At 58.4% G+C, this 97,924-nt stretch carries 90 protein-coding genes and 1 riboswitch (1 of these 91 cut by a window edge); of the genes, 48 read left to right on the top strand and 42 right to left on the bottom strand.

What is annotated here, in order from left to right; translation table 11 throughout:
- A partial coding sequence (locus I9185_RS16420; protein WP_245223606.1) for an EF-Tu/IF-2/RF-3 family GTPase occupies nucleotides 1–683 on the top strand: 683 nt, incomplete at its 5' end.
- Nucleotides 684–798: 115 nt separating this feature from the next.
- Nucleotides 799–1,848, top strand: coding sequence for a hypothetical protein (locus I9185_RS16415; protein ID WP_210093584.1), 1,050 nt, complete (start codon nucleotides 799–801; stop codon nucleotides 1,846–1,848).
- Between the two features lie 403 nt (nucleotides 1,849–2,251).
- On the opposite strand, the gene rpe is transcribed toward I9185_RS16415, so the two are convergent.
- Nucleotides 2,252–2,944: a ribulose-phosphate 3-epimerase gene (gene rpe, locus I9185_RS16410; protein ID WP_210093583.1), complete on the bottom strand. Its 693-nt coding sequence runs from the start codon at nucleotides 2,942–2,944 to the stop codon at nucleotides 2,252–2,254.
- A 160-nt stretch (nucleotides 2,945–3,104) separates the two neighbouring features.
- Nucleotides 3,105–3,824 carry a phosphonate metabolism transcriptional regulator PhnF gene (gene phnF, locus I9185_RS16405; protein WP_210093582.1) on the bottom strand — a complete coding sequence of 240 codons (720 nt, stop codon included), beginning with the start codon at nucleotides 3,822–3,824 and terminating at the stop codon, nucleotides 3,105–3,107.
- Between the two features lie 103 nt (nucleotides 3,825–3,927).
- Here phnF and phnG point away from each other — a divergent pair, with 103 nt between their 5' ends.
- Genes phnG through I9185_RS16365 form a run of 8 tightly spaced genes read left to right on the top strand, consistent with a single transcriptional unit; the run spans nucleotide 3,928 to nucleotide 9,521 of the window.
- On the top strand, nucleotides 3,928–4,386 hold the full coding sequence (phnG, locus tag I9185_RS16400) for a phosphonate C-P lyase system protein PhnG (protein WP_210093581.1): 459 nt from the start codon (nucleotides 3,928–3,930) through the stop codon (nucleotides 4,384–4,386).
- Nucleotides 4,386–4,961 (top strand): phosphonate C-P lyase system protein PhnH, encoded by a 576-nt coding sequence (gene phnH / locus I9185_RS16395; RefSeq protein ID WP_210093580.1) that lies wholly within the window; start codon nucleotides 4,386–4,388, stop codon nucleotides 4,959–4,961. The genes phnG and phnH overlap by 1 nt, the downstream gene beginning before the upstream one ends.
- Nucleotides 4,962–4,964: 3 nt before the next feature.
- Complete coding sequence (locus I9185_RS16390) at nucleotides 4,965–6,053, top strand: carbon-phosphorus lyase complex subunit PhnI (protein WP_210093579.1); 1,089 nt, start codon at nucleotides 4,965–4,967, stop codon at nucleotides 6,051–6,053.
- Nucleotides 6,050–6,646: an HAD family phosphatase gene (locus I9185_RS16385; protein ID WP_210093578.1), complete on the top strand. Its 597-nt coding sequence runs from the start codon at nucleotides 6,050–6,052 to the stop codon at nucleotides 6,644–6,646. Before I9185_RS16390 ends, I9185_RS16385 begins: the two co-directional genes overlap by 4 nt.
- Nucleotides 6,643–7,503: an alpha-D-ribose 1-methylphosphonate 5-phosphate C-P-lyase PhnJ gene (locus I9185_RS16380; protein WP_210093577.1), complete on the top strand. Its 861-nt coding sequence runs from the start codon at nucleotides 6,643–6,645 to the stop codon at nucleotides 7,501–7,503. The genes I9185_RS16385 and I9185_RS16380 overlap by 4 nt, the downstream gene beginning before the upstream one ends.
- Nucleotides 7,500–8,270, top strand: a complete 771-nt coding sequence (gene phnK / locus I9185_RS16375; protein ID WP_210093576.1) for a phosphonate C-P lyase system protein PhnK — start codon at nucleotides 7,500–7,502, stop codon at nucleotides 8,268–8,270. Before I9185_RS16380 ends, phnK begins: the two co-directional genes overlap by 4 nt.
- A 22-nt stretch (nucleotides 8,271–8,292) precedes the next feature.
- Complete coding sequence (gene phnL / locus I9185_RS16370; RefSeq protein WP_171724510.1) at nucleotides 8,293–8,976, top strand: phosphonate C-P lyase system protein PhnL; 684 nt, start codon at nucleotides 8,293–8,295, stop codon at nucleotides 8,974–8,976.
- Nucleotides 8,973–9,521, top strand: coding sequence for a phosphonate metabolism protein/1,5-bisphosphokinase (PRPP-forming) PhnN (locus I9185_RS16365; RefSeq protein WP_171724509.1), 549 nt, complete (start codon nucleotides 8,973–8,975; stop codon nucleotides 9,519–9,521). The genes phnL and I9185_RS16365 overlap by 4 nt, the downstream gene beginning before the upstream one ends.
- Here I9185_RS16365 and I9185_RS16360 read toward each other — a convergent pair.
- Nucleotides 9,503–10,186: a DUF1045 domain-containing protein gene (locus tag I9185_RS16360; protein WP_210093575.1), complete on the bottom strand. Its 684-nt coding sequence runs from the start codon at nucleotides 10,184–10,186 to the stop codon at nucleotides 9,503–9,505. The genes I9185_RS16365 and I9185_RS16360 overlap by 19 nt on opposite strands.
- Before the next feature lie 52 nt (nucleotides 10,187–10,238).
- On the opposite strand from I9185_RS16360, the gene I9185_RS16355 reads away from it, so the two are divergent.
- Complete coding sequence (locus I9185_RS16355) at nucleotides 10,239–11,381, top strand: alpha-D-ribose 1-methylphosphonate 5-triphosphate diphosphatase (protein WP_210093590.1); 1,143 nt, start codon at nucleotides 10,239–10,241, stop codon at nucleotides 11,379–11,381.
- Here I9185_RS16355 and I9185_RS16350 read toward each other — a convergent pair whose 3' ends face one another.
- The 7 genes from I9185_RS16350 to I9185_RS16320 are packed head-to-tail and all read right to left on the bottom strand — an operon-like array spanning nucleotide 11,382 to nucleotide 17,875.
- Nucleotides 11,382–11,858: a class I SAM-dependent methyltransferase gene (locus I9185_RS16350; protein WP_152457128.1), complete on the bottom strand. Its 477-nt coding sequence runs from the start codon at nucleotides 11,856–11,858 to the stop codon at nucleotides 11,382–11,384. It lies immediately after the preceding gene.
- 10 nt (nucleotides 11,859–11,868) lie between these two features.
- Nucleotides 11,869–12,624 carry a polysaccharide deacetylase family protein gene (locus I9185_RS16345; RefSeq protein ID WP_210093574.1) on the bottom strand — a complete coding sequence of 252 codons (756 nt, stop codon included), beginning with the start codon at nucleotides 12,622–12,624 and terminating at the stop codon, nucleotides 11,869–11,871.
- Nucleotides 12,621–13,763, bottom strand: a complete 1,143-nt coding sequence (locus I9185_RS16340) for a glycosyltransferase (RefSeq protein WP_210093573.1) — start codon at nucleotides 13,761–13,763, stop codon at nucleotides 12,621–12,623. Before I9185_RS16340 ends, I9185_RS16345 begins: the two co-directional genes overlap by 4 nt.
- Nucleotides 13,760–14,344 carry a histidine phosphatase family protein gene (locus I9185_RS16335; RefSeq protein ID WP_171636684.1) on the bottom strand — a complete coding sequence of 195 codons (585 nt, stop codon included), beginning with the start codon at nucleotides 14,342–14,344 and terminating at the stop codon, nucleotides 13,760–13,762. Before I9185_RS16335 ends, I9185_RS16340 begins: the two co-directional genes overlap by 4 nt.
- Complete coding sequence (locus I9185_RS16330) at nucleotides 14,341–15,417, bottom strand: glycosyltransferase family 4 protein (protein WP_210093572.1); 1,077 nt, start codon at nucleotides 15,415–15,417, stop codon at nucleotides 14,341–14,343. The genes I9185_RS16335 and I9185_RS16330 overlap by 4 nt, the downstream gene beginning before the upstream one ends.
- On the bottom strand, nucleotides 15,417–16,664 hold the full coding sequence (locus I9185_RS16325) for a glycosyltransferase family 4 protein (protein ID WP_210093571.1): 1,248 nt from the start codon (nucleotides 16,662–16,664) through the stop codon (nucleotides 15,417–15,419). The genes I9185_RS16330 and I9185_RS16325 overlap by 1 nt, the downstream gene beginning before the upstream one ends.
- Nucleotides 16,661–17,875 (bottom strand): glycosyltransferase, encoded by a 1,215-nt coding sequence (locus tag I9185_RS16320; protein WP_171636690.1) that lies wholly within the window; start codon nucleotides 17,873–17,875, stop codon nucleotides 16,661–16,663. Before I9185_RS16320 ends, I9185_RS16325 begins: the two co-directional genes overlap by 4 nt.
- A gap of 386 nt (nucleotides 17,876–18,261) precedes the next feature.
- Here I9185_RS16320 and I9185_RS16315 point away from each other — a divergent pair, with 386 nt between their 5' ends.
- Complete coding sequence (locus tag I9185_RS16315) at nucleotides 18,262–20,637, top strand: mechanosensitive ion channel family protein (protein ID WP_171636692.1); 2,376 nt, start codon at nucleotides 18,262–18,264, stop codon at nucleotides 20,635–20,637.
- A 23-nt stretch (nucleotides 20,638–20,660) separates the two neighbouring features.
- On the opposite strand, the gene I9185_RS16310 is transcribed toward I9185_RS16315, so the two are convergent.
- From I9185_RS16310 to I9185_RS16290, 5 genes are read right to left on the bottom strand one after another with little or no spacing between them, the layout of a single operon-like run.
- Nucleotides 20,661–22,016: a CoA transferase gene (locus tag I9185_RS16310; RefSeq protein WP_210093570.1), complete on the bottom strand. Its 1,356-nt coding sequence runs from the start codon at nucleotides 22,014–22,016 to the stop codon at nucleotides 20,661–20,663.
- Nucleotides 22,013–23,167, bottom strand: a complete 1,155-nt coding sequence (locus I9185_RS16305) for an ABC transporter permease (RefSeq protein WP_171724500.1) — start codon at nucleotides 23,165–23,167, stop codon at nucleotides 22,013–22,015. Before I9185_RS16305 ends, I9185_RS16310 begins: the two co-directional genes overlap by 4 nt.
- A complete protein-coding gene (locus I9185_RS16300; protein WP_152457137.1) occupies nucleotides 23,164–24,192 on the bottom strand; it encodes an ABC transporter permease in 1,029 nt (342 codons plus the stop codon). Before I9185_RS16300 ends, I9185_RS16305 begins: the two co-directional genes overlap by 4 nt.
- Before the next feature lie 14 nt (nucleotides 24,193–24,206).
- Nucleotides 24,207–26,120: an ABC transporter substrate-binding protein gene (locus I9185_RS16295; RefSeq protein WP_171636697.1), complete on the bottom strand. Its 1,914-nt coding sequence runs from the start codon at nucleotides 26,118–26,120 to the stop codon at nucleotides 24,207–24,209.
- Nucleotides 26,113–27,885, bottom strand: coding sequence for an ABC transporter ATP-binding protein (locus I9185_RS16290; RefSeq protein ID WP_210093569.1), 1,773 nt, complete (start codon nucleotides 27,883–27,885; stop codon nucleotides 26,113–26,115). The genes I9185_RS16295 and I9185_RS16290 overlap by 8 nt, the downstream gene beginning before the upstream one ends.
- 209 nt (nucleotides 27,886–28,094) lie before the next feature.
- Between I9185_RS16290 and I9185_RS16285 the strand changes: the two genes are divergently transcribed.
- From I9185_RS16285 to I9185_RS16255, 7 genes are all read left to right on the top strand, one after another.
- Nucleotides 28,095–28,616, top strand: a complete 522-nt coding sequence (locus I9185_RS16285) for a class I SAM-dependent methyltransferase (RefSeq protein WP_171724499.1) — start codon at nucleotides 28,095–28,097, stop codon at nucleotides 28,614–28,616.
- Nucleotides 28,617–28,634: 18 nt separating this feature from the next.
- A complete protein-coding gene (locus I9185_RS16280; protein ID WP_171724498.1) occupies nucleotides 28,635–29,264 on the top strand; it encodes a glutathione S-transferase in 630 nt (209 codons plus the stop codon).
- A gap of 111 nt (nucleotides 29,265–29,375) precedes the next feature.
- Complete coding sequence (locus I9185_RS16275) at nucleotides 29,376–31,778, top strand: FAD-dependent oxidoreductase (RefSeq protein ID WP_171636704.1); 2,403 nt, start codon at nucleotides 29,376–29,378, stop codon at nucleotides 31,776–31,778.
- Nucleotides 31,779–31,780: 2 nt separating this feature from the next.
- Nucleotides 31,781–33,325: a trimethylamine methyltransferase family protein gene (locus I9185_RS16270; protein WP_210093568.1), complete on the top strand. Its 1,545-nt coding sequence runs from the start codon at nucleotides 31,781–31,783 to the stop codon at nucleotides 33,323–33,325.
- Nucleotides 33,326–34,000, top strand: a complete 675-nt coding sequence (locus tag I9185_RS16265) for a TetR/AcrR family transcriptional regulator (protein WP_171636708.1) — start codon at nucleotides 33,326–33,328, stop codon at nucleotides 33,998–34,000.
- Nucleotides 33,997–35,301: an FAD-dependent oxidoreductase gene (locus I9185_RS16260; protein ID WP_210093567.1), complete on the top strand. Its 1,305-nt coding sequence runs from the start codon at nucleotides 33,997–33,999 to the stop codon at nucleotides 35,299–35,301. The genes I9185_RS16265 and I9185_RS16260 overlap by 4 nt, the downstream gene beginning before the upstream one ends.
- A 56-nt stretch (nucleotides 35,302–35,357) precedes the next feature.
- Entirely contained in the window at nucleotides 35,358–36,089 is a 732-nt protein-coding gene (locus I9185_RS16255; protein WP_210093566.1) for a hypothetical protein, read from the top strand.
- Between the two features lie 6 nt (nucleotides 36,090–36,095).
- Here I9185_RS16255 and I9185_RS16250 read toward each other — a convergent pair whose 3' ends face one another.
- Entirely contained in the window at nucleotides 36,096–36,485 is a 390-nt protein-coding gene (locus I9185_RS16250; RefSeq protein WP_171724492.1) for a DUF3307 domain-containing protein, read from the bottom strand.
- A 214-nt stretch (nucleotides 36,486–36,699) separates the two neighbouring features.
- On the opposite strand from I9185_RS16250, the gene I9185_RS16245 reads away from it, so the two are divergent.
- Nucleotides 36,700–39,696 (top strand): cyclic nucleotide-binding domain-containing protein, encoded by a 2,997-nt coding sequence (locus tag I9185_RS16245; protein WP_210093589.1) that lies wholly within the window; start codon nucleotides 36,700–36,702, stop codon nucleotides 39,694–39,696.
- Nucleotides 39,697–39,699: 3 nt separating this feature from the next.
- Here the strand turns inward: I9185_RS16245 and I9185_RS16240 are convergent, their stop codons facing one another.
- From I9185_RS16240 to I9185_RS16200, 9 genes are all read right to left on the bottom strand, one after another.
- Nucleotides 39,700–39,987 carry a metalloregulator ArsR/SmtB family transcription factor gene (locus I9185_RS16240; RefSeq protein WP_171636950.1) on the bottom strand — a complete coding sequence of 96 codons (288 nt, stop codon included), beginning with the start codon at nucleotides 39,985–39,987 and terminating at the stop codon, nucleotides 39,700–39,702.
- Between the two features lie 112 nt (nucleotides 39,988–40,099).
- Nucleotides 40,100–41,332, bottom strand: coding sequence for a mandelate racemase/muconate lactonizing enzyme family protein (locus I9185_RS16235; RefSeq protein WP_210093565.1), 1,233 nt, complete (start codon nucleotides 41,330–41,332; stop codon nucleotides 40,100–40,102).
- Between the two features lie 19 nt (nucleotides 41,333–41,351).
- Nucleotides 41,352–42,446, bottom strand: coding sequence for a Zn-dependent alcohol dehydrogenase (locus I9185_RS16230; RefSeq protein WP_210093564.1), 1,095 nt, complete (start codon nucleotides 42,444–42,446; stop codon nucleotides 41,352–41,354).
- Nucleotides 42,447–42,528: 82 nt separating this feature from the next.
- Entirely contained in the window at nucleotides 42,529–43,728 is a 1,200-nt protein-coding gene (locus I9185_RS16225) for a TCR/Tet family MFS transporter (protein ID WP_210093563.1), read from the bottom strand.
- 100 nt (nucleotides 43,729–43,828) lie between these two features.
- A complete protein-coding gene (locus I9185_RS16220; RefSeq protein WP_171636722.1) occupies nucleotides 43,829–44,542 on the bottom strand; it encodes an alpha/beta fold hydrolase in 714 nt (237 codons plus the stop codon).
- Between the two features lie 12 nt (nucleotides 44,543–44,554).
- Entirely contained in the window at nucleotides 44,555–45,343 is a 789-nt protein-coding gene (gene pcaD / locus I9185_RS16215; protein ID WP_210093588.1) for a 3-oxoadipate enol-lactonase, read from the bottom strand.
- 59 nt (nucleotides 45,344–45,402) lie between these two features.
- A complete protein-coding gene (locus tag I9185_RS16210) occupies nucleotides 45,403–46,377 on the bottom strand; it encodes a threonine/serine dehydratase (protein WP_171636724.1) in 975 nt (324 codons plus the stop codon).
- On the bottom strand, nucleotides 46,374–47,204 hold the full coding sequence (locus I9185_RS16205) for an alpha/beta hydrolase (protein ID WP_171636726.1): 831 nt from the start codon (nucleotides 47,202–47,204) through the stop codon (nucleotides 46,374–46,376). The genes I9185_RS16210 and I9185_RS16205 overlap by 4 nt, the downstream gene beginning before the upstream one ends.
- The gene (locus I9185_RS16200) at nucleotides 47,204–47,890 is read right to left on the bottom strand and encodes a haloacid dehalogenase type II (protein WP_171724484.1); all 687 of its coding nucleotides are present in this window, start codon (nucleotides 47,888–47,890) and stop codon (nucleotides 47,204–47,206) included. Before I9185_RS16200 ends, I9185_RS16205 begins: the two co-directional genes overlap by 1 nt.
- A 126-nt stretch (nucleotides 47,891–48,016) precedes the next feature.
- Here I9185_RS16200 and I9185_RS16195 point away from each other — a divergent pair, with 126 nt between their 5' ends.
- A complete protein-coding gene (locus tag I9185_RS16195) occupies nucleotides 48,017–48,445 on the top strand; it encodes a peptidylprolyl isomerase (protein WP_171330048.1) in 429 nt (142 codons plus the stop codon).
- Between the two features lie 271 nt (nucleotides 48,446–48,716).
- Here I9185_RS16195 and I9185_RS16190 read toward each other — a convergent pair whose 3' ends face one another.
- Genes I9185_RS16190 through fabA form a run of 3 tightly spaced genes read right to left on the bottom strand, consistent with a single transcriptional unit; the run spans nucleotide 48,717 to nucleotide 51,284 of the window.
- Nucleotides 48,717–49,508, bottom strand: coding sequence for an enoyl-ACP reductase (locus tag I9185_RS16190; RefSeq protein ID WP_210093562.1), 792 nt, complete (start codon nucleotides 49,506–49,508; stop codon nucleotides 48,717–48,719).
- A gap of 5 nt (nucleotides 49,509–49,513) precedes the next feature.
- Nucleotides 49,514–50,743: a beta-ketoacyl-ACP synthase I gene (gene fabB / locus I9185_RS16185; protein ID WP_171117367.1), complete on the bottom strand. Its 1,230-nt coding sequence runs from the start codon at nucleotides 50,741–50,743 to the stop codon at nucleotides 49,514–49,516.
- Nucleotides 50,744–50,774: 31 nt separating this feature from the next.
- Nucleotides 50,775–51,284 carry a bifunctional 3-hydroxydecanoyl-ACP dehydratase/trans-2-decenoyl-ACP isomerase gene (gene fabA / locus I9185_RS16180; RefSeq protein WP_152457158.1) on the bottom strand — a complete coding sequence of 170 codons (510 nt, stop codon included), beginning with the start codon at nucleotides 51,282–51,284 and terminating at the stop codon, nucleotides 50,775–50,777.
- Nucleotides 51,285–51,470: 186 nt separating this feature from the next.
- Between fabA and irrA the strand changes: the two genes are divergently transcribed.
- Nucleotides 51,471–51,887, top strand: coding sequence for an iron response transcriptional regulator IrrA (gene irrA, locus I9185_RS16175; RefSeq protein ID WP_170344907.1), 417 nt, complete (start codon nucleotides 51,471–51,473; stop codon nucleotides 51,885–51,887).
- Nucleotides 51,888–51,893: 6 nt separating this feature from the next.
- Here irrA and I9185_RS16170 read toward each other — a convergent pair whose 3' ends face one another.
- Nucleotides 51,894–52,790: a LysR family transcriptional regulator gene (locus I9185_RS16170; protein ID WP_210093561.1), complete on the bottom strand. Its 897-nt coding sequence runs from the start codon at nucleotides 52,788–52,790 to the stop codon at nucleotides 51,894–51,896.
- 83 nt (nucleotides 52,791–52,873) lie between these two features.
- Between I9185_RS16170 and I9185_RS16165 the strand changes: the two genes are divergently transcribed.
- Nucleotides 52,874–53,695, top strand: a complete 822-nt coding sequence (locus I9185_RS16165) for a phytanoyl-CoA dioxygenase family protein (protein ID WP_210093560.1) — start codon at nucleotides 52,874–52,876, stop codon at nucleotides 53,693–53,695.
- On the opposite strand, the gene I9185_RS16160 is transcribed toward I9185_RS16165, so the two are convergent.
- Nucleotides 53,678–54,541, bottom strand: a complete 864-nt coding sequence (locus I9185_RS16160; RefSeq protein ID WP_210093559.1) for a hypothetical protein — start codon at nucleotides 54,539–54,541, stop codon at nucleotides 53,678–53,680. The two genes, I9185_RS16165 and I9185_RS16160, sit on opposite strands and share 18 nt — an antisense overlap.
- 123 nt (nucleotides 54,542–54,664) lie before the next feature.
- Here I9185_RS16160 and miaB point away from each other — a divergent pair, with 123 nt between their 5' ends.
- From miaB to cmk, 10 genes are all read left to right on the top strand, one after another.
- The gene (gene miaB / locus I9185_RS16155) at nucleotides 54,665–55,984 is read left to right on the top strand and encodes a tRNA (N6-isopentenyl adenosine(37)-C2)-methylthiotransferase MiaB (protein ID WP_171636739.1); all 1,320 of its coding nucleotides are present in this window, start codon (nucleotides 54,665–54,667) and stop codon (nucleotides 55,982–55,984) included.
- Between the two features lie 170 nt (nucleotides 55,985–56,154).
- Nucleotides 56,155–56,919, top strand: a complete 765-nt coding sequence (locus I9185_RS16150) for an outer membrane beta-barrel protein (protein WP_348539748.1) — start codon at nucleotides 56,155–56,157, stop codon at nucleotides 56,917–56,919.
- A 136-nt stretch (nucleotides 56,920–57,055) separates the two neighbouring features.
- Nucleotides 57,056–58,078: a PhoH family protein gene (locus I9185_RS16145; RefSeq protein WP_210093557.1), complete on the top strand. Its 1,023-nt coding sequence runs from the start codon at nucleotides 57,056–57,058 to the stop codon at nucleotides 58,076–58,078.
- Nucleotides 58,079–58,114: 36 nt separating this feature from the next.
- Nucleotides 58,115–58,609, top strand: a complete 495-nt coding sequence (gene ybeY / locus I9185_RS16140) for an rRNA maturation RNase YbeY (protein ID WP_210093556.1) — start codon at nucleotides 58,115–58,117, stop codon at nucleotides 58,607–58,609.
- 36 nt (nucleotides 58,610–58,645) lie between these two features.
- Nucleotides 58,646–59,533, top strand: coding sequence for a hemolysin family protein (locus tag I9185_RS16135; RefSeq protein WP_171636747.1), 888 nt, complete (start codon nucleotides 58,646–58,648; stop codon nucleotides 59,531–59,533).
- A complete protein-coding gene (gene lnt, locus I9185_RS16130; protein WP_210093555.1) occupies nucleotides 59,530–61,035 on the top strand; it encodes an apolipoprotein N-acyltransferase in 1,506 nt (501 codons plus the stop codon). The genes I9185_RS16135 and lnt overlap by 4 nt, the downstream gene beginning before the upstream one ends.
- Before the next feature lie 41 nt (nucleotides 61,036–61,076).
- Nucleotides 61,077–61,126: riboswitch (SAM-SAH riboswitch) on the top strand.
- A 5-nt stretch (nucleotides 61,127–61,131) separates the two neighbouring features.
- Nucleotides 61,132–62,313 (top strand): methionine adenosyltransferase, encoded by a 1,182-nt coding sequence (gene metK / locus I9185_RS16125; RefSeq protein ID WP_210093554.1) that lies wholly within the window; start codon nucleotides 61,132–61,134, stop codon nucleotides 62,311–62,313.
- Between the two features lie 97 nt (nucleotides 62,314–62,410).
- The gene (trmB, locus tag I9185_RS16120; RefSeq protein ID WP_171724476.1) at nucleotides 62,411–63,121 is read left to right on the top strand and encodes a tRNA (guanosine(46)-N7)-methyltransferase TrmB; all 711 of its coding nucleotides are present in this window, start codon (nucleotides 62,411–62,413) and stop codon (nucleotides 63,119–63,121) included.
- 68 nt (nucleotides 63,122–63,189) lie between these two features.
- A complete protein-coding gene (gene aroA / locus I9185_RS16115; RefSeq protein WP_210093553.1) occupies nucleotides 63,190–64,536 on the top strand; it encodes a 3-phosphoshikimate 1-carboxyvinyltransferase in 1,347 nt (448 codons plus the stop codon).
- Nucleotides 64,533–65,150, top strand: a complete 618-nt coding sequence (cmk, locus tag I9185_RS16110; protein WP_171636757.1) for a (d)CMP kinase — start codon at nucleotides 64,533–64,535, stop codon at nucleotides 65,148–65,150. Before aroA ends, cmk begins: the two co-directional genes overlap by 4 nt.
- Before the next feature lie 21 nt (nucleotides 65,151–65,171).
- Here the strand turns inward: cmk and I9185_RS16105 are convergent, their stop codons facing one another.
- Nucleotides 65,172–65,648 (bottom strand): YHS domain-containing (seleno)protein, encoded by a 477-nt coding sequence (locus I9185_RS16105; protein ID WP_210093552.1) that lies wholly within the window; start codon nucleotides 65,646–65,648, stop codon nucleotides 65,172–65,174.
- 217 nt (nucleotides 65,649–65,865) lie between these two features.
- Between I9185_RS16105 and I9185_RS16100 the strand changes: the two genes are divergently transcribed.
- The 10 genes from I9185_RS16100 to I9185_RS16055 all read left to right on the top strand — a co-directional run bounded on the left by I9185_RS16100 (nucleotide 65,866) and on the right by I9185_RS16055 (nucleotide 76,223).
- Nucleotides 65,866–66,402, top strand: coding sequence for a hypothetical protein (locus tag I9185_RS16100; RefSeq protein ID WP_170344921.1), 537 nt, complete (start codon nucleotides 65,866–65,868; stop codon nucleotides 66,400–66,402).
- Between the two features lie 193 nt (nucleotides 66,403–66,595).
- The gene (locus tag I9185_RS16095; RefSeq protein WP_171636759.1) at nucleotides 66,596–68,281 is read left to right on the top strand and encodes a tryptophan halogenase family protein; all 1,686 of its coding nucleotides are present in this window, start codon (nucleotides 66,596–66,598) and stop codon (nucleotides 68,279–68,281) included.
- A gap of 126 nt (nucleotides 68,282–68,407) precedes the next feature.
- Nucleotides 68,408–68,725 carry a DUF6525 family protein gene (locus I9185_RS16090; RefSeq protein ID WP_280922547.1) on the top strand — a complete coding sequence of 106 codons (318 nt, stop codon included), beginning with the start codon at nucleotides 68,408–68,410 and terminating at the stop codon, nucleotides 68,723–68,725.
- Nucleotides 68,726–68,956: 231 nt separating this feature from the next.
- Nucleotides 68,957–70,633, top strand: a complete 1,677-nt coding sequence (rpsA, locus tag I9185_RS16085; RefSeq protein WP_039532111.1) for a 30S ribosomal protein S1 — start codon at nucleotides 68,957–68,959, stop codon at nucleotides 70,631–70,633.
- A 270-nt stretch (nucleotides 70,634–70,903) separates the two neighbouring features.
- On the top strand, nucleotides 70,904–71,188 hold the full coding sequence (gene ihfB, locus I9185_RS16080) for an integration host factor subunit beta (RefSeq protein WP_050603110.1): 285 nt from the start codon (nucleotides 70,904–70,906) through the stop codon (nucleotides 71,186–71,188).
- A gap of 7 nt (nucleotides 71,189–71,195) precedes the next feature.
- On the top strand, nucleotides 71,196–71,546 hold the full coding sequence (locus I9185_RS16075; RefSeq protein ID WP_171117412.1) for a LapA family protein: 351 nt from the start codon (nucleotides 71,196–71,198) through the stop codon (nucleotides 71,544–71,546).
- Between the two features lie 11 nt (nucleotides 71,547–71,557).
- Nucleotides 71,558–72,199, top strand: a complete 642-nt coding sequence (locus I9185_RS16070) for a phosphoribosylanthranilate isomerase (RefSeq protein WP_171724470.1) — start codon at nucleotides 71,558–71,560, stop codon at nucleotides 72,197–72,199.
- 47 nt (nucleotides 72,200–72,246) lie between these two features.
- Nucleotides 72,247–72,582, top strand: coding sequence for a hypothetical protein (locus I9185_RS16065; RefSeq protein ID WP_210093550.1), 336 nt, complete (start codon nucleotides 72,247–72,249; stop codon nucleotides 72,580–72,582).
- 68 nt (nucleotides 72,583–72,650) lie between these two features.
- Nucleotides 72,651–73,898, top strand: coding sequence for a tryptophan synthase subunit beta (trpB, locus tag I9185_RS16060; RefSeq protein WP_171229554.1), 1,248 nt, complete (start codon nucleotides 72,651–72,653; stop codon nucleotides 73,896–73,898).
- A 672-nt stretch (nucleotides 73,899–74,570) separates the two neighbouring features.
- The gene (locus I9185_RS16055; RefSeq protein WP_210093549.1) at nucleotides 74,571–76,223 is read left to right on the top strand and encodes an Ig-like domain-containing protein; all 1,653 of its coding nucleotides are present in this window, start codon (nucleotides 74,571–74,573) and stop codon (nucleotides 76,221–76,223) included.
- Nucleotides 76,224–76,277: 54 nt separating this feature from the next.
- Here I9185_RS16055 and I9185_RS16050 read toward each other — a convergent pair whose 3' ends face one another.
- The 7 genes from I9185_RS16050 to I9185_RS16020 all read right to left on the bottom strand — a co-directional run bounded on the left by I9185_RS16050 (nucleotide 76,278) and on the right by I9185_RS16020 (nucleotide 82,304).
- Nucleotides 76,278–76,652 carry a DUF2237 domain-containing protein gene (locus I9185_RS16050; protein ID WP_171117420.1) on the bottom strand — a complete coding sequence of 125 codons (375 nt, stop codon included), beginning with the start codon at nucleotides 76,650–76,652 and terminating at the stop codon, nucleotides 76,278–76,280.
- Between the two features lie 9 nt (nucleotides 76,653–76,661).
- Complete coding sequence (locus tag I9185_RS16045; RefSeq protein ID WP_210093548.1) at nucleotides 76,662–77,825, bottom strand: serine hydrolase; 1,164 nt, start codon at nucleotides 77,823–77,825, stop codon at nucleotides 76,662–76,664.
- Nucleotides 77,826–77,908: 83 nt separating this feature from the next.
- Nucleotides 77,909–78,589, bottom strand: coding sequence for an aminoacyl-tRNA hydrolase (pth, locus tag I9185_RS16040; protein WP_210093547.1), 681 nt, complete (start codon nucleotides 78,587–78,589; stop codon nucleotides 77,909–77,911).
- Nucleotides 78,590–78,730: 141 nt separating this feature from the next.
- Nucleotides 78,731–79,384, bottom strand: a complete 654-nt coding sequence (locus I9185_RS16035; RefSeq protein ID WP_171636768.1) for a 50S ribosomal protein L25/general stress protein Ctc — start codon at nucleotides 79,382–79,384, stop codon at nucleotides 78,731–78,733.
- A 250-nt stretch (nucleotides 79,385–79,634) separates the two neighbouring features.
- Entirely contained in the window at nucleotides 79,635–80,801 is a 1,167-nt protein-coding gene (locus tag I9185_RS16030; protein ID WP_171636770.1) for an alpha-hydroxy acid oxidase, read from the bottom strand.
- 144 nt (nucleotides 80,802–80,945) lie between these two features.
- A complete protein-coding gene (gene trpA, locus I9185_RS16025) occupies nucleotides 80,946–81,737 on the bottom strand; it encodes a tryptophan synthase subunit alpha (RefSeq protein ID WP_209834901.1) in 792 nt (263 codons plus the stop codon).
- 78 nt (nucleotides 81,738–81,815) lie between these two features.
- Nucleotides 81,816–82,304, bottom strand: a complete 489-nt coding sequence (locus I9185_RS16020) for an acyloxyacyl hydrolase (protein WP_171636774.1) — start codon at nucleotides 82,302–82,304, stop codon at nucleotides 81,816–81,818.
- Nucleotides 82,305–82,502: 198 nt separating this feature from the next.
- Between I9185_RS16020 and ychF the strand changes: the two genes are divergently transcribed.
- From ychF to fdhF, 4 genes are all read left to right on the top strand, one after another.
- Nucleotides 82,503–83,600 (top strand): redox-regulated ATPase YchF, encoded by a 1,098-nt coding sequence (gene ychF / locus I9185_RS16015; RefSeq protein WP_171636776.1) that lies wholly within the window; start codon nucleotides 82,503–82,505, stop codon nucleotides 83,598–83,600.
- Nucleotides 83,601–84,286: 686 nt separating this feature from the next.
- Nucleotides 84,287–85,168 carry a LysR family transcriptional regulator gene (locus I9185_RS16005; RefSeq protein WP_171636780.1) on the top strand — a complete coding sequence of 294 codons (882 nt, stop codon included), beginning with the start codon at nucleotides 84,287–84,289 and terminating at the stop codon, nucleotides 85,166–85,168.
- A gap of 85 nt (nucleotides 85,169–85,253) precedes the next feature.
- Complete coding sequence (locus I9185_RS16000) at nucleotides 85,254–86,957, top strand: NAD(P)H-dependent oxidoreductase subunit E (protein ID WP_210093546.1); 1,704 nt, start codon at nucleotides 85,254–85,256, stop codon at nucleotides 86,955–86,957.
- A gap of 13 nt (nucleotides 86,958–86,970) precedes the next feature.
- On the top strand, nucleotides 86,971–89,754 hold the full coding sequence (gene fdhF, locus I9185_RS15995) for a formate dehydrogenase subunit alpha (RefSeq protein ID WP_210093545.1): 2,784 nt from the start codon (nucleotides 86,971–86,973) through the stop codon (nucleotides 89,752–89,754).
- A 269-nt stretch (nucleotides 89,755–90,023) separates the two neighbouring features.
- Here the strand turns inward: fdhF and I9185_RS15990 are convergent, their stop codons facing one another.
- From I9185_RS15990 to I9185_RS15975, 4 genes are all read right to left on the bottom strand, one after another.
- Nucleotides 90,024–94,112 carry a translocation/assembly module TamB domain-containing protein gene (locus I9185_RS15990; RefSeq protein ID WP_245223604.1) on the bottom strand — a complete coding sequence of 1,363 codons (4,089 nt, stop codon included), beginning with the start codon at nucleotides 94,110–94,112 and terminating at the stop codon, nucleotides 90,024–90,026.
- Nucleotides 94,109–95,914: a BamA/TamA family outer membrane protein gene (locus tag I9185_RS15985; RefSeq protein WP_209834907.1), complete on the bottom strand. Its 1,806-nt coding sequence runs from the start codon at nucleotides 95,912–95,914 to the stop codon at nucleotides 94,109–94,111. Before I9185_RS15985 ends, I9185_RS15990 begins: the two co-directional genes overlap by 4 nt.
- 152 nt (nucleotides 95,915–96,066) lie before the next feature.
- Nucleotides 96,067–97,053, bottom strand: coding sequence for a glyceraldehyde 3-phosphate dehydrogenase NAD-binding domain-containing protein (locus I9185_RS15980; protein WP_210093544.1), 987 nt, complete (start codon nucleotides 97,051–97,053; stop codon nucleotides 96,067–96,069).
- Between the two features lie 54 nt (nucleotides 97,054–97,107).
- Nucleotides 97,108–97,431, bottom strand: coding sequence for a hypothetical protein (locus I9185_RS15975; protein WP_170344942.1), 324 nt, complete (start codon nucleotides 97,429–97,431; stop codon nucleotides 97,108–97,110).
- 325 nt (nucleotides 97,432–97,756) lie between these two features.
- Between I9185_RS15975 and I9185_RS15970 the strand changes: the two genes are divergently transcribed.
- Nucleotides 97,757–97,924, top strand: the 5' end (the start) of a protein-coding gene (locus tag I9185_RS15970) for a hypothetical protein (RefSeq protein WP_209834911.1). The gene runs 189 nt beyond the window's last position; only the first 168 of its 357 coding nucleotides appear in the window; the start codon lies at nucleotides 97,757–97,759; its stop codon lies off the right edge, out of view.

The raw sequence follows: 97,924 nt of genomic DNA, 5'->3' as shown, positions 1-97,924 counted from the left end.
TCATCGCAGGTTCGGCTCTGGCCGCGATGGAAGGCAACAACCCGGAAATCGGCGAGAACAAGATCCGCGAACTGATGGCGGCTGTTGATGAATATATCGACACCCCTGAGCGTGCCGTTGACCAGCCGTTCCTGATGCCGATCGAAGACGTGTTCTCGATCTCGGGCCGTGGTACTGTTGTTACGGGCCGTGTCGAGCGTGGCGTGATCAACGTTGGCGACGAGATCGAAATCGTCGGCATCCGCGACACCACCAAGACCACCTGCACCGGCGTTGAAATGTTCCGCAAGCTGCTGGACCGCGGCGAAGCAGGCGACAACATCGGCGCGCTGCTGCGTGGTGTTGACCGTGACGGCGTTGAGCGTGGCCAGGTTCTGTGCAAGCCGGGTTCGGTGACTCCGCACACCAAGTTCGAAGCCGAAGCCTATATCCTGACCAAGGAAGAGGGCGGCCGTCACACTCCGTTCTTCGCGAACTACCGTCCGCAGTTCTACTTCCGTACGACGGACGTGACCGGCACCGTGACCCTGGCCGAAGGCACCGAGATGGTCATGCCCGGCGACAACGTGTCGTTCGGCGTTGAACTGATCGCGCCCATCGCGATGGAAAACGGCCTGCGTTTCGCGATCCGCGAAGGCGGCCGCACCGTCGGCGCCGGCGTCGTGTCGAAAATTATTGAATAATTCGCGCAAGCGAATGATCAGACGGAAAGGGCGTCCTTCGGGACGCCCTTTTTTGTTTTTCCCGAATGGTGCTAGAAGTTGAGAGATGAAGTCTTTTCAATTTAAGTGAGGTTACATGTCAGGCGATAGCAATGAACAACCCGGGATAGTTCAAAAAGATGATTGGTTTAGGGGAATAGCCGAGGCAGCTAAGTGGCCGCTTGCTGTTGGTTTTCTTGTTTCTTTCCTCGGCCTATTCCTTTTGCTCAAATATGAGCCATCCACGTTGTTCTGGAAGGTCGTCTATGCCGGGATCACAGAACTTGGCTTCGCGTTTGTTATCGCCTGGATTGTTCTTGCGACGCTGGAAGTGCGCGCAAGGGATGCGCACGAAAAGGAGGTGATGGAGCGTAGAGAGGAATTTGAAGGAGAGCTTTTGAATAGAGAGAAGATTCTCAACAAGAACATCTTCGACTACATCTACTCGGTCAGGCTTCCCAAGGACATTTTCTTGAGCATCGAAAAGAACATCTTTCAGAGCCCGTTCGTGAAAGACTATCAGAGAATAGACTATCATTTTGAGGAAGTAAAAAAGGGATGGGTCCTGATAAGGGGCGAGTTTGAATATGAAATTCGCAACGTGTCGCGCGAAAAGAAGCCCTTTGACATCAAGTTTTACATAGAGAAAGAGCTTGGGGATGCCCCGCCGCCGTTTGTACAGAAAGGCTTTTATAAGGTCATTGTTGACGGCGAACACCTGTCTACTGAAGACATACAAGCCGCGGATGAAGAAGCAGAAGATACTGTCGAATACACCAACTTTAAGCTGGTGAAAAAGTTGAGCCCAGATCAAACTATGAAAGTTGTGCTGGGGTTTCATTTACGCAAACGGACCACCGACTCGGAAATCTGGCAGTCGTTAGACACTTGTTCACACTTGGACGTTAAGATCAGCTACGACCCGCGTGAGTTTGATTTGCATGTTACCACCATTCACCCGAACGATGAGTTCACTGCCGTTGACAAGGATGATTATGGCGTGAGGGTTGAGATGAGCGAACCTTTGCTCAGGGGTAACGGGGTATATCTGTGGTGGGCTTCCATGGGCGGGCATGAAGAGCCAAAGCAGTTGACCCGGTCAGAGGATATGGCTACCCATGAGGAGAGGATGCAGGCAAGCGACTAAAGATTATGGCAGTTTTGACACATTTTTGTCATAATGTTTGCAAGTTTGCAGCTCAGACTTAAGTTGTTTGCAAAGGAGGGTTCGTGTATGATTTCTGTTCGGAAAAACCTGATGCCCGGAGGTGGCACTGGTTGCTGAATTCGGAGCGTTGCGGGCGGGCGAAAGTCGGCTAATGCGACCAAACACGGCGGCTGATTGAAGGGGGGTCCTTTCACAGCTTCTAGACAACAAGGGGCGCCTAACCGGGCGCCCCTTGTTGTTTCTCTGCTCGTGGGTGCTTTTTGGGTGTGTAGATCGAAATAATCTGAGCATAGGGAGTGAGAACGAAACTTGGGTGCCCGAACGTTTCACCCGTTCAAACGGTTAAGTGAGAACGCGCTGTGATCGAAATTCGTACGGTCGATCATTTCGACGCCGCCTCGTTAGCCGCCGCCCGAACAGCCCGGATGTTCTCACCATAAACCTCCGGCTGATCCACCGATCCGCCCTTGAACACCGCCGATCCGGCCACCAGCACATCCGCACCCGCCGCGGCCACCAGCGGGGCGGTATTCGGGTCGACGCCACCGTCAATCTCGATATGCACTGGACGATCACCGATCATCTGACGCAGTTTTTTAACCTTGCCAGTCATGTCGATGAATTTCTGGCCCCCAAAGCCGGGGTTCACGGTCATCACGCAAACCAGATCCGTGAGGTCCAGCAGATGCTCGACCGCTTCGGCTGGGGTGCCGGGGTTCAGGGCAACGCCGGCTTTCATTCCGGCGCCGCGAATGGCCTGCAAGGTGCGATGGGTGTGGGGGCCGGCTTCGACATGTGCGGTCAGAATGTCCGCTCCGGCATCGGCATAGGCCTGGATGTAGGGATCGACCGGCGTGATCATCAGGTGAACGTCCATCACCGTTTTCACATGCGGGCGAAAGGCTTTCACGGCCGGAGGGCCAAAGGTCAGGTTTGGAACGAAATGGCCATCCATCACGTCAACATGAACCCAGTCGGCGCCCTGCGCTTCGATGGCCTGAATTTCCTGCCCAAAATTGGCGAAATCGGCGGACAGGATAGACGGCGCGATCTTGATGGTGCGGTCAAAGCTCATGGTGGCCTCGTATCAGCTGAAGAGTCGCGGATGCGTATACCCCTGAGCCGGTGGGATGGATAGCCCCCGCAAACGCTGTGCCGCCACAAAACTCTTGCCGCGTGGCATCTGACCCAATGGGTTGAGACCTCGGCCCGGAGGTCGGATGCGGCTGAGAATCCTAGTTCGCTGATGCCTCGTTCAGGGTCAGCGTTACACGCTCACCCGCGAAAACCGTGCGGCCGTACTCGACTGGCCGTCCATCCGGGTCGGCATTGACGCCGACCGAAAAGAGAACAGGAGCACCTTCTGACAATTGAAGTTGTAGCGCCTGCGTTGCGGTCGCCCCGCGCGCGGTCAGGCGAGTCGAGACGCGGACGTAATCCCTGATGCCGCAGGCTTGCAGCGCTTTGGTGACGGATTGGGTTTCGGTCAATGTCTGCAAGATATCCGGAAATCGTTCCGCGGGGAAAACGCTTTGAAACAGGGCTATGGGCTGCCCGTCCGCCAGGGATAATCCGTCATAGACGTGCACTGGATCACCCTTGTTAAGGCCCAGAGCTTCGGCTTCGGCTTCATCGGCGACGCGCGTGGTCAAAGCCAGGATTTTCTTACCCGGTATCTTGCCGCTGGCCGAGATGTTCTTGTGATAGCGCACCCTTTTGCCGATCGGATAATCCGTTGGCCGTGCCGCAACAAAAACGCCCGCACCGCGCCGAGCGTGCACCAGCCCCTGATCAGACATGTCAGCCAAAGCGCGCCGTACCGTGTGGCGGTTGACGCCATGGGTGGCGGCCAGCTGGGTTTCGGTCGGCAGGCGATCTCCGGTTTGATAGCGCCCCTCGGCGATGTCCGAGGTCAGGCGCAGGGCAATACTTTTCCAGATCGGCGTTTTGCTCATTCCACCAAACCTTCAAACGGTCGCAGATTGCGTTTTGACAACCTGTCGGTTAACATTTGTCTAGTTGTATAGTTCATGTAGACAACCTATCCAAGAGGCTTTGATGGCAAACCAGACGAAAATCGGGATCAAGGCACGGAAGGAATGGATGGGTCTGCTGGCGCGCGCGCCGGACACTGCCCTAATGGCGCTGTGGGACGGCATTCAGGACTGCCCGAGTTTCGAATGGCTGCGCAGGCCCGAAGTGGGTGGTGTCATGGTGCGTGGCCGCATAGGAGGAACCGGCGCTTTGTTCAACCTGGGTGAAATGACCGTTACGCGCTGCTCGGTCGTGTTGCAGGATGGTACGGTCGGTCACGGATATGTTCAGGGCAGGTCGAAATCCAAAGCAGAAGCGGCGGCATTGATTGATGCGATGATGCAGACGGCCGCTGCTGGTGATTTGCAGGAACGGCTGCTTGATCCGCTGAGGCTGCAAATGCAGTCGATCAAGACAGCGCGCGCCGCAAAGGCAGCGGCCACCAAGGTCGAGTTTTTCACGCTGGCTCGGGGGGAAGACTGATGCCTGTTCAAATGCGGTACTCGGGGGGCTTTCAAGACGCACCTGTCGACGCGGCACATGCATTCCGCGCGGCCATGACCGCCATGGCACGCCCGGGTGAACTCCGCACCCTGACTGGCTGCGCACCACCTGCGCCCTTGTCCGTCGCGGCTGGCACGCTGCTCCTGACGCTTTGCGACGCCGAGACAAACGTTCATCTGGCGGGTGAAGCCGACACCGATGTGGTGCGCGAATGGCTGACCTTTCACACGGGTGCACCGATAGTGGCGGCGGAAGAGGCTGATTTTGCCCTTGGTACGTGGGATGCACTGGCGCCGCTCAACACCTATTGTATCGGGACGCCGGAATACCCGGACCGGTCCGCGACACTTGTTGTGGAATGCAAGCGGCTGGAGCAGAACGGAGCGGTTCTGAGCGGCCCCGGCATCCGGCACACGGCGCGGCTTTCTCTGCCGGATGTTCCGGCTCTTCAGAACAATGCGCTGCTTTACCCTTTGGGGTGTGATTTTTTCTTCACCTGCGGTGAGGCGGTCGCGGCCCTGCCGCGTAGCACGCAAATCAGGTCCAGGGGGTAAGCCATGTATGTCGCTGTCAAAGGGGGCGAAAAAGCTATCGAAAACGCCCATGCGTGGCTTGCCGAAGAACGCCGCGGTGCGACAGATGTCGCGGAACTGAGCTTCGCGCAGATCCGTGAACAGTTGGGCCTTGCGGTGAACCGGGTCATGGCTGAGGGGTCGTTATACGATCCCGACCTTGCTGCGCTGGCAATCAAACAGGCGCGCGGCGATCTGATCGAGGCGATTTTCCTCGTCCGCGCTTACCGCACGACCCTGCCTCGTTTCGGCTATTCCAACCCCGTCAAAACCGGCGACATGGCCTGTGATCGCCGGATCTCGGCCACGTTCAAAGATGCCCCCGGTGGTCAGGTTCTGGGGCCAACCTTCGACTACACCCACCGATTGCTGGACTTCAAGCTGGCGGCCGAGAGCGAAGTTCCAAAGGCGCCTGAAGGCCCTGTGCGGCTGGAATCAACGCCACATGTTACCGCATTCCTGAAGGATGAGGGTATCATTCAGGATGAACCGGCCCGCGATGACGTTCCGGGCGATCTGACCCGTGAACCGATGGAGTTCCCGTCCACCCGCCCGGCGCGCCTTCAGTCGCTGACCCGTGGGGACGAGGGATTTGTGCTGGGCATGGCTTATTCGACCCAGCGCGGTTACGCCCGCAACCACGCCTTTGTCGGAGAATTGCGTATCGGCAAGGTCGTGGTTGAGCTGGACATCCCCGAGCTGGGCTTTGCCATCGATATCGGCGAGGTCGAGCTGACCGAATGTGAGACGGTGAACCAGTTCACCGGTTCGAAAACGGAACCGCCACAGTTCACGCGGGGCTATGGGCTGGTCTTTGGCCAGTCTGAACGAAAGTCCATCGCGATGGCGCTGGTCGATCGGGCCTTGCGGTGGGAAGAGTTGGGTGAAGACAACGTGGGCGCGCCCGCGCAGGATGAAGAATTTGTTCTGAGCCATGCGGACAACATTCAGGCTACCGGCTTTCTCGAACATATCAAGCTGCCGCATTATGTCGATTTCCAGTCCGAGCTGGAACTGGTCCGCAAACTGCGCCGAAAGGCCCAAGAGCGCATGTCAGAGGAGGCCGTGGAATGAAAGCCGTCGTTTTTGATATCGGAAACGTTCTGGTCAAGTGGGATCCGCATCTGGCATGGCTGGAGGAGATGGGCAGCCGCGAGGCGGTGGCAGAGTTCCTGACGCGCATCAATTTCCCCGAACGCAACCTGCGGGCCGATGGAGGAGAGATGTTCGCCGATCTGGCCGCTGAACTGGAAAATGCGGAAGATCGGCAGCGCCTCAGTGTTTACGTGGAACGTTATGCCAGAACCGTTCCGCAAAAGATCGAGGGAAGCTGGCGCCTGCTTTACCGCCTGAAAGAGAAAGGCACTCCGGTTCATGCGATCACCAATTGGTCAGCGGAAACCTGGCCTGTCGGCGTGGGGGCACATCCCGAATTGGGCGAAGTGTTTGGTGTCACCGTCGTGTCGGGGCAGGAGAAGCTCTTGAAGCCTCAGCCAGAGATTTTCCATCTGTTGTGCAAGCGGGCCAGGCTTTCACCCGAGAACTGCATTTTCATCGATGACGGGCTGCACAATGTCGAAGGCGCGCGTGCGGTGGGCATGGATGGGATCCACTTCACCGCGCCGCACGCGCTTGAACGCGCTCTTGCAGAAAGAGGCTGCTTATGAGCGCGTACAACTTCGCCTATCTGAACGAACAAACCAAGCGGATGATCCGGCGGGCGATCCTCAAAGGTCTGGCCATACCGGGGTATCAGGTGCCGTTTGCCAGCCGCGAGATGCCGATGCCCTATGGCTGGGGTACCGGGGGCGTACAGGTTTCAGCCGCGACGTTGACGCCCGAGGATACGTTCAAGGTGATCGATCAGGGCGCAGACGACACGACCAACGCCGTATCCATCCGCAAGTTCTTTGAAAACACCGCAGGGGTCGCCACCACGGAAAAGACGGAACAGGCCACAATCATTCAGACCCGCCACCGCATCCCCGAAGCAAAACTGCGCGAAGATCAGATCATCGTTTATCAGGTGCCGATTCCCGAACCTCTGCGCTTTTTGGAACCGCGCGAGACTGAGACGCGCAAGATGCACAGTCTTGAGGAATACGGGCTGATGCATGTGAAACTGTACGAGGATATCAGCCAGCATGGGGCAATTTCGACCGCTTATGCCTATCCGGTGAACGTGGCTGGACGCTATGTCATGGACCCGTCCCCGATTCCGAAATTCGACAATCCAAAGCTTGAGATGGACGCGATCCAGCTGTTTGGAGCCGGGCGCGAGCAGCGTATTTATGCGGTGCCTCCGCATACCAAAGTCGTGAGCCTCGATTTCGAGGATTATCCGTTCGAGGCCACCAAGGCCGATCATCCCTGCGATCTGTGCGGGGCCGAAGACAGCTATCTGGACGAGGTTATCATGGATGACGCGGGCAACCGGATGTTTGTCTGTTCTGACACGGATTACTGCCGGTCACGGCGTGAGGCGGGGCATGCAGGCCAATTGGCCGGAAAGAACGCGCAATGACCCCTCTGTTGCAAATCAAAGGCATTGAAAAAAGCTATGGCCGCCGGATCGGATGCGCGGATGTGAATTTTGATCTCTTCCCCGGAGAAGTAATGGGAATCGTTGGTGAAAGTGGGTCGGGCAAGTCGACCTTGCTCAACTGTATGGCCGGCCTTCTGAAGCCGGATGCCGGGCAGGTGATCTTTGATACCCGTGCAGACGGCCCGGTCGATACGGTCACAATGTCCGAGCCAGAGCGCCGGATGCTGAGCCGCACCGATTGGGCCTTTGTCCATCAACATGCGCGCGACGGGTTGCGGATGTCTGTCAGCGCCGGAGGCAACATTGGCGAGCGGCTGATGGCCGTCGGCGGACGCCACTATGGCAGCATTCGGGGCAAGGCCATTGACTGGTTGGGCCGGGTCGAGATTGACGAGAGCCGCGTCGATGACCGCCCAAGCGCGTTTTCGGGCGGGATGCAGCAGCGTTTGCAGATCGCGCGCAATCTGGTGACAGGTCCTCGGCTGGTGTTCATGGACGAACCGACCGGTGGTCTGGATGTGTCGGTACAGGCGCGTTTACTGGATTTGTTGCGCGGACTTGTGCGTGAGATGAGGTTGAGTGCGATCATCGTCACCCATGATCTTGCCGTGGTGCGTCTGCTGGCGGATCGGTTGATGGTGATGAAAAGCGGTCGCGTGGTCGAGGCCGGGCTGACGGATCAGGTACTGGACGACCCGCAACATGCCTATACGCAGTTGCTGGTGTCCAGCGTTTTGCAGGTTTGAGGCTTTGGGGAAAGATGAAGCGATGATTGAACTTGTCGATGTCAGCAAAAGCTTCACCCTGCACAATCAGGGCGGCGCCGCGATCCCGGTGGTAAAAGGCGCGTCTCTGAAAGTGGAACCGGGTGAGTGCGTCGCCCTGACCGGGCCGTCGGGTGCAGGCAAATCCACGCTGATGCGGGTGATCTACGGCAACTATCTGGCGGCCACTGGTCAGGTGCTGGTCGCAGGGTTGGACGTGGCCCGGGCTGAACCGCGGCAGATCCTGTTGCTGCGTCGTGACACGTTGGGCTATGTCAGCCAGTTCCTGCGGGTCGTGCCTCGGGTGCCGACGCTGGACGTTGTGGCAGAGCCGCTGCTGGCAGCGGGCTGTGACAGGCAAGTGGCAATGGACAGGGCAGCCGGATTGCTGAAACGGCTGAATATTCCCGAACGTCTGTGGACCCTCAGCCCGACGACTTTCTCGGGCGGCGAAAAGCAGAGAGTGAACATTGCGCGGGGCTTTGCGCATGAATATCCGGCAATGCTGTTGGATGAACCGACCGCAAGCTTGGATGCGCAGAACCGGGAAACGGTTTTGTCCCTGATCGAAGAGACAAAGAACAAGGGCGTGACGATTGTCGGGATTTTTCACGATCTCGACGCACGCGAACGGGTCTGCGATCGCGAGGTCGATGTCTCGGACTTCACGCCGGGGATGGCTGCATGACGCTTGCTCCGATCATAGCGGTCGTGGGTCCTTCGGGGGTCGGAAAGGACAGCGTAATGAACGCGTTGGTGGTCCGGGCGCCGGGTGTTCAGCGGCAGCGGCGGGTGATTACCCGTCCCGAAGGCGAAGACGGCGAAGATTTCGACCGGGTCTCGGTCGATACATTTCAGCGAATGGAACGGGTTGGTGCGTTTGCGCTGAGTTGGCATGCGCATGGGCTATATTACGGTGTGCCAAAGACGATCACGCGGCAGCGGCAGGTGGCCGTGGCCGTTCTGGTCAACCTGTCACGAACGGTGTTGCTTGAGGCGCAGGAGGTGTTTGGTGATCTGATCGTGATTTCCCTGACGGCCAAGCCCGAGGTTCTGTCCGAACGCTTGTCCTTAAGAGGGCGGGAAAGCAAGGCGGAACAGACGCGGCGTCTGGACCGGGCCCAAACGTCTTTGCCCAACGGTTTGAATCAGGTCCTGGAATTCGACAACTCCGGTGCGATGGAAGATACGGTTGCCGAAATCCTGTCGCACCTTCAACCGGAAAGCCCGTAGCGATGGATAAGGTAGAAGCGCCCGTCCTCAGCCTCGCCCGTAAGGGCCAGATCCGTGATCTGGAAGGGCTGCGGCAGCAGTGGGACCAGATCGGTTTGCAGCGCGTTCCGAGTTGCTCTCAGGGTTGGTTTGTCCAGCTTGCCGCTCAGCGTGATGTGAAAGCGGAACGCGTCCAGTACGTAAGGATAGCCCCACTGAACCAGGTTGGCGTCTTGCTCTGGGGTCAACCCGGCGGCGCGACGGCGGGCCAGTTCGGCCTTGGAGGTAGGCGCACGAAAGCTGTCCAGTTCCCGAACACAGGCCGCGGCAAGCGCATTCAGTGCCCGCGTCTCACCCAACGGACGCAGGGTCAGAAAGCGCCCAAACCGGGCGATCTCGAGGCCATCCAGCGACACAGGTGGTTGGCGGGAGGCGAGCGACCTGCACGCCTCTTGCAGGGCTTCGAACGTTTTGCCGTCGCGCAGTCTGAACGGTGGCTTCAGTGTCGCGTGCAGCCCGTACTTGCGCGGTACTTCCGTGACAGCGGCAACGTCGATGCCTTCGACAATCGGATGGGCAACCGGCTTTCCCGCCTCCATGTCCCAACCCAGCCAACTGGTTGCAAATTTCGCCCATTCCTTTCCCGCAGGCGGCGCAAAATAGATCGCGTATCGCGTGAATGTCATGTCGGCCTCCTCTTGCGTGGCCTTCCTCGGTCTCAACATGCGTGAAGTTCAGATGACAGAAGAGTTGATCCTTGCCAATGCCACGCTTGTATTGCCGAATGAAACCGTAACCGGCAGTGTCCGGATTGTGGGTGAGGCCATCGCTGAAATCGACACCGGAAACGGGGTTCCCGCGGGCGCGATAGATTGCGAAGGCGACTATGTCAGCCCCGGCCTTGTCGAGTTGCACACGGACAACCTTGAACGTCACATTCAACCGCGCCCACAGGTGAACTGGCCCCATGCCGCCGCAATTCTTGCGCATGATGCGGAATTGGCCGGCGCCGGGATCACGACAGTGTTCGATGCCATGCGGGTTGGATCGATCCCGTCGGGCGCGCGGCGGTATGGGGAATACGCCCGTGGCCTGTCGCAGGAGCTGTGGGATCTGCACGAACAGGATGCGCTCAAGATCAGCCACTTTCTGCACTTGCGGGCCGAGGTGTGTTCGGAAACTCTGGTTGAAGAGCTGAGCGAATTTGGACCGGAAGACAGGGTTGGCATTGTGTCCATAATGGATCACACACCCGGTCAGCGTCAGTTTCGCGATATGGGCAAGCTGGAGACCTTTCTGAAGGGCAAATATGCCATGGATGATGACACGTTCCTTCAGCACGTGGCGCAATTGAAAGGGCTTCGAGATCGCAATGGCGCACTGCACGAGGTCGAAGCTGTCAAAGCTGCCCGCCGTTTCGGAGCAGTATTGGCCAGCCATGACGACACGACTGAAGATCAGGTGAAAGTGTCCGCAGGTCACGGCATCCGTCTGGCCGAATTCCCCACAACCGTCGAAGCGGCACGCGCCTGCCACAAGAACGAAATTCTTGTCATGATGGGCGCGCCGAACATAATCCGCGGGGGGTCGCATTCAGGCAATGTTGCTGCCCACGAGCTGGCTCAGCTTGGGCATCTGGATATCCTGTCTTCGGATTATGTGCCGTCGGCCTTGTTGCTTTCAGCGGTTAGGCTGGGCGAGATCTGGGGCGACATGGCGCGGGGGATGAAGACGGTAACGCTGGCCCCGGCTCGGGCGGCAGGGTTGGAGGAGCGGGGCGAGTTGCGCGCCGACGCCCGCGCCGATGTCATCCGCTTCCGGATGCGCGCGGGTGTACCCGTCCCGAGTTCGGTCTGGGTGCGCGGTCGACGCGTGGCGTGATCAGGCCGTGTAGAACAGGTAACGGTCCGGGGCGATTGTCTTGGGCCCCTGGATCTGGGCAAAGCCGACCAGGGGCTGACCTGAAATCAACAACCCTCCGGGCTGCATGACTTTCGCGATCAGCGGGCTGAGACGCTCTGCTTCGGCGACGTCCTCGTGCTTGATGCCGCGTCCGAAATCGTAATGCGCCAGCGCGATCCTATGCCCGTCGGCCGCCAGTCTGAGCAGCATCGGTTCAGCCTCACCTTGCAGGAAATCCTCGGCCGGGGGGGTGCTGTCCGGATGGCATTGCAGGACCCGATCCATCACCCAGATCCGGCGCTCTGGCAGGATTTCACGCAGGTGGTCATAGGTGCGGCCATTGCCCAGGCCCATATCCAGCACATCCCCCGGCTGGCCACTGATCCGCTCGGCCGCCCAGTTCAATCCGTCGCGTTGGGCCGTCAGTCGGCGCAGCATGGAATCCAATCGGCTCATGGTGATGTCCTCATTCGTTCTCTGGCGCGACCCAGGCTGTGGCGGGCCCGCTCAGCAATTTGCGCAGCAGGGCCTCGGTAAAGGTCCAGATGTCCTGATCATGGACCAGATGATGGGTCAATATGCCGAAGGGCTCGGTGTTGTCTGAACGGCCTTCGCGTCGGTCTCGCAGAAGACCAGCAGTCTGTGCGATCAGGGCGTCGGCTGAGATCAAGCCACGCGACCCGCGCCAGTCGATCGGATCAAGGTGGGTATTGATCTGCTCAAGACCCGGTGCGGCCAGGCATGATTTGCGGGGCGTTGCGGTGGACAGGATGCGGTATCCCAGCTTTGGCAACTGTTTGGCCATTTCGGGTGCAATGCGATTCCAGGGGGGCACGAACATTTGTCGCATATTGTCACCAAACAGGGACCGAAGACGCACCATCCCGGCCTCCGCATCCGTCACCATCATGTCCAGCGGACGGTCGAGCCGAAACTCGGCCTTCTTCTCGCCGCGGGGCGCATGGTTTGTATGCGCCCACCCGTGTACGACCGGAACAAGAGACGCGCGCGCGGCGACGTATTCCGCCAGCGCGGGCGTCGCGTCGCGTGGAATGACGGCCAGATGCACGGGCAGGCCCAGTTTGTCGGCCAGCTCGGAAAGGCGGTCCAATTGCGGTGTTGGCGCAATGGCATCATCATCGCGCCACCACACAGGCAAGGGCAAGCTTTCGGCGCGCCAATGATTCAACTCGACGTCAAGTGGGCGCCAGTCGGGGTTCATGTGCGCTGCTCCAGCAGGCGCTTGGCGATGTGGACGGATTGGATGGCCCCGTCAAAACCGAAATCCTGTTGTACACGGGGGCCGTCGGCCACGACACGCTCCACCGCCCGAGCCAATGTCGCCCCGCTCAACGCTCGGCTTTCCAGAACTTCGATTGCGGGCAGATCGGACAGGCTCTGCCCGCGCAGCCCTTGTTCCACCTCTTTGCCGTCGTCGAAAGGTACAAACACGGCGGGGGTGCCACTTTGAAGGATATCCATGGCAGTGTTGTAGCCGCACATGCTTACCGATGCCGCTGCCAGGGGCAGCATCTGGCGGAAATCCGGCCGCACAGGTTCCAGAACAACCGAAGCACCTTCGGCCATCCGGGACAATTCCGCGATCCGCACCTTTGCATCCGTTCCACCGACCAGCAGGCGCCAGCGCCTGTTGGGCATCTTTCGGGCGGCCTCGATGGCCGCGCGAAAGATCGGTTGCCCGACTGATCCGCCGCCAGCGCTGACCAGGATTTCATCCTGGCCCGCTGCGTCGGGGTGAGGTTGGGGCAATGCAGGCGCCACAAAGCCGGTGTAGTGAAGTCGCTTGGCCAATCGGTCCGACACCGGCCAGCTGACCGACAGGGGTGTAACGCTTTCGGTGGAATGCACCAGAATGCCGTCATAATGCCGAGACACGATTTCATCCGCGCGCTCGGCCTTGGCGCGTTTGGAGGGCGGAGCCAGAATGTCGCGGATGGATCCGAGAATGACGGGACGCTCAGGCAACGCGCTTGCCGCATTCAAGGCCGCATCGAACTCGGCCGACAGTGATCGGCGACCAAAGGGGTAAAGCTCGGTGATCAGGATCTGCGGCTGGAAGCTGTTCACCGCCTGCACCAGGGCGGCCTCGCGCGTGGCGTGATAGGCCGCGTCAGCCTCGTCGCCGCTTTCGGTCAGCAAACGGGTGAAGTTGGTTCCGTCTGACCTGAGCGGCGGCAAGCCGAACAGGGTCATGCCCGTGCTGTCCAATTGCGGCGCGGGCATGCCACCCGTCACGACCATGACGTCGTGGCCATCATCCCGAAAGGCCCGCCCCAATGTCAGCGCCCGGCTGAGATGCCCGGTGCCCAACAGGTGCGTGACGATTATCATCACCTTCATTGCGGGGCCTCGTATTTGATCAGGCGAACGGGGTCGGCGTCGGCGGTCATGGTCTTCATGTCGACGATATACAGCCGATTGCGTTTGATCTTAAAGGGGGCAGGTCCTTCGAAATTCCAACCCCATGCCCAAGCCAGAATGACCCGCATGATACCGATATGACAGACTGCGACCGTATCCTGCCGCAGCGCGGACAGCCAGGGGCGAAGCCTGTCCCGAACCTCGGCCGGGCTTTCTCCGTTTGGTGGGCGGAAATCCCAGCCCCAATGCTCGATATGACGATATCCGCTGGATGCGTCCGCGATCAGGTCGACCCCGCGCTGACCTTCCCAATCGCCCCAGTTCATCTCGGTCAACGCGTCCGAGGTGTTCGGGTCGCGACCGGTCACGATTTGCGCCGTCTCACTGGCGCGGTGCAGGGGGCTGGACCAGATGTCAGCCTTGGCCCAGTCCTGCGGCAATCCATAGCCCGCCAATTCGGCTCGGGCGTCATCGTCCAGCGGTATGTCGCTGCGCCCCTGGATCCGTCCCGCGCGGTTCCAATGGGTGTGCCCGTGGCGGAGCAGTGCAAGCCGGGTCATGATACGTCCTTCAGCAGGGGTCGGAGGGTTGCCCACAAGCGCTCGGTCGCCTGTGGCATCAGGTGGCGCTCTGCCACGTAGTTGCGTGCCGCAGCGCCCAGAGTGTGGCGCAGCGTGGAATCCGACAAAAGGGCCTGCATGCCATCCGCAAATCCCCTGGCGCCGCTTTCGACGGATGGATAGGCCGCCGGGGACAGAACATCGCGTACACCGGGCCGATCCTGAGCGACCACAGGCAATCCCGCAGCCTGCGCCTCGAGGTAAATCATGCCGTAAGCCTCATTCACTCCGGGCCATGCGAGCAGAGATGATTGTTGATAGACGCGTTGCAGTTCTTCCCGGTCAAGCTGACCCAGAAAACGCACCCGCTGTCCGAACGGCGCCATCAGCGCCTCAACCTGCCTGCGAGCCGGGCCGTCTCCTGCGATGTTCAGGTGCCAGTCCCCGGTCAAATGCGCCAGGGCCTCGGACAATATCTGATAGGACGCCAGCTTGTCCCCATGCCGCATCATGCCGACGGTCAGCATGGGTGCGCCACCTGTGGCGGCCGGAGGCAGTTCCGAGATGGGCAGGAACGGAGGCAATTCGACCAAAGCCTGATCGCCAAAGCGATCCCGCCGCAAAGTGATCAGGTCGTTGGCCGTATGATAAAAGATCACATCCGCTGCATCGCAGGCCTGATGCGCCGCATTGGCGAACTCAGCCCACGGCCCGTTTAACCGACTGGATGCGCGGGTGCTTTCCAGTTGCACATAGGGAATGCCACGCGCCTTGCAAACCCGAGGGCCCAGCAGGTCAGGTGCCTTGTAATAGTTGTGGTAGGTCACCCACAAATCGGTATCTGAAGGCATGTCAGAGACAAGTCGCTTCGCTTCATCTTCTGCCGCGCGCCTCAGGGCTTGTTGCAGGTCTTCGTCGCCGCTTTTGTCATAGATGCGCAAGTCGGTCGCCAGATCGACCGTATCACCCTCGGCGGTCAGCGCCTGCATCAGATTCCGGGCCATTTCACGGTCGCCCGAAGGTTTCGGGCTGTCAGGAGATTTCATCGGGGCATAAAACGCGACCCGCGCCATTAGGCGTTTTCCATGCACATGGAGTTGAGGCGTTCCGACAGCCGTGCGATGCCGGGAGCCATCCGGAACTCAGCGATCAGACGGTCATAGGCCGCATGCGCCATCTTTGACGCTTGCTGCGGATTGGCTGACAAACGTTCCACGGCTTCTGCAAGTGCAAAAGGGGCGTCATCGGACAAAACCCCATGTGTTCCGGTTTCGATAAACTCGGGGATCGCCGAGACCGGTGTCGACAGGATTGGCAACAACTGAGACGCGGCCTCCATCAGCACATTCGGCAACCCGTCGCGGTCTCCGTCCTTCGCTATGCGGCTGGGCAGAACGAACAGGTCGGCATCACGCATTGCTGCGATGACCTCGGGCTGGTCGCAAGCCCCTTTCCAAGTGATCCGGTTCGCAATGCCGGCTGCGTTCGCCTGTGCCCTCAAAACGTCATCCAATGCGCCGCCGCCGATATGGGTCCAGTGCCAGTTCAGGTCATCGGGCAGCAATGCGAAAGCCGCGATCAGACGATCGAAGCCTTTTTTCTCGACCAGCCGCCCGACAGAAATCATGTGAAAAGGATCATTCACAGCACGCAGCTGTCGCGTTGGGGGCTTGGGAAAGCGAGACAGGTCCAAACCGTGATAGATCAGGTCCACGCGCTTGGGGTCATCGGCCAGGCTGCGCAGATGTTCCGCTCCGATGGCTGTGCAGGTGGCGCCAAACGTGGCCCCGTAGGAGGCGGCTTGCAGCTTTTCACGTTTTTCCCAATCCGGCGACGTCCAGATATCCTTGGCATGAGCCGAAAAACTCCACGGCAATGCGCGCATGATTGCGGCGTAACGGGCAACGGATGACGGCGTGTGCATGAAATGAGCGTACAACCCTTGCGTCCGGGCAGGCAATTCTGCGGCCAGAACGCAGGCTTGCCCAAACCGTCGGATGCGATTGGGCGTCGGGTCGCGCTTCAAGTCCTGACGCCAGGTCCGATAGGCCCTGTCGTAACCGGGAAGCGTTTGGGCAAGGGCCCGTGCCGCCCAGACCCGTTTGGGTTCATCATGAAGATACTCGGGCAGGTATCGGACCTGTCCTGTGAACCGGTCATGCAAGGGATGACGTTTCGTATCGGTCGGGTGCCGCAAAGACCAGATGTCTAAGCGATGCCCGGCCTCCTGCAAGGCGACAAGTTCCTGCGCAATGAACGTTTCGGACAGTCGTGGCCAACCTTTGACCACAACCGCCAATCGAGGAGAATCTGAGGTCATCCGGTGGCTCGTTCCTGTTCCCAGGTCAGCAGGCTCTCGATGCGGTCGGTGACATAATCCAGCCCGTCCAGCAATCCGCTTTGTATCGCCTGCGACGGTAGGGACTGGTGCGGTAATTCCCGAATGGCGCGGATCATCGCGTCCGGCGTCAGGCCATCCCGGTTTTCATCCAGCATTCGGACAAGGCCCAGCCCTTCTGCGCGCGAGGCCCGTATCCACTGTTCCAGACGGGGCGTGGTGCGCGGAACGATGACAGCGCGTTTGTCAAAGGAAAGAACCTCGCAGAACGTGTTGTAGCCGCCCATGCAGACGACGCCTTCGGCCCCTGCAAACAGCGTTTCGATCTGGGATTCGAACCCAACGGCAGTGACGCGGCCGTTCAACGCGGCAACGCGGGTTTCGAAATCTTCGCGCAACTCACCGGACAGGAAGGGGCCATAGACCAAAACCGCGCGCGGCGACAGATCCGGGTCTTTTTCATATGCGGACAGGACGAGGTTGACCATCGCCTTGCCGTCGCCGCCACCGCCGGGCGTGATCAGGATGTAGGGTTGTTGCGGAGGCTCGCCGACCGGACCAAGATCGCGGCGCAGATATCCCGTCCAGTGGATGCGGGACTGCGCCGAAGCGCTCAGCGGCAACCCCTGCGTCGGGTCATAAATCGACTGCAAGCCGTAAACCCAGATTTCGTGATAAAACCGTTCGGTGGCTTCAACGGCCTCCTTGCGCGCCCACTCGGCGGCCAGGACTTCGGGTTCATCCAGAACATCGCGCAACCCAAGCACCATTTTGGTTCCGCAGTTCTTTTGCAGATGGTTCAGTGTCGGCAGCAGCTCACCCCGAAACCCCGTCGGTTCCTTGTCGACGATCAACACGTCAGGGTCGAACTGCTGAACGGCGGTTTGAATAAGACCTGACCGCAGCTCGGTCACTTCTTCGATGCCCATCCCGATCGTGCGTGCAGCATAAGACCCGTCTGCGCGTTTGGTGACACCGGGCAGGCGCACGTGGTCAACGCGACGGGGAAAGGTAAACCGTCCGGCCACGGGTGATCCCGTCAGGATCAGCGCGGATGCGCTTTGGTCCGCCTGCGTGATCGCGGCCGCCAAAGCCCGAGACCGGCGAAGATGGCCCAGCCCGAACGTATCGTGACTGTAAAACAGGATACGCGGTGCGCGGCCCGGTTTGGAATTGGTTTTGCCTAGGCTCATAGTGTTGCCTGTCTTCTTGATCCCGGTTCGAAATCCGCGCGTTTGCAAGCGTTACTGTATATATCCCCGTCGCGCTTGCCAAAGGAGGAATTGCTCTTCAGCAAATGTTCCAAGCATTGCGATTTGGCAACAGCATATTGACGGTTTCGCGTCATGTCGCACCAAAGCTTGAGAGGGATCGCAAAAGAACCGATGAACTGGCAAAGGGGCAGGGCCTTCAACTGCCGTTCATATTCAATTTTCGCCAGATTGAAAACATCCGGAATTACGCAGTGCGCCAAGAACACGCCCGAACACGATATTGAGCAGGGTGCACCCGAGTGTTTGAACTGCCTAAAACCCTTCTGTAATCTGATCGCTATCGGAAAAACTGGATGCAAAACCCCATGAAACATACCTTTCTGGCCGCAACACTTCTGGCTTTGTGGGCTTTTGTACTGGCGCTTCCGGTAAGCGTTTCAGCGCAAACATCCTTGATTCCGGGATACAACGCGGACAGTTCGTCTGCGTCCTCGCCGGAAAGTGACCTGGCTGCCGCAATTCGCGCCGCCAGCGAAGCCGGGGCCAGTGTGATCGTCATCGACAGCGCCGGGCAGGTTGTGACAACGGCAGGCGGCACGGATGCGGGTACGAATGATGCGGCGGGCGATTCGAACAATCCCATGGGTGAGGGATCGCAGCTGATGAAGGCGCAGGAGCGGTTCTCGAAATTCCGTGAGTCCATGCAGTCACGGCTTGAGGCGCTGCCGTATTCGGTGTTCGAAGTGAAGTATATCCTGCGCCAGACCAGTCCGGACGGTCGCATTCAGACCTATGTGGAAGTTCTGGGCTGGAACATCCTGTTCCTGTTGTTGGGCCGCTGGCTGTCTATCGAGATATACGGGAAACGCATCGCGCGTCGCTGGGTCGTGGCGCGGATCAAGGATGAACCGCAGGGTTACCGAGAAAAGATGCCCTTCCTTCTGTTCCGGTTCCTGATGGGGATCGGAGCGACGATATTTGCCATGCTCATGGCCCTGATCGTCGGATACCTGTTTTTTGGCGAAGCGGACGATATCTCGATCCAGTTCACGGTCACGGCGATCTTCACGGCGTTCTTCCTGTCGCGCACGGTGTCCGATCTGTGGCGGATGGTTTTGTCACCTTACCTGAGTCAATACCGGCTGCCGCCGTTCTCGGACCGGGACGCCAAGCGGCTGTATCTGTGGGCTTCGGCCCTCGCGACCTATGACATCACGGTTGTTCTGTTTTCGACCTGGGTTGCGGATTTCGGGCTGAACTACAACGTCTACGCCATGGTCTATGGCTGCCTGACAATGGTAGGCGCTTTTGGCAATATTCTGATGATCCTGTTCAATGCCCGGGCCATTTCAAATGCCATCCGGGGCGGAAGAGCGCCGGATCAGGTCTCGTGGTTGTTGCGGTTCGTCTCCTTCGGCTGGGCACCTGCACTGATCGTCTATGTCGTGTTCAGCTGGTTCCGCCTGGCGGTTGATCTTGCACTGGAGAACCCAACGCCGCTGCCGCTGATCGCAAGCAGCTATATGATCTTCATGTCTGTCGTCGTTGCCTATGGTGCGATGAACTACGTGCTGGAGCGGTATTTTGACCGTTCGCGCAAGATCAACGAGATAAACGAAGAAACCGCCGCTGCCGAAGCGGATGCCGAGCCCGTGGAAACGCCCGAGGCAGAACAGCGCAAACAGTATCTTCTGACCTATGAGGATCTGGCGCGTCGGGTGGCTGGAATTCTGGCCTTTGTGATCGGTGTCTATGCCCTTGTGGTGATTTGGTATCCCGATGCGGAATGGAGCGAGGACCTGCCGGTTGCACGTGTGCTGGATGTAATGGTCATCATCTTCATCGGCTACATCCTGTTTCATTTCTTTCGCATCTGGATCGACAGCAAGATAGCGGAAGAAGTCGATGATGGCACCGAGGCCGAACTGGGCGATGAGGGCGGGGAAGGCGGACAAAGCCGGCTGGCGACGCTGCTGCCATTGTTCCGCGGCGCAATTCTGGCCGTTGTGGTCGTGACCATCATGCTGATCGTTCTCATGGAACTTGGTATCAATGTCAGCCCGCTGTTTGCGGGTGCCGGTGTGGTTGGTCTGGCTGTCGGTTTCGGATCTCAAACACTGGTGCGAGACATCTTTTCCGGGGCGTTTTTCCTGATGGATGATGCCTTTCGGAAGGGTGAGTACATCGATATCGGAGACGTCAAGGGAACGGTCGAGAAGATCTCGGTCCGGTCCTTCCAGCTGCGTCACCATCTTGGCGCGTTGAACACGATTCCTTTTGGCGAAATCAAGGTTCTGACGAACTATTCCCGTGACTGGGTGATCATGAAACTGCCGCTGCGCGTGACCTATGACACTGACGTGGAAAAGGTGCGAAAGCTGATCAAGAAGCTGGGGCAGGAGTTGCTGAGCGATCCTGTGATCGGCGAAAACTTCATACAGCCGCTGAAGTCCCAGGGCGTGATCGAAATGCAGGATTCAGCGATGATCATCCGGGTCAAGTTCATGACCAAACCGGGCGATCAGTGGCTGGTGCGCAAGAAGGTCTATCAGGAAATTCGTGAATTGTTCGCGCGGGAAGGCATCAAATTCGCGCATCGCGAAGTCACCGTGAGGTTGGCAGACGGCAAAGACGCCGATGACCTGACGCCGAAACAGCGTGAGGCGGTAACAGGCGCGGTGCAGGCAGCGATCGATGAGGATTACCTGGACGATATCGGCCCTGGGGGCGACGATCGATAGGGGCGCGGCTGCGTACCGGATGGTCAGTAGGCGTCGAGCGGCCAGACAGGTTCTGAACTGCCCAGTTTCGACGCGGGCAAATCCCAGCGCATCGTCGCTTCGCCGACCCTCAGCGCAGGGTTGAGGCGATGGCCCGGCCCCCAGCCGGACGCCTCTGTCGCCGTGCCGTAATCCGGTGTTGCCGGGCTGATGGGTGAAGCTTCTGCGTCGTCTTTGCCGAGCACGGCCAGAAGTTCGGCGGTGCGCGCCAGAGAGAGATGCGCGTGCATGATGGAATTGCCTGACGCGGCCTCGGCCAGTGCGGACAGGACGGCAGCAGCCATCAGATAGCCGGTCGCGTGGTCCAGAGCCTGAACCGGCAACGGGGTCGGCTTGTCCGCGTTCGCCCACTCCATCCCGGCATGGGCGATACCCGCGCTCATCTGGACAAGGCTGTCAAACCCGCGCCGGGTCGACCATGGACCTTGCCAGCCATAGGCATCCAGCGTGACTTCGATCCGGTTCGGAGCCAGCTCGTCACGTTTGGCCCGGGTCAGACCCAGTGCCTCCAGCGCGCCGGGTCGATACCCGTGTACGAACACATCCGCCTGAGCCAGCAACCCATGCAATCGTTCAAGGCCGGTTTCGGATTTCAAATCAAGATAGGCGCAGCACTTTCCCAGCGATATGTCGGGGATCACCCCCGGTTCATCCCAGCCAGGTGGGTCGATGCGCAAGACCTCGGCTCCGAACCCTGCAAGCGTTCGCGTGGAAACCGGGCCGGCCAGAACGCGCGTCAGATCCAGTACCCGCAACCCGGCCAAAGGCCGATCAGCGGTGGCCCGAGGTCTGTCGCGCAGGTTGACATAGCGCGGTCCCTGCCAACCGATCAAAGGGTCGCGCGACACGGCGCGGCCTTGTGGGTGATCAAGCCATTCCGTCCGGCTGCGCATGGCAGCGGCCACCCCACCTTCGGCAACAACCGCCGTTTCCAGATCCGATACTGACCAAGATCTGACGGCTTTTGCCACGGCTTCACGCTCTGGCCGGGTGCCAAGGACTTTCAACGCGGCAGAGCGATGGCGGGGCAGGTTTGTGTGCAGCCTGATCCAGCCATCAGCGGCTTTGTAGTCGCCCGCGACCGCATCCCACAAACTGGGCATGTCCCAACCATCCGGCTTGAAGGAATAGCCGAACCACAGAGATGCCAGCCGATGATCGATCGAGACTTCGGGTGCCTTCGTGGACAGGTTGAGCGCCTGGATCAGCTGGGCCATTTCCCGCCCCACGGCTGCGAAACTGGCGGTGGCCAGTTCGGAAACGGCAAAGGCGCTTGGCAGCATACCGGCACCGACCCTGTGATAGCTGCCGGCAGCGGGAAGAGTGGCCAGCAGACTCATTGCTGATAGGGGTCGAGACTGTCGCGCAGCCCGTCACCAAGGAAGTTGAACGCCAAGACCACGACAATGATCGGCAGCATCGGGATTGCCGTCCAGGGATAGATCTCGATCGACGCGAGGTTCTGCGCGTCATTCAGCATCACGCCCCAACTGACCGCAGGTGCGCGCAGGCCGAGGCCAAGAAAGCTGAGCGCTGTTTCCCCAAGGATCATGGCCGGGATCGACAAAGTGGCCGACGCGATCAGGTGCGACATGAAGTTGGGCAGCAGGTGCTTGCGGATCACACGGCCCGAACTTGCCCCCATCATCTCTGCGGCCCGGACATATTCCTCTTCCCGCAAAGACAGGAATTTTGCGCGAACCGAGCGCGCCAGGCCCGGCCAGTCGAGGATGCCCAGAATGATCGAAATGATGAAGAACACCGCGACCGGGCTCCAGTTCGAAGGCACGGCGGCGGAAAGGGCCAGCCACAGAGGCAGTTCCGGCAACGAACGCAGGATTTCGATGACACGGTTGATGGTCCAGTCGATACGTCCGCCGAAATAGCCGGCCATCGAACCGAACAGGATGCCAAGAAAGAAGGACACCGAGATGCCGATCAGCCCCACCGTCAAAGACAGCTGTGCGCCATAGAGAATACGGCTGAAGATGTCTCGGCCCAGCCGGTCGGATCCCCACAGGAACAGCGTTGTCCCCTCTGGCGGGCAGAACAGGTGTGTGTCCGACGGTACGAAACCGGCCAGCTTGTATTCAGAGCCTTCGCAGAAGAACCGGATTGGGCGCGGGTCTTCGGTGTCGGGGACGAACTTCCATTGGAAGGTTTCAAGGTCCGCCTCGGCGACGATCGGATAGACATGTGGGCCGATGAACTCGCCCTCGTGAAACCAGTTTACCGATTGTGGCGGCGCGTACAGGTGCTCTCCGTTTCGGTCATTTGGCCCGTAAGGCGCAATAAACCCGGCAAAGGGCAGCATTAGATAACAAAACAGCAGGAAAATGCCCGAGATTAGGCCCAGCTTGTGGGTTTTGAACTTGCGCCAGACCAGAACCCAGTTGGGGGCATCCAGATCGGCGCGTTCCAGCTGCTGAATCGAGGCCTGCGGATCAAACGGCGCGTCATCGACATAGCGGTTGTCAGGACGATCAGTCATGCCTCGCGCCCCTCATACCGAATGCGCGGATCCAGCATCACCAGCAGGATATCCGAAATCATCGTGCCGATCAGCGTCAGCAGGGCGACGAACATCAGGATGAACGCCGACAAGAACTGATCCTGCGTCTTCAAAGCAGTCAGCAGTGTGGGGCCGATGGTTTGCAGGCCCAGAACGACCGATACCAGAACCGAGCCGGACACCATCGACGGCAGCAGGTTGCCGATATCGGCGACAAAGGGGTTGAAGGCCACCCGCAGGGGATACTTGGTCAGCATTCGTGACGGGGCCATGCCCTTCGCGATGGCGGTTTCCACATAGGGTTTGCCGAGTTCGTCCAGCATGTTCGCGCGCAGACGCTGCATCATCGCCGATGCCCCTGAAGTACCGATGACGAAGGTCGGTACGATCAGGTGGATGAGGATGGACTTCAATTTCTCCCAACTCATCGGCTGGCCTTCGAAACTCGGATCCATCAAGCCCCCGATCGGCAGGTTGAAATACTGGTGGCCATAATAGAACAGGATCAGCGCCAGCAAAAAGTTCGGCGTTGCTAGCCCCAGATATCCGACGAAGGCCGAGGTATAGTCGATCCATGTCCGGGACCGCGCGGCGGCGATAACGCCCAGTGGCAATGCGACGGCATAAACAAACAGGATTGCAGCCAGATTGACCACAACTGTCAACCAAAGCGTGTCACCGACGATTTCGGAAACGGGACGGTCGAATTCAAAGGACCACCCGTAATTGCCCTGAATCAACCCGGAAAACCCGTGCGGTCCGGGCCAGAATCCCATCCAGATCAGGTATTGTTCCCACATCGGACGGTCCAGAGCGTATTCAGCGCGCAGAAACTCTGCCTTTGCGACACCTGCGGACTGGCCCGAGGCCTGAAGTTCAGCGATCTGGTTGCTCAGATAGTCGCCGGGCGGAAGGTTGATGATTACAAAAACCAGAACCGAGACCACCAACAAAGTCAGCAGCATCGTGAAAAAGCGATACACCACGTAGCGCAGCATGATCATTTAGCTGCTCCTGCTCAGTCGGCGAAAAAGAATTCGTCCGGGCGGTGAATGCCGAAATGTGCACCGGGTTCCCAAGCCCACATAGCCTGTTCCGGAACATTGCGCAGGCGGTTTGACACCACAATGGGCTGGGGGGCGCCGTTCAGGATGCCAATCGCATAGACCTGATCGGCATGGATTTTCAACATCTCGGTCCAGACAGCTGCGCGTTCTTCATCGGTCGCGGCGATTTGCCATTCATGCGCCAATTCCATCAGGCGCTGCGCCTCTGGCATGTCGGGGGCCTCACCCGCTTCGCCACCGGTCTGATAGTGCTGCCCCCATTTTGGCCAGGCCAGAAACACCTGATCTGTCGGGGCCAGATAAGCCGGAGATGTATGCGCCTGTGGAATACCGTCATCCCAACCGAACCAGACGGACGCCATGGAATTGCCCGCGAAAACGCGGTTGCGCAGGATGTCCCTGTCCAGCGGGCGCATGACCAGTTTGACGCCGATTTCACGCCAGGTATCGGTTACGATCTGAAGCGCGTTTTCGACTTCCTGCCGCTCACCTGCGGTTTCGATAACCAGCTCCATCGGACGGCCGTCAGGCAAAAGGCGAATGCCGTTCTTGTCGCGCTGATCCAGACCAGCCTCATCCAAAAGTGCATTGGCCTGATCAATATCGTATTGTGCCCAGGCCGCAGCGTTTTCTTCACTGTAGAAGGGCGAGGCGGGAAGAACCGAGTTCGCGGCAGGGTGTGCGAGTTTGAAGTAAAGCGCCTGGTTGATGGTCTGCCGGTCGATGGCCAGCGACAAGGCGCGCCGAACACGAGCGTCCCTCAGTACATTGCGCCAGACGTCATCAGAGAAGTTCAGGTTCGGGTAGATCGCGACCTGCGAGGCCACGCCGGTTTTCCACAACAGCGTTTTGTATCCGCCCTGTGCTTCGCCTTTCTTGAGGATCGACGCGTCTCGGAAGGCAAGGCCACGGCCTTGCAGGTCGCTTTCACCGGCGTTGGTCTTGGCGGCAACAAGACCGGGGGCGACGATCTCCATCTCGACCACGTCAATATAGGGAAGCTGCACCCCCTTGCTGTCGATGCGGTGATAATAGGGGTTGCGCACAAAGCTGTGACGGATTTTCTTGCCCGAGCTGGCGTTCAGCCATGGCTGCAACGTGGGAAGTTCGTGGTTGTCGAACTTGTAAAGATTATCCAGCTTGTTGTGCAGCGCTGCCCAACTTTTGACCCGGGCATCTTCAACCTGAAAGGCAAGCTCTTCCGCATCTGCGTATTTCTCGTGATACTGTTTCAGAAAGGCGGCCGGCCGGTAAATAAAAGGCGGTCGTGCTTGTGCCAGAGATTGCAGAAAGTTCGGGTTGGGATCATCCCATTCGAAGATCACCGTGGTCTCATCAGGAAACGTGACCGTGGGCAATTTGCCTTCGACGATCAGAAAATCGGGTGGGCCTGACGGGCTGAGCAACTCGTTGTTGGCGACGTCTTCCCACCAATAGCGGAAGTCTTCCGAGGTAAAGGGTGAGCCGTCCGACCACTTGTGTCCTTCGCGCAGTTTCAGGGTGAATTTGCGATTGCCCTCGTTTTCATACGAGGCCAGCAGGTCGGGTACCAATTCGTAATCTTGGTTGAACCCGACCAACCTTGCATAGCCGTAGACAACCATCTGCCGGATATCTTTGGATCGTGTGACCATGGTGCGCAGAGTGCCACCCGGTTTCCCGAATTCTCTTCCTTTTGCGGCCAGATCCACAATCAGAGGGTCCTTGGGCAAACGCTCCTGCACTGGCGGAAGATTGCCGCTTTCAACCTCGGCGCTCCAGAATGCGCTTTCCTGAGGTGTCGGGATTGTCTCTGCCGCGGCGGGCAGGGTCCCTGAAAACGCCAGCATTGCAGCCAGCAGCAGAGGGCGAATGGTATTAAACATGGCAACGTACCTTATGGCCCGGTTCCAATTCCACCAATGAGGGTATCACGGTGTCCGAGAAACGAAAGGCTTCATCCCAACTGTCCGGCGCGCCGGCACCCAGAGAAACCAATTGAAGGTCAATCGGGCGATTGATGTCGGGTTCGGGTTGAGCGGCAATCAGCGCCTTGGTGTATGGATGGCGCGGATTGTAGAAAAGAGTTTCGGGCGGTGCCTGTTCGACGATCAGACCCCGCCTCATGACGGCAACTTCGTCAGCGATCCGTGCAACAACGGCCAGATCATGTGAGATGAACAGGTAGGACAGGTTCAGGCTGTCTTGCAGGTTTTCCAGCAAAGTCAGGATTTGTTCCTGAACAGACACATCCAATGCCGAGGTCGGTTCGTCGCACACGATCAACTGCGGGTCCAGCATCATGGCCCGCGCCACTGAAAGGCGTTGTCGCTGCCCTCCGGAAAACGCGTGCGGATAGCGTTTGAGCATATCACCCGTCAGGCCGACGCGCTGCAACATCTCGGCGGCTTTGTCACGCTGTTCGGCTGTTGTGCCGATGCGATGGATTTCCAGTGGCTCGGTCATGGCGTCCTGGATGCGCATCCGCGGGCTGAGCGAACTGTAAGGGTCCTGAAACACCATCTGCGCCTTGCGCTGAAACGCTGTGCGCTGGGCTCGGGTCATTTTGTGCACCGTGATCGGGTCGGCGTCGGGGGCGGTACGAAACAGGACTTCACCACCGGGGTCGGGCAATTCAGCCCCCAAGGCGATGCGGGCCGCCGTTGTCTTTCCAGATCCGCTTTCACCGACAATTGCCAAAGTCTTGCCGCGCGCCAGGTTCAGGTCGACTCCTCGGCAGGCATAGATTGCTTTGTCGGATTGCCATCCTTTGCTGGACCGCATGGTATAGGTCTTGGACACATCCTTCATCTGCAGGATCAGATCCGTGTCGCGCATCGGTATACCCACCGCATCCTGATCCGGTATTTCCGGCGCGGCATCAAACAGCTGCTTGGTGTACGGGTGAGCGGGCGCGGTCAGGATCGGGGCGGCGGGGCCGGCCTCCATGATACGTCCCTTGTGCATGACGACGACCTGCTCGGCCATGTTGGCGACGACACCCAGGTCATGAGTCACCAGAATAAGCGCCATGCCGGTTTCACGCTGCAATTCCTTGATCAGGCCCAGAACCTGCGCCTGCGTGGTCACATCCAGAGCGGTGGTCGGTTCGTCCGCGATCAGCAATTCGGGTTTGGACACCATTGCCATGGCGATCATGGCACGTTGGCGCATACCGCCGGACAACTCGAATGGGTAGGAGTCATAGGCACGCTGTGGATCAGGGAAACCGACGCGTTCGAATTGCGTCAGGACCTTTTTGCGCGCCGCGGACTCGGACAGCCCACGATGCAGCCACAAAACCTCGCTGACCTGATTGCCGATCTTGTGCAGCGGGGACAGCGATCTCATGGGCTCCTGAAAGATCATTGAAACCCGATTGCCGCGGATGTCGCGCAGCTCACGTTCGGAAACCGTGGTGAGCTCGCACATGCCCTTGGAATCGTTCAGGGTAATCGTGCCGCTTCGAATCTGCGCCGTGCGGGGCAGGATACGTAAGGCTGCGCGGCATGTGATTGTTTTTCCCGATCCCGATTCTCCGACAAGGGCAAGCGTCTGTCCGGCTTCGACATCGAAGTTCACATCCGTGACCACGGAATTGCCCGTACCAAAGCCGATGCTGAGGTCTCTTACGGACAACAACGCGCTCATGCGGGTTTTCCACCCGTTTGACCGTTCGATGACATCGGTTACTTCAACTCCCCGTGATTTTTTGTTCAGTGTCGCGCGGTTCCGCCCGTCTAGTCAAACCCGTTCTTGGGCCGAAATGTCGCGAAATCGTGAAACTATGGGCTTCGTCGCTACACAAAGTCTTGAGATTTTGCCATCAAGGACGGCATCGGGCGCATTTATGCTCTCGAATGGTATCAAGGAGATATTTTCCGGTGTCCAAGAATCAAAGCCGTCTGGATCTGTTCATCGATCGCATGGTGTCTCAGCGCGCTTGTCTGGATCACGCAATCCGGCACACTGCGGGCATGACAGGTCCGGTGTTCGAATTGGGTTTGGGCAACGGGCGTACGTATCACCATCTTGTGCAGCACATGGATGGTCGCCCGGTCTATGTGTTCGAACGCGCGGTGGCCTCGCACCCCGACTCGACCCCGCCCGAAGATCGCGTGATTCTGGGTGATGTGCGGGATACCCTACCTGCATCGGTTGAACGGTTCGGTGCGTCAGCCAGCCTGATCCACGCGGATCTTGGCGGGCACAATCGCGAAAAGAATGACAAATTCGCGCGGTTTGTATCTCCGCTCATCGAGCCTTTGCTTGCTCCGGGCGGGCTGATGGTCTCGAGTGATCGGATGTATTTCGAAGGGCTGACCGAGATGCCGTTGCCCGAAGGCGCCGTCGAAGGGCGCTGTTTCATATATCGCCGCTGACCGAAAAGGAGTAACGGCATGATTTTCTACGATTGCTCCACTGCTCCAAACCCTCGTCGTGCGCGGATGTTCATTGCCGAAAAAGGATTGGATATCGAAACGCGTGAGGTCTCGATTGCGAAAGGTGAACAGTTGAGCGAAGCCTTTCGCGCTGTGAACCCACGGGCCACGATCCCGGTTCTGGTAACGGATGACGGAACCGTTCTGACAGAAAATCTGGGCATTGCGGCATTTCTGGAGGCACAGTTTCCGGAACCGCCTTTGATGGGCCGAACCCCCAAGGAAAAAGGTTTGGTTCTGATGTGGAACGCGATCGTCGAACATCAGGGCGGGGCACCGATTGCCGAGGCATTGCGCAATGGACATCCCGCCTTCAAGGATCGCGCCATTCCGGGCCCTTCCAATCATGCCCAGATTCCCGAACTTGCACAGCGCGGGCGCGAGCGTGTGGCATCCTTCTTTGAAATGCTGGAATCACGTCTGACGGAAAGCCTGTTTGTGGCCGGTGACGTGTTTTCCCTGGCGGATATCTCGGCTTTCGTTTTTGTCGATTTCGCCCGCGTCATCAAGATGCGTATCCCGGAAGACAACGCGGCCACCCTTGCGTGGTTTCAAGCCATCCAATCTCGTCCAAGCGCAAGTCTGTAAACCTGCTGAACCGTGCCGGGTTGCGTTGTGATCAGCACTGTACAGAAATGTCTAGACAGATGTGAACAGTGCCACTAGCGTCTCCTCAGATTCTGTTCAGGGGAGGTCGGGATGAAATCCCAATATCGCGTCGTGGTCATCGGAGGAGGCGTTGTCGGGGCCTCGGTTCTGTATCACCTGGCCAAGTTTGGCTGGTCGGATGTCGTCATGTTGGAACGGCGGCGGCTGGCGTCTGGGTCGTCCTGGCACGCAGCGGGAGGCATTCATGCTTTGAATGCCGATCCGAACATGGCGTCTTTGCAGGCCTATACCATTGATCTGCTCAGCGAGATCGAGAAGGAATCAGGCCAGAATATCGGCCTGCACATGACCGGTGGTCTGACGCTGGCGGGAACCCCCGAGCGGTGGGAGTGGTTGCAGGCCAATTACCGTATCTTCCAGTCCATCGGCATTGATGACTGTGAACTGCTGAGCCCTGAAGAGGCGCAGAAACGCTGCCCGATCATGTCCACCGACGGCATTCTGGGCGCGATGTGGGCCGACCGCGAAGGCTATATCGACACCACGGGCACCGTGCAGGCCTATGCTACCGCCGCGAAAAAGCGCGGGGCGGAATACTACGAGGAAACCAAGGTCGAGGAACTGATCCAGACGGCAGATGGCTGGCAGGTGGTGACCGACAGGGGCACGATCACCTGCGAACATGTGGTCAACGCCGCCGGCCTGTGGGCCAAGCAGGTGGGGCGCATGGCAGGGGTCGAACTGCCGGTTTCTCCGCTGAAACACCATTACCTGATCACCGACACGGTGCCCGAGGTCGCAGCGGCCGATTTCGAGATGCCGATGACCGTGGATCTCGAGGGCTTCACCTATATGCGGCAGGATCAGAAGGGTGTTCTGGTCGGAATCTACGAGGTCGATCACGAACACTGGGCCATGGACGGCGCGCCGTGGAATTATGGCGAAGAGCTGTTCCAGGAGCAGCTGGACCGTATCGAAAACGAACTGACGCTGGGGTTCGAACGCTATCCGGCGATCCAGAACGTGGGCATCAAGACATGGGTGAACGGTGCGTTCACCTTCTCGCCCGACGGCAACCCTCTGGTCGGTCCGGTGCCGGGCAAGCGGGGCTATTGGACCGCCTGCGCGGTGATGGCCGGGTTCCTGCAAGGCGGCGGCGTCGGCAAGACGCTGGCCGAATGGATGATCCATGGCGAACCCGAGGCCGACGCGTGGCCGATGGATGTGGCGCGCTATGGCGATTTTGCACAGAACAAGCGCTACATCCGCGAGACGACGGGCCAGTTCTATTCCCGCCGCTTCGTGATGACCTATCCGAACGAGCAACTGCCCGCCGGACGGCCGCTGAAAATGGCACCGGCGCATGATGCGATGACCGAGGCAGGGTGCAAATGGGGCGTCAGCTGGGATCTCGAAGTACCGCTTTATTTCGCGCCGAAAGGGTTCGAGGAAACCCCGACGCTCAAGCGTTCGAACGCGCATGACATCGTGGCCGAGGAATGCAAAGTGATCCGCGAAGGTGCGGGCTTGCTGGATATTTCGGGCTTTTCGCGGTTCGAGGTTTCCGGTCCGAACGCAGAAGCTTGGCTGGACAATGTCATGGCCTCCAAGCTCCCCGGCCCGGGTCGTGCGAAACTGGCCCCGATGTTGGGTGAGGATGGACGCCTGAAGGGTGATCTGACGGTGCTGAATTGGGGCGACGGGACCTGGTGGATCATGGGCAGCTATTACCTGCGGGCCTGGCATATGCGCTGGTTCGACGATCACATGATGGATGGCGTCAATATCCGTGATTTGGGCGAGGAATATTGCGGCTTTGCCGTGGTCGGGCCGAAGTCACAGGCGGTTGTGGAAAAACTGGCGGAACAGGATATCTCGGGCTTGAAGTTCATGGGGTGCGGCGATTTCGATATCGGCCTCGTGCGCGCCCGCGTCGCCCGCATGTCGGTGACCGGAGAAAAGGGCTACGAGATCAACTGCCGCTATGGCGACCATATCAAGCTGCGCCGCCTCCTGCTGGAAGCGGGGGCCGAGGAAGGCATCCGCGAATGCGGTTTCAACGCGATGCTGTCCACGCGGCTTGAGAAAAGCTTTGGCATCTGGTCGGCGGAGTTCACGCAGGCGTACACACCGGGCATGACCGGAATGGACCGCTGGATCGACTGGGACAAGGACTTTGTTGGAAAGGCGGGCGCGCTTGCCGAACGTGACGGCAACGGCCCCGCGCAAATTCAGGCGACACTGGAAATCGATGCTCTGGACGCAGATGCCAGCGGATACGAACCGGTCTGGGCCAATGGCGAACGCGTTGGGTTCGTAACCTCGGGCGGCTACGGGCACTATACCGGCAAGTCACTGGCGATGGCCCTGATTGATCGGGACAAGGCGGAACCGGGCACGGAACTGTCCGTCCACGTGGTGGGCGTTGAACGTCCGGCGCGTGTGATTGCGCCGTCACCTTATGACCCCGAAGGCAAAGCGATGCGAGGCTGATCATGACTGCTGCAGAGCGCGGGCGCCGACGGCGGGGGCGGGGGGCTGAAGCCGCCCCGCAGCCCGGTCGCGATGTGAACTATCGCCAGCTCAGGAATCCTTTCCCACAGATGGAAGTGTTCCCGGCCGATCAAATCGCGGATATGCATGACACCGCCTTGCGGACACTGGAAGAGTTGGGGGTAAAGACCCTGCTGCCCGAGGCGCGGAAACTGTTCAAACAGGGCGGCGCGCGGGTGGATGAAGACACTGAGATGGTGTTTATCGGGCGCGAGATAGTTGAAGCCGCAGTCGCGTCAGCGCCCAATTCCATCGCCTGCCGCGCCGGCTCGCGGCGTCGCGATTTTACTCTCGAACTGGGCTCGCTGGTGTTTCAACCCGGAGCCGGTGCGCCGAACGCAACCGACCTTGAGCGTGGTCGGCGCCCGGCGACAGGTCAGGATTATCTGGAGTTTTTGAAGCTCACGCATCATTTCGACGTGTTCCAGATGATTTCGCCACAGGTCGAGCCGCAAGATGTGCCGACCCATCTGCGTCATTACTTCACGACTCGGGCCCAGATGGAACTGACAGACAAGTTTCCGTTCTTCTTTTCGCGCGGAACCCCACAGGTGATGGACTGCTTTGAGATGCTGACCACGGCCCGCGGTCTTTCGGATGATGCGTTCCGGGGCCATGCGCATTGCTATACTATCATCAACACCAACAGCCCGCGCACCTTGGACATCCCGATGGCGCAAGGTCTGATCGACTTTGCCCGCCACGGTCAGATGTCGATCATCACGCCGTTTACCCTGATGGGCGCGATGGCGCCGATTACTGTGGCCGGGGCGATCACCTTGTCTCATGCCGAGGCCCTTGCCGCGCTGACTTTGACCCAACTTGCCAATCCTGGAGCGCCGGTCTGCTATGGCACGTTCACCAGTAACGTGGACATGAAGTCCGGCGCGCCCGCTTTTGGGACGCCGTCGCACTTTCAGGCATCACTGGCTGCGGGCCAACTGGCGCGGCATCTTGGTTTGCCCTGGCGGTCGGCTGCCGGATCGGCGTCAAACACCAACGATGTACAAGCCGCCAACGAAAACCAGTTTGGGCTTTGGGGATGCCTTATGGCCGGGGCAACGGTGATCATCCACTCCGCAGGCTGGTTGGAAGGCGGTTTGACGGTTTCCTTCGAAAAGCTGGTCTGCGACGCCGAAGTGCTGAATATGGTCGCCGAACTGTGCGCAGGTGCGCAGGCGGGGCCGTCCGAGATCGGGTTTGAAACTGCATTGAGTGAGGTTGAACCCAGTGGCCACTTCTTCGCATCAAGCCAGACGATGGAGCGCTATAATACTGAATTCTATCAACCGCATGTCCATGACTACGCCAATTTCGGCACGTGGGCCGAGCGTGGTTCGGTGGACGCGAACCATCGGGCAACGGATGTTTGGAAAGGCATTCTGAACGACTTCCGGGCGCCCGCTGTCGACAATGATCGGACAGGTGATTTACATGACTTCATTGCCCGTCGTACCGCCGAGGGCGGTGCCCCACCGGAGAGTTGAATGAGCCCGAAACCGATCCTTCATCGCGATGACCCCGAGGCCGAACCATTGATCGGCAACATCAAGGTCACGCGTGACGACTGGCTGAACGTGGCGATGGATGTGCTGATTTCGGACGGGGTGGACCAGATCAAGGTCCTGAACCTTGCCGAACGGATGGCAGTATCGCGGTCGTCGTTCTATTGGTACTTCAAATCCCGGCAAGAGTTGCTGGATGCGTTGCTGGCGCGCTGGCAGGCCACCAACACCGCCGCCTTGGTCGCGCAGGCCGAAGCACCGGCCGAGACGATAACGGCGGCCGTCTGCAACGTTCATCGGTGCGTGGTGAACACCGATCTGTTCGATACTGCGCTGGATTTTGCCGTACGTGACTGGGCGCGAAAATCGGGCAAGGTGCGGCGTATGCTGGATCAGTCGGACGCCCGCAGGCTGAAAGCGCTGCACGCCATGTTCGCCCGCTACGGCTATTCCGAGATCGAAGCCGAAACCCGGGCGCGCGTGCTGTATTACATGCAGATCGGTTATGATCTGGCGCAATTGAACGAACCTATCGAGATGCGGCTGTCGATGGTGCCGCATTACCTTTACGCCTTCACAGGTGTCGAGCCGAAACCCGAGGAAGTTGAAGAATTCAGCGCGTATTCCCTACGCTTTTGGAAAGGAAACCAGACATGAGCCAACCAGACGCAATCATCATCGGAACCGGCGTGATCGGCGCGGCCATTGCGTTCGAGATGTCCAAGGCGGGATGGAAAACCCTGTCGTTGGACCGGAATTCTCAGGTCGGGCACGGTTCTACCGCGGGGTCCTGCGCGATTATCCGGATGCATTATTCCACATTCGATGGAACCGCGTTTGCCTGGGAAGGCTACCACTACTGGCGCGACTGGGCCGAGTACCTTGGCTTGCCGAAAGACGCCAACCTTGCGCAGTTCCGCGAAACCGGCTGTCTGGTCATGAAAACCGAGGCGAACGGGATGCTGGAAAAACACATGCGCAATTCGTCCGAGCTGAATTGCCCGTTCGAAGAATGGTCAGATGAAAAAGTGCTGGAACGCTTGCCGGTCTATTCGCTGGACAGCTTTGCCCCCGCGCGCCGTATGGACGATCCTGAATTCGGCCAACCCAACGGGCGTAAAATGACGGGCGGGGTGTACTGGCCTCAGGCGGGTTATGTCACCGACCCGGCCCTGTCGGCTCAGAACCTGATGGATGCCGCGAAACAGCATGGGGCCGAGCTGCGCACCGGCGCTGAAGTCACGGAAATCCTGACCGAGGGCGGGCGCGTTTCCGGCGTCAAGCTGGCCTCGGGCGAGGAAATCCACGCCAAGGTTGTGGTCAATGTGGCAGGACCTGGTTCGTCCATCATCAACAAGATGGCCGGCGTTCTGGACGATATGACCATCAAAACCCGACCCTTGCGGCAAGAGGTCGTGCACGTTCCAGCCCCTGAAGGGTTCGATTTTGAACACGACGGAACCATCGTTTCGGACAGTGACATTGCCTGCTATTGCCGCCCGGAACACGGCAATCACATCCTTGTCGGATCTGAGGATCCGGAATGTGATCCGCATCAGTGGTGCGAGGACGATGTGAACTACAATCGTGAATTCACCGATCAATGGACCACGCAGGCCATGCGGTATGCGCAGCGTGTGCCCAGCCTTGGTATTCCATCGAAAACGCGGGGCGTGGTTGACCTTTATGATGCGTCTACCGACTGGATTCCGATCTATGACAAATCCAGCCTGCCGGGATTCTACATGGCCTGTGGTTCAAGCGGAAACCAATACAAGAATGCGCCCATTGCGGGCAAGATGATGGCGGCACTGATCGATTACTGTGAAGGTGGCGCCGATCACGACGCGAAACCGTTGCAGTTCGAATTGCCATACATCAAGCGGACAATCGACGTGGGCTTCTACTCGCGCAAACGACCGATCAATGAGGAAAGCAGTTTCTCGGTTCTGGGCTAGTCGCGTTTCGCAAACGGTCTATGTCGTGTGTGGCTGTCAACAAGCCCGGCCCTGACATGACCGACCGAAAGACAACCGTATTGATCCTTGGCAGCGCCCCATCGGCGCTGGAGGCGCGGGCATGGTCGCGCGCGCCTTTCACGCATATCGTCGCCATCAACAACGCATGGCGCATCCGAGAAGACTGGGATTACCTGATCCACCCCGAAGACTTCCCGGCAGAGCGCCTCCCTGGAAAAGTTCTTGGCACTCAACACATAGTCACTGCCGACGAATACGTCCCAAGACAGAATGACTATGGCGGGTTCGTTTATGCCGGCGGAACGATGGCTTTCACGGCAGGCTATTGGGCCTTGTCAGTCTTGAAGCCGGATGTTCTGGCTTTTTCCGGTTGCGACATGATGTATTCAGGATCGGGGCGAACACATTTTTACGGAAATGGCACGGCGGACCCTTTGCGAAAGGACGTGACACTGCGTTCGCTTGAAGCGAAGGCCGCCCGACTGGGGCTTTATGCAGCCGCTCAGGGGTGCAGAACCGTACGGTTATCCGGCGCGCCAAGCCGGCTGGTGTTTCCATCCGTCAACCTATCTGACCTGACAGCCGCACCGCTTCCCGGTATTGCAGCCATGCACAGTGTGCAGCGAATGGAAGATGATCTTGGCTATTATGTAGCCTCGGGTCGGTATTGGGAAGTTGAGCACCGGTTCGACCCTGCTGCGATTGACGCATTGGATCGGATGTGGCTTAGGGCCTATCGGCTTGCCGTATCGGAGAACGCGGCCTGACACCGTTCAGGCGGCGAAGGTAACCCAGGCCCAAACCATCGCAACATAAGTCAGGTTGTGCATCAACTGATCCAAACCTGCGGCGCGCCAAAAAGCGGGTTGCGTTGGCTCAAGTCGCTTTTTGTCTGAATAGCTGGCCTTGATGAAATCGATATTGAAATGGATGAACCATTCCAGCGCCCCGACAATCAGAATAAAAACCAGCGGCGCGCCGAACACCAAAAAAACGACGATAGAACCCACAACATGCACAGCGGCATGTTGCGCGCGTCCCAAGTGAAAATACTCACCCCGACCGGAAAGCATCTTCGGTGTCTGGAGGTAGTAGTCAGCGAACATATGCTTGATCAGCAAAAGACAAAGCATAAGAAACACTGCGCCAATACTGGCAGTCAAAAGAACCCTCCCGATATCGTTCTGACGCCAACATTAGGCAATAAAACGGGCACGCGTAAATGAACTAGTTCACATTCGGTCAAGAAATTTTCCAAAAGGGAAAAATTTGCTTATCCTGTCTGGATGATATTTGATTCATGCTGTTGAAATTGCATGCATTGCGTTTAATCCACGTCGAAGGTCAGCAGCAGGGGCAGGTTCCATAGAACGCACAATTTTCCGCTTTATCTGGAAATACTCCAAGCGCGAACAGCTGGTCCTGCTGGCTGTGACGGCGACGCTGTTTCCTTTGCTGTATCTCACACTTGAGTTGCCAAAACGAATAATCAATGACGCGATCGGGTCGTCCACCTCTGAGGTGACGATCTGGGGCTATTCCATGTCGCAGACCAATTTTCTGGTTGCTCTGTGCTTTGCCTTTCTGGCGGCCGTGCTGTGCCATGGCCTGATGAAAATGCGCATCAACACCATGAAGGGCGTGCTGAGTGAACGGATGCTGCGGCGCTTTCGCTATCAGTTGATCAGCCGGGCGCTGCGCTTTCCTCAACCCTATTTCGAGCGTGTCAGCCAGGGTGAAATGGTGTCAATGATCACCGCCGAAAGCGAGCCGATGGGCGGCCTGATGGGCGACGCGATCAGCCAGCCGGTTCTTCAGGCTGGCCAAATGATCACCATACTTTCCTTCCTGTTCCTACAAAGCGTCTGGTTCGGGCTGGCTGCCGTGGCGCTGATACCCTTGCAGGCCTGGTTGATCCCCAAGCTGCAACGCCAGATCAACCTGCTGAACAAGAAACGCATTCAGGAGGTTCGAGTTCTGGCGGCGCAGATTGGCGAGAACGCGGCGGGCGCGTCCACCCTGCGGACCAATGGCGGCTGGCGTTTTCGCCGGTCGATGATCTCAGAGCAATTGGGACGCCTGTTCGGCATCCGTTTCGAGATCTATCAAAAGAAGTTCTTCATGAAATTCCTGAACAACTTCATCTCGCAGCTTACACCGTTCATGTTCTATCTGGTTGGTGGTCTGTTGGTGCTTCAGGGCTCGGTTTCGCTGGGGGCGCTGGTTGCCGCATTGGCTGCGTACAAGGATCTCAGCTCACCTTGGAAGGAACTGCTGACCTATTACAACCAGACCCAGGACATGTCGCTGCGCTGGGATGTGGTCATTGACCGTTTTGCCCCGGCCGGAATGCATGATGAAACCTTGTTCGAAAGTGAACCTTCCGAGTGGCCGCACCTGAACGGCGACATCGTGTTGGACCACGTTTCGGTGCGTGACATGGATGGCAATCAGGTGCTTGATGATCTGGACCTCAGTTTTCCTGCCGGACAGACAATTGGGATCGCCGCCCCCAGCGAGGAAGATCGACGCGCCATCGGCGAATTGCTGACACGGGAAATACGCCCCAGTGCTGGCCAGGTTCGGATCGGAGATCTGAAACTGGCCGAGTTGCATCAGGTGGTTGTCGCCGCGCGTATCGGGTATGTCACATCACGCCCTGTCATGTTCCAGGGTACGCTGGGCGACAACGTGATGATGCCGATGCGGTTCAAACCGCTGACTGACCCGCCGGACGACCCGGATTTTCTCGAAACCTTGAGGGCAGGCAACAGTGCCGATCCGTTTGGGGCGGAATGGCTGGACCCAACTCTGGCCGGCTTTCAGGACGCCACAGAACTGCGTGCCTGGTGGTTGCAGTTGATTGATGGAATGGGGTTTGGCGCAGCGCTGTTCCAACGGGGCGCCGAACAAAGCTTCGATGCGGCCGAGCATTGTGAACTGGCAAAGAAACTGATCGAGCTGCGCCCGGTCGTGCAGCAGGCGGTTCGGGATGCCGGGCTGGAACAACAGGCGCTTGTCTTTGACCGGAACACCTATAATGCGGCCCTGCCTGTGGCTGAAAATCTGCTTTTCGCAACGCCACGTGTTCCTGTGACACAGGCTTTGCTTGCGCAGCAAAAGGTCTTTCTCGGACAGTTGCGTGAACTGGGGCTGGACGAGACATTGATCGCGTTGACCCGCGACGTGATCGACATGCTGCGCCAGATCTTCGGGATGGATGGAACCGACCACCCGTTATTCCAAAAGCTTGGTCTTGATGCAAAAACCTATGAAATTGCGGTGGATCTGGTGGACCAGACCCGCAAAGAAGGTTCGGACGGGCTGGATGACGAACAGCTTGCCAACATGTTGGCGGTGCCATTTGTGATCTCTGCCGAACAGATCGGACCTGCGTTCACGGATGAACTGAAGGATCGCATCCTCGAACTCCGGCACAGCCATTCCGAGAAACTGATGGAGCGTTTGCAAGACGTCTTCGTTCCATTGGATCCGAACGTCTTTGCGCCCGGATTGACGGTCATGGAAAATGCGCTGTTCGGAAAAGTCAGCCAGATTGGCGGTTCCCGTTCGGACGAAGCCCGCAAGGTGATAGTGGATGTGTTGGCTGAAAACGGCGCGCGCCCATTGGTCACAGAGCTGATCTATGATGTCCAGGTTGCTCTCGGCGGTCAGAATCTTCCGGCGGTGTTTGCCGAACCCTTGGCCTTTACCCGAGCGACGATCAAGAAACCTGACATCCTGATTCTGGAAAACGCGCTGGCCAGCTACGACATGAAAACGCAGGTGGCGGTCTATAAACGGCTCCGTGAACTGCTGCCGGACACCACCGTCGTCTATCTGAATGATCAGTTTGAAAACCCCGGTGCATTCGACATGTATGTTGAAATCCGGCAAGGTCGTGTGGTCTCGGACGGAGGGCCTGTGGCGGTGGAGGAAGACAGTGCAGCATCGGCGGATTTGACGCGGAAACTGCGCGCTCTGGAACAAACCCCCTTGTTTTCGGGTCTGGACCGGCGTCAGCTGCGCCTGCTGGCCTTTGGTGCGCGCTGGTTTGATGCCGCGCCGGGGCAGGTGGTGTTCTTGAAAGATGACCAACCCACCGACGGTGCCTATGTGGTGCTGGAGGGCGAAGCAGGTTTGTATCTGCCGCAAGAACAGGGGCCTGACCAATTGATCACCAAAGTCGGGCCTGGTGCTTTGGTCGGAGAGTTGGGCCTGATCAGAAAAGAACCACGTGCGCTGAGCATGGTGGCGGAAACCCAGCTTTCCTGCTTGCGGATCGGTGAAGAAGAATTCCTTGCCGTTGTGGAAAACGACGCGGCGACCGCATTCAAGCTGTTGCAGGTTATCGCCGGCTATGTGTCCAATTAGCGATCAAGAGTCCGTGTTGCAGAACAAATCATAAAGCAGGCGGATCACTTTTTCCGTGGCACCGTCGCGCAATGAATAATAGACCGTTTTGCCTTCCCGGCGCGTCGAGACCAACTCTTCCTCGCGCAGGCGTGCCAGCATCTGGCTGACGGCAGCCTGTCGTAGCTGAAGCAGCTCTTCAAGTTGGCCGACGGATTTTTCACCACCGCCAAGATGGCACAAGATCATCAGGCGCCCTTCATGTGCCAGTGTTTTAAGAAATGCAGCCGCGCGTGCAGCGTTGTCTTTCATGTCCGGCGGAGCGTCTGTTGGGTGTGCCTGAGGTTCGGTTTCGTTAAGTGCCACTTTCGGACCGTCATATCGCGTTTCGTGATGCCAATATGCATCAAGGCCATTTGTATTGTCACCCCTCGGTTGCCGGGGCGCCCCCTTGAAAAGCGTTGCCTTCAACGTAATCGCATGGGTCCTCCTGCATTTGGAGATGCAACCCGTCGCCGTCATATGGGTGCGCGCGGGCCAGGTCTTCATCGACATCGATCCCAAGGCCCGGAGCATCCGGGGCGGCGACAAAGCCATTCTCGACCCGGATCGAGCCCTTGATCAGTAGATCGTGGAACGGTGTTTCGATGGTTTCCAGAAGCAGCAGGTTGGGAATGGACGCCGCCAGATGAATATTGGCGGCCCATTCCACCGGACCCGCATAGAGGTGCGGTGCCATCTGCGCGTTGAAGACCTCGGCCATGGCGGCGACTTTCTTCATCTCCCATATTCCGCCTGCACGCCCCAGCGCCGGTTGCAGGATTTCGGCGGCTCCGGCGCGCAGGACGGCTCCGAATTCGGCCTTTGTGGTCATCCGTTCTCCAGTGGCAACCGGAATGCGTACATTGCGCGCGACACGGGCCATGTCTTCGATATTGTCCGGCGGCGTAGGTTCCTCGAACCACAGGGGTTGGTATGGTTCCAACGCCTGCCCCAGCCGAATTGCACCGGCTGTGTTGAACTGGCCATGGGTGCCGAACAGCAGATCGGCCCTGTCCCCCACGGCCTCGCGGATCGCTTTGCAGAAGGCGACGGACATGGAAATGTCGCTCATCGCGGGCATGTGCCCGCCGCGGATGGTATAGGGGCCGGCCGGGTCGAATTTCACGGCGGTGTAGCCACGGTTCACCATTTCCGCCGCCGTTTCACCGGCCTGTTCGGCAGAGGTCCAGAAATCGTTCAGGTTGTGCTGGGGCAGGGGGTACAGGTAAGTATAGGCCCGGATCCGGTCATTCATCCTGCCGCCCAGCAGCGCATGCACCGGCCTGTCGCGATCTTTGCCCAGAATGTCCCAGCAGGCAATTTCCAACCCCGAGAATGCGCCCATCACCGTCAGGTCCGGCCGCTGCGTAAAGCCGCTGGAATAGGCGCGGCGGAACATGAGTTCAATGTTTTCGGGGTTTTCTCCCAACATATGCCGGTCGAACACGTCCTGAATGACATGACGCATCGCTTCGGGGCCCACGGACGAGGCATAACACTCACCCCATCCCGTGATGCCGGTATCGGTCGTCACTTTGACAAGTATCCAGTATCGCCCTCCCCAGCCCGGGGCGGGCGGGGCGGTGACGATGACGTCGAGATCCTGAAGTTTCATCCCAAATCCTTTCGGTGGGTCAGGTCCTGTCGAACAGGATCACATTTCGCTTGGCCGATCCGGTTTTGGTGTCGGCGATGGCCTCGTTGATCTGATCCAGAGACCAGCGGCCCGAGATCAGCTCGTCCAGTTTCAGCCGTCCCTGCTTATACAGGTCCACCATCCAGGGTATGTCGCGCTGAATGACCACGTCGCCCATTTTCGACCCGACGATACCCTGGCCCAGGGCTGCCAATACAACGGGTTCATAGCTGGCCATGTCACCGGAATGTGGCATTCCGATCATGATCGCCTTGCCGCCGCGCCCAAGATAGCGCGGAGCCTGATCATAAGCGGGAATCGCGCCGACGGTGATCAGAACGGCATCGGCACCGCGCCCCCCCAGCGCCCTGTATGCGGCTTTCCATGGTTGATCCAAGCTGGCCAAAACGCCGTGGGTTGCGCCGAACTCTTTGGCGATCTTAAGCTTTTCTTCGGTCATGTCCACGGCCACGATCCGCCGCGCGCCTGCAATCCGCGCGCCTTGAATTGCGTTCAGGCCGACCCCGCCCGCCCCAATGACCACCACGTCCTGACCAGGGCGCACGCCTGCCGCATTAACCGCAGCGCCGACCCCGGTGATCACGCCGCAGGACAGCAGGCTGGCCAGTTCCTTAGGCAGGTCATCCGGGATTTTGACAATCTGGCGGTGGCTTACCACGACCTTTTCAGCAAAGGCCCCGCATGCCATCGCCTGTTCGAGCGCGCCGCCATCGCCTGTTTTCAATGGACCTTTGACAGTGTCGTAGGGTGTTTCGCAAATTGTCGGTTGCCCGCCTGCACAGGCAGGGCAAGACCCGCAGGCGCGGATCAGGGTCACCACCACAGGGTCGCCGACCTTGAAATCCCCGGCCGCGTCTCCGACTGCGGTGATCACGCCTGCGGCTTCGTGCCCGTAAACCGCTGGCAGGAACCCTCCCCATGCGCCTTCGGCATAGGAAATGTCCGAATGGCAGATGGCCACGGCATCCAGTGTCACCTCGACCTCGCCCGTGCCGGGGGGGGCCAGATAAACGTCTTCGATCACCAGTGGCTCGCCAAATGCCCGGCAGACTGCGGCTTTGATTTTTTGCATGTTGTCCCTCACTCCCGTTGGGTTCACGGTGGCGCGGGAAAAGGCGGCTCGCAAGGCAGAAACCGCCATTTGCGTGTCGTTGTTACGCCACGACAGGCCGGGACCGTCTAAACAGTAGGAACCCTGCCAGCATCAACAAGAGTGCCAGCAGAAACGGGGCGCCAGGCAGGTAGAGCGGGGTGTCAGGTCGAATGAACTGCGCGAATACGCTGGTCATCACCAACGGTGAGATCACCATCGAAAGCGCATGCAACGCAGTCAGGACACCCTGCAATTCACCTTGCTGAGAATCTGGTGTGGCCCGTGACATCATCGCCTGAAGGGCGGGCGTGATGACCGCCCCAATGGCGGTAATCGGAATGAGAAGCAGTGCTATCAGGCCGTTGGTCAGAAAGGCCAGAATGGCGAAGCTTATGATTTCAAAGATCATGCCATAGATGATTGTTACCCGCTCGCCCAAAAGCCGGATGGCCGGGCGGATCAGACCGCCTTGCACGACGGCCATGCCGATACCATAGATTCCAAGCGACAGGCCGATCATCTGCGCGGACCAACCGAAGCGCTCGGTCGTGAAATAGGACCAGATGGCCGGATAGACGTAGATTGAAACCGAATACAGGAAATAGACCCACAGCATAGGCCGGATGCCGGGCAATGATGCTATGGCGCGAAGCGAGTTCACCGGGTTCGCGCGCCGCAGGTTGAAGGCACGCCTGTTTTCATCGGTCACCGTTTCGGGCATCACGAAATATCCGATGCAGAAGGTCAGCGCCGCCAAACCCGCAGCAGCCCAGAATGGTGCGCGGGTTCCAAATTCGCTTAGCAATCCGCCGATCACCGGACCCAGAACGAACCCCACGCCAAATGCCGCGCCCAGAAGGCCGAAATTTGCGGCCTTGTCTTTTGGGTCGGACACATCGGCCATGAAAGCCGCCGCCGTCGAATGGGTGGCCGCCGTTATGCCGCCGACGATACGTCCGACCAGCAAAAGCCAGATGCTGCCCGCCAAGGCCATGACGACGTAGTCCAGCGCCATGACGAACAAGGACACCAGCAATACCGTTCTGCGCCCGTAAGCATCGGAAAGGTTTCCCAGAATGGGGCCGAAGATGAATTGCATCGCGGCAAAGGCTGTGCTCAGCACACCGCCCCAGATCGCGGCATTGGCCAGGGTGCCGCCCTGAACCTCGACGATCAGTTGCGGCATGATCGGCATCACAAGACCAATGCCCATAGCATCGATCATGACGATGCAGAGGATAAAGAAAAACGGCAGACGCATGGGACCTGAACACATGAGTTGTGAGCGGCACCCTAGTCATGCCCGGCGAATGAGGGAAGAGACAGTTCCGCGGGACACCCCATGTCGTTGCGGCAGGTTGTTAGAGTTTGCCCGCCAGTTCGGACAGAAGCTCAGCCAATTCCTGCGGATGTGAAAAAAACGGCGAATGCGAGCTGTCGATTGTACGTCGAAGGTTTTCGGGGACGCAGGCGCTCATGTCTGCCTGGTACTCGGTCGGTATCGTGTGGTCGTCGGTTGTTCGGATATAGGCCTTGGGGACCTTGGAAAAGCGTGGGCCGACAGGCAGCGGTGTTTCTTGTGGCAGGATGGCTTGCGGACACAGGCGCGCGTATGCGTATGGCAGGACGTCGTCCGGGCAATCGTGATAAAACAGCTGTGGGATCGCATCCACGGACACGGTATAGGAAAGCCCGTCCGCAGATTTTTCCACTGCGTGCGCAATGGTTTGCCGTGGCCCGCGCCTGCGCATTTCCGCCATCGAAAGACCATCCCGAGGGACATAGGCACACAGGTAAATCAAGGCGCGCATCGCATCCGGGCGGGCCTCGGCCGCTGCGCTGATCGGAAAGCCGGCCCAGGAATGGCCGACGACGATCGTATCGGGTGTACAGGCGTTCAAAATGGCATCGCGGCAACCGTCCAGCGTGACGTCGGCCACCGGCGTGGGGTCTGCACCATGGCTGGGCATGTCGATGGCGCGGGCGGTATGGCCCAGGGCTTCCAAAGCGGGGATCAGGTCGCGCCAGCACCAGGCGCCGTGACACGAGCCATGGACCAACAGGAAGGACGCCATTGTCATTCTCCTTCAGACATGTCCGATCTCGGTCAGAAATCCGGTCAGGATTTCTGCGTATTCCGCGGGTTTCTCAACGCAAGGCAAATGTCCAGCGCGGCGGATCAGCCGAAATTGGGATCCGGGAACAAGATCAATCGTTTCCCGCACCAGATCGGGTGGGGTCGATCCGTCTTCGCTGCCCGCAATTCCAAGCGTGGGCAGGCGCAGGCCGCTTGTGGGGGTATAAAAGTCGGTACCGGCAATGGCGGCACAGCAGCCCAGATACCCTTCGACTGGTTGGCTGACCATCATATCGCGCCAGGGCAGGTAATTTTGGGCGTGGCGGAATTCGCGCGAGAACCAACGCTCCATCGTGGCATTGGCCAAAGCCTCGATCCCGCCCTTTCGCACCGCCTGAATGCGCTCTTGCCAGATCGAAGGCGTGGCGATCTTGGCAGCGGTGTTCGATAGCACCAGCGCACGAATCTGGTCCATGCGTTTGATCGCCAGCCCCTGCGCGATCATCCCGCCAATCGAGAGGCCGACAAAGACGCAATCGCGAACCTGAAGGTGATCCAGCAGCGCCTCGGCATCCCGCACCAAAGCGCCCATCGAATAGGGTGCAGGGGGCACCGAGGATTGCCCGTGCCCACGTTTGTCATACCGGATGATGCGCAGCCCGTCGGGCATGTATGGCAGCACCGCGTCCCAAATATGCAGGTCGGTTCCCAGGGAATTGGCAAACACAATGGGTGCACCGTCCGTGGGGCCGTCGATGCGATAGTTCAGTTTCACGTCGCCCAGATCAGCGATCATCATGACAAAGGTCCTTGTCGTCATGCCGTCCTGATGCAATTTGCACGGCTTTCGCACCGATGTCAGGTCAGGAATTCCAACGCCTTAGCAAATATTCCCGGATCGACATTCCCGCCCGATGTGACGACGATCACGTCGTCGCCTTCGATCTCGTCGCCCCGGAAAAGGGCCGCGGCCAGTGCTACGGCGCCGCCGGGTTCCAATACGATTTTAAGGCGCAGAAAGGCATATGCCATGGCCTGCAATGCCTCGTCTTCGGTGACAGAGAGTCCGGGGCCGCAAAGACGGTGAAGGATCGGAAAGGTGATGTCGCCGGGCTGCGGTGTCAGGATCGCATCGCATATGTTACCCGACGCCGCATTGTTGTTTTGAATGCGACCTGACGCCAAGGATCGTTTGACGTCGTCGAACCCTTCCGGCTCACAGGGGCGCGCCCGCAAATTCGGCGCGTGTTTCTCCAGCGCCAGCGCAATGCCCGAGGTCAAACCTCCGCCGCCGCAACAGACCAGAACATCCGACTGCGAAACCCCAATTTCCGCGGCCTGCCTGGCGATTTCCAGCCCGGTTGTGCCTTGTCCCGCGATGACCTGCGGTTCGTCATAGGGGCGGATCAGGGTCAGACCACGTTCAGCAGCGATGGCTTCGCCTATTTCCTCCCGTTTTTCATTCGCGCGATCGTACAAAACGACTTCGCCGCCCAGCGCCCGGGTGTTGTCGATCTTGAGCTGCGGCGCGTCCGATGGCATGACAATGACCGAGGCAATCCCATGTTTCGAAGCGGCCATCGCAACGCCTTGCGCATGGTTGCCCGATGAATATGCGATCACACCACGCTGGCGTATGCCTTCATCCAGCGCCGAAATGGCCGACCACGCGCCGCGAAACTTGAAACTGCCGGTATGTTGCAGGCATTCCGGTTTGACCCAAATGCGGCGGCCCGCAAGCGTGTCGAGAAAGGGCGACGACAGGATCGGCGTTTCGCGAACGTGTCCTTTCAGCCGTTCTGCGGCGGCTTCGATCATCTCAAATGTGCTCATGCGGCGTTCTTCAATACCTTCTGTATCAGGTCCAGTGATTGGACTTCGTTCAGGAACGGAACATGCCCGCGATCCGGTACCTCGACCGAGATCAGCTCCGGGTGTCGATGCCGCATCTCGGCCAGAGTGTCCGCGCCCAGAACATCGGAATTCGCGCCCCGGATCACACCGGTGGGAATGCCACGCAAGGCTTCGAAGAACACCCAAAGATCAGGGGCTGCCGCGCTTGCAGCTTGTTCAAGAAGCCCCTTGCGCAGGGCTGGATCATATCGCAGCTTCAGCCCGTCTTTGCGCATTTCATACTGAAATTCTGCCTGCTTGCGCCAGGTCTCCAGTGGAACACCGGGAAATTGTGGCTCCATTACGTGTTTCAATGCGGCGGCGGCTTCATCATAGGTTTTGGCGGTGGGCTGCGCCCCCACGTAGGCCATGATCTTGGCGATGCCCGACGGCTCGATAACCGGACCCACGTCATTCAGAATTACGGCGGCCAGACGTTCGGGGTGGCTTGCGGCCAGCGCCATGGCGATCAGCCCGCCGCGCGATGTTCCCAGAATGACTGCTTTCTCGATCCCCAGATGATCGAGCAGCTCAATCGCGTCATGGGATTCGCGGAAGATATTGTAATTCATAAAGTCGGGGTCGTATTCCGAACGCCCGCGCCCCCTGTAATCCATGGCGATCATGCGCAGGCCCGAGGCATGTGGCGCAAAAAACGAAAAGTCGCGGCTGTTTCGGGTCAGACCGGCCAGGCACAAAAGCGGCGTGCCGGTGCCGGACTCTTTGAAATAGATGCGCCTGCCGTCCGTTGTCATGAATTCTGACATCAGAGACCGGCCAGCTTGGGAATCGAGGCCAGATCGGACAGCACATGCGCAGGTGTCCAGGGAAGGCGATCCATGGGTTCACCAATCCGATTGACCCATGCGGTCACAAAACCGTACCCGCTGGCCCCGGCAGCGTCCCAGCCGTTCGAACTGACGAACAAAACGTCATCGCGTGCGCAGCCAAACCTGTCTTGCACCAGATCATAGACACGGGCGTGGGGTTTGAAGACGCCGACGCTTTCGACCGACAGCACATCATCCAATACATCGCCGATTCCGGCGGACTTCACGGCTCCGTCCAGCATCGGGGGCGACCCGTTGGACAGGATCGCCGTTTGCAGCCCACCATCCTTGAGGGCTTTCAGCATGGCCGGAACTTCGGGATAGGCCTGCAATTCCCAATAGAGATCAAGCAGACGTTGGCGCAGCCCCGGGTTGCCTTGCAGGCCTGCGGCCTCCAGAGCCCAATCCAGCCCGTCCTGGGTAACGTCCCAGAAATCCGCATGCGCATCCGCCACGGCGCGCAGCCATGTGTATTGCAGTTGTTTCAGACGCCAATGCCCCGCAACGGTGGTCCATTTGTCTTTCAGGGCTTCGAAACCCGGCTCGTCTGCCGCCTGTCGGGCAGCCGCGGCAACATCGAACAATGTTCCGTAGGCATCGAACACACAGGTCGTGATCGGCATATAGTCCTCCTTAGATTGCGCGCAGGTTGGCACATCGGCGCAGGGGGTGAAAGAGCCGAGGGTTTACAACATTGTGTCAACCTATAGGGTTGGCCGCTTAACCCCTTGGAACGGCCGGAGGCCACGATGACCGAAATCAAACAAGGCGACACGGTTCGCATCCACTACACCGGGACGTTGCTGGACGGCAAAGTCTTTGACAGCTCGGACGGGCGGGATCCGTTGGAATTCGTGGTCGGGTCGGGCCAGATCATCCCGGGGCTGGACCGTGCCATGCCGGGCCTGTCCACCGGGGACAAGACGCGGGTGGAAATTGCCTGTACAGACGCCTACGGCCCGATCAACCCTGCGATGCGTCAGGAAATTCCCCGTGAAGGCATTCCAGACGACATCCCCCTGGATCCCGGGACACAGTTGCAGATGCAAACGCCAGAAGGTCAGGCCGTGCCTGTAACGGTTGTGGATTCAAACGAAGCCACCGTTACTCTGGATGCAAATCACCCGCTGGCAGGGCAGGATCTGGTTTTCGAGATCGAAGTCGTTTCAGTCAACTGAGACATGGTTCGGGCCGGATGTCCGGCCCCGATCTCACCCTATCAGAGCTTGAATCGCGGCCCTTACCTGTGGCTGCGTAAAGAAGACGAACACCAGCAACAGTGAAGTCAACGTAAGCAATAGCACCCTGGCCCGTTGGCTGAGAAAGCCGGGCTTTCGCCGGCTTTGCGTCGCGCGTGCATTGTTTGCAATGATTTGGTCAAGTTTGCTCATATCGATTACCTGCCGCCTAATGATGGTGAAATCTGGGCAGCGGCAGGGAAAGATATGGTCACATGGATTCGGGCTGAGGCATGCCCAGAACGTGGAAGCCACCGTCAACGCGGATGATCTCACCCGACGTGCAGGCACCTGCATCTGACGTCAGGTACACAGCCGTTCCGCCGACAGCTTCAAGTGTGGCGTTAGAGCGCATCGGTGCATTCTGATCGCAGAATTTGTAGGTCTTGCGGGCACCGCCGATCGCTGCACCGGCGAGGGTTCTCATCGGCCCTGGGGAAATCGCGTTCACGCGGATGCCATCGGGGCCAAGATCGTTGGCCAAATAGCGCGTTGCCGATTCCAGCGCAGCCTTTGCGACACCCATCACGTTGTAGTTGGGCACAACCCGGTTGGAGCCCTGATACGTCAGGGTCAGCAGGGAACCGCCATTGTCTTTCATCAACGGATAGGCGCGACGCGCGACCTCGATGAAGGAATAGGCCGAGACATCCATCGAATGCTTGAAATTCGCACGTGTGGTATTCAGGAACCGACCTGTCAGCTCGGACTTGTCCGAATAGGCGATAGCATGCACCAGGAAATCTATGGTGGGCCAACGTTTGGCCAGCTCGCCAAAAGCGCGATCCAGCGACTCGTCGTCGGTGACATCCGCATCGACCATGAAATCGCTGTCCAGGCTCTGAGCCAGCGGCTCCAGCCGCTTTCCGAATGCCTCGCCCTGATAGGTGAATGCCAGTTCGGCGCCAGCCTCGTGCATGGCCTTGGCAATGCCCCACGCAATCGAGCGGTCATTGGCCACGCCCATGATCAGGCCGCGTTTACCTTTGAGAAGATCCGACATTACTTTCACCCGTTATACTTTGAAAGAACCATGGACCCGTTCGTGCCGCCAAAGCCGAAGCTGTTGGTCATGACACTGTCCAGTCCTGCGTTTTCAACCACTTGAGTTGCAATTTCACCGGGCTGAATGCCTTCGGCAAGCGTGTCGACATTGATCGATGGAGTAATGAAATCATTTTCCAGCATCAGCAGGCAGAAAATCGTCTCAAGCGCGCCCGCCGCGCCCTGAGCGTGGCCTGTCATCGACTTCGTCGAGGAGATGGGGGGTACATTGCCTTCGCCAAAGATGCGGCGCACCGCCTCTACCTCACCCACGTCGCCGACGGGGGTCGAGGTGCCGTGAGCATTGATATAGCCGACCTTGCGCCCCTCGGGCAGGGTACTCAGAGCAAGTCGCATCGCGCGCTCGCCGCCCTCACCTGAAGGAGCAACCATGTCGTGACCATCTGAAGTTGCGGCATAACCTGTAACTTCAGCATAAATTTTGGCGCCGCGGGCCAGAGCGTGGTCCAGCTCTTCCAGAACAACGATTCCACCGCCGCCCGAAATCACGAAACCATCACGGTTTTCGTCGAACGCGCGCGAGGCTTTATCGGGTGTGTCATTATATTTCGACGACATCGCGCCCATTGCGTCGAACAGGCAGGAAAGCGTCCAGTCCAGTTCTTCACCGCCGCCGGCGAACATCACGTCCTGCTTGCCCAGCATGATCTGTTCGGCCGCGTTGCCGATGCAATGCAGCGAGGTCGAGCAGGCCGAGGTGATCGAATAGTTGATGCCCTTGATCTTGAACGCGGTCGCCAGATTGGCCGAGATCGTCGAGCACATGCATTTTGGCACGGCAAATGGCCCGATCCGCTTGGTCGCGCCCGTCTTCAGAACGGTTTGATGCGCCGTCAGCATCGCGCTGGTCGAAGGTCCGCCAGAGCCCGCAACCAGCCCGGTGCGTGGATTGACGATCTGGTCTTCGGTCAGCCCGGAATCGGCAATCGCCTGGCTCATGGCGATATGTGCATAGGCGGCCCCTGGACCCATAAAGCGCAATGTGCGCTTGTCCACATGCTGGGCCACGTCGATCTTGAGCGTACCCGCGATCTGGCTGCGAAAACCATGTTCTGCCATCTGCTCGCTGGCCACGATCCCGGATTTACCTGCTTTGAGCGAGGTCAGAACCTCTTCGGCATTGTTCCCGATCGAGGACACAACCCCCAGACCGGTGACGACTACTCGACGCATGTGCGCACTCCTTGTTTCAGACCGTTCAGGCTCAGGCCTCGGATAGAACGACCTTCATGTCCTTGACATCATAAATCATCTCGCCATCGGCTTCGACAATGCCATCCGCCACGCCCATTGTCAGGCGGCGCGTTTGAATCGCTTTTTTGAAATCGATTTTATACGTCAGCATCTTGCGGTCCGGGCGCACCATGCCGGTCAGCTTTACTTCGCCGACGCCGACGGCCATGCCGCGCCCCTGCCATCCACGCCAGCCAAGGTTGAAACCGGTCAGTTGCCAAAGCCCGTCCAGCCCCAGACAGCCCGGCATGATCGGGTTGCCCGGAAAGTGGCACTCAAAGAACCAAAGGTCGGGTGTGATGTCGAATTCGGCCAGCACATGGCCCTTGCCGTGCAGACCACCATCGGCAGAGATGTCGGTGATCCGGTCCATCATCAGCATCGGTGGGGCGGGCAATTGTGCGTTGCCGGGGCCAAATAACTCACCACGAGCGCATTTCAGCAGATCATCTTTGTCAAAACTGCTAGGGAACTGGGCCATTCTGCCACCTTTCCTGCCGGGGGTCTGTCTTTACATCTGGCTTCGTCTAACACCCGTTTGCAAGGTCCTGCAAGAGCGGCGCGCCACATCATGTTGTGTTGGTTCTTATCTTGCGAATGAATTTCATTTGTAATTGCCGGTGATGCGCCCCTATATATAAAGGCAGGAATAATGGGTATCGGATCGATGACACCTCAGAGCCGCGAAATCGCAACAGGTTGGCTGGTGAATGCCGGCTTGCGACCGACGCGTCAGCGCGTGGCGCTGGCCGAGCTTTTGGTGGGCGACGGCCGCCATCGCCACGTCACCGCAGAAAGCCTATTTGAATCGGCAAAGGCGAATGGCGATGCGGTGTCTCTGGCAACGGTCTACAACACTTTGCGTGCTTTTTGCGATGCGGGTGTGCTGCAAGAAATCACAGTGGACGGATCGAAAAGCTACTTCGACACGAACACGCATGATCATCCCCACTTTTATTGGGAAGACGACGCAAGGCTAAGCGATGCGCCGTCGGATCAGCTGGTCATTCAGCGCCTTCCCGAGGCGCCGGAAGGTGTCGAAATCGCATCTGTCGATGTCGTCATTCGCTTGCGCAAAAAGTAAAAGACCTTAAACGCCTGTCAGCCCGGCCACCAAAACTCGCTCGGCCTTTTCGATGACCGTGTCAGAGGGTCCTGTGCCGTGCCGCGCCAGAACGACGGATTCTGCTGTGTCCGGATTGGCAATCGGTACGCTGACCAGATGCTTGTTGTCATAGCTGAAGCTGCTGGGTGGGCTGGCATAGCTGATCCCGATTCCCTCACCATGGGCGGCAAGGCTGCGTTGAATCTCAAGGGATGCCGCCCGGTGCGCGACGGTAGGGCGCAGCCCGTTTTGTCGGAACAGGCCGAGAATGTGTTGGGCGGATAATCCTTCCGAAGACAGAATCAACGGATGACCTTCCAGCGCTGCAAGGGTGACTTCTGTGGTTGTCGCCAATGGATGATCCGGGGACATCAAGGCCTTCGGTCTGCTGTCGAACAGTTTTGTACGGGCGAACCCCGCATCCATGGTCAGGTCGTATGTGATTGCGATGTCAATCTGGCCATCCATCAATCCATTCAGCAGCCCTTCGAAGGACCCGGCCACATAGGTAAGGTTGAGATCGGTGAACGTGTTGCGGAGAAGTTGCAGGGCCGGGGCCAAAAGGAAGGGGGCCAGGTCCGTAAAGCAGCCCAATCTCAGCCTGGAGGTGCCCGGCGCGGAGGTATCGGACGTTTCGATTCGCGCAGCATTTTTCAGCAAGACCTCGGCGTTCTCTATGAACGTACGTCCCTGAGGTGTCAGTGCCATGGCTGCACCCCGGCGGCGAACGAACAGCGGATACCCCAAATGGGCTTCAACACGCGTCAGCGCAGTGGACAAGGCCGGTTGCGAAACATTGAGATGCTGGGCTGCCGCCGACAAACTGCCGTGACGCCCGACTGCACAGACATATTCATATTGGCGCAGCGAAATATATAACATGAGATTAATAATAACTTCGAAAGATATGATTTGAACAGAATACATTTTTCCGGTCAAAAGCAAAAAAACTTCAGGAGCTTCCGATGCCACACCCTCTTGTTACTCAGCAGATGATCGACACTTATCAGGCCGACGGCGTCGTACTGGTCAAAGGGCTGTTTGCGGATCATGTGGATCAACTGCGCGATGGTGTGGCCGCGAATATGGCCGATCCCGGTCCCTATGCTTCGGAAAACAAGAAGGCGGGTGAAACAGGTCGTTTTTTTGATGATTACTGCAATTGGACCCGGATTCCGCAGTTCCGCGACGTGATCGAGACGTCTCCCGCAGCTGAGGTTGCCGCGGATCTGATGCAATCGAAACGCGTTCAGATGTTTCACGATCACGTGCTGGTCAAGGAGCCCGGTACGTCGATGGCGACACCGTGGCATCAGGACGGCCCATATTATTTCGTCGAGGGTCAGCAGACGATCAGCTTCTGGTCTCCGCTTGATCCGGTCAGACAGGCGACGCTGCGGTGTGTTGCCGGGTCGCACCGATGGGATAAAGAAGTTCTGCCGACCCGATGGGTTTCCGAGGACGGCTTTTTCCCGGATGAAGGTCAGTACATCCCCGTGCCGGATCCGGATGCCGAAGGTATGAAGGTCATCGAATTCGAGATGGAGCCCGGCGATGCCGTCGCTTTCAACTATCGCACGCTGCACGGTGCGCGCGGAAACCAGTCGGACAGCCGTCGCCGCGCCTTTTCACTGCGGCTGGTGGGCGACGATGCCCGGTATGTAGAGCGCCCCGGCCGAACCTCGCCCCCGTTTCCCGGTCATGACATGACGCCGGGACAGCGCCTGCGCGAGGATTGGTTTCCGATCTTGTTGCAGCGCCAGGCCGGCTCAGAACCACTGACCTGATTCGATCAGCCCGAGATCCAGCAGCTGGCGGGACTGCCATTCAAACGGCACCGAGTTGCGCCAGCGAAAGCTTCGGATGTCAAAGGTTGACCCTGCATTGGATTTCAGCGCCTTCGCGGCACGGAAAGAACAAATGGCGGCCGTCAGGTTGTGATGCCAGGGACAGGAATAGGTATTGTATTCCGGTTCGTTGAAAGTGTGATCGGGTCTCAGCACCAGGTTTTTTTGTGCTTTGAACAATGCGATGCGGTCGATCCTGCGACGTTCGTAGGGAATGTGGTCCTCGAACCGCCACCGCAACCCGCCCGAAAGATCCACCTGACGGTCCAGCGGTTGGCCGCTTGGGTCGTGGCGGGTATGGGCATAATAGCCAACACTGTCGAACATGGCCTGATCGGGGGCCACGCCATTGGGATGTGCGGTCAGATCCTCGGCGTACAGGTCAATGACATAGCTGAGCATCGCATTGCGACGCTCTTCACCATGAAAGACAAGCATCTCGCCCACGCTGCGCGTTTCGCAGTAGGGAAAGAACAGGTATTCGGCGTTGTAGCAATAATACATCCAGATGCCGGGTGCGGCCTGAATGATCCTGTTTATGGTTTCGAACACGACCAGCCGGGGAACACATTTCAAATTGACCCGATGCACCGTGGCGGACAGGTCCTCTGTCAGATGAAACTCGTCCGGTGCAAAGACGATGACGGATTTGAAACCCAGCCTCAGATGATGGTGCAGCGTGCTGGCCAACTCGACGTCGTCCTCGGCAAAAATCAATGCTACGGGGCCTTTGGCCAGTGCGGCCTGTCCCGATTTCAGGAAATGGTCGAGGGAATCGTACGTCATCGGGTGCTTTTGGGTCCGGCCTTGCTGGAAAGTCCTGCCAAATTCGGGTAATTGCGCCCGCATTGCAAGCGGCGTTCGAAGCGTATAGATGACGCCGATCCAGCGAATGCAAAGGCCCGTCCCATGTCTGAACCGAAGAAGCTGTTTATCAAGACTTATGGCTGTCAGATGAACGTCTATGACAGTGAACGCATGTCCGAGGCGCTGGGCGGGCAGGGCTATGTCGAAACCAAAACGCCTGACGATGCCGACATGATTCTGCTGAACACTTGTCACATCCGCGAAAAAGCGGCTGAGAAAGTGTATTCGGAACTCGGTCGCTTCAAGGGTCTGAAAGCCGAAAAGCCTGACCTGAAAATCGGTGTGGCAGGCTGTGTTGCGCAGGCCGAAGGTGAAGAAATCATGCGCCGCCAACCGCTGGTCGATCTGGTCGTCGGCCCGCAAAGCTATCACCGTCTGCCCGAGATGGAGGCCAAGACCCGTGCGGGCGAAAAGGCGCTGGACACCGATTTCCCCGAGGAAGACAAGTTTGAAAAACTGAAAAACCGTCCCAAGGCCAAACGCGGCCCGACGGCGTTTCTGACCGTTCAGGAAGGGTGCGACAAGTTCTGCGCCTTCTGCGTGGTGCCTTATACGCGTGGGGCCGAAGTCAGCCGCCCCGCTGATCGCATCATCCGCGAAGCCCATGATCTGGTTGAACGCGGCGTGCGCGAGATCACGCTGTTGGGTCAGAACGTGAACGCCTATCACGGGGCCGGCCCCGACGGAGACATGACCCTGGCCGGGCTGATCTGGGAACTGAACAAGGTTGACGGGCTGGAACGTATTCGTTTCACCACGTCGCACCCCAATGACATGGCCGACGACCTGATCGAGGCACATGGCAGCTGTGAGAAACTGATGCCGTATCTGCACCTGCCGGTTCAGTCGGGCTCGGACCGTATCCTCAAGCGAATGAATCGCAGCCACACGGCAGAAAGCTATCTGCGCCTGATCGAACGCATTCGTGCGGCGCGCCCGGATATTGTGATGTCGGGGGACTTCATCGTCGGCTTCCCAGAAGAAACCGAAGAGGATTTTCAGGCAACGATGGATTTGGTTGAAGAGGTCAAATACGGCTACGCCTATTCCTTCAAGTATTCCACACGCCCGGGAACACCAGCGGCCGAGCGGGCTCAGGTTGATCCGGCTGCGGCGGATGATCGATTGCAGCGCCTTCAGGCCCTTATCACACGGCACCAAAGGGAAATTCAGGACGGTATGGTCGGTCGTACAGTCCGCGTTTTGTTTGAAAAACCGGGCCGCCTGCCGGGCCAGATGGTCGGAAAATCCGAGTATCTGCATTCGGTGCATGTGAAAGGGCCCGAGATTGCCGTTGGTGATCTGAAAGAGGTCCGGATCACCGACTCGGGCGCCAACTCTTTGGCGGGTGAGCTGCTCTGACTCGGTAAGATCCCGCCGTTCAGACCCCATAGTTGGTGTTTGTTTCCAAAATTTACCCTTGATTTATTGCTTGGAACTATGCTCCGAGAGGAGCCATGTTTTTCAGGCGCCGTTATTGCGTCAAAAAACGATTATACGCCGATCTAAAGATCGGAGTGATGGAGGTACGAGTGCCAATCTTGAACAGCTTCAGGACCCTGAGCCTAGTGAAAACCTTGCCTTTGGCCTCGGTTGTTACTTTTTTTGCCAGCGCGACGATTGCCGGAGACCTGAAGGGCACGACAACCGATCCTGTCGTTATCAGCCCCAAGAAGTTCAGCAGTGACGTCAGTGCATTTTACCTGGGGATTGCTGGCGGCTACGCCTCAGGCTGGGACGATCGATTTGGTCTGAGAACGCCCGCCGGGCTGTTTGATATTGGCGAGCTGAACGTATCCGGCGCATACGGCGGCTTTCGTGGTGGTTGGCGTGGTGTTCTGCCTTCAAGGTGGGGGCGTGATTTCGTCTATGGTTTTGAAGTCAGTTATGATTTCGGATCCTTGGACGACAGTGTCAGGGCCCAGATCGGCGGTTCGAACGTTGAGGGTGGGGCAGAGATATCTGACGTTTTGTCCCTCAAATATCGAAGCGGCCTGACAAGCCGAAATGGTCGGGTTCTGTACTTTTTCAGCGTCGGTTACCTGTGGGGCGATGTTGAAACAACCAACAACATCACATCCGGAGCTACAGTACAGAGCTTTTCGGCATCGGATCGGCGGGGCGGATATACCGCAAGCATCGGTGCCGAACACAAGCTGACCGACAATTGGTCGGTCACCGGCGAATACGAATACGTCCAGTTCAAATCCGAAGACGTTCAATTCGGTTCGGGCTTTTCCACGAAGTCCACACCGAAATACGGCGGCTTGAGATTCGGGCTGAACTATACGTTCTGATGCGCGTCTGACAGGCTTTTTTCTTTTGTATGATCGGCGCTTTTGTCATCCGCGGGCTTATTTTTGAAACTGTGGCTTGCGCCCACCGAGATTTGTTGTCTACGCTCGGGGTGAACCGCCAAGACAGGAGAACGGATTGGCCATCGGTGCCCTGACCCCACCGCAAGACGAAATGCCCCAACGCGAGGCGTTTTTAGAGTTTCCCGACAACCGATTGTTGATTGACCTGTGCGGCGAATACGACCGCAATCTGACCGACATCGAAAGCAAGCTTTCCGTCCAGATCGTACGCCGCGGCAACCAGCTTGTCGTGATGGGCGATGAAGACGCCCAGAAGCAGGCTATTGAAGTGCTGCAATCGCTTTACGCGCGCTTGGAAGGCGGGCGCGAGGTCGAGGCCGCGGACGTGGACCGAGAACTGCGGATGGGTGGTTCGGAACAGGGGACCGGCAGCCGCGACGGCGATCAGTTGGAAATGTTCAAGGGCGGTTCAGTCGAGATCAAAACCCGCAAGAAACTGGTGGAACCGCGCACGGACGCCCAGAAAGCTTATGTGCAGTCACTGTTTCAAAATGAGCTTGCATTTGGCATTGGGCCTGCTGGCACGGGGAAAACCTATCTGGCTGTTGCCGTGGGCGTGTCGATGTTCATTGGCGGGCATGTGGATCGAATCATCCTCAGCCGCCCGGCGGTCGAAGCGGGTGAAAAATTGGGCTATCTGCCCGGTGACATGAAAGACAAGGTCGATCCCTACATGCAGCCGCTGTACGACGCGCTGAATGATTTTCTGCCCGGCAAGCAACTGGCCAAGTTGATTGAGGAAAAGCGAATCGAAATAGCGCCGCTGGCGTTCATGCGTGGACGCACGTTGGCCAATGCTTTTGTGGTGCTGGACGAAGCACAAAACGCCACGACCATGCAGATGAAGATGTTCCTGACTCGTCTGGGCGAAGGCAGCCGCATGGTAATCACCGGCGACAGGTCTCAGGTGGATTTGCCACGCGGCGTTCAGTCGGGTTTGCAGGATGCGGAAAGACTGTTGAAAACGATCCCCAACATCAGTTTCAACTATTTCACGTCCAAGGACGTGGTTCGCCACCCGCTTGTGGCCGCGATCATCGAGGCGTATGAGGCGGATGCGGGCCGGGAATCCACTTGATTGCAAGGCTCATTCACAGGGCTTTTGTGCGATAAGATGAATCTGGAACTCACTGTCGAAGACGACCGGTGGCAAGGGCTTGAAGCTTTGTCGCGGCAAGCGATATCCGCTGTCCTGTCCTATGCGGAACTGGACCCTGAACTTTGCGAGATCAGCGTTCTGGGATGCGATGACGCATGCATTTCGGAACTGAACGCAGAGTTTCGCGGCAAACCAGCCGCCACCAATGTTCTGAGCTGGCCGGCAGAAGATTTGGCCCCGGAGGAAGCCGGGCAAGCGCCCCATCCGCCAAAGCCGGATTTCACCGGTGAAATTCCTTTGGGCGATATTGCGATCTCCTTCGACACCTGCGCGCGTGAGGCGGATGAGGCAGGCAAGGACATTGACGATCACGTCATCCATTTGCTTGTTCACGGAACGTTGCATTTGCTGGGATATGATCACATTCGTGACCCCGACGCCGCTTTGATGGAAGGGATTGAGGTCGAGATACTTGGCAAGTTGGGTATAGATGACCCATATAAGGTATAAGGTGGGTCATGTGACCCGATCAGTTGGAACAAGGTAATGGGCGAAACAGACGGCAGTTCTAGGGCGGCGCAAAGCGCGCAACCTCAGGACAGCGGCAATGATACAGAAGAGAAAAGCGGGTTTATTTCCCGAATTTTCGATGCGTTTTCGAGTCAGGAGACTCAGCAAAACCCGGGGATGAACGGGCAGAGCGCAGCGGCAGCTCGGCCTCACGGGATGATGAACCTGCGCAGGATGCGCGTCGAAGACGTGGCCATTCCCACGGCCGAGATCATCGCGGTTCCTTCGACCATCACCAAGGATGAGCTGGCTGACGTATTCCGGGACAGTGGGTTGTCCAGAATTCCGGTCTATGAAGGAACGCTGGATACGCCGTTGGGCTTCGTTCACCTCAAGGATTTAGCGCTGACCCATGGTTTCAATGGCGGTGCGGACAAGTTTGACCTGAAATCCATGTTGCGCACGCTTTTGTTCGTGCCGCCTTCAATGCCGATCGGTGTCCTGCTGACCAAGATGCAGACCGAACGTCGCCATATGGCGTTGGTGATTGATGAGTATGGCGGCGTCGACGGGCTGCTGACGATCGAAGACTTGATCGAGCAGGTCGTGGGTGAGATCGCGGACGAACACGATGCAGACGAAGATCAGCTTTGGGTGCAGGAAAAGCCGGGCTGTTACGTTGTGCAGGCACGTGTGCCGCTTGAGGACTTCGAGGCCGAGATCGGCAGATCCTTGACCAGCCACGAGGATGTGGATGAAGAAGACATCGACACGCTGGGGGGGCTAGTGTTCATGCTGTCCGGGCGTGTTCCGGCACGGGGTGAGGTCGTGATTCATCCGGAAGGGCCGGAATTCGAAGTGATCGAAGCCGACCCGCGACGCATCAAACGGTTGCGCGTCATGCTGCCGGACGTCGCTGCATGACGCCTGTCCGGGGCTGGCCGTTATCGTTGAGATTGTTTGCCGCCGCCGCACTGGGCGCCTTCGGCGCTTTTGGCCAGGCACCGCATGGGTATTGGGGCGCTACGGTTGTTGCACTGGTTTTGATCGTTCCGGTGTTCCTCGCCAGTGAAACCCGTGCTCGCGCGGGGTGGATCGGCTGGTTCTTCGCCACCGGCTATTTTGCCCATGCGCTCAGCTGGATCATCGAGCCCTTTCAGGTGGATGCAGAGCGTCACGCCTGGATGGCACCGTTTGCGCTGGTGTTCATGGCTGGCGGGCTCGCCCTGTTCTGGGCAATTGCGTTTCGACTTGCGCGGCATGTTGGCGCGACCGCCATGCAGCAAGGCGTTTTGCTGATCGCAACGCTGTCGCTGGCCGAACTGGCCCGGGGATACGTGCTGACCGGGTTCCCTTGGGGCGGAGTGGCGCAAATCTGGATGAATACGCCCGTGGCGCAAGTGCTGTCTCTGGTGGGGCCGTATGGCTTGAATGCGCTGACATTTGCCGTGGCGTTTCCGATAGGGGCGGCACTGATTCAGGAAAGACGCTTGCGGGCACTGGTCCGTCCACTGGGATTTACAGCTGCGGCGGCGGTGCTGGCGATTGGCTATGCGTCGATGCGGCCAACGGTTCAGGAAGGCCGGCACACAGTTCGTGTCGTTCAGCCCAACGCGCCGCAACACCAAAAGTGGGACCCGGCATATGCGCCCTTGTTCTTTGCCCGTCAGATTGAATATTCCGCCGCTTTGCCCAGACCGGACCTGATCGTCTGGCCCGAGACCGCAGTTCCAGCCTGGCTGGGCAGCGCGCAACCGTATTTGACGGCCATTGCGGATGCCGCTCAGGGGACGCCCGTGGTTTTGGGGATCCAGCGTGGAGACGGCCCGAGGATTTTCAACTCGATGGTCTATCTGGATGAAGCCGGGCAGCAGGGCGGTCTGTATGACAAACACCATCTGGCCCCGTTTGGAGAATATGTGCCTTTTGGCGAGTTGATGGGCCGTTTTGGGATTTATGGGATGGCGGCCACAACGGGGCATGGATTCAGCGCAGGGCCGGGGCCCGAGCTCTTGGGCCTTGGCAAATTGGGAAGGGCGCTGCCTCTGATCTGTTACGAAGCCGTGTTCCCGCAAGATGTGAACGGGGCGGCGGGTCGGGCGGACTTTCTGTTGCAGATCACAAATGACGCGTGGTTCGGAACGCGTTCGGGACCGTTTCAGCATCTGGCACAGGCCCGGATGAGGGCAATTGAACAGGGTCTGCCGATGATCCGTTCGGCCAATACCGGCATATCGGCCATGATTGACCCATTGGGTCAGGTCACGGCCTCATTGGCGCTGGGCAAGGCGGGATACGTGGATGCGATCCTGCCGCAGCCACATCAGCCAACAGTTTATTCCCGCATCGGGGACAGCCCTGTTCTTGGGTTGCTATTGTTTCTTGCTGCATTGGCGTGGTTCAACATCCGTCGCGTGAGCAAATAATTAGAGATTGACCCCATCTTTAAGCGAGCGTATGCGTCTGTGACCTGTCACAACGGCTTCCTGGCGTGGCGGAGAAACCCCTAATGGAGCGCATTTATGTCCCGACAGAACTATACATTTACTTCGGAATCCGTTTCCGAAGGGCATCCCGACAAGGTCTGTGACCGTATCTCGGATGCTGTCCTTGATGCATTTCTCAATGAAGAACCAGAAGCCCGTGTGGCCTGCGAAACTTTTGCCACGACCAACCGGGTTGTGATCGGTGGCGAAGTAGGTCTGTCTGATCAAGACAAGCTGCACGATTACATGGGTCGCATCGAACAGATCGCCCGCGACTGTGTCAAAGACATCGGTTACGAGCAGGACAAGTTTCACCACGAAACCGTCGAAGTAACCAACCTGCTGCACGAACAATCTGCCCATATCGCTCAGGGCGTTGACGCTGCGGATGACAAGGACGAGGGTGCCGGCGATCAGGGCATCATGTTCGGTTATGCCACGACTGAAACTCCGGCGCTGATGCCTGCACCGATCCAGTATTCACACGCTATCCTGCGGCGACTGGCTGAAGTGCGCAAGAATGGCACCGAACCTGCTTTGGGCCCCGATGCAAAGTCGCAGCTGTCAGTCGTTTATCGCGACGGCAAGCCGGTCGGCGTCAGCTCGATCGTTTTGTCTACGCAGCACCTGGATGAAGCGCTATCTTCGAATGACATCCGCGCCATCGTCGAGCCTTATATCCGTGAAACCCTGCCTGACGGCTGGCTGTCGGCCGAAACCGAATGGCACGTCAACCCGACCGGCAAATTCGTTATCGGCGGACCGGATGGTGACGCGGGCCTGACCGGGCGCAAGATCATCGTGGACACTTATGGCGGCGCGGCCCCTCATGGCGGCGGCGCGTTCTCGGGCAAAGACCCGACCAAGGTTGACCGCTCGGCAGCATACGCGGCACGCTATCTGGCCAAAAACGTCGTGGCGGCCGGCATGGCCGAACGCTGCACGATTCAGCTGAGCTATGCGATTGGCGTGTCCAAGCCGCTGTCGATCTATGCCGACACACATGGAACCGGCCAATTGGCGGATGCGGTTATCGAAAAAGCTGTGGGTGAGGTCATGGATCTGACACCGCGCGGCATTCGCCAGCATCTGCAACTGAACAAGCCGATCTATCAGCGCACAGCTGCATACGGCCACTTTGGTCGCCAGCCGAGCGATGATGGTGGTTTCAGCTGGGAGCGCACCGATCTGGTCGATGCGTTGAAATCCGCAGTCTGACCTGAACAACACAAAGCGCGCCTTTGAGGGCGCGCTTTTTCCTTGTGCGTGCCGCTCGCCCTTGCAACGTTCTCTGGCGCGCAGTATGGCGACCGCCATGAGCACCGAGACCCCACAACGCCCGCGCAGAAACTTCTATGGCCGCTTCAAGGGCAAGACCCTGAAGCCCAGCCAAAAGACCTATCTGAACGAAGATCTGGCGGCTTTGTCGCCCGGTGCGGTGGATTGGGATACAAACCCCGAACGCAGGCCGTTGGACCTGAACACGTTGTTCGGCGGCAAACCGGTTTGGCTGGAAGTCGGCTTTGGCGGCGGCGAGCATCTGGTTCATCAGGCGCAAAGCAACCCCGACATCGGCATCATCGGGGCCGAGCCCTATATCAACGGCGTTGCCATGCTGCTGGGCAAAATTCGGCAGGCGGGGGTTGATAACCTTGCTGTGCATCCCGGCGATGCCCGAGACCTGTTCGACGTGCTGCCAGAGGCCAGTATATCGCGCGCCTTCCTTCTGTATCCTGACCCGTGGCCGAAAACCCGGCATCATCGTCGCCGTTTCGTGACGCCGGAACATCTTGAACCATTGGCAAAGGTCTTGAAGCCCGGATCGATCTTCCGGGTCGCCACGGACATCCCCGACTATGTGCGGCAGACACTGGAGGAAGTCCCCCGCGCCGGGTTCGAGTGGCTGGCCGAGCGCCCCGCAGATTGGCGCGAGCCGTGGGACGACTGGATTTCCACACGCTACGAGCAGAAAGCCTTGCGTGAAGGACGCACGCCCCATTACCTGACCTTCCGCCGCAAAGACTGATTGCCGCTGGACCAACCGGTGCCAATTCGCTAATCGGCTTGAGCACTGATAGCGCAAAAGGAGCCCCCATGTCCGGACACGGAACGCCCATCCCGATGACTTCGCATCCCTGCGGCCCGCTGACCGGCACGGCAGAGGTGCCGGGCGACAAGTCAATTTCGCACCGGTCACTGATCCTTGGCGCGATGGCTGTAGGCGAGACCAGGATATCGGGGTTGCTCGAAGGTGAGGACGTCTTGGACACCGCAAAGGCAATGCGGGCCTTCGGGGCAGAAGTCACAGATCATGGCGGCGGCGAATGGACCGTGCATGGCGTGGGCGTTGGCGGGTTTGCCGAACCGGATCAGGTGATTAACTGCGGCAATTCCGGCACCGGAGTCCGGCTGATCATGGGTGCCATGGCGACCTCGCCGATTACGGCAACTTTTACCGGCGATGCCAGCCTGAACAAGCGTCCCATGGCGCGAGTAACGGATCCGCTTGCGTTGTTTGGCGCGCAGGCCGTGGGCCGCTCGGGGGGGCGTTTGCCCATGACGATCGTCGGTGCGGCAGACCCGACTCCGGTCCGGTACGAAGTTCCGGTGCCCTCGGCCCAGGTGAAATCCGCCGTCCTGCTGGCGGGTCTGAATGCCCCCGGTGAAACCGTGGTTATCGAGAAAGAGGCGACCCGCGATCATTCCGAGCGGATGTTGTCCGGTTTCGGTGCCGAAATTACGGTGGAAGACACCGATGAAGGCCGGGTCATCACTTTGACGGGGCGCCCGGAGTTGAAGCCGCAAGTCATCGCCGTTCCACGCGACCCGTCCAGCGCTGCCTTCCCGGTTTGCGCCGCGCTGATCACGCCCGGTTCGGACGTTCTGGTGCCGGGTATCGGCCTGAACCCCACGCGCGCGGGCCTGTTCACGACGCTGCGCGAGATGGGCGCCGACCTGACCTATGAAAACGAGCGCGAAGAGGGCGGCGAGCCGGTTGCCGATCTGCGCGCGAAATACTCGCCAGACATGAAGGGTATTGACGTACCGCCTGAACGCGCGGCCTCGATGATTGACGAATATCCCGTTTTGTCCGTGGTTGCCGCAAACGCCACGGGCACCACGATGATGGGCGGAGTGAAGGAACTCCGGGTGAAGGAAAGCGACCGCATCGATGCCATGGCGCGCGGTCTGCGCGCCAACGGCGTCACGGTCAACGAGGGTGACGACTGGTGGTCGGTCGAAGGGTTGGGTATCGGCAAGGTTCCCGGCGGCGGGACGTGCGAAAGCTTCCTGGATCACCGCATTGCCATGTCCTTCATGGTGATGGGCATGGGCGCGCAGAACCCGGTAAGCGTGGATGATGGTGGTCCGATCGCGACATCCTTCCCGATTTTTGAACCGTTAATGGCGTCGCTTGGTGCAAAGGTAGAGCGCAGGTGAGCTTCACTGTCGCCATTGACGGACCTGCGGCTGCGGGCAAAGGCACGATCTCCAAGGCCGTTGCGGCGCATTTCGGGTTCGCGCATCTGGACACCGGCTTGCTGTATCGCGCCGTTGGGCGGCGTACTCTTGAAGGGTTTGGCGCGCTTGAAGCAGCGCAGGCCCTGACCGCCGAAGAGCTTGAGCAGGGTGATCTGCGCACGGCTGAAATCGCGCAGGCCGCATCCAAAGTGGCGGTGATCCCCGAGGTTCGCGCCGCCTTGGTGGATTTTCAGCGCGCCTTTGCCCGAAGGTCGGGCGGTGCCGTCTTGGATGGGCGCGACATCGGGACGGTGATTTGTCCCAATGCCGAGGTGAAGCTGTTTGTAACGGCCAGCCCAGAGGTGCGAGCTGAACGCCGGTTTCTGGAGCTTAGCGCAAAGGGTGCTGACGTGACGCGCGAACAGGTTCTGGCAGATGTTAAAGAGCGGGATGCGCGGGACGCAGAGCGCAGCGCTGCGCCGATGAAGCCAGCCGAGGATGCAGTGCGACTGGACACAACAGACCTCAGTATCGAGGCTGCATTGGCCAAAGCGCTTGAAATCATAAGCGCAAAACTGCCCGCGACGCGCTGACGTCGCAGGCAGGGGCGGAGTTTACAGCTCGCCTACGGCGATGCTCTTGATATTTGCCCACTGTTCGTCCGCCGTTTTTGTGGTGGCGGGAACGTCCTTCAGGAAGGCCGCGCGGGTTTCGGCGTTCAGGAACAGGTACAGTTTTCCATCTGCGACCAGGTACTGATCCGGGTCTCCGTCGAACTTCTTGCCGACCGACACGCCGAATGAACAGAACCCACCATGCTGCGGCAGATAGGCCGCCGGGTTGGCCACGAACGCCTCTAGGTTGGCGGCGGTGGTGAAGTAATAGGATGCGCCATCATATGTCGCCGAGTGGGTGGCGAAGCCTTCGACCGGGTTGCCATCATTGACCAAAGCAACCAGATCGACCCCATGTGCGGCAAGCGGGGCACCTGCGGCCGAGATGCCGTTCGACACGTTGATTTCGTCCGCGGCAAAAGCCGGAGTGGACAGGGCGATGGCGGCCGCCAGGGCGGTGAAGACGATAGTTTTCATTACACGTTTCCTCTTGGTTCTGGGTTCGGGTCGATCGGATCGTCGACCGGTGAAACATAGTTAGGGGGTGAAAGTTGGACGTGTAATCGCAGATAGGCCATCAAATATTGCAGATCGTACAAGTATCTGAATGGCCAGAAGGCGCGTTCACCAAGCTTTGTTTGGTCAGTGTGGTTTTGCGTACCTATGCTGAAAGAATGCCTGCAGGAGTGCCATCATGATCCGATTAGCCCTCATTCTTGTTTTCATTGCCCGAAGCCTTGCCGCGCAAGAGCCCGTGCAAAGCCCACCCGAAGCCGAGCCGCCCATGACGTACGAACGGCTGGGCAACATTCTTTTCGCGCTTGACCCCGAAGCAGAGCCGAGCGGCCCCGGGTTTCAATTGACGATTGCAGGGGTACAGGTCTTGGTCATCACCGACACCAATGCGGATCGGATGCGGGCCATGGTCCCGATCCGCAGCGCCGAGGCGCTGTCGGAGGAAGACTTGATTCGAATGATGCAGGCCAATTTCGACAGCACTCTGGATGCCCGTTACGCGATCGCCAATGGCACCTTGTGGGCTGCGTTTATCCACCCGTTGTCCCTGTTGGAAAAAGATCAGCTGATCTCGGGGCTGGCCCAGACTGTGAACATCGCCAGGACATATGGCACCCTGTATTCCGGTGGCGCGGCAGAGTTCGGAGGCGGCGACAGCACCGATCTGCAACGTGAGTTGATTGAAGAACTGCTGAAGAAAGGCGAAGAGATCTGACCTGCACCGTGAATATGGGAATGGCGTGACGCCTGCTGGTTGGCCGACGTTGCGCGGCCGGGCCTTCATAGACCCTAGATGGATTCAGGAAAGCTGTTATAGTTTCTTCCCAGCGAAAAGGGAAAGCTGCGACACAACCCGCAAAAAGCAGGGGCGCAGCAAAAAAATCCCGAGCCAACAGGGACAAAACTACATGAACAATCGTTTGAACAAAATCACTATCGTGGGTGGCGGTACGGCTGGATGGATGACCGCGCTGATCCTGGACATGGTGTTTTCCCGCACGTCAGCGCCCAAGGATCGACCGCAAATCTGTCTGATCGAAAGCCCGAACATCTCGACCGTGGGGGTGGGTGAAGCCACGGTTCCGCGGATGCCTGTCACGCTGCGTCAGGCGGGCATTTCAGAGCGGAGTTTCTTCCGCGAGACAAACGCATCGTTCAAGCTGGGTGTGAAGTTCTGCAATTGGAACAATGACGCCAAGGGCAATCGCATCGACTACATGAACCCCTTTGCGCACGGCCAGATGCTTGAGGGACTGGAGGCTGCCGAGTATTTCCTGCGCTTCGGCAATGGCGACAGGGATTTCACGCAGTCTATCTCGCCGCATGATGATCTGGCCCGTTTGTGCAAGGGCGCGCGTCAGTTGGGGCAGCCGGAATTCGAACAACGGTTTGGTTATGCCTATCATCTGGATGCCGTAAAGTTTGCAGGCATGCTGACCAGGGTCTGCACGAAGCGCGGAGTGGAACATATCCGGGATGAGGTGCAAACGGTCGAGCTGGATGAACAGGGCAATGTCAGTCATCTCATGCTCGAGGCAAAAGGCCGCCATGATATTGAGATGGTCGTGGATTGCACCGGGTTTCGTGGGCTGATCATCAACAAGGCACTCGGTGAGCCATTTTTGGATTACTCTGACTACCTGCCCAATGATCGGGCCATGGCGTTGCAGATCGAGCATCCAGATCCTGACAAGATCGAAAGCGCCACCAGATCCACTGCCTTGGGCGCAGGTTGGACGTGGCGCGTGCCGCTTTTTAACCGTGTGGGCACAGGATATGTCTATTCGTCGGCACACCGAACGGATGACCAGGCGGCGGACGAGTACCTTGAGTGGCTGGGTGACAGCGGCAAAGGTTTGACACCGCGCGTGATCCCGATGCGCGTTGGTCGCGTGCGCAATGCCTGGGTCAAGAATTGCGTGGCCATAGGCCTGTCCGGTGGGTTCATTGAACCGCTGGAAAGCACGGCGATCCATATGATTGACCATGCGATACGCTGGTTCGCCGAGCATTTGCCCACGCGAGACATCGAGCCTTCGCTGAGGGACAGATACAATCGGCAGATGGACAAGCTTTATAACGAGGTACTGGAATTCATCTGTTTACACTATCGGTTGGGCAACCGTACCGATGACCAATACTGGATCGATGCGCGCACCGAGATGAAGATACCGGATCGATTGGCCGAAAATCTTGAACTGTGGCAGTATCGCCTGCCGATGGATCACGATATCGAGTTCGCCACTTTGTTTGACAGCCGCGTTTATCAAACCGTTCTTTTGGGCAAACAGGTTTATGATACGGGCTATGGTTCAGGCATCCGTGATCGTCTTCGACCGTTGAAGAAACCGATTTGGTTCCAGGGTATGAAGAACGCGAAAATGGATCTGGCGAAGATCGTTAAATCCATGCCGGATCACAAAACACTGTTGCGCGATATCCGGGGGGAACTTGATCAACCTGCCTTTGGAATGGCGGCGGCAATGAAGCCGACAGTGGCGATGCCGGGCACGGCGCCAGCCCCTGTGGTCATCGAGAACATGCCGAACTTTGCTGAAATCCAAAGCGGTAAAAAGGATTTGCAACTGTTCTGACTGCTTCCTGCCCGTCGCGCAGGGAATGTTTGCAGGAAAGGCGGGGTGCAAACTCCCCGTCTTTTTTACTTCCAACTGTTTTATCAATATGTAATGTAATCACATATATAGTGAAAGGCGACCGCTTTGCGACAACAGAAGAAACAAGGGCAAACAAAGGGTCGGAACTTGCGGAGCACCCTCAAACGTCGGAGACGACAGGCGGCGCCTATGCAGGTTTACGATTCTCTGCCGTCAGGGCTGCGCCAGTGGTTGGCCTCGGCAAGTTTGCCGTGGAGCCCCGTTTCTGCGCAAAAAATCTGGACCCGGGCCGGAGGCGCGTGCAACCCTTCCGCAGCGTTGATGCGACTGGACGCAATTGAACAGGCCATGCTGCGGCGCGATGCCGGGGTTTGGACCTTCAAAACCGGCAACGCGCCTGGGTACAGAGCCGCCAAACCTTGAAAATATGGGCTTTGCCCTTGCACATACCGGGGAATCCGCCTATACGCGCGCTGTCGATACAAGGGCGGTCAACGTCCGGATGACGTTTCTGAGCAGGGCCGGGTTACCTCGGCCCTTTGTGTTTGTTTGCTCAGGGGCGCACCGGGTCACGTCCGATGGCACCATGAATCAAGACCGGCGGAGACAACCGCTCGGCCAGCAAAAACGTATTGTAAAGGAAAACAACGCCACATGGCTAACGCATCCATGGAGGAATTCGAAGCCCTCCTGAATGAAAGCTTCGAAATGGACACACCCGAAGAGGGTTCTGTTGTCAAAGGCAAGGTTCTGGCGATCGAAGCCGGCCAGGCCATCATCGACGTCGGCTACAAAATGGAAGGCCGCGTTGATCTGAAAGAATTCGCAAATCCCGGCGAAGCCCCTGAAATCGCTGTAGGTGACGAGGTCGAAGTTTACCTGCGTGCCGCAGAAAACGCCCGTGGCGAAGCCGTCATCTCGCGCGAGATGGCCCGCCGTGAAGAGGCATGGGACCGTCTGGAAAAAGCATATGCCGACGACCAGCGCGTCGAAGGTGCAATCTTTGGTCGGGTCAAAGGTGGTTTCACCGTCGATCTGGGTGGCGCAGTTGCGTTCCTGCCCGGCTCGCAGGTTGATGTCCGCCCCGTGCGCGACGCTGGCCCGCTGATGGGGCTGAAGCAGCCTTTCCAGATTCTGAAAATGGACCGCCGCCGTGGCAACATCGTTGTTTCGCGTCGCGCAATTCTGGAAGAATCGCGTGCCGAACAGCGTGCCGAGGTTATCGGCAACCTGTCCGAAGGTCAGACCGTCGAGGGTGTTGTCAAGAACATTACCGAATACGGTGCATTCGTTGACCTGGGCGGCGTTGACGGCCTGCTGCACGTCACCGACATGGCATGGCGCCGTGTGAACCACCCGTCCGAGATCCTGACGATCGGCGAAACCATCAAGGTTCAGGTCATCAAGATCAACAAAGAGACCCACCGCATCAGCCTGGGCATGAAGCAGCTGCAGGAAGATCCGTGGGATCTGGTTGCTGCGAAATACCCTCTGGGCTCGGTCCATCAGGGTCGCGTCACCAACATCACCGACTACGGCGCGTTCGTCGAACTGGAAGCCGGTGTCGAAGGTCTGGTGCACGTATCCGAGATGTCCTGGACCAAGAAAAACGTCCACCCCGGCAAGATCGTTTCGACCAGCCAGGAAGTCGACGTCATGGTTCTGGAAATCGACGGCGCCAAGCGTCGCGTGTCTCTGGGCCTGAAGCAGACTCAGCGCAACCCATGGGAAGTGTTTGCAGAAACACACCCCGAGGGCACCGAGGTCGAAGGCGAAGTCAAGAACATCACCGAATTCGGTCTGTTCATTGGCCTCGAAGGCGACATCGACGGCATGGTTCACCTGTCGGACCTGTCCTGGGACGAGCGTGGCGAGGATGCGATCCAGAACTACCGCAAAGGCGACATGGTTTCGGCCGTTGTCTCGGAAGTTGACGTGGAAAAAGAGCGTATCTCGCTGTCGATCAAAGCCTTGGGCGGTGACAAGTTCGCCGAAGCCGTGGGCGGCGTGAAGCGTGGCTCGGTCATCACCGTTGAAGTCACCGCGATCGAAGATGGTGGCATCGAGGTCGAGTACGAAGGCATGAAGTCGTTCATCCGTCGTTCGGACCTGTCGCGTGACCGTGCCGAACAGCGCCCCGAGCGTTTCTCGGTCGGTGACAAGGTCGACGTCCGCGTCACCAACGTCGACAGCAAGACCCGTCGTCTGGGCCTGTCGATCAAGGCGCGCGAGATCGCCGAAGAAAAAGAGGCCGTGGAACAGTACGGTTCTTCCGACTCGGGCGCGTCGCTGGGCGACATCCTGGGTGCAGCGCTGAAGTCGGGCGACTAAGCCAAGGCAGTATCCCAAGCATGAATTTCGGCCCCGCACGACAGTGCGGGGCCGTTTTTGTTGCGAATCAATATGTTCCGAACCGCAGGGTTAATTAGGGGATTGATCGCGCATTAAGTGTGGAAATTGGCCTGACAGATAAAATTTCGCGCGAGAATGTGGCAAAATAAAGCCTCAAAACTCAGAGTATCCGTTCCCCCCTTCCGGGTTTTTTCCTATACTGTCAAAACAGTAGACCTGTCACACCGGCTGCCTGGGAGGGTATCACGCATGATCCGTTCAGAATTGATTCAGAAAATCGCTGACGAAAACCCGCATCTCTATCAGCGTGATGTCGAGCGGATCGTGAACACCGTATTCGAAGAAGTCACAGACGCCATGGCGCGCGGTGACCGTGTCGAACTGCGGGGCTTTGGTGCCTTTTCCGTAAAAAAACGCGACGCACGTGTTGGGCGCAACCCGCGCACGGGCGAAACGGTGCAGGTCGAAGAAAAATGTGTACCGTTTTTCAAAACTGGCAAGTTGCTCAGGGATCGATTGAACGGTAAAGCCTGACACCATGATGCGTTACCTTCGATATGCTTTTCTGGCGGCCCTCGGGATCATCCTGATTTCCGTGTCTCTTGCCAATGTTCAGTCCGTAGAACTGAAACTGATGCCGGATGCTCTGGCCGAGCTTCTGGGTTTTAACCTCAGCGCGTCACTGCCGCTGTTTCTGGTGGTTTTGGGGGGTGTTGCGGCAGGATTGGTTATTGGTTTCCTGTGGGAATGGCTGCGGGAACACAAGCACCGCCGCGACGCGACCGTGAAGAAAACCGAAGTGCGCAAGCTTGAGCGCGAAGTCAAGAAGCTCAAGAAAAAGCAAAACGAAGGCAAGGACGATGTACTTGCCATTCTGGATGAGGCGAGCTGAGCCTGACCGCTATGCCTGATGTTCGGTTCAAAATCTGCGGTCTGACCGCACCGGATCACGTGCGCGCTGCGGCAGACGCCGGGGCAGGCTATGTTGGGTTCGTTTTCTTTCCGAAATCGCCACGCAATCTGGATATTTCGCGGGCCGCAGAACTGGCGCATCTGGTCCCAGTTGGCGTTGCCAAGGTGGCTTTGGTGGTGAATGCCACTGACGAAGAATTGGACGGAATCGTTTCGACTGTACCGCTTGATATGCTTCAACTGCATGGCAAGGAATCGCCCGAACGGGTTTCCGAAATTCGCGAGCGATTTGGTTTGCCGGTGATGAAAGCCATAGGAGTGGCCGAGGCCGAGGATCTGGCGGCCGTCGATCTTTACTCGGAGGTGGCCGATCAACTGCTGATCGATGCGAAACCGCCCAGAGAGGCTGAATTGCCGGGCGGCAACGGGTTGGCTTTTGACTGGCGGCTGTTGGCCGGACGGAAATACTGGCGCCGGCCTTGGATGCTGGCCGGTGGCCTGACACCCCAGAACGTTGCCGAAGCAGTCCGGATGACAGGTGCCCGGCAGGTGGATGTGTCATCCGGTGTCGAAAGCGCGCCGGGTGTGAAAGATGCTGCCCTGATCCGCGACTTTGCATCGGCTCTCAGGTGATCTGATAAAGATCTTGCTGCGTATCCCACGAAACAGAGGGGTTGAGCATGCTCGCAGCAATCGGGGGCGTTTCCTTGAAACATTGGTACCATGCGCCGGAGTTTTTCTGGCGCGCGGGACAGGCCTGTCGGCAGGCGCAAGGCGACCCATTGTGCCTGCACGCTGACTTGTTCAGGCAGGATGGCATCTATTTTTCATTCAGTGTCTGGCAAGACATCGAAGCAATGCTGACATTTTCCCAATCCGGCCCACACAGGCGTGCCTTGTTGGCGGCCGATCGTTTGGCGGATGTGAACAGGTTTCATCATTTTCCGTGCATTGGTGTGCCCAGCTCGGCGCAGGCGGTTCAGGTCTGGCGTCAAAACACGCAGGCTGTGGAATGATGCGTTTTGCCCATGGCAAATCCCGCTGCCACCACCTATGAACAACAGATACGACGAGGGAGACACCCATGGCCAACGATCTTTTCAATTCCTTCATGTCCGGCCCTGACGAACAGGGACGTTTCGGCATCTTCGGCGGGCGTTTTGTCAGTGAAACTCTGATGCCGCTGATCCTGTCACTGGAAGAGGAATACAACAAGGCCAAAGATGATCCGACGTTCTGGGCCGAAATGGATGACCTGTGGGCAAACTATGTGGGTCGTCCTTCGCCGCTGTATTTTGCGGAACGCCTGACCGAGCATCTGGGGGGTGCCAAGATCTATCTGAAGCGTGACGAGCTGAACCACACCGGCGCGCACAAGATCAACAACGTGCTTGGGCAGATCATTCTGGCGCGGCGTATGGGCAAGACCCGGATCATTGCTGAAACCGGGGCAGGGCAACACGGCGTGGCCACCGCCACCGTATGTGCCAAGTTTGGCTTGAAATGCATTGTCTATATGGGGGCGCACGACGTGCAGCGTCAGGCCCCGAACGTATTCCGCATGCGTCTTCTGGGGGCCGAGGTGATCCCTGTGACCTCGGGCCGTGGGACGCTCAAGGATGCGATGAATGACGCGCTGCGCGACTGGGTGACTAATGTGCGCGACACGTTCTACTGCATCGGCACCGTGGCTGGGCCGCACCCCTATCCGGCAATGGTCCGCGATTTCCAGTCGATCATCGGCAAGGAAGCGAAAGAGCAGATGATGAAGGCCGAAGGCCGTTTGCCCGACACGATCATTGCGGCCATCGGCGGCGGTTCGAACGCGATGGGTCTGTTCTATCCTTTCCTCGACGACAAGGACGTCAACATCATAGGCGTCGAGGCGGGCGGAAAAGGTGTGAACGAGAAAATGGAGCATTGCGCTTCGCTGACCGGCGGACGGCCGGGCGTGCTGCACGGCAACCGGACCTATCTGTTGCAGGATGACGATGGCCAGATTCTTGAAGGCTATTCAATCTCGGCCGGGCTGGACTATCCGGGCATCGGGCCCGAGCATTCCTGGTTGCACGAAATTGGACGCGCGAATTACGTCTCGATCACTGACAAGGAAGCGCTCGAGGCGTTCCAGCTGTGCTGCGCAACCGAGGGGATCATCCCGGCGCTGGAACCAAGCCACGCATTGGCCCATGTGATGAAGATCGCACCGGAATTGCCCAAGGATCACCTGATCTGCATGAACATGTGCGGCCGTGGAGACAAGGACGTTCAGACCGTGGCCAAATATCTGAACTTCGATATGTCAGACACCGAAGGCCGTACGGCGGGTTGAGTGTGAACCGGGGCGGCATGTCCCGGTTGCTCTGTTATGGCGTCCTTGGCTCAAGCGGTCCTGAAAGCAACATTTTCAAGGCGAAATGTCCTGACGTTCCAGAGCAGGACAGGCGGGATAGTCAAACATGTGACATGTCCGCCCAAATCAGGTTGCCCTGCAAAAAAAGGGCCGCCGCCAAGGCGCATGTAAGGACAACACAGAGGCCCGAGGAATCGCCGGCTGCTGGGAAACCTCGATCATTGTGCCTGCATTTGTTTCCCGACAACTGCCAGTTGCGATCTCTGCCTGGGATTGTTTCGAACATCCCGTCAAGGTCGAGAATCTGTAACCGGCATATTTTGAGCACGTGACTTGCAAAGTCACGGCTTGTTGTGACGTCTTGCCGAGAAGACTCCTTGAAAACACCGGGGTTTGAAGTGCTTTCCGACATTTTTTGCCTTTGTCTTTTGGTTTGTGCACAGCCATGTGGCCCGCACGCCAAAGTTGAGTTGCTTCCAATTCTATACAGTGTCTCCAATTTGAATTAACTATTGGGTAACTGGCGTAGTTGCGGCCGGTTCAGGGGACGTCTCTGCAATGGATGGGACAATGGATGACGTGGCTCGGGGCACAGTGTCTTTGCCCGGGCGCCCTGGTGTTTAGCGCCCTCGCGGTGTTGTAGGAGGTAAAATGGTCAGGTCCGTTATTTCGAGGCTGTTGTGCCTCTGTTTTCTGATTTCAGCACTCATGATCGGAAGCGCGAAAGAGGGTGCGGCCCTTGGTGGCGGCTTCTTCATAACCTCAGTTCCGACGCCGAACGGGGGAAGCATCTTTTTCAACAATATCCCACTTACCGGATCGGCCTTTGTTTCGCTGGGTGGGTCGGGGCAGGTTCCCGGCGGTAGTTTCTATTTCAACAACGGCATTCTGAACCTGAGTGCGATCACGCCTGCCGGCCTTGCTTCCCTGGGCTATATCGGCGCAACCATTCTCAGTCAGGATGGCGCGGATTCCACATATGCGGCAGACGGGTATATGGGGATTACGTTCACTGCGCGCGAAACCGTCGGAGGGCCGCTTTATCGCTATGAGATCGCGTTGTCCGGTGTAACGAACACCCAAATCGTCAACACGCGCGTTCTGGTGGATACGACACAGCCAACTGCAACGATTGGGGCCCTGACGCCGACCGGCAGCGGAACGTTTCAAGCAACCATTACGCTGAGCGAACCAAGCACCGATTTCACCGTGGGCGACCTGTCCGTCACCAATGCAACGACCACTCTGACCGGGTCCGGCACCAGCTATGTCGCCACTTTGACGCCCCAGAACAACGGTACCATCGAGCTTTTCATTCCGGCAGGGGTGTTCTCGGACGCGGCTGGGAATCTGAACCTTGAGTCAAACAGGGTCAGCACGCTTCAGGCCGTGACAAATGCTCAACGTCAGATTCAGGCGTTCCAGAACGCCCGGGCCAACAGCCTTGTGTCGAACCAGCCGAAACTGACCCAGTTTCTGCAAGGTTCGGGGTCGGGTGTACTGGACGCTTCGGTCACGCAGGGCTCGGGGTATCTGAATTTCGCCAGTGATCCGGCGCGCCCCGTCTGGTTCAGTGTGACCGGCAACTGGAGTTCTCAGGATGATTATGACAACTCCTATGCACTGGCTGTTGTCGGGGCTCATCGCCAGATCAATTCGAACCTGTTGATCGGCGCCATGCTTCAGTTCGACTATGCCGAAACGGAAAACGGCCCGGCCAGCGTGGACGGTACGGGCTGGCTGGTTGGTCCTTATGTGGTGGCAAAATTGCCCAATCATTCGGTGTTTCTTGAAGGGCGGGTACTTTATGGCCAGGCCGACAACAACATCTCTCCGTTTGGCACCTACGAAGACAGTTTCGACAGTGACCGTTGGCTGGTCCAGTCGCGCGTGACAGGTGAGATAAAGCGTGGCGCCCTGACATTGATGCCCTTGCTGGACGTAAGTTATGCCAGTGACGATCAGAAAGCTTATACCGACAGCTTGGGTAATCTGATTCCACAGCAGGATTTCAGTTTGACGACGGCACGGCTGGGTGTGGATTTCAGCCACCCGCTTCAAGTGTCACGAGGAGAGATGATGCTGACGGGCGGGCTTTCTGGGATTTGGAGCACGACTTCGGGTACTGGCACCGCCCCGGGCGTGACACCGATTGGCGACACCGCCCGTGCCCGTGCGGATCTGGGCCTGGACTATCGGTTGGAAAACAACAGCTTGCTTGCAGCAAACGTGTTCTACGATGGCATTGGTGAAAGCGGTTTTGAAAACTACAGCATCAGCCTGATCTGGCAAATGGCGTTCTGACCTTGGGGCGAAACTGGATCGCGGATCAGGTCTCGCCCCAGGCGCAATGGCTGTCTAGGCATTCGCCTTGTTCTGAAGCAAGATATCAAGCGGCACAATCTCGAGCGCGCGTTGATGGGTCGCCTCCAGGTGAACCTTTGGGGCGCATCCTTCGTCATGGGCTTGTAGGAACCGGCCGGCACACAGACACCAGCTGTCACCGGGCTTGAGGCCCGGGAAATCGAACTCGGGCCGAGCCGTGCTCAGATCATTGCCGACGTATTTCGAGAATGCCAGAAACTCGGCCGTCATCACGGCACAAACCGTATGGCTTCCCTGATCCTCGGGGCAGGTATTGCACGCACCGTCGCGGAAGAACCCGGTCAGAGGATCGCGTGAGCAGGGCGCCAGAACGCCGCCGAGTACATTGATACTGTCTTGCTTCTGCATGAACACACCTTACAGGCTTTCTGCGATCTTGCGGAACATTTCGATATTCTGGTCGTTTACGCCAGTGTCGCGAAATTTCCGATCAGCGCCGGTAGACACAATCAGAACGCCGCGAGGTTGGTTGAAATAGATGTATTGCCCATACACGCCCCGGGCCAGAAACTCTCCCTCATGGGCGCCGCGCGGGATCCACCACTGGTACCCATATCCAATCTTCCCCTGAGCGGTCGGGGCGCTGGGTTGAGTTGCCTCGAAAATCCAGTCGGAGGGCACCACTTGCCGGCCGTTCAATGACCCATCTTGCAGGATCATTTGCCCGAACCGTGCAAAGTCACGTGTCGTGAAGTTCAATCCGCCCAAAACGAAGGCGACACCAGCGCCGTCAGTGACATAATACCCGTCCCGCTCAAGGCCCAGGGGCTGAAGGATTTTTTCCGTCAATAGATCCGCGACACTGCGACCGGTCGCCCCGCGTATCACCATGCCCAATACATGCGTGTCTATGGAAACATATTGCCAGGTTTCACCGGGGGGCGCGAAACTGTCCTGCAATGAGGCCGCGAAATCGTCCAGTTCACCGCCCAGGGCAATCACACGGCCCATCCTGTTGATGTCAGATTTCGGGTCCAGATAATCTTCGTCAAACGTGACGCCGCTGGCCATGTTCAGAACGTTCCGAATTGTCGCCCTGTCATATGCGCTGCCTGCAAGTTTGGGGGCGTATTTGACGACGGGATCATCCAATGAATCGATTGCGCCCTCTTGCAGGAGAATGCCGAAAAGCGCCGACAGATAACTTTTTGCCACTGACCACGAAATCCGGCGATCATCGGGACCGGTGCCCAGATAGTATTCCTCGAACCGGATCTTGCCGTTCTGCATGATAAGCAAAGAAGTGACCGAGCGTTCATTGATCCAAGTGTCGGTGCCTTCCGGAAGATCGAAACCTTCGCCGTAGGGTAGTTCCCATGTTGGGGCGTTTCCACGCGGCAGATCCACGGTCAGAAAGGCTTCATCCATATGCGAAAAGTTGTGAACGATCTTGTCCTCGGAAAACAGAGAGTTCACCGCCATCAGGCGCTGTAACTCTTCGCGTTTCCAAAGCCCAACGGCAGCGGCGGCCAAAGCCAGCGCCAGCACAATGCGCAGAACCCACTTCAGTATGGACCGCATCGCATAGCCTCCCTTGTTTGCGTGTATTGGAACGTGGACATCCCGCTTTCGCAACGCCGACGTAACGGAAAGAGGGCGGGGCGCTATTTGAACTTGTCCAACAGTTTCTGCATGGCCGACCGTTCGTCGGCTGGTGGCTTCGGAGGTGCCTTAGATGCGGTTTCAGCTTTCGGAGCCGCCGTCTTGGACGACCGGGGCGGAGCAGTACGCAGGGCCACCGCGTTCATAAATTTTCCACCATCATCTCGCGCCAGATGGGGCGCGCCGTCCGAAACACCCCGCAGAACGTCGTCCAGCCAGTCACTCTCGGATTTCGCAAAGTCGCTCAGGACATAAGCCGAGACCATTTCCTTGCGGCCCGGATGTCCGATCCCAAGCCGGACACGGTCATAGGCTGCGCCTATATGGTCGTGGATCGAACGCAGACCATTATGCCCAGCGTGTCCGCCGCCCGCCTTTACCCGCACTTTGCCCGGGGCGAGGTCCAGCTCGTCATGGAACACGACAACATCTGTGGACTCGAGTTTGTAGAAACGCATCGCTTCACCCACGGATTGACCGGACCGGTTCATGAAGGTCTGTGGTTTCAGCAAAAGGATTTTTTCAGACCCTAACCGCCCTTCCGAGATTTCGCCCTGAAATTTGGATTTCCATGGGCCAAACCCATGATCTTTCGCAATCCGCTCCACAGCCATGAACCCGATATTGTGCCGGTTTCGGGCGTATTTCTGCCCCGGGTTTCCCAATCCGACAAAGAGTTTCATGACCAAGCTCCGCCTCTGTAGCCTCGAGGCTATGTGATGCCCGGAATTGCCATGGAAATCCAGCCGGCGCCGCGCGTCATAACCACAAAAAAACGGGGTTCGTCAGAACCCCGTTTCAAAATCCAGATGTTTGATCCGGATTTATTCTTCTTCTTTGCCGACGACTTCGACTTCGTCGACTGCAACTTCTGCTTCTTCACCTTCTTCGTCGTCACTTGTCGACAGACCGGTCGGTGCCGAGACGTTTGCGATCACGAAGTCGCGGTCGATGGTCGGCTTGGTGCCTTCGGGCAGTTCAACCGACGAAATGGTGACGACGTCGTTGATGTTCATTCCGGCCACATCAACGGTGATCTTCTCAGGAATGTCACCTGCGGTGCACAACAGCTCGACTTCCGGGCGGACAACGGTCAGCACGCCGCCCTTCTTGATGCCGGGGGCTTCATCTTCGTTGATAAACTCAACCGGAATGTACAGTGCGATCTTGGTGGTCCGGCGCAGGCGCATCAAGTCCAGGTGGGTCGGCAGGTCTTTGACGACATCACGCTGAACGTCGCGGCAGATGACGCGAACGTCTTCATGGCCTTCGACTTTCAGGTTCCACAGGGTCGACTTGAAGCGACCGGCCTTCAGGCGCTTGAACAGTTCGTTGAACGGAATCTGAATCGGCAGCGGATCTTTGTCGCCGCCAAACACTACGCCCGGAACCATGCCTTCGCGGCGCGTTTTGCGAGCGGCGCCCTTGCCTGTCCCCGTCCGTTCCAGAGCTACGAGATCAGGAATCTCTCCAGCCATGATAATTCTCCAATGTTAGGGCGGGTATCCTCCAAGGCTGTATACCCGCGTGAAGCCGCGTCCTTATCTCGATTCATCCGGTTTGGAAAGGGGGGAAATCACAGCTTGTCGTTCTCTATGGCCCAACCGCGCGCTTCGGAGTGTTCTTCGTCAAATGAGTGAAGGGTCCGCTGCTTCATCTGGCCACAAATATCCCGGGGGAGACGCCCGGAACGGGCGGCGGGGGCAGAGCCCCAAATCTGCCGCGGTCTCAGGCTTGCCAGCGACCACCAAAATCTTCTGGTACCAGAAGATTGTGCGCCCCCAGCGCGCTAACGGTTTTTTCACCGCACAGCGCCATTGTTGTATCAAGTTCCTTCTGAATCACTTCCAGCGCGGTGGTGACGCCTTTCTGGCCCATGGCGCCCAGCCCATAAATAAATGCGCGGCCGATATACGTCCCCCTGGCCCCCAGTGCCAATGCCTTAAGCACGTCCTGACCCGAGCGGATACCACTGTCCAGATGCACTTCGACATCGTTGCCGACAGCGTCCATGATCTCGGGCAATACCCGAATCGAGCTGAGGGCACCATCCAGCTGACGCCCACCATGGTTCGACACGACTATGGCATCCGCTCCCAGCTTGGCAGCCATTTTGGCATCTTCCGCGTCGAGTATCCCTTTCAGGATCACTTTTCCGCCCCACTTTTCCATCAGTTTTTCGACTTTGCTCCAGTCGAGGGTGGGGTCGAACTGTTCAGCGGTCCAGGCCCCCAGTGAAGACGCGTCCGAGATACCTTGCACATGTCCCACTATATTGCCGAACTCGCGCCGTTTGGCACCCAGCATTTCAATGCCCCAGGCCCATTTGGTCATCAGGTTCGCTATGGTCTTTGCGGTCAGCTTGGGTGGTGCGGACAGGCCGTTCTTCAGGTCTTTGTGCCGTTGGCCCAGAATCTGCAGATCCAACGTAATCACCAGCGCCGAACACTTGGCGTCCTTGGCCCGCTGGATCAGACGGCTGACATAGTCATCGTCCTTCATCGTGTAGAGCTGAAACCAGAACGGCTTGTCGGTGTGCTCGGCCACGTCTTCGATCGAGTTGATCGACATTGTGGAAAGGGTAAAGGGCACACCAAAATCCTCGGCGGCTTTGGCGGCCTTCATCTCTCCGTCCGCATGCTGCATCCCCGTCAACCCGACCGGGGCCAACGCGACCGGCATTGACACCTTCTGGCCGATCATTTCCGAGGCCGTCGAACGCCCGGACATATCAACGGCAACCCGCTGACGCAGGCGGATCTTTTCAAAATCGGAACTGTTTTCGCGGAAAGTCTGTTCCGTCCAGCTGCCGCTTTCAGCGTAATCGTAGAACATCCGCGGCACGCGACGCTCGTAAATGCGCCTGAGGTTTTCGATATTGGTTATCACAGGCATGACTCAGACCTCCGAACTTACTGGTTCGTTTTCCTTACCAATGCATGTCAACGCCTGCAATGATCTGGCCCGGCGTCGGGCAGTCAAAAAAGCCTGCCCCAGAACAGTCTGCGGCAGGCTTTTCAGTCTGTGTTATCTGCGGGATCAGGCGCTATGAGCGCCATCCGACAGGGACTTTACAAAATCCAGCACTTCATTGACCGGTTTGCCTGCACCGATCTGGCTGACGATCGCCGATCCGACTACGGCACCATCTGCCACGGACGCGATATTGCGGGATTTCTCGGGCGTATTGATGCCAAAGCCCACGATCACCGGCAGCTCGGTTGCGGCCTGGATACGGGCAACCTCGGGGGCCACATCCGTTGCCTGCGCCTCGGCCGCGCCGGTGATGCCAGTGATTGAGACGTAATACACGAAGCCCGAGGTGTTTTGCAAAACGCGCGGCAGGCGCTGGTCATCCGTGGTAGGTGTTGCAAGACGAATGAAGTTCAGGCCGGCCGCCTGCGCAGGCAGGCAAAGCTCTTCGTCTTCCTCGGGCGGCAGATCGACAACGATCAGCCCGTCAATACCGGCATCTTTGGCATCGGCCAGAAAAGCCTCTACACCCCGGCTGTAAATCGGGTTGTAGTACCCCATCAGGACAATTGGCGTTGTGTCATCTGTTTCCCTGAACGCGCGCGCCAGATCCAATGTGCGCTGCAACGTCATCCCGCCGTCCAACGCGCGTTGACCCGCTGCCTGAATTGTGGGGCCATCCGCCATCGGATCAGTGAAGGGCAAACCAAGTTCGATGATGTCCACACCCGCGCCGGGCAGGCCTTTGACCACGTCGAGCGAGGTGTCATAGTCCGGGTCCCCTGCCATCACGTAGGCAACAAAAGCCTTCTTTCCTTCGGCTTTCAGGGCGGCAAACTTAGCGTCGATACGGGTCATCGGATGTCCTTGCAATCGGGTTTGGACCCGTGTGCAGAAACTTTGACCGAAAATCAATCCCGCCAACGCAGGAATAGCTCAGAAGCCCAGATGGTACCGCAGCAGAACCGCGTTTACACCAGGGTTCTCATCGTTGGTGCTGGCGTTCGACTTGTGCGTGATCGCAACTGACATTCTGTTGCCGTTGTTCAGGTTATATCCAAGACCCAAAAGGCTGCGGATCTGAAAGTCTCCGCCCAGGTCGTTCTGGTCGTTGCTGGCATTGAAGTATCCCGGCATGACACTGCCTTCGACGAACCAGCGCTCACCCAGAGAATACAGCCCGACCAGCCCAACACCGATATGCGTATCCCCGTCTTCGTTCACAGAAAACGCAGCACCCCAGCCAGCACTGAACCGAGTTGCCTGGTGAAAAGGAGTGTGATGGTACTCGAGAGCAATCAGTGCCTGATCTTCGGACGTCGCCTCGGAAAAATCTGAATACCCGGCACCAAGAACAACCGTCTGAGCATGGGCTGTAGCAAATGTAGAGACCGTCAGTACGGCTGCAAGAAGTAGTTTTTCCATTATATTCTGCCATTTAATTTGATCGCGCTATGTTAATTGTTCATCCTACCCTTCGGTTTTCAGGGCCGACAAGAACACGATTTGAGAACAATTTCGTGATGTGGCCGAAGGGACTCAAACAAAGTGGCCCGGCAATCACTTGCGCATTGATGCGGACCTGCATAGAAGCTGCGTTCGTATTCTATGCAGGAGGCCGTTATGGGCTTTAAGATGGGAATCGTGGGTCTGCCGAACGTGGGCAAGTCGACCCTGTTCAATGCGTTGACCAAAACCGCTGCCGCGCAAGCCGCGAATTTCCCGTTCTGCACGATTGAGCCCAATGTCGGCGATGTGGCCGTGCCGGATGAGCGGCTCGACAAGTTGGCCGCAATCGCATCGTCAAAACAGATCATCCCGACGCGCATGACATTCGTTGATATCGCCGGACTGGTGAAGGGGGCCTCGAAAGGAGAGGGGCTCGGGAACCAGTTTCTGGCAAATATTCGCGAGGTCGATGCCATCGCCCATGTCTTGCGCTGTTTCGAAGATGGCGACGTGACCCATGTAGAAGGCCGCATCGACCCCGTGGCCGATGCTGACACCATCGAGACTGAGCTGATGCTCGCCGATCTGGAAAGCATCGAAAAGCGCCGCGCCAATCTGGTGCGCAAGCTGAAAGGCAATGACAAAGAGGCCCAACAGCAGGACCGCCTGCTTGCCGAAGCGCAAAAGATGCTGGAAGGCGGCAAACCTGCACGGTTGGTCGAGGTTTCGGACGAGGACGCCAAGGCCTGGAAGATGTTGCAACTGCTGACCACCAAGCCAGTTCTTTATGTTTGCAACGTGTCCGAGGAAGAAGCCGCTGAAGGCAACGAATACTCGGCGAAAGTTGCCGAGATGGCTGCCGCCCAGGGCAACTCTCACGTCATTATCAGCGCCAAGATCGAAGAAGAGATCAGCCTGCTTGAAGCGGACGAGGCACAGATGTTCCTTGAGGAAATGGGTCTGGAAGAGCCCGGTCTCGACCGTCTGATCCGTGCAGGTTACGACCTGCTGAAACTGGAAACCTATTTTACGGTCGGCCCGAAAGAAGCTCGCGCCTGGACCATCCGCACCGGCACCGCTGCACCGCAGGCGGCTGGTGTCATTCATGGTGATTTCGAAAAGGGATTCATCCGCGCCGAGACCATCGCCTATGAAGACTTTGTCGCCTGCAACGGCGAGCAAGGGGCAAAAGAGGCAGGCAAGATGCGGGCAGAGGGGAAAAGCTATGTCGTCAAGGATGGCGACGTGATGCACTTTTTGTTCAACACCTGAAATTGCGCCACAATCCGCAATCGTATTGGCGTATCGAGGCCCGCCAACTCAAATCGGGAAATGAACTGTCCTGTGCTTTTAAGTCTGTCCGACGACTGAGGTTGCATCCCAAGATTGCGCAGACTCTTGATAGATTGATTTTTCCGGGTTGTATTTTCGCGGATCATCTAGCGATGATGCGTGAACATAGATACGATCATCCATAAGACTGCTGCGCCTTGTAAGTTGCGCTCCACAGTTCGGGCAGAAGCCGCTGAACGTTGGGTTGCCCGACCCGCCCAGCATTTCGTACGTTTTGCAAGCACTACTTATTTCAAAAGAGTCACGGACCAAAGGCATCATCTCTGAATGCCCGGAACCTGTGAGGTGCTGGCAGTCGCGACAGTGACAGCGAAACATTGGTACATCAAGTCGGGTGCCTGCATAGCGAACCAGGCCACATTTGCACCCACCAGTTATTCGTTCCGTCATCCTGAAACCTCCGCCTCTGGAAGCTAAGGTAATTTCCGGGTTTTGTCAGCTTTGTTTCGCTTGGGTGAAGACGTCATACGATTAACTGTTCCTGCATGGTAAATGCCTTGAGTTCGGGAATCACAAGTCGCAGCCCGCGCAATTTAAGCGCTCTTTTCTCTGCCGTCGAATATCCGATACTCTGACGAACGACCTGCCAACAGGAATGCCCTGAGATGATCGAAATTCGCGACCTGCAATTGCTCAGTGCCTTGGCACGGCATCGGCATTTTGCCAAGGCGGCAGAGGAATGCGGGATATCTCAACCCGCGTTCTCGATGCGTATCCGTAACCTCGAAGACCGATTGGGCGTCTCTATCGTCCGCCGCGCCAACCGGTTTCAGGGTCTGACCGAAGAGGGCGAGATGATCGTCCAGCGGGCGCGTCGCATTCTCGATGACACCAAAGCACTGGAACAGCAGGTGCTGGCCACCAAGGGCGAGATCACCGGTACGCTGATCCTTGGCGTGATTCCGACGGCCATCGCCTTTACCGGGCGCCTCACCAAACGCTTTCGGCAAGCGCATCCGCGCATCGTTACGCGCATCGAAACCATGTCTGCCACCGCCATTCAACACCGGCTGGACGAAGGAAGCCTGGACGCCGGGATAACATATGGCGACAGCATCGGGACCGATCTGCGACAGGTGCAACCTTTGTACGAGGAAACCTATGTTCTGCTGGTTCCGTCACACATGACGGACGAAAACGGCCCCTTGCCTTGGGCGCGCGTGGCTGAATTTCCGCTGAGCCTGCTCGAGCCGCAGATGCAAAACCGGCGTATTCTGGATCGTATCTTTGCCGAACAGGGGCTGCACCCGGACGTGGTTGCCGAAACCAGCGGATTTACCGCGTCGATGGTGATGGCACGCGAGGGGCTGGCTGCCACGGTTGTGCCACGTGTCCTTATTCGGGCATTGGGCGAGTTGCAGGGGACAAAGGTGCTGCCGCTGGTCGATCCGATTGTCAGCAAACCGATCTGTCTGGCCACCCTGAGCCGAGATCCTGAACTGCCAACGGTGCAGGCACTGCGCGCTGTGGTGACGTCTTTACGGTGATAAGATGTCGTTATCGTGCGATTGCAAAAAGCGATTTGACGATATGCTAGCCTGATGAGACACGGGGCCTGAATCGGAGGGCATTATGGCACCATTAGACACCAAGCCATCAGGCGCACCCAAGGGCGTCTGGAAGTCAGGTAAAGGCAAGGGGCGGCACACGCCCAAAGGCCGACAGTTTACGGATGAAGCACAGGCCGAAATTGCGCGCCTGCTGGGCGACCGCCCACGCCGCCGCGACCTGTTGATCGAGTATTTGCATCTGATTCAGGACACGCACGGCCATATCAGCGCCGACCATATTGCCGCGCTGGCCGTCGAGATGCGGATCGGGCAGGCCGAGATTTACGAGACCGCGACCTTCTATGCCCATTTCGACGTGGTGAAAGAAGGTGAAACACAGCCCCCCGCGCTGACCATTCGTGTCTGTGATTCCCTGTCCTGCGAAATGGCTGGTGCGCAGCAGTTGAAAAAAGCGTTGGAGGATGGGCTGGACCCGTCCGAAGTGCGCGTTCTGCGCGCTCCCTGCATGGGGCGCTGCGACACGGCACCGGTGCTCGAGATTGGTCACAACCATATCGACCACGCGACCCCTGAAAAAGTGCAGGCCGCTATTGCTGCCGATGACACCCATGCTCATCTACCCGATTACGAAACCTTCGCGGCCTACGAGGCCAATGACGGCTATACCAAGCTGAAAGAGCTGCGCGAGGGCGGCGACTGGGAAGCGGTTCAGGAACAGGTTCTGGCCTCGGGCCTGCGCGGTTTGGGTGGCGCAGGTTTCCCGTCGGGCAAGAAATGGGGCTTTGTCCGCATGAATGACGGCCCGCGTTACCTGGCCGTGAACGGGGACGAGGGCGAACCCGGCACGTTCAAGGACCGCTATTACCTGGAACGCACCCCGCATGTCTTCCTTGAAGGCATGTTGATCGCCGCCTGGGCGGTCGAGGCCGAGACCTGCTTTATCTACATGCGTGACGAATACCCGGCGGTTCTGGAAATTCTGCGCCGCGAGATCGCCGCGCTGGAAGATGCCGGAATTGTTGAGCCTGGCTATATCGACCTGCGCCGTGGTGCAGGCGCCTATATCTGCGGTGAAGAATCCGCGATGATCGAGTCGATCGAGGGCAAGAAGGGCCTGCCGCGTCACCGCCCGCCTTTCGTGGCACAGGTCGGCGTATTCGGCCGGCCGACGCTGGTGCACAATGTCGAGACGCTCTACTGGGTATCCAAGATTTGCCGGGAAGGCCCGGAAATCCTCAATTCTGTTGAAAAGAATGGTCGCAAGGGGCTTCGCAGTTATTCGGTCTCGGGCCGGGTGGCGAAACCCGGCGTCTACCTGCTGCCGGCAGGGTCGACCATTCTTGACGTGATTGATGCAGCCGGAGGCATGGCCGAAGGTCATGTGTTCAAGGCGTATCAACCGGGCGGGCCGTCGTCAGGTCTTCTCCCCTCCAGCATCGACGACGTCCCGCTCGATTTTGACACTCTACAGCCGCTGGGCACGTTTATCGGGTCTGCTGCGGTTGTGGTTCTGTCCGATCAGGACACCGCACGCGATGCGGCGCTGAACATGCTGCGGTTCTTCGAGGACGAAAGCTGTGGCCAATGCACCCCCTGCCGGGCGGGCTGCGAAAAGGCGGTGAAGCTGATGCAGGCCGACACGTGGGACACTGATCTGCTGGAAGATCTGTGCCAGGTGATGGGCGATGCCTCGATCTGCGGCCTGGGGCAGGCGGCCCCGAACCCGATCCGCCTGGTCATGAAACATTTCGCCAATGAGATCTGAGGGAGACAGAGCCATGCTTGATGCAAGCCCAAACAAAACCGTCACCTTCAACCTGAACGGCGATGACGTCACCGTGCCCGAAGGCACCACCATCTGGGAAGCGGCCAATGGCCGTGGGCTGGTGATACCGCATCTGTGTCACAAACCGGCGCCGGGTTACAAACCCGATGGCAACTGCCGCGCCTGTATGGTCGAGGTGGAAGGCGAGCGCACGCTGGTCGCCTCGTGCATCCGCCCGGCTGCTGACGGGATGGTGGTCAAGACCGACAGTGACCGCGCCGAGAAATCGCGCGCCATGGTCATGGAACTGTTGGTGGCCGACCAGCCCGAGGTGGCGCATGACAAATCGAGCCACTTCTGGGACATGGCCAAGCTGAACGATGTCAGCGACAGCCGTTTCCCGGCGAAAGAGCCCGAGAAGATTCCGCTGCTGGATGACAGCCATGTGGCAATGCGGGTCAATCTGGATGCCTGCATCAACTGCAACCTCTGTGTCCGCGCCTGTCGCGACGTGCAGGTGAATGACGTGATCGGCATGGCTGGTCGCGGGCACACCGCTCAGGTGGTGTTCGACCAGAACGACCCGATGGGCGATTCAACCTGTGTCGCTTGTGGTGAATGTGTTCAGGCCTGCCCGACCGGCGCCCTGATGCCTGCAACCGTGCTGGACGACCAACAGCAGGGCGACAGCAAAGATTACGACTCTGAGACCGAAAGCGTCTGCCCGTTCTGCGGGGTGGGCTGCAAGGTTTCGCTGAAGGTCAAGGACGGCAAGGTCAAGTATGTCGAGGGTATCAACGGCCCGGCAAACGAAGGCCGTCTGTGCGTCAAGGGCCGGTTCGGGTTCGACTATATCCACCACCCGCATCGTCTGACCAAGCCGTTGATCCGGCGCGAGGACGCGCCCGAGAAGGGGCTGAACGTCGATCCCGGCAACCTGTCGACCCATTTCCGCGAAGCATCATGGGAAGAGGCGATGGATCTGGCCGCAACCAGGCTGAAAGCCCTGCGCGACGAAGACCCGCGCAGCGTTGCGGGCTTTGGTTCAGCCAAATGCACCAACGAAGAGGCCTATCTGTTCCAGAAGTTCATCCGTCAGGGTTTCAAGCACAACAATGTCGACCACTGCACCCGTCTGTGCCACGCGTCGTCGGTCGCCGCTCTGATCGAGAATGTCGGCTCGGGTGCTGTGACCGCGACGTTCAATGAGGTCGAAAATTCGGACGTGGTTATCATCATCGGCGCCAACCCGATTGAAAACCATCCCGTCGCGGCGACCTATTTCAAACAGTTCGCCAAGCGCGGCGGCAAGTTGATCGTGATGGACCCGCGCGGCGTTGGTATGCGCAAGTTTGCCGACGAAATGCTGCAATTCCGGCCCGGTGCCGATGTCTCGATGCTGAACGCGATCATGAACGTGATCGTCGAAGAAGAGCTTTATGACAGCCAGTACATCCACCGCTGGACCGAGAACTGGGAGGCCGAGAAAGAGCACCTGCGCCAGTTCACGCCCGAGGCGATGGCACCGATCTGCGGCATCGAACCGGATCAGCTGCGCCGCGTTGCGCGCACCTTTGCGCAGGCCAAGGCCGGTCTGATCTTCTGGGGCATGGGCGTCAGCCAGCATATCCACGGCACCGACAATTCGCGCTGCCTGATCAGCCTTGCCCTGATGACGGGCAATGTGGGCAAGCCGGGCGCGGGTCTGCACCCGCTGCGGGGGCAGAACAACGTGCAGGGCGCGTCGGACGCAGGTCTGATCCCGATGTTCCTGCCGGACTACAAGACTGTTACCGATGACAGCATTCGCGCGCAGTTCACCAGTGTCTGGAACTCGGACGACTTCTCGAACGAGAAGGGTTTGACCGTCACCGAGATCATTGACCAAGCCTATGCAGGCAACATCAAGGGCATGTACATTCAGGGTGAAAACCCGGCCATGTCCGATCCGGATGTCGGCCACGCACGTGAGGCGCTGGCCAAGCTGGACCTGATGATCGTGCAGGACATCTTCCTGACCGAAACCGCGAACTATGCGGACATCATCCTGCCGGCCTCGGCGCTGTATGAAAAGAACGGCACGGTGTCGAACACCAACCGTCAGGTTCAGCGTGTCCGTCCGGCCGTGGCACCCCCGGGTGAGGCACGCGAGGATTGGAAGATCACAGTCGAACTGGCACAACGGATCGGTCTGAACTGGGATTATACCGATGTGTCTGAGGTCTTTGCCGAGATGAAACTGACCATGGAGTCGCTGGACAATATCACCTGGGAACGGCTGGAAACCGAGACGATCACTTATCCTTCGCTCAGCGAAACCGATCCCGGCCAGTCAATCGTGTTCGGTGATGGTTTCCCCCGCGCGGGCGGCAAAGCAAGGTTCACACCGGCCAGCGTCATCCCGCCCGATGAGGCGCCCGATGACGAATACCCGATGATTGCCACCACCGGCCGTCAGCTGGAACATTGGCATACCGGTTCAATGACCCGCCGGGCAACGGTTCTTGACGCGGTCGAGCCCGAGGCCAACTGCTCGATGAACCCGCGCACTCTGAAGCTGATGGGAATTGATCCGGGCGAAATGATCCGCCTGACCACGCGTCGCGGTTCGATTGAAATCATGGTGCGCGCCGACCGGGCCATTGCCGAAGACATGGTGTTCATCCCGTTTGCCTATGTCGAAGCGGCGGCGAACATCCTGACGAACTCGGCCATCGACCCCTACGGCAAGATCCCCGAGTTCAAGTTCTCGGCCATTCGTGTCGAAAAGATCGAGGATGCGATGGCAGCGGAGTAAGATCGCGGCCAGACTGAACAAGGGCGGCCTCTGGAAGGGGCCGCTTTTTTCTTTGCCGCGCCGTCGTTCAAACGATTGCCTCATCTGACTTGCCCCGGCAATTCGTCGCGTTTTCATTTGGTCGCGGCACCACGCAAATTTCCGCACTGGCGATGGCATCGCGACCACCAACGAAATCGGAACCAGGCGTCCATAAGGCAATGTGAACACCCGTCACCTGCTGGTGCGAAACAAACGGATGGCTCAACGCGGCTTTTATTGGCAGCTGGTCAATAGTCACGCTCGAAGAACAGACCCAGGCCGGTTTCCCCTCGGCCATCGACCGTACCGCGCACCGTGAAATTGTCCGTGACATCGAGGTTTAGGTTCACTTCGGTGTCACCTTCGGTGTTCACGGTGAAATCCGTATAGAGGTTTTCACCCAGGTACGCGCCCGCGCCCAAACGGCCCGCGCCGCTTTCCGAAGCTCCTATGTCGACCGTGTCGACTCCGGTGGAGTCGCGGAGACCTTTGGTTGCATCACCACCCGCACCGCTAAGCTGCGCCAGTGATGCTGCCATTTGCGCGATCAGGAAAGGCGAGATTTCTGAAAACCGGTTCCCGAACAGCAACATTGCCAGCGCTTCTTCAGCCGGACGTTCAGGGTCGGAAAACACATTGACCTCAGGTGAATCCAGCGGGCCGGCAATTTCGATCGTCGCGGTGCCGTCAGACGTGCTGGCTGAAGACTCGAACTCGATATACGGGGTCAGGTCGCCTTGCAATGTGACGATCCCCTTGGTCAGTGCCAATCTGCGGCCCAGAATGTCGAAATTCCCTCGGATCAGTTCGATCTGACCGGACGGAACAACAGAGGCAGTGGTACCGCCGATGAAAATTCGACCGCCCAGTTCTGCGTTCACCCCGCGTCCTCTGACGAAAACCGCCTTGGGTGCAAGCAGGCTGATATCCAGCGCAATACGGGATGCGCTTTTCTCCGATCCTTCGGTCACGACCAATCCGGCCCGCTCTCGCGTGATGAAACCGGCGCGACTTTCGTTGATGTGCTGGATGTCCGGGATAGGTGCCGCGCCTACCGCGCCGGACGCGGCGGCAAGGTTGATGTTGGTTTCGTCAAACGTGATCTGACCGGCAAGCGAACTGTTTCCGGCCAACGCCCCGGTCATGGCAATCTGACCGTTCAGGGTGGTTTCATACAGCAACCGGTCTGTCAGCACCAGGTTGTTCAGGGTGGTGGTAATCTGGGCGTTGAACGGAGGGGTCAGGTCAACAGGCCCGTTGACGGTAAAGTTGCCTCCCGCCCGAACTCCGCCATTCAGTGTAATGTTTGCGCGACTTTGCGCCAGATCCACCTGACCACTGATCCCGGTAATGGTCTGACCAGCACCCGGAATGGCAAGGGATGTGCCCGAAGTGGTGACTGAACCGCTCAGCGACGCCAGCGCCGGAGCACCCTTGAGTGCCAGATCGAAGCGCGCCGACCCGTCGATCTTGTTGGGTGTGATGAAGACATTCGCGATCCCAAGGTTGATGCCGCCCTGTGCCTTCAGATCCGCCTGACCGCTGGTTTCATCAAAGGTGCCAGCCAACGTGGTGTCTATGTCGGCAGGCCCTTGCGCCTTGGCGTCAATCGTCCAGACACCGTTATCGCGTTTGGCCGTTCCCTTTGCTGCCACAGTGCCGGGAAATTCGGGAACGAACCGCTCGATCCGGTTCAGTTTGGCGTCAAAATCCACATCAGCCGAGCCATTCTGGCCGACCGTTCCTTGAAGGCTGGCGTAAGAGCTGTCAGGCCCGTCCAGGCGGGCAGTGCCTTCCAACCCAGAGCCGGTCGGAGCGACGTTCCCGCTCAGGTTCAGCGGGCCGGACAAGGTTTGCGACAGACGGGCAAGGTCATCCAGTTTGGCGGAAAAGTCCAAACCGCCGGCGTCTCGGTTCAGCTTGCCCGATGCATTCGCCGAAAGGGCCGTTCCAATCAGTTGGAACGTACGGATATCCAGGCCTTCATCGTCGTTCATCGCGTCCACGGTCAGGTTCGTTCGACCCTGGATCAGGTCGTCAACGGCGTCGATCCCGGTTTTGATGTCGTCCGCCGCCAGATTGCCTTTTACGTCGAACGCTTTGCTGCCGACTGCGCCCTTGCCGACAATATCCGCACGGATCGCCCCTGCCAGATCGCGTTTTGCAAGGCTTGAAAACGGTGACAGGTCCGGGATGTTCAGATTGACCTGCCCGTCAATGGCAAGGGCTTTCCTTGGGTCGTCTATGGTGGCAGAGGCCTTGACGGTCAGCGCTGAACCGTTCACCGATGCGTCGCGGATCACAATCTGTTCCTGGCTCAGCGCACCGTCGAACGTGATCTCGTTGCGACCGACCAACAGCGGGTCGATCTCGGCCAGACCGGTTTTGATATCCCGGCCCGATACGCTGGCCGTGCCGTCAAACTCCAGCGTCTGAACAGTTCCTTTTCCTTTCAGTTTCGCTTGCACTGCACCCCCAAGCTCGCGTTTGGCAAGGCCCGAAAACACGGACAGGTCCCGGGAATTGACCGTCGCCTGACCATCGATCGTCACGTTGCCATCAGGGGTCGTTACGGTGCCGTCGGCCTGGGCGCGCAAGGTATCACCGATCAGGGTGAAATCTTGGATGGTTATGCCATCTGCGCCACGCTTGGCGTCGAGCGTTATTGCTGTGTTGCCCTTGATCACCGGATCGATGTCATCACGCCCGGTCGAGAGGTCGGTTCCTTCGACCTCCAGTTTGCCGTCGAAACTGCCTTCCAGTGGTGAGCCTTTACCGTTTAGACGGGCCGAGACCTGGCCTCCCAGCTCCAGTTGGGCCAGCTCCGAAAACCGGGACAGATCCGTGGCTTCCAGAGTGGCGGTGCCGTCGATGGCCAAACCGGTGGACAGGCCGCTGACCAATGCGTCGACACCCAATTCGTAATCCGAACCAACCAGTTCGAGACCGGTCAGGTTCAGGGATTGGTCACTGCCATAGTCAAAGGTGCCATCCAGAGTGATGAGGTCGCCTATTGCTGCATTCAGGGCCTCGTCCGCCAGATCAATTCCGTCCAACGCGGCCTGCAGATTGCCATTGATTTTTAGCGCTGCGCCCTGTTCCAAGGTCCCGTGAGCAGTAATTTGCGCGCGCTCCAAATTAACTTGCTCGGCCTGCACGGCGTTCGCAGTCAGGCTCAGGTCCCAATGATTGCCGTTTTTTTCGTCGTACAGCGCCGAAATCTGTGCCGCTCCAACGGACGTGTCACCGCCCGAGGCTGGAAGAGTTACCCTTTCACCCTCCGGTGGCGTTATGCGTCCTTGCAGGGCCGCGAGTTGCAATCGCCCACCTGCCGCCAACTGTAACTGGCCTTTCAGGTTCAGTGCTTGTGACGAGATCTCAAGTTCGTCAATTTCCAGCGCACCTTCAGGTTGGGTTCGCCCATCCACATAGAGCTGTGTTTTGGCACCGAAAAACGTATCCATTTCTTCGGCGACAAAAGGTGTCAAATCACCGCCGAGATCAGCAGTAAACGCAATGCCCTCTTCCGCGCTGGCCGCGGCAGTCGGGGCCGAGCGCAACCGAACCTGCCCTGTCACCCGAGGCTGACCATCGCTGCTGAGACCGATATCGGCCGTAAAATCGGTCACGGGCCCGGACCCTTTCGCTGTCAGCGCGATAGGTGGGGTATCCGGCATTTCAAGAGCGGTCGAGATCAGGCCGCCCGCTGCCTCTGTCACCTGAAGATCAAGATTGATCTGGCTGTTTGAATTCTGAAAGCCCGCGGCCAACTTGATCTCATCGCCCGCCCGGTCCAGCCGCGTGATATCAAGGTTGGTGTCCAGCGTTCCGTCGGCCAGTGACAGGTTGCCACTAACCGCCAGTTCTGCGGCCACTCCGATCAGGGGCTGGCCCAAAGCCAGCTCGTCGATGCGAATTTCACCGATTTCGATGGCTACGGGCAGTTCAGGCAGTTGGAAGCCTTTTGTTTCTGCAGTTGGCGGCGGCGTATCTTTGGTGGTGGTGCCCGGCGCGCGGGCGACGTCGATTTCTTGTGCAGTCAAGGCATTGACCGAGAACCGCCCACGGATCAAAGCCAGCCGGTTCCAGTCAAGTTCGGCGTCCTTTATAGTCAGCCAGACCCCTTCGTCATCGGCAACCGTGATCTCGGCAATCGTGGCACGTGAACTCAGTGCACCTTGCAGGCCCTTGACGGTGACGTTCTGATCGTCGCCCGACAGGGTATCCTGCAGGAACCGCTCGATCATGCTGCCGCCTTCGTCCTCCTGCGGATGTCCGGCCACAGGCACGATTGCCAGCGCGGCGATCAGCAGAGGATATGAAAGGTGCCGTCTCAAAATGCCTGTCCGATCCCGATATAGAACTGTAGCCCGTCCCCGGTGGGACCGCTGACAGGATAGGCCAGATCAAGACGCAAGGGGCCAAACCCGCCCAGATCGTATCTTACGCCGATACCGGCGCCCGAGTGGTCTTCCGCGCCGCTGCCGACAAACGAAGATGTATCGACGACACCGTAGTCGTAAAACCCGACAAGCGACAGGCTGTCAGTCACCTTGCCTCGGATCTCGCCGGACAAGCCAATAAATGACTTGCCGCCCGCGACGCCGCTTCCGACCGGAATGCCGAGGCTTTCATACGGCTGCCCGCGAACGGTTCCCGCACCGCCCGAGAAGAACAGAAAATCGGGCGTGACGCCATTTGCGGGTGGGCCGATTACCGATCCCAGTTGCGCCCGCCCCGCCAGTACAACCCGTCCTCCGGTGCCAAGGCTGGTATAGGCACGACCGTCGAAAAACAGACGAATTCCCGTGTCGCTGCCGGAAAAGCCGACAAAGGGCATGATCTGGGAATCCAGATAGAAACCGCGCGTTGCACTGACTTTGCTGTCACGCTCATCCCATTCGGATCGGAACGGAACGATGAAATACCTGAACTTGCGCCCGCTGCCATATGCGTCATCCGCGTCCGACCACTGGAACCCGGCCGATGCCTCGGCGTAAAGATTGTCCGAGAACGTCCGGCGCGCACCATAGGCCAGCGAAGCCACTGTCACATTGTAGTTTTCCGTGTTGCGGCGTTCCAGCAGGGCGCTCCAGAAGGTGTTGTCATCAGGTCCAAGCCGGTCAGGTTGATCCAGACGCAGCCCGATCCGGCCATCAATATCCTCTGCACCGCCAATATTTCGAACCGCCGCTTCGAAGCGCAGACGTTCTGCGCGCCTGAACATATTGCGATGGGTCCACGTCGCCGTCACATCCACACCATCGCGAGAGGCCAGTTCGACACCAAAGGTCAACCGACGTTTGGGCAGGTCTTCGAACGTGGCGTCGAAATCCAGTGTGCCATCGGGGTTTGGAACCTCTCGTTCCTGCAACGAGACCACGTTGAACGTGCCGGTCCGGCGCAACCGTGTTCCCACCTTCTGGATTTTCTCAGGGGAATAGACCTCTCCACTAGGGAACCCGGCGATCTTTTCGATGGATCTGTGGCGTACATCTGAATTGCCCTTGATGAACATCTTGCCAAATGTCAGCCTGCGCCCGGGATCAAGGTCGATCTGGGCATCCAGACGAGCTTGGGCGTGGCGCGCGATGATTGTCTGACCCGCAATTCCGGCTTTTGCGTGACCCGCGTCCCTCCATCCCTGAACACCGGCCGAGGAGGCCTGTTGAATGGCACCGGTCGTCGCCAGTTTCCCGGGGGCAAAATCCTCGGGGAGTTTGGTTTCAGGGGCCAGGGGCTGAACAGTGGCGGTGCCGAATTTGAAGCTTGGCCCGGTTTCAACGGCAATCGCAGCACGGTTTATTTGTGCAGGCACCGTGAGAGAGCTCAGCTCGGCCGCTTCCTGTCCATCAAGCTTGATGCTGACGACCGGGCTGAAATAGCCCTCGTCGTAAAGGATTTGCACGATCGTACGGTAATCCGACAAGGCCGCCGAGAGGATTTCAAGCGGGGTGTCGAGGCCGCGTTCTTCAGCCGTGGTTACTGAGGATGTCTGCTTGAGACGTTCAACCAGTTCTTTCGATGCACCAGGGGCGGTAAGAGACGTTTCCAGCGCCGCCAGCGTGGTTGGGGCCAAAGTCACAACTGTGGCCATCAGCCAGCGCCCCAGACGGCATTGCCGCTTGCTCCTTTGCATGAATTGCCCCAACTGTCCCAATTCCAGTTCTCTTGTCCGTGTCGTGCACGGCCCTTTGAATTCAGGTTAGAGCATCTGAAAGCGGATGGGGAAAGGAATTATACATGAGACGAGAATTTTTCCGGCCAAATTGTGTTGAGGTTGCCGCCCGGCTATTCGGCTGCCATAAGGCGGGCCACGTCCAGCATTCGCGCCGAGAAGCCCCATTCGTTGTCGTACCAGCCAAAGACCCTGACCTGATTTTCACCCACCATACGGGTCTCGGGCCCGGCAACAACCAGCGATTCAGGGCGGGACCGCAAGTCGGACGAGACCAGCGGCAAATCAGTCCAGCCAAGCACCGGGGATGCAGCAACGGATTGTTTCAGGGCTTGATCGAAGGTTTCGGCGCTCATGCCGCGCTGCAATGTGACCACGAGGTCCACGGCTGACACACTTGCCGTCGGAACGCGGACAGCCGCGCCCGAGATACGCCCGGCCAGATGCGGAAGGACGACGTCGATCAGGTGCATCGCGCTCGATGTGGTCGGAACCATCGACAGCGCCCCAGCCCGGGAACGGGCAAGGTCGCCACGCGGCGCATCCACCATCGGTTGGCTGTTGGTATAGCAGTGGATGGTGGTCATGTGCCCCGATGCAACACCGCCGATATCGTCGATGACCTTGACCAGTGGCACCAGCCCATTTGTGGTGCAGGATGCGTTTGACACAATCCGGGCGCTGCCCAACTGGTCTTCGTTCGCACCCAGAACGATGGTGACATCAGCAGCAGGGGAGGGGCCTGAGATCAGTACTTTGCCTGCGCCCGCAGACAAACCGCGACGTGCAACGTCCGAGCTGCGGGCGATACCCGTACAATCCAGCATGACGTCAACGCCCGACAGATCGACGCGGGTCAGATCAGCGCTGTGGGTCATGGGAATTGAGTGCCCATCCACGATCAGCGCGGCGTTCCCTGTGGACACATCGCCGGAATAGGGGCCAAATGTGCTGTCGTATTTGAACAGGTATGCACAGGTGTCCAGCGGCGCGATGTCATTGATCAGCACCAGCTCGATATCTGACCCTGTCGGCAGGGCCAGAACCTGCCGCAGGATCGTACGGCCAATACGGCCGAATCCGTTTATTGCGAGTTTCATGCGCAAGCTATGGCAGGCCGGTCCGGCGACCTCAATGCCTGATCTGACGCTGTGTCAGTTGCAGCTGACCTGCGAGAAAAACTGGCCCGAGATGTTCTGATACATGCTGGCCACGATCGGCTTGCACCCGGTTGCCTGCTGAATCGCGGCAATGGCCTGAACGGTGCGCAGGCGCGGTGGCGGACCGAATGGGTTGAGGTTGTTGTTGTCACGCGTGGCGCGATAGACAACCGGCGCATCGGAAACCTGTGTCACCGCCCAGGTGCGGCTCATGACGAACACGGATTTGGTTTCTTCCTTGGCCGAGATGGGGGATGCAAAAAGGGCCGCGGATGAAGCGAGTGCTGCGACGGCCAGCAGGGCAGGGCGTAGTTTCATGGAACAATCTCCAGTGCTCAAAATCAGAATTTACTTGGATTTCAGCAAATTCCGGCCCGCCTGTGAAGCCCCAAGGTCAGAAATTTGCGACGCCACCCCGTCGGGCAGGTGTTACCGACAATCTGTGGGCAATGGCAAATGCCGGTTGCAGCACCTGTGCCGCCAATGCCTGACCCACCCCGGATCGCCTGTGTTGCGGGCTTGCGAACAGGGGGCACGCAGACAGATTTTTTGGTATGCTTCGAAGGTACGTGTCGGGGGCTTGGCCCTGCCGGGTTAGGGGTATAACCTTGACCACAAATGATTTCAGCTCTGCGAGGCCGCCATGAATGCCCCAAGTTTTACCGCCATCGCCGCATGCGGCATTCTATTGATGAACACCGTGGTCGAGGCCAAGCCGCTGTCCCGAATCATAGCCGAGATGGGGTTGTCTCCGGCAGATTTCGAAGTGGTCAACGCAGCCTCGAACGCGCTTTTGACCAGCGGTACGCCT

Origin of the sequence: Ruegeria sp. HKCCSP346 (genome assembly GCF_017872595.1) — a bacterium.
Classification (GTDB): Bacteria; Pseudomonadota; Alphaproteobacteria; order Rhodobacterales; family Rhodobacteraceae; genus Ruegeria.
The sequence above is the reverse complement of the archived record's forward strand: the minus strand, read 5'-3'. Positions and strand labels throughout refer to the sequence as shown.

What these genes read in the sequence shown, in the direction of transcription:
- I9185_RS16415 (WP_210093584.1), top strand. Translation starts at nt 799, where the DNA reads ATGTCAGGCGATAGCAATGAACAACCCGGGATAGTTCAAAAAGATGAT.
- rpe (WP_210093583.1), bottom strand. Translation starts at nt 2,944, where the DNA reads ATGAGCTTTGACCGCACCATCAAGATCGCGCCGTCTATCCTGTCCGCC.
- phnF (WP_210093582.1), bottom strand. Translation starts at nt 3,824, where the DNA reads ATGAGCAAAACGCCGATCTGGAAAAGTATTGCCCTGCGCCTGACCTCG.
- phnG (WP_210093581.1), top strand. Translation starts at nt 3,928, where the DNA reads ATGGCAAACCAGACGAAAATCGGGATCAAGGCACGGAAGGAATGGATG.
- phnH (WP_210093580.1), top strand. Translation starts at nt 4,386, where the DNA reads ATGCCTGTTCAAATGCGGTACTCGGGGGGCTTTCAAGACGCACCTGTC.
- I9185_RS16390 (WP_210093579.1), top strand. Translation starts at nt 4,965, where the DNA reads ATGTATGTCGCTGTCAAAGGGGGCGAAAAAGCTATCGAAAACGCCCAT.
- I9185_RS16385 (WP_210093578.1), top strand. Translation starts at nt 6,050, where the DNA reads ATGAAAGCCGTCGTTTTTGATATCGGAAACGTTCTGGTCAAGTGGGAT.
- I9185_RS16380 (WP_210093577.1), top strand. Translation starts at nt 6,643, where the DNA reads ATGAGCGCGTACAACTTCGCCTATCTGAACGAACAAACCAAGCGGATG.
- phnK (WP_210093576.1), top strand. Translation starts at nt 7,500, where the DNA reads ATGACCCCTCTGTTGCAAATCAAAGGCATTGAAAAAAGCTATGGCCGC.
- phnL (WP_171724510.1), top strand. Translation starts at nt 8,293, where the DNA reads ATGATTGAACTTGTCGATGTCAGCAAAAGCTTCACCCTGCACAATCAG.
- I9185_RS16365 (WP_171724509.1), top strand. Translation starts at nt 8,973, where the DNA reads ATGACGCTTGCTCCGATCATAGCGGTCGTGGGTCCTTCGGGGGTCGGA.
- I9185_RS16360 (WP_210093575.1), bottom strand. Translation starts at nt 10,186, where the DNA reads ATGACATTCACGCGATACGCGATCTATTTTGCGCCGCCTGCGGGAAAG.
- I9185_RS16355 (WP_210093590.1), top strand. Translation starts at nt 10,239, where the DNA reads ATGACAGAAGAGTTGATCCTTGCCAATGCCACGCTTGTATTGCCGAAT.
- I9185_RS16350 (WP_152457128.1), bottom strand. Translation starts at nt 11,858, where the DNA reads ATGAGCCGATTGGATTCCATGCTGCGCCGACTGACGGCCCAACGCGAC.
- I9185_RS16345 (WP_210093574.1), bottom strand. Translation starts at nt 12,624, where the DNA reads ATGAACCCCGACTGGCGCCCACTTGACGTCGAGTTGAATCATTGGCGC.
- I9185_RS16340 (WP_210093573.1), bottom strand. Translation starts at nt 13,763, where the DNA reads ATGAAGGTGATGATAATCGTCACGCACCTGTTGGGCACCGGGCATCTC.
- I9185_RS16335 (WP_171636684.1), bottom strand. Translation starts at nt 14,344, where the DNA reads ATGACCCGGCTTGCACTGCTCCGCCACGGGCACACCCATTGGAACCGC.
- I9185_RS16330 (WP_210093572.1), bottom strand. Translation starts at nt 15,417, where the DNA reads ATGGCGCGGGTCGCGTTTTATGCCCCGATGAAATCTCCTGACAGCCCG.
- I9185_RS16325 (WP_210093571.1), bottom strand. Translation starts at nt 16,664, where the DNA reads ATGACCTCAGATTCTCCTCGATTGGCGGTTGTGGTCAAAGGTTGGCCA.
- I9185_RS16320 (WP_171636690.1), bottom strand. Translation starts at nt 17,875, where the DNA reads ATGAGCCTAGGCAAAACCAATTCCAAACCGGGCCGCGCACCGCGTATC.
- I9185_RS16315 (WP_171636692.1), top strand. Translation starts at nt 18,262, where the DNA reads ATGAAACATACCTTTCTGGCCGCAACACTTCTGGCTTTGTGGGCTTTT.
- I9185_RS16310 (WP_210093570.1), bottom strand. Translation starts at nt 22,016, where the DNA reads ATGAGTCTGCTGGCCACTCTTCCCGCTGCCGGCAGCTATCACAGGGTC.
- I9185_RS16305 (WP_171724500.1), bottom strand. Translation starts at nt 23,167, where the DNA reads ATGACTGATCGTCCTGACAACCGCTATGTCGATGACGCGCCGTTTGAT.
- I9185_RS16300 (WP_152457137.1), bottom strand. Translation starts at nt 24,192, where the DNA reads ATGATCATGCTGCGCTACGTGGTGTATCGCTTTTTCACGATGCTGCTG.
- I9185_RS16295 (WP_171636697.1), bottom strand. Translation starts at nt 26,120, where the DNA reads ATGTTTAATACCATTCGCCCTCTGCTGCTGGCTGCAATGCTGGCGTTT.
- I9185_RS16290 (WP_210093569.1), bottom strand. Translation starts at nt 27,885, where the DNA reads ATGAGCGCGTTGTTGTCCGTAAGAGACCTCAGCATCGGCTTTGGTACG.
- I9185_RS16285 (WP_171724499.1), top strand. Translation starts at nt 28,095, where the DNA reads ATGGTATCAAGGAGATATTTTCCGGTGTCCAAGAATCAAAGCCGTCTG.
- I9185_RS16280 (WP_171724498.1), top strand. Translation starts at nt 28,635, where the DNA reads ATGATTTTCTACGATTGCTCCACTGCTCCAAACCCTCGTCGTGCGCGG.
- I9185_RS16275 (WP_171636704.1), top strand. Translation starts at nt 29,376, where the DNA reads ATGAAATCCCAATATCGCGTCGTGGTCATCGGAGGAGGCGTTGTCGGG.
- I9185_RS16270 (WP_210093568.1), top strand. Translation starts at nt 31,781, where the DNA reads ATGACTGCTGCAGAGCGCGGGCGCCGACGGCGGGGGCGGGGGGCTGAA.
- I9185_RS16265 (WP_171636708.1), top strand. Translation starts at nt 33,326, where the DNA reads ATGAGCCCGAAACCGATCCTTCATCGCGATGACCCCGAGGCCGAACCA.
- I9185_RS16260 (WP_210093567.1), top strand. Translation starts at nt 33,997, where the DNA reads ATGAGCCAACCAGACGCAATCATCATCGGAACCGGCGTGATCGGCGCG.
- I9185_RS16255 (WP_210093566.1), top strand. Translation starts at nt 35,358, where the DNA reads ATGACCGACCGAAAGACAACCGTATTGATCCTTGGCAGCGCCCCATCG.
- I9185_RS16240 (WP_171636950.1), bottom strand. Translation starts at nt 39,987, where the DNA reads ATGAAAGACAACGCTGCACGCGCGGCTGCATTTCTTAAAACACTGGCA.
- I9185_RS16235 (WP_210093565.1), bottom strand. Translation starts at nt 41,332, where the DNA reads ATGAAACTTCAGGATCTCGACGTCATCGTCACCGCCCCGCCCGCCCCG.
- I9185_RS16230 (WP_210093564.1), bottom strand. Translation starts at nt 42,446, where the DNA reads ATGCAAAAAATCAAAGCCGCAGTCTGCCGGGCATTTGGCGAGCCACTG.
- I9185_RS16225 (WP_210093563.1), bottom strand. Translation starts at nt 43,728, where the DNA reads ATGCGTCTGCCGTTTTTCTTTATCCTCTGCATCGTCATGATCGATGCT.
- I9185_RS16220 (WP_171636722.1), bottom strand. Translation starts at nt 44,542, where the DNA reads ATGGCGTCCTTCCTGTTGGTCCATGGCTCGTGTCACGGCGCCTGGTGC.
- pcaD (WP_210093588.1), bottom strand. Translation starts at nt 45,343, where the DNA reads ATGATGATCGCTGATCTGGGCGACGTGAAACTGAACTATCGCATCGAC.
- I9185_RS16210 (WP_171636724.1), bottom strand. Translation starts at nt 46,377, where the DNA reads ATGAGCACATTTGAGATGATCGAAGCCGCCGCAGAACGGCTGAAAGGA.
- I9185_RS16205 (WP_171636726.1), bottom strand. Translation starts at nt 47,204, where the DNA reads ATGTCAGAATTCATGACAACGGACGGCAGGCGCATCTATTTCAAAGAG.
- I9185_RS16200 (WP_171724484.1), bottom strand. Translation starts at nt 47,890, where the DNA reads ATGCCGATCACGACCTGTGTGTTCGATGCCTACGGAACATTGTTCGAT.
- I9185_RS16195 (WP_171330048.1), top strand. Translation starts at nt 48,017, where the DNA reads ATGACCGAAATCAAACAAGGCGACACGGTTCGCATCCACTACACCGGG.
- I9185_RS16190 (WP_210093562.1), bottom strand. Translation starts at nt 49,508, where the DNA reads ATGTCGGATCTTCTCAAAGGTAAACGCGGCCTGATCATGGGCGTGGCC.
- fabB (WP_171117367.1), bottom strand. Translation starts at nt 50,743, where the DNA reads ATGCGTCGAGTAGTCGTCACCGGTCTGGGGGTTGTGTCCTCGATCGGG.
- fabA (WP_152457158.1), bottom strand. Translation starts at nt 51,284, where the DNA reads ATGGCCCAGTTCCCTAGCAGTTTTGACAAAGATGATCTGCTGAAATGC.
- irrA (WP_170344907.1), top strand. Translation starts at nt 51,471, where the DNA reads ATGACACCTCAGAGCCGCGAAATCGCAACAGGTTGGCTGGTGAATGCC.
- I9185_RS16170 (WP_210093561.1), bottom strand. Translation starts at nt 52,790, where the DNA reads ATGTTATATATTTCGCTGCGCCAATATGAATATGTCTGTGCAGTCGGG.
- I9185_RS16165 (WP_210093560.1), top strand. Translation starts at nt 52,874, where the DNA reads ATGCCACACCCTCTTGTTACTCAGCAGATGATCGACACTTATCAGGCC.
- I9185_RS16160 (WP_210093559.1), bottom strand. Translation starts at nt 54,541, where the DNA reads ATGACGTACGATTCCCTCGACCATTTCCTGAAATCGGGACAGGCCGCA.
- miaB (WP_171636739.1), top strand. Translation starts at nt 54,665, where the DNA reads ATGTCTGAACCGAAGAAGCTGTTTATCAAGACTTATGGCTGTCAGATG.
- ybeY (WP_210093556.1), top strand. Translation starts at nt 58,115, where the DNA reads ATGAATCTGGAACTCACTGTCGAAGACGACCGGTGGCAAGGGCTTGAA.
- I9185_RS16135 (WP_171636747.1), top strand. Translation starts at nt 58,646, where the DNA reads ATGGGCGAAACAGACGGCAGTTCTAGGGCGGCGCAAAGCGCGCAACCT.
- lnt (WP_210093555.1), top strand. Translation starts at nt 59,530, where the DNA reads ATGACGCCTGTCCGGGGCTGGCCGTTATCGTTGAGATTGTTTGCCGCC.
- metK (WP_210093554.1), top strand. Translation starts at nt 61,132, where the DNA reads ATGTCCCGACAGAACTATACATTTACTTCGGAATCCGTTTCCGAAGGG.
- trmB (WP_171724476.1), top strand. Translation starts at nt 62,411, where the DNA reads ATGAGCACCGAGACCCCACAACGCCCGCGCAGAAACTTCTATGGCCGC.
- aroA (WP_210093553.1), top strand. Translation starts at nt 63,190, where the DNA reads ATGTCCGGACACGGAACGCCCATCCCGATGACTTCGCATCCCTGCGGC.
- I9185_RS16105 (WP_210093552.1), bottom strand. Translation starts at nt 65,648, where the DNA reads ATGAAAACTATCGTCTTCACCGCCCTGGCGGCCGCCATCGCCCTGTCC.
- I9185_RS16100 (WP_170344921.1), top strand. Translation starts at nt 65,866, where the DNA reads ATGATCCGATTAGCCCTCATTCTTGTTTTCATTGCCCGAAGCCTTGCC.
- I9185_RS16095 (WP_171636759.1), top strand. Translation starts at nt 66,596, where the DNA reads ATGAACAATCGTTTGAACAAAATCACTATCGTGGGTGGCGGTACGGCT.
- rpsA (WP_039532111.1), top strand. Translation starts at nt 68,957, where the DNA reads ATGGCTAACGCATCCATGGAGGAATTCGAAGCCCTCCTGAATGAAAGC.
- ihfB (WP_050603110.1), top strand. Translation starts at nt 70,904, where the DNA reads ATGATCCGTTCAGAATTGATTCAGAAAATCGCTGACGAAAACCCGCAT.
- I9185_RS16075 (WP_171117412.1), top strand. Translation starts at nt 71,196, where the DNA reads ATGCGTTACCTTCGATATGCTTTTCTGGCGGCCCTCGGGATCATCCTG.
- I9185_RS16070 (WP_171724470.1), top strand. Translation starts at nt 71,558, where the DNA reads ATGCCTGATGTTCGGTTCAAAATCTGCGGTCTGACCGCACCGGATCAC.
- I9185_RS16065 (WP_210093550.1), top strand. Translation starts at nt 72,247, where the DNA reads ATGCTCGCAGCAATCGGGGGCGTTTCCTTGAAACATTGGTACCATGCG.
- trpB (WP_171229554.1), top strand. Translation starts at nt 72,651, where the DNA reads ATGGCCAACGATCTTTTCAATTCCTTCATGTCCGGCCCTGACGAACAG.
- I9185_RS16055 (WP_210093549.1), top strand. Translation starts at nt 74,571, where the DNA reads ATGGTCAGGTCCGTTATTTCGAGGCTGTTGTGCCTCTGTTTTCTGATT.
- I9185_RS16050 (WP_171117420.1), bottom strand. Translation starts at nt 76,652, where the DNA reads ATGCAGAAGCAAGACAGTATCAATGTACTCGGCGGCGTTCTGGCGCCC.
- I9185_RS16045 (WP_210093548.1), bottom strand. Translation starts at nt 77,825, where the DNA reads ATGCGGTCCATACTGAAGTGGGTTCTGCGCATTGTGCTGGCGCTGGCT.
- pth (WP_210093547.1), bottom strand. Translation starts at nt 78,589, where the DNA reads ATGAAACTCTTTGTCGGATTGGGAAACCCGGGGCAGAAATACGCCCGA.
- I9185_RS16035 (WP_171636768.1), bottom strand. Translation starts at nt 79,384, where the DNA reads ATGGCTGGAGAGATTCCTGATCTCGTAGCTCTGGAACGGACGGGGACA.
- I9185_RS16030 (WP_171636770.1), bottom strand. Translation starts at nt 80,801, where the DNA reads ATGCCTGTGATAACCAATATCGAAAACCTCAGGCGCATTTACGAGCGT.
- trpA (WP_209834901.1), bottom strand. Translation starts at nt 81,737, where the DNA reads ATGACCCGTATCGACGCTAAGTTTGCCGCCCTGAAAGCCGAAGGAAAG.
- I9185_RS16020 (WP_171636774.1), bottom strand. Translation starts at nt 82,304, where the DNA reads ATGGAAAAACTACTTCTTGCAGCCGTACTGACGGTCTCTACATTTGCT.
- ychF (WP_171636776.1), top strand. Translation starts at nt 82,503, where the DNA reads ATGGGCTTTAAGATGGGAATCGTGGGTCTGCCGAACGTGGGCAAGTCG.
- I9185_RS16005 (WP_171636780.1), top strand. Translation starts at nt 84,287, where the DNA reads ATGATCGAAATTCGCGACCTGCAATTGCTCAGTGCCTTGGCACGGCAT.
- I9185_RS16000 (WP_210093546.1), top strand. Translation starts at nt 85,254, where the DNA reads ATGGCACCATTAGACACCAAGCCATCAGGCGCACCCAAGGGCGTCTGG.
- fdhF (WP_210093545.1), top strand. Translation starts at nt 86,971, where the DNA reads ATGCTTGATGCAAGCCCAAACAAAACCGTCACCTTCAACCTGAACGGC.
- I9185_RS15985 (WP_209834907.1), bottom strand. Translation starts at nt 95,914, where the DNA reads ATGCAAAGGAGCAAGCGGCAATGCCGTCTGGGGCGCTGGCTGATGGCC.
- I9185_RS15980 (WP_210093544.1), bottom strand. Translation starts at nt 97,053, where the DNA reads ATGAAACTCGCAATAAACGGATTCGGCCGTATTGGCCGTACGATCCTG.
- I9185_RS15975 (WP_170344942.1), bottom strand. Translation starts at nt 97,431, where the DNA reads ATGAAACTACGCCCTGCCCTGCTGGCCGTCGCAGCACTCGCTTCATCC.